This is a genomic window from Photobacterium sp. 1_MG-2023 (genome assembly GCF_030547945.1).
In the GTDB taxonomy this organism is placed as follows: Bacteria; Pseudomonadota; Gammaproteobacteria; order Enterobacterales; family Vibrionaceae; genus Photobacterium.
In genome coordinates, this window is record NZ_JAUORR010000008.1 from 1 (window position 1) to 115,343 (window position 115,343).

The following is a 115,343-nucleotide window of genomic DNA, read 5'->3' on the forward strand; positions in this document are numbered from 1 at the left end:
GCCGAACTCAGACGTGAAACGCAGCAGCGCCGATGGTAGTGTGGGGTCTCCCCATGTGAGAGTAGGACATCGCCAGGTTTGTTTACCCATCTTGGGTGATAGCTCGCATCTTCCGGGACTTGTGATGCTCACGTACTCCAGTACGCTGCGCGTCTCAGTTCGAAATTTGCATCGCATCACGCAAGATGACCGAAACAAAGCAGTGAAATGTAAGACTTTGTTTAGATAGATTTTGCTGGTATAGCTCAGTTGGTAGAGCGCACCCTTGGTAAGGGTGAGGCCCCCAGTTCAAATCTGGGTACTAGCACCACAATTTGTTTAGCGACCATAGCGCTGTGGAACCACCTGATCCCATGCCGAACTCAGACGTGAAACGCAGCAGCGCCGATGGTAGTGTGGGGTCTCCCCATGTGAGAGTAGGACATCGCTAAACACCCTCTTTTAAACCCAGCCTTCGGCTGGGTTTTTTCATATCTGCGATTCTTTAACCCCTCACGACTTCAATTGAACACTCTCTTTCTATTAGTTTTTTTCAATATTAGTACGCTTATCTATAATTCTTTTAATGCGGTATTGCTTGCAGTCATGCGTGATTTTCTATAACTTTTGGGTATCTGGACGTCTAAACATCTTAGCGGAGTGAGAATATGCCCATCAAAATTCCTGATCAATTACCGGCAACTGATATTTTACGTGGTGAAAATATCTTTGTGATGTCCGAAAAACGGGCTGCCAGTCAGGAAATTCGTCCGCTGAAGGTGTTGCTGCTGAATTTGATGCCGAAGAAAATTGAAACTGAAACTCAATTTCTTCGTTTGTTGTCGAATAGCCCCCTGCAGGTTGATGTCGAGTTGCTTCGTATTGATAATCGGCCAACCAAAAATACACCGACTGAGCACTTGGATACCTTTTATCGCCAGTTTGAGATGGTGAAGAACCGTAATTTCGACGGACTGATTGTCACGGGAGCGCCACTTGGTCTGGTTCAGTTTGAGGATGTGCTTTACTGGGAGGAAATTCAGGCCATTTTGAATTGGGCCAAAGGACATGTCACGTCGACCATGTATGTTTGCTGGGCGGCGCAGGCAGGGTTGAAGTTAATGTATGACCTGCCAAAGCGGACCCGGAAAGACAAACTATCGGGTATCTATACACATACCACGCACCATCCACATCATCCGCTGCTGCGTGGATTTGATGATACTTTCCTGGCGCCGCATTCAAGATATGCAGATTTCTCTGCAGATTTTCTGACCCAGCATACCGATCTGGATATTCTGGCGACATCGGAGCAAGCCGGAGTTTATCTGGCGACGACCAAAGATAAGCGAAGCGTCTTCGTGACGGGGCATCCGGAATATGATGCCAAGACACTGCATCATGAATACATGCGTGACTTAGGGGAAGGAATGGAGCCGAACATTCCGGTTAACTACTATCGTGATGACAATCCGGATCATGAACCTTCAGCAAGCTGGCGCAGTCATGGTCATCTGTTATTTTCAAATTGGTTGAACTACTGTGTTTATCAGCAAACGCCTTATGATTTGGACCACTTCTCGGAAGACAAATTTACCAAAGATGATGATTGATATTTACGAGAAATAAAAAAGACCTGCACATTGCAGGTCTTTTTTATTTGGGAGATTTCAGGACCTCGGGTCAGTCTCGGTCTGATTGCTGGCTTGTATACTGTCAGCTTCTTTTTGATTGTGTTTGGCTTCCCATGCTTTGGCTTTCTCTATCATTGGCGTAATTGTCGAACCCTGGATCAGGATAGAGAACACCACCACGGAGTATGTCATGACCAGAATCAGCTCTTTTACGTCGATGTTTTTCTCCGGGATCACAATGACGCCCGCCGGAATCGCCATGGCCATCGCGAGAGCCAGACCACCACGCAAGCCACCCCAGGTGAGGATCTTCACCGATTCCGGGTTGTATTTCCGGAACCGTTTAAAGCCGATGTAAGACAGTTTGACGCTCAGGAAACGCGCCAACAGCACCAGCGGTACTGCGATGACCATCAGCGTCCAGTCCTCTTCGTGAAAACTGAACGACAGCATACTCATTCCGATCAGCAGGAACAGGACACCGTTGAGGAACTCGTCAACAAGCTCCCAGAAGTGATCCAGGTGGTCTTCACTTTCTTTGGAGAAACCAATATAGCGGGTCCAGTTCCCGATCATAATGCCAGACACCACCATCGCAAGTGGCCCAGAGACATGAATAATATCTGCAAACGCATATCCTGCCGTTGGGATGCCCAGTGTCAGCAGCAGTTCCATGGAGTGATCATCGGTGGAACTAATCAAATAGTGGAACAGCAGACCCAGTACGAAACCGTAAGTAATGCCACCGATGGCTTCCTGCAGGAACAGATGACCGACGCCCAGAATGGTTGGCGCTTCATCACCAAACGCAATGGTGAAGAGTGTGACAAAAATGACCAGACCGAAGCCATCATTGAACAGTGACTCGCCCTCAATCTGGGTTGAAATACGGCGGGGGGCGTGTAACTTTTTCACAATCGCTAGGACGGCGATCGGGTCCGTTGGTGAAATCAGTGCCCCAAACAGCAGACAGTAGATCAGGTCAAACTGGATGCCCAGCGTCTGACAAATCCACCATAGCGCGCCCCCGATAAAGAACGTCGAAAAGAGGGTGGCTCCCAAGGCCAGAATTGCAATTTCCCATTTCTGATCTTCAAGATGCGGCAGTTTGATCCCCAATCCCCCGGCAAACAGCAGAAAGCCAAGGATCCCTTTCAGCAGAAAGCTCTCGAAGTCGATTTGTCCCAGTTGTTCAGCAGCAATTTCTTCCAGATGAAACCAGCCATTGTGGCCTGCGATCACAATCCCGAGTGATAAAACAATGGCACCTGCAGTGATGGCAATTGTGGTTTGCATCTTGCCTATTTTGTGGTTAATAAAGGCAATAACCATCGCAGCTGCGGCGAGAAAACAGAGGGTACTGTATACCGACATCCTTGGTCCTCATCTGTTGAAATAGTGTAAAGCAAAAATTGTGACAAAATATAAATGCTCAAGCCCGGGATAGCCATAAAAACTTTGAGCTTATCCTTGAAGAATTAGTTTTCGCAAACGATGTATAGACGTCTAGATTTCCAATCAGGCTGTGATAGGATGTGAACAGCTGATAAGTTTAAGTGTAAGGAAGTAAGCAGTGTCGAAGGGAACGGATAGAATACAACAGCGGTTGAAAGAACAGATCCTGATCATCGATGGTGGCATGGGCACCATGATCCAGAGCTATAAGCTGGAAGAAGAGGATTATCGCGGGGAACGTTTTTCAGATTGGCATTCCGATCTGAAAGGCAATAATGACCTGCTGGTGCTGACGCAACCGCAACTGATTCGGGACATTCATGCAGCCTATCTGGAAGCAGGCGCCGATATCCTGGAAACCAATACTTTCAATGCCACCACCATTGCGATGGCCGACTATGATATGGAATGTCTGAGTGCCGAGATTAATTTCGAAGCGGCCAGACTGGCGCGTCAGGTTGCGGATGAGTGGACGGCAAAAACACCGGATAAACCTCGTTTTGTGGCGGGTGTGCTTGGTCCGACCAACCGGACCTGTTCTATTTCGCCAGACGTCAATGATCCCAGCTTCCGCAATGTCACCTTTGATCAGTTAGTGACTGCTTACGCCGAATCTACCCGAGCCCTGATCCGGGGTGGTTCGGACCTCATCCTGATCGAGACAATTTTCGATACCCTGAATGCCAAAGCCTGCGCATTTGCCGTGGATACTGTCTTCGAAGAGCTTGGGCAAACCTTGCCAGTGATGATTTCCGGTACGATCACTGATGCATCTGGCCGGACACTGTCTGGTCAGACAACGGAAGCCTTTTATAACTCCCTGCGGCACGTGAAGCCGATCTCCTTTGGCCTGAACTGTGCATTGGGGCCGGATGAATTGCGTCAGTATGTGGAGGAGCTGTCCCGGATCTCTGAGTGTGTCGTTTCAGCGCACCCCAACGCAGGCCTGCCGAATGCGTTTGGTGAATACGATCTTGAAGCCGCGGAGATGGCTGAGCATATCCGGGAGTGGGCTGAATCGGGTTTTCTGAATCTGGTCGGTGGCTGCTGTGGCACAACGCCGGAGCATATCCGTGAAATGGCGCGGGTGACTGCAAACGTCAAACCCCGGCAAATTCCTGAACTGACTGTGGCTTGCCGCTTATCTGGTCTGGAACCACTGACGATAGAAAAAGACACCTTGTTTGTGAACGTGGGTGAGCGGACTAATGTGACAGGTTCGGCTCGTTTTCGTCGTCTGATTAAAGAGGAATTGTACGACGAAGCACTGGAAGTTGCCCGTCAGCAGGTTGAAGCCGGTGCGCAGATCATCGACATCAATATGGATGAGGGCATGCTGGATGCGGAAGCAGCCATGGTGCGCTTTCTGAATTTGTGTGCCTCTGAGCCAGAGATTTCCCGTGTTCCGATCATGATCGACTCCTCGAAGTGGGAAATTCTGGAAGCCGGCCTGAAGTGCGTGCAGGGCAAACCGATCGTCAACTCAATCTCACTCAAAGAAGGCAAAGAGAAGTTTGTTGAGCAGGCCAAACTGATCCGTCGTTATGGTGCGGCGGTGATTGTGATGGCTTTCGATGAAGTGGGCCAGGCAGATACCCGGGAGCGGAAGATAGAGATCTGTACCAAAGCCTATCGCGTCCTGGTTGATGAGGTCGGCTTCCCGCCGGAAGATATTATCTTTGACCCGAATATCTTTGCAGTCGCGACCGGAATTGAGGAGCACAACAACTACGCGGTGGACTTTATTGAAGCGGTTGGTGACATCAAGCGGACGTTGCCGCATGCCATGGTCTCCGGGGGCGTGTCGAACGTGTCGTTCTCATTCCGTGGAAACGAGCCGGTTCGTGAAGCCATTCATGCTGTGTTCCTGTATCACTGCTTTAAGAATGGGATGGATATGGGCATCGTGAACGCCGGTCAGCTGGCGATTTACGATGATTTGCCGGAAGAGCTCCGGGTGGCTGTGGAAGATGTGGTGCTCAATCGACGAGATGATTCGACCGAGCGCCTGCTGGATCTGGCTGAAAAATACCGGGGCACCGGCGAAGCCGTTGAAGATAAAACTGCCGCAGAATGGCGAAGCTGGCCCGTCGAGAAGCGTCTGGCACATGCATTGGTGAAAGGGATCACTGAGTTCATTGTCGAAGATACGGAAGAAGCCCGCCAGAACGCCAGCAAACCGCTGGAAGTGATTGAAGGTCCGCTGATGGCGGGGATGAATGTGGTGGGTGACCTCTTCGGTGAAGGGAAAATGTTCCTGCCACAGGTGGTGAAATCTGCCCGCGTGATGAAACAGGCAGTGGCTTACCTGGAACCTTATATCAATGCCGAGAAGCAATCTGGCAGCAGTAACGGAAAGATCCTGCTCGCGACGGTGAAAGGGGATGTTCATGATATCGGGAAGAATATTGTCGGTGTCGTTCTGCAATGTAATAACTTCGAAATCATTGACCTCGGCGTCATGGTTCCGTGCGACAAAATCCTGAAAGTGGCCAGAGAAGAGAAGGTCGATATTATCGGCCTCTCCGGGCTGATCACGCCTTCACTGGATGAAATGGTGCATGTTGCCAAAGAAATGGAGCGGCAGGGTTTTGATCTGCCTCTGCTGATTGGCGGGGCCACAACCTCCAAGGCCCATACCGCCGTCAAAATTGAGCAAAACTACCATGCCCCTGTTGTTTATGTTTCAAATGCCTCGCGTGCTGTCGGGGTCTGTTCGGCACTCTTGTCCGAGAGGCAGCGACCGGCCTTCGTTGAACGTCTGGATCAGGAATACGAGGTGGTTCGTGAGCAGCATGCCCGTAAGCGTCCGCGCAGCGCGCCCGTGAGTCTGGAAGCGGCCCGTGAAAATAAAGTAGCTATCGACTGGCAGGCGTACGCGCCCCCAGTGCCAAAAAAACCGGGCATCCATGTTTTCAAAGATTTTGATATCGCAACCCTGCGCCGTTATATCGATTGGACGCCATTCTTCATGACCTGGTCGCTGAGTGGCAAGTATCCGACGATTCTGCGCCATGAGGTGGTGGGTCAGGAAGCACAGCGCTTATTTGATGATGCCAATCAGCTTCTGGACGAGATTGAGGCAACTGGCAGCATCAAGGCGAATGGGGTATGCGGTCTGTTTCCCGCCAACAATATTGGCGATGACGTTGAAGTGTATACCGATGAAACCCGGACAGAAGTGTTCACGACACTGCGTGGTCTGCGTCAGCAAACCGAAAAAACCAAAGGGCCGAATTACTGTCTGTCCGATTACATTGCGCCGAAGGACAGCGGTAAAGCCGACTGGATTGGTGCCTTTGCCGTAACCGGCGGAATTGGTGAGTATGAGATTGCCGAGCAGTTCAAGGCAAAGGGCGATGATTACAATGCCATCATGATTCAGGCGGTGGCTGATCGTCTGGCTGAAGCCTTTGCGGAATGCATGCACGAGCAGGTTCGTAAGGAAATTTGGGGCTATGCACCGGATGAAAACCTGGCCAATGACGATCTGATCCGTGAAAAGTATCAGGGGATTCGTCCGGCACCGGGGTATCCGGCTTGTCCTGAGCATACGGAAAAGGGCGAGATCTGGACACTGCTGGATGCAGAAACCAATACGGGAATGAAGCTGACTGAAAGCTTTGCGATGTGGCCCGGGGCGGCTGTTTCAGGCTGGTATTTCTCTCATCCGGAATCCCGCTATTTTGCCGTGGCGCAGATTCAGCGCGATCAGATGCTGAGTTATGCGGCGCGCAAAGGCTGGGATGAGACGGAAGCCGAGAAATGGCTGGGGCCAAATCTTTAAACTGTGTTGGTAAGGCTTCTTGAATCGGAAGTTTTGCGGCAGTTTAGGAAATCAGAAAGGGCGCTGAAAGCGCCCTTTTTCGATCGCAGTGGTGCTGAGAATTACTCAAAGATCTTGCGATGCAGATTCTGGGCAATCGGTAGCGCGTGCTCAGTTTTGACCAGGAAACACAGGTTATGTGGGCTGGCGCCGTAGCAAATCATCCGCAGCTTATATTCTTCCAGTGTATTGAACACCTTGCTGACTGAACCTGCGGTCTGACTCATGCGGTTTCCGATCAGAGAGATCAGGCACAGCTCCTGTTCTATCTCAACACGGCACAGCTCGCTGAGCGCTGCATGTGCTCCCGGAGGCAGCGTTGGCGCGCCGCCGCCTGTGTCAGTCTGATCCATGGTCAGAGACACGCTGACTTCAGAAGTCGAAATCAGATCAACCGATACTTTGTGTTCCGCCAGAATCCGAAAGACCTCAGCCAGAAAGCCGTAGGCATGGAACATGTTCAGGCTGGTCAGGGTAATCAGGGTCTGGTTGTTGCGCAGTGCCAGCGCACGAAACAGGGGCGCATCACTCACTGTTTTACGGATCCAGGTGCCACCTTGTTCCGGGGCTTTCGATGAGCCGACAAAAACGGGGATCTGGCGACGAACGGCTGGGATCAGCGTCGATGGATGCAGAATCTTGGCACCAAAGTTTGCCATTTCAGAGGCTTCGCTGAAGCTGATTTCTTTGATTGGCGTGGCTTTGGGCGCGATACGCGGGTCAGTCGTGTACATGCCCGGGACATCAGTCCAGATCTCCAGCGTACCTGCATCAATGGCTTCAGCCATCAGTGCGGCACTGTAGTCACTGCCGCCACGGCCCAGCGTGGTTGTCCGGCCCAGCTCATCACTGCCGATAAAGCCTTGTGAGACCACAATTTGATTGTGCAGCAGCGGTAACAGGTTTTCTTCACTCAACTGGCGAATCATCTCGGGTTCCGGGCTGGCTTTGCCAAACCGGCTGTCCGTCCGCAGAACTTCACGAATATCGTAACGGACGGCATCCGCACCCATTTCGCACAGAATTTGTGTAAACAGATAGGTCGACAGCAGTTCGCCATTCGCAACCAGCTGATCGGTCAGCTCTGCTGATTTATGCTCAGCAGCCTTATCCGCCAGTGCTGCGACCTGATCCAGCAGCGCGTGGACGGCGCTTTCAATGGTTTCAGGTTGCTGTAAATCCGCCAAGACGCTCTGGTGAATGGCGCGCAGGCGCTCCATCAGGCTAGTGCGGTGTTCAGCATCGGCAACGCCGTTGGCTAATTCGACCAGAATATTGGTCACACCGGAACAGGCACTGATCAAAACCAGCTTGGTTGTTGGATTTTGAATGACAATCTTGGCACTACGGCTCATTGCAATGAAATCAGCCACACTCGTGCCGCCAAATTTTGCGACAGTGATTTCAGCGTTCAACGCTGAAGAAGAAATTACAGGGCTCAATGTGATCTCCCACTTAACAAAGCGTAAACATGGGGCAAAATTTGGGGAATCTTTCCGACTTGATGTCAGAAGAGCCTATCGGCGAGACATGAAAAGACAGCTGCGACCAGAAGCTCTCCACCTGTGCTTGATGCTGCAGGTGACAGCCAGAAGGATTCAACCTTCAAAGCCGATACGGCAAGCCCCCTGTCTTACCGTATCTCGGCGTTGCTCCCCCTCTCTATGGTGCTTTGGGGTGGGGCCCCGCCGCATAGATACCTGGATAACGCGCCTCTTCCGTTTTCACCTGAAAAAGAGATTTCAGGGTGAACAAAAATTGCCCTTATTGAATAGGAGCCGGGGGGCTTTGTCAATGCCTGAATGCATTTTTCTGTGTCGGGATTGTTACAGACTTTGCATAAATTTCTACGCTCGGTTTCTGTCCGGATGCATTCTGGTATGCTCCTTGGGGATAGCGCCAAAACACTATCGTTGCCAATAACTTTGAATGCGTTGATAAAAAAGGATTACTGCGCATTTTGATGGAGAAACCTCATGACAGTTCAGAGTTTTTACCCGCCACAACGCACCCTGATGGGACCCGGCCCGTCGGATATTTATCCTCAGGTCTTACAGGCGCTCAGCCGTCCGACGTTGGGCCATCTTGACCCATTGTTTGTCGGGATGATGGACGAGCTGAAACAATTACTTCAGTACGCATTTCAAACCACCAACCCGTTTACGATTGCCGTTTCGGCACCGGGCAGCGCCGGAATGGAAGCCTGTTTCGTCAACCTGGTTGAGCCGGGTGATAAAGTTATTGTTTGCCGAAATGGCGTTTTTGGCGAGCGGATGCGCGAAAATGTTGTGCGTTGCGGTGGTGAAGCGGTGCTGGTGGATACAGACTGGGGTAAACCGGTTGACCCTGCTGCGGTTGAGGCGGCACTGAAAGCGCATCCGGATGCGAAAATTCTGGCATTTGTGCATGCGGAAACCTCAACCGGCGCACTCAGTGATGCTGAAACCTTGTCCAGGCTGGCGCGTGCGCACGGTTGCCTGACAATTGTGGATGCAGTGACGTCACTGGGCGGTGTGCCGCTGAAAGTTGACGAATGGCAATTGGATGCTGTGTATTCCGGCAGCCAGAAATGTTTGTCCTGTGTGCCGGGTCTGTCGCCGCTGACCTTCTCACCACGTGCGATTGAAAAAATCCAGCAACGCAAAACGCCGATTCAGAGTTGGTTTCTGGATCAAAGCCTGGTGCTGGCGTACTGGAGTGGTGAAGGTAAACGCAGCTATCACCATACCGCACCGGTTAACAGTTTGTATGCACTTCACGAAGCGCTAGTTCGCTTGCAAAATGAAGGTCTGGAAAATGCGTGGCAGCGTCATGCCGACATGCATCAGGCGCTGAAGGCAGGGCTGGAAGCCATGGGCATTCGGTTTGTGGTGGATGAAGCGAGTCGCTTACCCCAGTTGAACGCGATCTATATTCCGGAGGGCGTCGATGATGGTTTGGTTCGTCAGACACTGCTGGAAAAATACAACCTTGAAATTGGCGCGGGTTTGGGAGCGCTTGCCGGTAAGGCGTGGCGTATTGGACTGATGGGCTATGGTGCCCGTCTCGAAAATATTGCGCTGTGTCTGAAAGCACTGGAAGACGTGTTGCAGCCAAAGCAGTAACAGCTTGCCTGTCAAACAACGGCTGCCTTGGCAGCCGTTTTTGTTTCCGGTTTATTCTGGCTGCGCTACCGCTGCCAAATCGGGCTCAGCCGCCGGTAAGGTGGGCACTTTCAGGACGGGCAGGGCAGCATCACTGAAATCCTGTCCGGGGAACAGGAACATGGCTTCTTCTCTGACATGCGCTGCCATGCTGGCTTGCCCTAACGCCTGATGGGCAATGATCAGAAACTGATACAGGATGGGTCTGGGAATCTCCTGTGCTTTTTGAGCTGCCCAGCGAATAAAGCTTTGGATCTGCTCTGGATGATTCTGTGCAATCCCGTTTTTCAGCTGGCTCTGGTACAGATCCCATTCATACCTGTGTTGCCAGCTCCAGGTATTATTCACTTTTTCTAAAGCCGTCTGATCCGGCGGAACGGTTGTTTCGAAACGGGTGAGCATGGCCCCTGAGTACAGGGTTGTCAGCATGAAGGCACTGACACCTGCGGGCAACAGGATGGCACTGAATCGAAAGGGTTTGTGAAACCGCAGCGACTGTTTGAAATATTTGGCACTCAGTGCATCAATCCAGTACAGCAGGACAATGAAAATGACCCAGTGGGCCAGTGAGTGATAAAACGGGTATTCAAGCTGAGTATGCAAAGTGATTGGGAAAATCAGTGCGACCAGTGCCAGCTGAGTGTTCGCCGGCGCTCGCCGGATCTTTGCCAGAACCGCAGTGGCAGCAAGCAGAAGCCCCAGCAGGGGAAGAATACCGCCTTCACTGGCCCAGAACAGCAGCTCATTATGGGGATGATCCAAGCCAGGTAACCCATAGGGCTGAGACGGATCGGCCTGATGCCATTGAGCGGTTTGCAGCATATAAGCAGCTTCAAAATTACCGTAACCCACGCCCCGCATTGGTGCATGCTGGAACATTTCTGTCACTTGCGGGTAGATGATGGCGCGCGCACTTTCCAGCGAGACCCTGCCCGGTTGCGGGGCCCAGGACAGCATATCGGTCAGGTTCCAGGCCAGACTGAGTCCTAAAGCGACCATCAGCAGCCACAGGCGCCACTGCACACGGGCGGCAAATTGCAGGAGATAGGGCAGAATGAGTAATGTGCCAATCACGGCGGCGATCCAGCCGGTGCGTGAGCTCAGGACGACGAGCATGGGGATCACGGCCACGGGCGTGAAGAGTAACCCCAGATGCGGAAAGGCCCAGCGCCCCTGAATCATTGGCTGGCGTGCCATCAGATAGGCTGAAAGCACCAGACCGGTTGCCAGAAAGCTGGCCATCACATTGGGCTGCTGAAAAATACCGTAAGGCCGATTGACCACCGTATCGTAGCCAATTCCGTTTTCCGGGCTGATCCAGATGAACATGTACCAGGCCAGCGCCGTCTGCAGCCAGACGGCTTTCAGAATCAGCCACAGAATCTGCTGACGTTGTTTCTGGCTGAAAGCAAACTGCTGCAGGGCAACAAAAAACAGCCATCCTGCCCAGAGTGCGAAGAGCCGGTTCGCGGCCCCTGCGGGGGAGGCTTCGGGATAGAAAACGGGCAGCGTGAGCATCACACAGCACAGAAAGAAAACCAGCGTCAGCCGGGAATAACGCAGTATTTTTTGTCGGCTGACTTCCAGCAGGCCGATAGCAATTGCGAAGCTGAACGGGATCCAGCTGCTGACATTGAACGGCAACATCAGCCCTGAACCGCCCTGATTGTGCTGAAAATAATGCATGTTCAGCAAAAACAGAAATGTCAGCGTCAGCAAGAAAGGCCGAGTCAGCGGCTTGCTTATCGTTGCAGCGGCCAGTCGGGTGCCCCGTAAAAGAATAACAGTCACGTTGTCCGATCCCTCGGCTAATCAACAGTTCAGTCAGGCTGAGCGCACAGCCTGACCAACAAGGTTATTATTATGCCTGCTGTGCCGCGGACAACGCGGGCAGCAGTGGTTTGAGGAAACGGGCGGTATGCGATCCCGCGACTTCAGCAACTTGCTCTGGTGTACCGGTCGCGATAATTTCACCGCCGCCACTGCCACCTTCCGGCCCCAGATCAATGATCCAGTCTGCCGTTTTGATGACATCCAGATTATGCTCGATCACGACGATGGTATTGCCGTGATCCCGCAGTCGGTGCAGTACGCTGAGAAGCTGCTGGATATCGTGGAAGTGCAACCCTGTGGTTGGTTCATCCAGGATATACAGCGTTTTGCCGGTATCACGCTTGGACAGTTCCCGCGCCAGTTTCACCCGCTGGGCTTCACCGCCGGACAACGTCGTCGCCGCCTGACCCAGTCGGATATAGGATAAGCCGACATCCATCAGGGTTTGCAGTTTTCTTGCGATTGCGGGCACAGGATCAAAGAATGTCCGGGCGTCCTCAACGGTCATGTCCAGCACTTCATCGATGCTTTTGCCTTTGTATTTCACTTCCAGAGTCTCGCGGTTGTAGCGCTTCCCTTTACAGCTGTCACAAGGCACATACACGTCCGGCAGGAAGTGCATTTCCACTTTAATTACCCCATCGCCCTGACAGGCTTCGCAGCGGCCGCCTTTGACATTAAAGCTGAACCGGCCCGGTTTATAACCCCGGGAGCGGGATTCCTGTGTGCCGGAGAAGAGTTCGCGGATTGGGGTGAAAATACCGGTATACGTGGCCGGGTTTGAACGTGGTGTCCGGCCAATTGGGCTCTGGTCGATATCAATGACTTTGTCGAAATGATCCAGGCCCTGAATGTCATCATATGGCGCAGGCTGGCCGGTGGTGGCGCCGTTTAGTGCATGATGGGCAATTTTGAAGAAGGTATCGTTGATCAGTGTGGATTTACCGGATCCGGACACCCCGGTGACGCAGGTCAGCAGACCCACAGGGATCGACACATCCACTTGTTTCAGGTTGTTGCCACTGGCTCCTTTCAGATGAACGACTTTCTTCGGATCCATGGCGATCCGTTCTGCCGGGACTTCAATCTGCATTTTGCCGCTCAGATAGTGGCCTGTCAGCGAATCCGGTGATCGGAGAATATCGTCGAGCGATCCTTCGGCAATCACCTGTCCGCCGTGCACGCCGGCACCCGGGCCGATATCGATGATGTAATCAGCGCTGCGAATCGCATCTTCGTCGTGCTCGACAACCAGCACGGTATTGCCCAGATCCCGAAGCCGGGTCAGGGTATTGAGCAGGCGTTCATTATCGCGCTGGTGAAGGCCAATGGAAGGCTCATCCAGCACATACATGACCCCGACGAGACCGGCGCCAATCTGGCTGGCCAGACGGATCCGCTGTGCTTCACCACCGGAGAGCGTTTCTGCACTGCGCGACAGGTTGAGGTAATTCAGACCGACGTTGACCAGGAAGGTCAGACGGTCGTTGATTTCTTTGAGGATCTTATCTGCAATCTGCGCGCGCTGGCCTTCCAGCTTCAGCTCAGTAAAGAAATGAAGCGCCTGACTGATGCTCATCTCACTGACCACTGGCAGGTTGGTGCTGTCGATAAAGACATGGCGTGCTTCTTCGCGCAGACGGGAACCCTGACAACTGGCACACGGCTTGGTAGAAATATACTTGGCCAGATCTTCCCGAACCGCATTGGATTCTGTTTCACGATAACGGCGTTCCATATTGTTGAGGATCCCCTCAAACGGATGACGCCGGACCGTGACATCGCCGCGATCATTGATGTACTTGAACTCAATATTCGTGGTGCCTGAACCTTGCAACAGGACTTTCTGGATTTTCAGGGAGAGATCGCCAAACGGAGCTTCGACATCAAAACCGTAATGTTCAGCCAGTGAACTCAGCATCTGAAAATAGTAGTAATTGCGTTTGTCCCAGCCGCGAATGGCACCGCCAGACAGGCTGAGCTCATCATTCTGGACGACACGGGAAGGATCAAAGTATTGCTGAACACCGAGGCCATCGCAGGTCCCGCAGGCACCGGCCGGGTTATTGAACGAGAACAGGCGCGGTTCCAGTTCACGCATACTGTAGCCGCAGTGAGGACAGGCAAAGTTGGCTGAGAAAATCAGCTCCTCCATGTCGCCTTCATCCATCGGGCTGACAACGACAGTACCGCCGGACAGCTCCAGCGCTGTTTCGAAAGACTCGGCCAGACGCTGCTGCAGATCATCCCGGACTTTAAATCGATCCACCACAACTTCAATGGTGTGTTTTTTGTGTAATTCCAGCGTTGGTGGATCGGACAGATCGCAGACTTCACCATCGATCCGGGCACGGATATAGCCCTGTGCCGCCAGGTTGGCTAGGGTTTTCAGGTGCTCGCCTTTCCGTTCTTTAACGATCGGTGCGAGCAGCATCAGCTTACTGCCTTCCGCTAGGGTCAGCACTTTGTCGACCATCTGGCTGATCGTCTGTGCCGCGAGTGGGACATCGTGTGTCGGACAGCGCGGCTCCCCGACACGGGCAAAGAGCAAACGAAGGTAGTCGTAGATTTCTGTGATGGTCCCCACGGTCGAGCGCGGGTTGTGCGAGGTTGATTTCTGCTCGATGGAGATCGCCGGAGACAGACCTTCAATGTGGTCGACATCCGGTTTTTCCATCAGAGACAGAAACTGGCGGGCATAAGCCGACAGAGATTCAACATAGCGGCGCTGACCTTCGGCATACAGGGTATCGAATGCCAGAGATGATTTGCCCGAACCCGACAGGCCGGTGATCACGATGAGCTTATCCCGGGGGATCGTCAGGTTAATATTTTTGAGATTGTGGGTGCGCGCACCCCTGACTTCGATCTTATCCATAATTGCAGTTATCAGCGCTTGAATAAATAGATTTGCATTATTGCATAGCCCTGAGGGCCTTAAAAGACTTGACTGTATAAAAACACAGTGCTTTGATCGTCTTTTGTGCGACCGGTCAGGCGGTGGGAAGCGTGATGTTACCCTATGCCTGTGGGGGCGCGCCATGTTAAACTTGGCGATTAAGTATAAACTTTGAATCAGAGAAGGGTGTCAGGATTGGCAGCCTCAACAGCGAAAACCTGGAGTGAACTATGGCCAGTCGTGGCGTAAATAAAGTGATCCTGGTGGGTAACTTAGGACAAGATCCTGAAATCCGTTATATGCCGAACGGCGGTGCAGTCGCAAATATCACCATCGCGACTTCTGACAGCTGGCGTGATAAAGCCACCGGCGAACAGCGTGAAAAGACAGAATGGCACCGTGTGGCGCTGTTCGGCAAGCTGGCTGAAGTGGCTGGTGAGTACCTGCGTAAAGGGTCTCAGGTTTACATTGAAGGTCAGCTGCAAACCCGTAAGTGGCAGGATCAAAACGGTCAGGATCGCTTTACGACCGAAGTGGTTGTTCAGGGCTTCAACGGTGTGATGCAAATGCTGGGTGGTCGTCAGGGCGGCGGCCAGGGCGCGCCAATGGGCGGTCAGCAGCAGCAGGGTGGCTGGGGACAACCACAGCAACCACAACAGCAGCAACCGAAACAGCAGCAAAACTACGTGCCTCAGCAGCAGTCTGCACCTCAGCAGTCTCAGCCGCAGTACAATGAGCCGCCAATGGATTTTGACGACGATATCCCGTTCTGATCCAGACAATCGACTGATTGTATTTGCGAAGAAGCCTCTGATGATTCAGGGGCTTTTTGTTTTCTGGTGTTGTTACAGGAACAGCCGATGCAGTTGGTATGGCTGGCGGTGACAAAACTGTGATGTTCTCGTGAAGTCGGTGTGATACAGCCAAGTAAGTGTTTAGGGCTGTGATAAAGTCAACGAGTTGCAGGTAGTCTTGAGACGGAACATGAAACTCGTCAGAAAAACACAGTTACGCGCGCAGGATGCGACTTCAGAACAGCATGATGAAGTCGCCTTGTTTGAGTTGCAGCGTGATCAGGCCGCCAGATACACCGTGGTGGTTCGTCGCTATTACCGTGGCGCTATCCTGAAAGAAACCCAGAAAACACAGGAACCTGTTGATTTGGCACGGGCCGAAAAAGTGTTTGATTCTGTGGTGGTTGCGAAAGTGAATCAGGGGAATGTGGTGCCGGATCGGACAGCCCGTGCGACTGAGCACAGGCCAGTGAATCTGGGGCGACGGATTATGCTGGAGAAAAATCCGGCGCACAGGGCCCGGCAAATCTGGCGTCTGCCGCCGGAGAAAGATCCGGATATGGCATTCATGGTTGCCGGTTATCTGGGCCATGATGTGTGGCGCCACGATTACAGTCTTTTATGGACGCTGGGCCGAATTGGCTCATCCCAGAATATCGCCATGATCCGGCCTTATCTGCGGCACAGTCATCCGGTACTGGCCGGGCTGGCGCTGGAAGTGATCCTCAGCCTGACGGAACCTGAAGCGCGAGAACAGAGTTATCTGGCCATCACGGGGCAGAGCGAACGGCTTGAGCCGGATTTGCTCCGTGAGGAGGTCCGCGCTTTTTGCGCATTGTCGCGGTCTGCGGCTGCCGAGCAGCCGATCAATGATTTGCTGAAACAAGCGTATCTGCAGGCTTTATTTGATCCGGCTCTGCGACAGGCTCTGCTGGCGCTGCTGCCGGATATTCCACTGTGTCCCGGTGCATTCAAAGGGATGCGCTATCTGCTGAAAATGAGTGAATTTCGGCTGGATGCTGATTTCTACGCGGTGTTGAATCTTCGGGTGGAAAACAGAAAGGCGTTTTTCATTCGGGACTGGCAGTATCATTACACCCCGGAAGCGGGCCGGATGCATGTTCAGGAGGAACTGGCATCTGAGAAAGCCCGGTTGGCTTATTCTCAGAAAACACGCCACTACCTGATGACCCGGTGCTGGCGGACACTCAGGCAACTGGGCGCTATGGGCAGCGCGTATTATACCGTGATGGCTGAATCGCTGCTGCTGGGTTACTGCGATACCGAACACGGTTTGCCGGTTGCGAAGTCACCGATTCTGAATGCCATCATCCGGACGCAGGATCCCCGTTATCAGAAAAATGCACGTGGGATCTGGCGTGAATGCCCGGATGTTTCGTTTGCAGGACGGGGCGAAGCTTTCCCGCATTTGTGGGATCAGGCACCGTCATCTTTGGTCAACATTGCCACGCATAGCCGCTGCGAGGCGGTTTCAGATTTTGCGATCCGTGCCTTGTCTGACAGTCACGAAGCTTGTCAGTCGTTGCCCAGAGCCACACTGATTGCGCTGGCCCTCAAACCGTATTTCGCAGCGCAGCAGTTTGCGCTGGAATGGCTGGCGGTGGATGTGGCGCGTGAGCCGCTGACGAGTGAAGAGCTATTCACACTGCTGAGCAGCGATGTGGCTGCGGTGAATGAGTTTGCGCTTGCGCAGCTGAGCCTGAAGCGCGACTTGCGCAGTGACACGCCATTGCTGGCATCTTTGCTCTGCGTGAACAGTGCGCCATTCCATCACTGGCTCAGCAGTGAATCGGCCCGATCCGCATTGGCTTATCTCGATCAGAATCGCCTGCTGGATGATTGCCTGTCCTGTTTTATCGCCACCGATCTGAGTCAGCACCAACATTTACCCGATGTGTTTGCCTGGTTGCAACAGACTTGCGGCAGTGCGTTTGCACGATTGACCTTGGCACAGATTGAGCCCTTGCTCCGGTCCGGTTGTCCGGCAAAACTCTGGCTGGGTTGCAAATGTCTGGACGTGATGCCGATCCGCTACAGCGACATCAGGCCTGATATTCTGGACATCATTCACAGTGCGGCATCGGAAGAGATCCGTGCGTTCAGCATTGTATTGCTCAAGAAACTGACCCCGGATGATTTGGCGTCACGGCTGGATACATTACTGGCATTACTCACGCAAAGCGCCCCGCCAGCGCAGGAAGCGATTCTGGCCGTCCTGACGGTGTCGATACAATCGCGTCCCAATCAACGGGAACATCTGTTCGAACAGGTGCTGCAATTGCTGCACCGCCGAAAACTCGATCAGAGGCTCCAGCAGCAGCTGGCTGAATTTCTCCGACAGCAGTTTGACCGGGCACTTCAGCAAAATCATCAGGATGCACTCTGGTTGCTGGCAACCGCGAGATCAGAGCTGGTTCAGTCTGAAGCCGTCATCTATTTAGAAGCGGGGGCTGCCCGTGCGCTGTCCGGCGACCAATGGTTCCGCCTGCTGTCGAGTCCGACGGCTGGGCTCAGGGCGCTGGCGCAGGCCTATTTTGAGCGCGATCCGGATGCGCTCCGAACACATCCCGACGGGTTACTGCCAGTTCTGGAAAGCGCCTGGGCGGATACACAAGCGTTCGGTTTTACGTTTTGTGAACAGCAGATGCAGCGGGAAGACTGGCCGGCAGAACAGATTATCGCGGTGTGCGACAGCGTCGAGACAGAGGTTCAGTTGTTTGGCCGTGGCCTGCTCGAGCGTTATTTTGAGGCTGCGGACGGGCAGCATTATTTACTGCATTTGAGCCAGCATCCGTCGCCGCTGGTGGAAGACTTTGTCAGTGCGCTGCTGCCGGACTATGCCGCAGGAAATGAAGCCATGATTCTGGCGCTCCGACCCTATTTCCTGTCTGTTTTATCCCGTGTTAATACAGGTCGTCAGGCCAAAGACCGGGTGTTGCAGTTCCTGAGTGAACAGGCAGCCAGCACTCCTCAGATCCGCGATATGGTCTGCGCGTTGCTGACACGGTTGTCGCTGACGTCTGTGCACAAAGACAAAGCAGCTTATCTCAAGCTCATGATGCACTTAACGCAAGCACACGAAGCGGTGGATTTACCCGCCCGAATCAGAATGCGTCCGGTTCGCCAGCCGGCTGAACGCAAGGAGTAACCATGGAAGTCACTTATCGTTATGCCCGCCAGTCTCAGGTGGGCTCTGGCCGTCAGCATGCGGAAATGACCTTTGCGCCGGACTTGTCCCGCCCGCCAACATTCTTTGTCGGGGAACTGAAAGACAAGCGACGTTTCCGGGAGGCGATTTCCTGTCTGCATCAGGTGGTGATCTCGGACATGCGATTCCAGCCCAAGAACCGCGATGACTATCAGCGCTGGCTGGCCGGCGAGGAATCGCGGCTGTTGGCAGAATTCGGCGAAGTCGCCGAGAGTCACCGAAAGGAGCGTCAATCCGTTCAGGAAGAGCTGGCAGCAATGAAGGCTCAGGCCGATGCGGTGATGGGACCTTTTTACAAAGCGCAGGCAAAATATTTTAATTACCTGTACAAGCAGGATCTGGATGCCTGGTATGTGCTGGACCCGGTGATCACCGTGCACCCGGATCAGGTGTTTTTTGAGTGCTTCTCGGAAGATGAATCCAGCTACGGCAAATTGAGTTGTCGTTATGATGTTTTCGAACACGTGACTGATCAGGCCTTTGGCACCACAAATATTGATTATTCGCAGGGGTTATATCAGGCGTTTCAGAAGATCCGGGATTACCGCACCACATTTCTGAAAATTGATCCGGAAGGGTTTCAGATTCAGACGTCTGGCGGAGGCGGCTTTGACGAGAAAAAGATCGATCTGCCTGAAAGCTGGGTGCGGGGTTTTTTGCAGGTGAGTTCAGCGATGACTCTGCCGATGGTGAAACTGCGCTTGCAGCCGATGGATATTCACAACCTGTGTCTGCACCTGAAGCGGAAAAAAGAAGACATCGGACCGCGGGCCATGAAGTTTGTTCTGCAACCGGGACAGCCCATTCGTGTGATCATGGAACCCTGGAATGATGTCCTGCAATTTGATCGCTCTATTTATCAGGGCGAAACCCCGCAGACGATCCGGATCTGGGGGCGGCGCCGTCTCTTGATTCTTGAACGTCTGCTTCCGGTAGCGGACGCGTTTGATGTGTTTCTGATGGGGGATGGTTTCCCTTCGTTTTATGTGGCACATCTCGGCCCAATGTCGTTCACCCTGGGCCTGTCTGGCTGGAGTGCCAATGACTGGTCCAGATCCGGAAATTTTGATCTGCTGGCACCGAGAGAAGCGGTGGATGCGCTGACCCGTCAACGGGTGTATGACCTGCTGGCAGCCCGCCATCTGGAAAGCGCGCCGCGACTGGCAGCTCAACTCAACCTGGATCTGAGTGTCGTGAAATCGGCGCTGGCGCAGTACAGTCAGTTAGGTCTGGTGCTTTATGACATCGAAATGGACGTTTACCGGATCCGTCAACTCTACAACACGCCGGTTGATCTGGAAGCGGTTCGTTTCAGGAACGACAGAGAGCGAAAGGCGGCGAACTTTGTTCAGGCCCGTTTGGTGTCGCCGGGAGCGATGCGTCGTGGCGATCGGGGAGCGGAGTTGTCGGGCAGTGTGATGGACAATGGCCGGGAGCATCAGGTCCAGCTGACCATCGATTCGGATCAGCGTCTGATTCAGGCGCAGTGTGAGTGTTCCTTCTCGCGCCAGCATCAATTGCGTCAGGGGCCCTGTGAGCACATGCTGGCGTTGCGGCTTCATTGTGCCGGAGAGGCGCTGTGATGACCCGATTTCCTGAATCCGGCTCACTGAATGCCCAGTTGCCGGTTGCCTTGCGATGTCAGATGCATACAATGCGGTGTTATGGCAGCGTGGCTCCGGAACCTTGCATCGCGAATGGTGGAGCGCCATTCTGGTGGAAAGACTACCCACGCGTCACTGGCCCAATCTTAACTGGGCCGCACAGTCACCTATATCGCTATTGCGGTTTGACTTCGCAGAAGTCAACGAGCGACATAGGTAACGTGCGGCATCGAGTTGATTGCACCAGTACTGAGAACTCTTCGAAGGAAGCGGCCGCGCTGCCAACCCTCTTCCGACTTTCTATTCAGCCCCTCACTGCATGGGCTTCTGTTCAGTTGCGACCAGTGGTATCCCGCCATGTCTGATTCAAATAAGCACCAATCGGCGGAGACCGTGCAGGATCCGTCTCCGAAACTGACCCGTCAGCAAATTTATGATCGGATTCGTCAGTCCAGCAAAGATGACTATATCCTGCGTGAAATGATCCGGCTTGGATTCTGGAAATCTGATGAAGATCAACCCAGCCTGACGGAACGCTTTGTGGCCAAACGCACAGCGCTGATAACCCGGCTGCGGACGCTGACCCAACTGGACAGGCTCTACAGCGACCCGGAGAAGGCGTTGGCCGCCATGCACAAGGCCCGTAAAAAGGCTGCGCTGGAAAAACGGGAGCAAACCCGGATTGCCCGAAACCGAACCCGGTTTGAAAAGGCGCTGGCCTGGTACCAGCGCCAGAGAGAGGAATTTACCTTCCTGGGAGAAAGTGTTTCCGGTGGATTAGCACGGAAAACATCGGATCCGTTGCGGTTGTCCCGCTATCAGCTGATGCAATTTCAGTCGGTGGCTGAGGTGGCGGGCAGTATGGCCATCCCGGTGTCGGAACTGCGCTTTTTGTGTTACCGCAAAGAGGTTTCTCCGGTCAGCCATTATCAGGATTTTGAAGTCGCAAAAAAATCGGGCGGTACCCGGATCATTTCTGCGCCCATGCCTCGGATGAAACGGGCTCAGTATTGGTTGCTGGATGCAGTTCTCACCCGAATCCCGGTGCATGACGCCGCGCATGGCTTTGTGCCGGAGCGAAGTATCGTCAGTAATGCCAGACCCCATGTGGGCAAAGCCGTGGTGATCAATCTGGATTTGAAAGATTTTTTCCCGACCATTACCTATCGGCGCGTTAAAGGCATGTTTCATCAGTTGGGGTACAGCGAGGAACTGGCAACCACCTTTGCACTGATCGCCACCAAGCCAGTGACGCAAGCTGTCGAGATGGATGGCAAAATCTGGCATGTCGCACAGGGTGAGCATGTATTGCCACAGGGATCGCCTTGCAGTCCGGCAATCAGTAATCTGCTGTGCCGGCGAATGGATGCCCGTTTACAGGGCATGGCGGATAAGCTGGGATTCACCTATACCCGTTACGCCGATGATCTGACCTTTTCCAGCGATAATGTCAGCAAAGTGCAGTCATTACTCTGGCGATGCAAACAGATTGTTGCGGATGAAGGCTTTGTGGTTCATCCGGAGAAAACCCGGGTGATGCGGCGTCATCAGCGTCAGGAAGTGACCGGCGTTGTGGTCAATGATGGCCTGTCAGTCGAGCGAAAAACGCTGAAACAGTTTCGGGCCGTGCTGCGGCAGGTTGAGCTCGATGGCCCGGTCGGAAAGCAATGGGGCAAAGGCGAATTGTTTCAGAGCCTGGCCGGGTATGCCAACTTCGTTGCGATGGTCAATCCGGAAAAAGGCATCCCACTGCAAAAGCAGGTGGTGCGTCTGAAGCGTCAGTACGGATTCAGCGTGCCGAAGGGCAAAATCGGTGAACTGAACAAACGACTGTTCAGGTTAAAAGTCGCTCGCGGAGAATCACCGAGATCCCGCTGGTGGCAGCCGAATGAAAAACCGGCGCCGGAGCTGGCGTTGACGCAGCAGCAAAAGGCTGCACAGCGTCAGGCTGCCAAGGCAGACAGCCTGTCCGCTCAGTCGGTCACCCCGGCGGCGACATCAGAAACGGACTCCGAAACGGATCCTACGGCATTCAGCCCGATGATGTGGGTCATGATGATGCTCACGCTGCCCTTTGCGCTGCTTTGGATGTTTGTGACCGCTTCCTGGAAAACCAAACTCTGGGTTCTGAGTCTCGGCTATGTCCTCTATTGGCTGTTTTTTGGCTAAGGCTTGAATTGGTTCAGCCAGCCCGTGCGCCTGACTCGGGCTGGTGCTGTTTCAACCCGTCGCACCTGCTTTTTGCTTGATGAAATCAATGAACAATTTGGTTTTGGTGTGGTTGTAATTGAGCTTGGGGTAATAAGCATACGCCGCATTCAGCGGCTGTTTCAGCTCAGGTAACACCGGTACCAGCAAACCATTACTCAATTCCCGTTTGACCGTATTTTCTCCGACCAGAATCAATCCCATGCCCGCAACGGCAGCAGCGACTAACGCTTCCGGGTTCTGAGTGGTGAAATTTCCACGCAGTCGCAGCCGGCGGTTATTTTCGAAGATATGTTCCTGCTCATGACCGTGACTGCCAAATAGCAGGCAATTGTGCTGGGTGAGTTGCTCCGGACTTTCAATCAAAGGCCAGTCTTCCAGATAACCGGGTGCGGCATAAAATCCCGCCTGAAAACTGAAGAGTCGGGTGGCGATATAGCTGGTGGAATTGAAATCTGTCAGTTCCCGGCTGATAAACACGTCCAGATTGAGATCCGGCAGTTGTCCGGGCGTGACCGTATGTAGTTCGACCTGAATATTGGGATAGGTTTTCAGAAATTCATCCAGATAGTGCACCAGTACCCGGCTGCCGGTTGCCAGAGGCGCACCGATCCGCAGCACACCGCGGACTTCGCCATAGGTCGAGGTGGTTTCTGCCAGAATCTGTTGCCAGTCATCCAGCAGATGAACACTGCGCCGGTAGAAAACTTTCCCTGCATCCGTGACCGTCAGATTTCGGGTGGTCCGTTTGAGTAATTGCACCCCCAATTGTTTTTCCAGCCATGACAGTCGTTTCGACAATGCGGAACTGGAGGTATTCAGGGTGCTCGCGGCCTGTGCCAGTGAACCCTGTTCCACAACGGTGACAAAACTTTTGGTGCAGGTGATCCAGTCCATGTTTCTCCAATAAGATGCAGTCTTTGCCCGGCGCCCGAAGATGGCAAAACAGGAAACTGTCGTACCGCACACTGACGTGTTTCACGTCCAGTGGTATTTTTTTGTGGTCGCAGACGTTTTAAAATTTTCAGCTGAGTGTGGGGGAAGTTGACCACAGTGCCGTGCGGTTTTGAAATAGTTTTTGAGTAAAGTTGGATACTGAATGAGAAAAGCCTCAGGGATGAAGCTGACCAATCGACTGGTCGCTTTTGTCACCCTTATTGTCATTTGCGCCATGTTTGTCATTTTCATTGGTGGTGCCATCAGCTTCCGGAAGCTGGGGCAGGACTATCTGCACCATTATCTCGGCGGTATGGTGGAAGTGATCGATCAGGAAATGGCCGATCCGCAGGGCTCTCAGTCGCTGACGCGCTGGTTACCCAAATTGCTGAAGTCCAGCAATGTGGTGTCGCTGGATGTCAGCAATGAAGCCGGATCTGTGTATCAGTTCCAGGGCCTGCAAAAGATTGATGATCCCAACATCCTGTATCAGACCACCTTTCCGCTGACGCTCAATCCCGGATATAGCGTCCGGATTCAGTCCATTCCGCCTTACACCGAGCTGACTTATTCTTTGGGAGCGATGTCTTCAATCAGTCTGGCGATCATGATGATCATCGCCGGACTGGTCTGGGGGGTGAACTGGCTGAAACGACAGTTGCATGGTTCCGAGCTGCTGGAAGAGCGGGGCCGGATGCTGCTGGCGGGACGGCTGGATGAGCACGCCATCGGCGATGAACAGGAATGGCCGCATACGGCCAGTCTGGCACTGGACAAACTGATCTCTGAACTGAAAGATGCCCGGCAGGAGCGCAGCCGGTTCGATACTTTTATCCGGACTCACACCTTTCTGGATCAACTGACCGGCTCAGCAAACCGGGTGTTGTTCGACAGCCGCTTGCAGTCGGTGGTGCAGGATCAGGACAACCACGGCGCTGTGATTCTGGTGCGGATTGCGGACTGGGAAGAACTGCTGCTGTCGAAGGGCAAGATTGTAGCCGATGAACTGATTCAGGATGTCGGGATGGTGCTGTCCAATATGGTTCAGCGCTACCCAGACAGCGTGCTTTCCCGCTACTTCGAAGCGGAATTTGCCATCATGCTGCTGCAGCAACCGAGCAAAGATGTGAATCTGTTCACCAGCCAGTTACTGAAAGCGCTTGAGCGTCTTTCGCCTGCATTACCGTTGCAACGGGATAACTGGTGCCATATCGGCATGACTTATTTTGCCAGCGGCGAGCGCCGGGGGCGCATCATGGATGAGGCAGATATGGCGCTGCGCAGCGCTCAGTTACAGGGCGCGAACAGCTGGTCTGTCTTCCAGAAAGATCCACAGGGAGAAGACACGCGGGGCAGTGTTCGTTGGCGGACCTTGCTGGAGCAGGTCTTCAGTCAGGACGGGTTGCAGCTGTATCAGCAGCCGGCGTTTGTGGAAGATCGTCATCATTTACTGCATCGGGAACTGCTGGCGAGAATCAAAGACGAAAATGGCGCTTTGCTGAAAGCTTCGCGTTTTTTACCAGCAGTAGAGCAGGTCGGATTCCAGGTCCGGATGGACAAGCAGGTGATCCGTCAGGCACTGCATCTGCTGAAGCATGGCCCGACACTGGACAATTTTGCCGTGAACATCAGCGTCGAATCGATGCTGGATAAAGCCTTTCTGCGCTGGTTCCGGGATGAATTGCTCCAGACCCCCCGACATGTGCTGAAGCGCTTGAGTGTGGAAGTGCCGGAGCGGAATCTGTCCCGTCATATTGATGCCGTTCGTCATTTTCTCAAGATGCTGACTGGTCTGGGGTGTCAACTGGGCGTCGATCAGGCTGGCCGAACCATTGTCAGCACGCATTATATCAAAGACGCTAATGTCAGTTATATCAAACTGCACCGGAGCCTGATTCGCGATATCGATCAGCGTCAGGAAAATCAGTTATTTGTCCGCAGTATGCTGGGGGCCTGTGCCAATAGTGATGTGACTGTCATTGCGGTCGGCGTCGAGAATGATCGCGAGTGGTCCATTTTGCAGCAGCTCGGCATAAAAGGTGGTCAGGGCCGATTTTTTGAGTCAGAGCGGGATTTCACTCAGATCAGAACGGTAAAGCGCAGATGATGTGAAGTGGTCAAAAAAATCCGTCACAAAAGTTGATTATTCTATACTCAGTTGAATGCTAAGGGTATCATCGGTCAAACAATTGACATCAAAAGGTCAGTTTCCCCATCACTCCGTGTGATCTTTACCTGAAAATAGTGCAATAAAACGGGTTGATTAACATGCTGATTAAAAAGCTCATCAAGCGAAAAACTGTCAGTAAAGTTGCCAGTTTTGCAGTATTTGAAGAAAAACTCACTCTAGTCTGCCAATCAGAAGAGGGGACGGATTGGATCACGGACAGTCTGGATGTACCCACACGGGGTGCCTGGCCCCGTGCTTTTGAGCAACTGATCCTCAAGCATCAACTGTCCGGTTGCGCTGTACGTTTTGTCCTCGGACACGGTCTGTATCAGAGTCTGGTCATCGATAAACCCGCCATCCCACGTCAGGAATTCGCCAGTGCGCTGCCATTTCTGGTCAAGGATCTGGTGACAGAACCCCCGGCCAATCTGGTCGCTGACGGTTTTGATGAACCCTTGAAAGACCGGCTCCAGGTTGTTGTAACGCAGCGAAAACTCGCACAGCAGCTGGTATCAATCTGCTTGTCGCTGGGCTGTCATCCCGAATTTATCACCACAGATGAAGTGGTTATGGGAGCGCTGACTGCTGAAAATCAGAGCCAGCTGGTGCTGCATGCCCGTCAGAAGTCCGGGCTGCAGCTGACCGCATTTAAACAGCAGGTTATGTGCTTTCAGCGTCAGTTGCGTGGATTCTCTCAACCTCTTTTAGGCGATGATGCCGCGTCATTGCAGCTGGACGGACTGGCTCTGGAACTTCAGCGTTCACTGGATTTTCTCAGTGCACAGCTACGGGATGCGCCGATTGCACAGGTGCTGGTGAGCTGCGATCAAGAGGATAACCCCCAGCTCGCCGAAGCGCTCCGGCAGCGGCTGAATGTTGCGGTTGTACCTGTCTCCAAGGTGCCTGAATCTCTGACGACTTTTGATGCAAGGATCGCTTGGGCGGCTCTTGAGCAGCCGCCCCTGCTGAACCTGTTTCATGAAAGTCTGAAACCCCAGTCCCGATGGCTCACTCTGCCGAACCTGGTGGCAGGCTGGGCGGCGGGCGTTGTGCTGATTGCCTCTGTTGCGGGCTGGCTGCAATGGCAGGAAGTGCGCGCCCAAACCCGACTGGCGCAGGAGCAAAGCTTACTGAGCGACAAACAGAAGGCACTGTCCGCAGCGAAAGTTGCCTTGTCGGATCATATGCCGAGCGAACTGAAAGTGAAACTGAGCGGGGATCTGGAGCAGCAACTTGTGGCCAAGCAGGCGACACTGAAAGCGATTGCCATGCATGATCAAAGTTTGCAAGCCGGATTTGCCGGCATGTTGAAGCAACTCGCACAAGCAGCCAGTCAGGATATCTCATTGAATCGGATCCATGTTCAGGGCGGTAAGCTGGATCTGGAAGGGGTCGCGCGTACTCCGAATGCGGTGCCAGGCTGGATTCAAAGCTTCAGTCAGCATCCGCAACTGGCCAATCGCCGCTTTGAAGTCATGTCTCTGGGCAGGAATGAAGACAATATCGTCACGTTTTCACTGCAGGCCCAGCGTCGTGATGAACAGGAGCCGCAGCCATGAATCAGTGGTCAAGATTAGTGGAGCGCTTCGAGCAGCTCAACCGAAGAGAACAGTGGCTGGTGGCGATCACGGGTTGGGTGGTCTTGCTGCTGGGGGGCTATCAGCTCCTGATTGAACCGATAGAGAAAACGCGGGTTGGGGTGGAGCGGCAGTTGCAATCCACCCAGAACGAACTGATCCGCAGTACGGGTGAACTGATTCAGATCGAGCGGCAACTCAGGCAGGACCCGGATCAGGCGCTGGATGTCAAAATCAACCAGCTGAAAGTGAGTCACCGGGAAATGGACCAAGCCCTGAAAGAGCGGGTGGCCAGTCTGGTGACCCCGGTGCAGATGGCCACGCTGATGGATCAGGTGCTACAGCATTCGCAACGGCTGAAGCTGGTCTCGCTTGAATCCCTGTCACCGGCACAGCTGATTAACGGCGAAGATGCCGGGTATTACATCCATCCGGTCAGGCTGACGTTGCGGGGCCGGTATTTTGATCTGGTGACTTACCTCCAGCAGCTCGAAGCGCTGCCAGTGAAGTACTACTGGCGCAGCCTGGATTACCGGGTGGACGAGTATCCATGGTCGGATATCACACTGGATGTCTACACGTTGGGCGAAAGTAAGGATTTTATTGGTGGCTAGAACAATTTGGGTCATTGGGTTGCTGATGTTGCTCAGTCCCGGGGTCATGGCGGAGAGCGATCCGACCGCCCCATTGGGCTGGCAGGCACCGGCAGAGAAAAAAACAGTTTCCCGGCGTTTGCCTGAATTGCAGGGCATTGTTTGCCCGGAGCAGCAGAGATGCAGTGTCATTCTGGACAATCAATTGGTGCTGCCCGGCGGGCAGATACAGGGCTATACCCTGAAATCGGTGAAGGATGACAGTGTTGTGCTTCAGCGTGGCGGTCGGGAATGGCGACTGGCCCTGTATCACGATCAAATCAAAATTAACGAATGAAGTGGACTGACATGCGCTTATTCTTCATTGGGATCACAACAACTTTACTGGCAGCCTGTTCGACGAACATGGGGCATCACAAGCCTGTTGATGTACAGGAAGCGTTGAATCAGGCCGCGAATGAGGCCCAGAGCCGACCGCTGACTGATTTGCCTGCGGCCGTCAATGCCGATCTCATGCCCAGCCTGAACCGGCCGGGTTATGGCCGCAGCAGCGCTTATGAACGACGTTTTCGGGTGAATGCCCGTCAGGTCGATGCCCGGGCATTTTTTGGCAGTCTGGTCCATGGCACAGCCTTTAACATGGTGATTCATCCACAGGTCAGTGGCCGGGTGACGCTCACGTTGCAGGATGTCACCCTGGATGAAGTGCTGGATGTGGCTTCCGATATCTATGGCTACCATATCCTGCGTAAAGGCAACATGATTCAGGTTTTTCCTGCCGCATTACGAACGGAAGTGATTCCGGTTGATTATCTGCAGCTGCAACGCCGCGGGATCTCCCTGACGTCCCTGACCACGGGTTCCATCAGTGACCCGAATAACGATGATAACTATCAGTCGGATCGTTCCAGCCGCCGTCGGGATACGGATGATGACAGCCGCAGCCGGAATGACACCAGTGAGCGCTCGTCCTATTCAACAGGCGGTACCCGGATTGAAACCCGCACAGACAGCGATTTCTGGAATCAGCTGCAACTGGCCGTGCAGGCCATGATTGGCACCGGGCAGGGTCGAAGCATTGTGGTGTCCCCTCAGGCCAGTTTACTGACCGTGAAAGCTTTCCCGAATGAACTGCGTGAAGTCCGAGAGTTTTTGGGCGTTTCGAAAAAACGTCTGCAGCGTCAGGTGGTGCTGGAAGCCAAGATCATGGAAGTGACACTGAGCGACAGCTATCAGCAGGGCATCAACTGGAGCAATATTACCAAGACGATTGGCGGAACGGGCATTACCTTTGGGCGGACCGGACCGTCTTTATTGCCGGGCGGCAATGAGATTGCGAATTTGCTGGACGGGCAGACCAATATCACGATTTCTGACGGGAACTTCTCGGCTGTGCTGAGTTTTCTCGAAACTCAGGGCGATTTGAATGTGTTGTCCAGCCCGCGCGTGACCGCAGCAAACAACCAGAAAGCGGTGATCAAAGTCGGCGGCGATCAGTATTTTGTCACCGAAGTGGATGGCGGTGAAGCCGTCAGTGACGGTGGCGTGGCTTCTCCGGAAGTTGTTCTGACGCCGTTTTTCTCGGGGATCTCACTCGATGTGACGCCGCAGATTGATGATGATGGTGGCGTATTGCTGCACGTTCATCCCACTGTCGTCGAAGTCACGGAAGAAGTGAAAGATATTGCCCTTGGCGATACCTTCGGCACTTACAGTCTGCCACTGGCCCGAAGTTCGGTGCGGGAGTCCGATTCTGTGATTCATGCCAGCAGCGGCGATGTGGTGGTGATTGGTGGACTGATGAAGTCATCGCTGAAAGATCAGGAAACCAAAGTGCCTGTGCTGGGGGATATTCCGGGACTGGGCTATCTGTTCCGCAATATCAACAAAGTGCAGACCAAGACCGAGTTGGTGATTTTGCTCAAACCGACAGTGGTGGGCGATCAAACCTGGCAGCAGGAAATTGAGCGTTCACGGTCTCTGGTCGATAAATGGTTCCCGGAACAGGGCTGATCCAATGTATCAGGATCACTTCGCCCTGACACAGCTGCCTTTTCGTCTGACCCCGGATACGGCGCTGTTTTATGCGTTACCGCCGCATCTGGAGGCCATTCAGATGACACTTGCTGCTTTGTCGATGGGGGAAGGTTTTATTCAGATTTCCGGTGAAGTTGGGACCGGTAAAACTTTGGTGTGCCGCATGCTGGTCCGGCAGTTACCGTCACAGTATGAACTGGCCTACCTGCCCACACCGGCGATGAGTGGCCGTGAACTCCGGGCAGCGCTGGCCAAAGAACTGGGATTGTATCCCCAGGACGATCAACTGCTGCTCACCGAGTCGCTACACCGAGTGCTGATTGAACATAAACGGGCCGGACGGACCGTGGTCGTGCTGCTGGATGAAGCGCAGGCGTTGCCGGATGACGCTTTGGAAGCACTGCGGCTGCTGGGCAATCTGGAAACGGAGCAGGAAAAGTTACTGCACATTGTGTTACTGGGGCAGCCGGAGCTGGATGTGAGGCTGTCCGCCCCGCAGCTCAGACAGTTCCGTCAGCGGATTACTTTTCGTGCAGTGCTGCGTCCTTTGGATCTGGCTGAAACGGTGTCTTATATCGATCACCGGCTGACTCAGGCCGGAGGGGCGGACGGTCTGATGCCATTGGCCAGACAAAAAGACATCTGGCATGCCAGCGGTGGGATTCCGCGGCTGATCAACCTGCTGTGTCACAAGGCCCTGATCGTGGCCTGCAGCGCCGGACATGCGGTGATTCAGAAAGCGGATGTGCGGGCAGCGATTACGGATACTCAGGCGGCGCGACAGCCGCGCTGGCAATTTCCAGTGCTATGGGGATGGAGTTGAGCATGAGCCAAGTCAATCAGATGCTCAATAGTTTGAGCCAGAACAAGGCATCTTCGGACACCACAGAATTGAAAGCTGCCCGGGTTAAGCCATTGCCCAAAGCGCAATGGCCGCTGTGGGTGGTTATGGGACTGATCGTCGCTTTGATCGCGGGCAGCAGTGGCTGGTGGTTCGGGCAGCGCAGCCAGCAGACGTCGTTGGCAACTCCGAGCGCGCCAGCAGAGAAAGCGCAAGCGACTGAAAAGGCAGTGATTCAACCCCCGCAGCCGTCAATGCCGAAAACAGCCGCACCGACCGCTGCGGAGAGCGTTAAACCATCCGAAACAAAACAGGTCACTGTGTTGCGTACCGTGAAGCCGGTCGCGATACCTGCGCCATCAGCGCCAGCGACTCAGCCTGCGACCTTGACTGCGACGATCACTCCAGCGCCCCCTCAAGTGGCAAAGGTGGCCGTGAAACCTGTCGTGAAACCCAAGGAACAACCAAGCCCAGCCGCTAATGAGCCGTTTCAGAGTCAATCGGCACCGCAAACTGTGATGGCGGAGCAGGACGACCCGGAGGCAGCTCGCTTGACTGTTTCAGAGCCGGACGACACCGAACTGGTGATCGAAAGTGTGGCTTTGCCGCCGGAACAACTGGCGAAGATTGATTACGACAAAGCGATGAAGGCCTTGGCGGAAGGCGACAGTTTGAAAGCGATGGATGCGCTGAAGTCGGTGCTTGAGTATCAGCCGCAGTGGACGGAAGCCCGGCAGCGTCTGTCGGCGATTTACTATGGTCGCGGCGACGTCCGGCGCGCCATGCTGACTTTGCAGCAGGGGTTGGTGAAACAGCCAGATCAACCCGATTTACGTCTGACCATGGCGAAATTACTGGCGAATGAATCTCAGCCGGAAGTGGCGCTGGATGTGCTGAGCAAACTGCCGGCCCAGCCCGACAGTGAATTTTTAGCCCTGCGGGGGGCACTGGCACAGCAACTGAATCAGCAGGCGCTGGCACTGAGCAGCTATCAGAAGCTGATTGAGTCTGAACCCTATGATGGCCGCTGGTGGCTTGGGCTCGGCATCGCCCATGACAGAAATCAAGAGATCAGCAAAGCGATCCAAGCCTACACACAGGCGCTGAAACTGGGTCAGGTGTCCGGACCGTCGCAGCAATTTATCCGTCAGCGTTTAAACGCACTGAAGGCGCAGGAGGGCTGAACGCATGCAACTCCGATTAAGGAAACGTTTGGGCGATCTGCTGGTTGAAGAAGGGATCGTGAAACAGGAGCAACTGGATCGGGCGCTGGATCAGCAGCAAAGCACGGGCCGGAAGCTGGGAGACACCCTGATCAGCCTGGGGTTTCTCGGTGAGCAGCAATTGTTGTCTTTCCTGTCCCGGCAGCTCGATATTCCGCTGATCGATTTGAACCGGGTCGCGGTCGACAGCGACGCGGTTGGCTTACTGCCGGAAGTGCATGCCCGCCGCTTACGTGCACTGGTCATCAGTCATAAAGGCGATACCGTTCGGGTTGCGATGAGCGATCCTGCGGATCTGGCGGCACAGGAAGCGCTTCTGAATCAGTTGCACCAGTATCGGGTCGAACTGGTGATTGCACCGGAACGTCAGTTGGTTGCGGCCTTCGACCGCTACTATCGCCGGACCAAAGAAATAGCCACCTTTGCAGAGCAGTTGCATGCCGAGCATCAGGCGAACAACGACTTCAGCTTTAACGTTGAGAATTACGACAACGAAGAAGTCACCGTGGTCAAACTGATCAACTCTTTGTTTGAAGATGCGATTCAGGTGGGGGCGTCTGATATTCATATTGAACCCGATGCCAGTGTGCTGCGGATCCGACAGCGGATTGATGGGGTGTTGCATGAAACCCTGCTCAATGAATCGGCCATTGCTGCTGCGCTGGTGCTGCGCCTGAAGCTGATGAGCGGTCTGGATATTTCTGAAAAGCGTCTGCCACAGGATGGCCGTTTCAACATGACTGTGCGCGGGCACAGCGTGGATGTCCGGGTGTCGACCATGCCGGTGCAGCATGGTGAATCGGTGGTCATGCGTTTACTGGATCAGTCTGCCGGGATCCTGAGTCTGGATGAGATTGGGATGCCTGCCGATATTCTGGCTCGCTTCCGCCGCCAGATGAAACGCCCCCATGGCATGATTCTGGTCACCGGCCCAACGGGCTCCGGGAAGACAACAACCTTGTACGGCGCGCTGAGCGAGCTGAATAAGCCGGGCAAAAAACTGATCACCGCGGAAGATCCGGTGGAATACCGCTTGCCGAGGGTGAATCAGGTTCAGGTAAATACCAAGATTGGCCTGACGTTTTCGTCCATTCTCCGCACCTTTTTACGTCAGGATCCGGATATCATTCTGGTGGGGGAGATGCGGGATCAGGAAACGGTCGAAATTGGTCTGCGGTCTGCACTGACCGGGCATCTGGTGTTATCAACGCTCCATACCAACGATGCTGTCGACAGTGCGCTGCGGATGATCGATATGGATGCGCCGGGTTATCTGGTGGCCAGTGCTGTGCGTGCGGTTCTCGCGCAGCGTCTGGTGCGACGGGTATGTCAGGACTGTGCAGAATCCGTGATGCCGGATGCAGCGCAGGTCCAATGGCTCAAAGCCCGTTTTCCAGAGCATGCCATCCATTCATATCAGCACGGCAGAGGCTGCCAGAGTTGTAATCTGACCGGGTATAAAGGCCGGATAGGTGTATTTGAACTGCTGGAGATGACACCGGCCATGATGGATGCTTTACGTGCAAATGACACCGTCGGTTTTGCCCGGATGGCCCGGGCAACGGAAGGTTATCAGCCGCTGATTGAATCTGCGATGGCACTGGCGACCCAAGGGCGCACCAGCCTGGAAGAAGTGCTGATGCTGAGTGAAGGCGATTATCTGGCTGCCGAGTATGACACCTTGCTGGCATCCGCGATGGAACAGAACTGATGCCGGTCTTTGACTATCGGGGACGCAGCACTCAGGGCCAGCTTGAAAAAGGCCGGCTGGAAGCAGCCACTGAAGAAGCGGCTGCGGATCAACTGATGCGACAAGGCATCATTCCGATCGAGATTCGCCGGGGCACAGCGCAGAGTCAGTTCAGCCTGAGCAGTTTGCTGCAACGACGTGTGCCACTGGAAGCGCTGGTTATCTTGTGTCGGCAGCTCTACAGTCTGACCAAAGCCGGTGTGCCTTTACTGCGGGCGATGAAAGGGTTGGAGCAAAGTACGACCCACCCGTTGCTGCGTTCAACTCTGGATGCCGTCACGGTTGAACTGACCAATGGCCGGGCATTGTCTCAGGCGATGAAAATGCATCCCAAAGTGTTCTCGGAGCTCTTTGTGTCGATGATCCATGTGGGTGAAAACACCGGTCGGCTGGAAGATGCCTTGCTGCAACTGGCTCAGTATTACGAGCAGGAGCTGGAAACGCGGCGGCGGATCAAGTCAGCCATGCGTTATCCCACCTTTGTGCTGACCGCGATTGTGCTGGCTGCCATTGTGCTCAATACCAAGGTGATCCCGCAGTTTGCTTCTATGTTTCAACGCTTTGGGGTGGAACTGCCGCTCCCGACCCGGATCCTGATCGGGACCTCGGATTTTATGATGGATTACTGGCCCTTATTATTGGGGGGCAGTGTGATTGTCTGGGTGGCGCTGAAAGCCTGGCGGCAGACCCCGGAAGGTCATGAAAAATGGGATCGATGGCGGCTGAAAGTTCCTGTGGTCGGCGATATTGTGAATCGGGCGCAATTGTCGCGGTTTTCCCGGACTTTTGCACTGATGATTCGGGCGGGAGTGCCTTTGAATCAGGCGATTCAGTTATCTGCGGAAGCATTGGAAAACCGGTTTCTGGAAAACCGGCTGATTGACATGAAAAGTGGGATTGAAGGCGGTAGCAGTATTACGCAAACGGCCAGACAAAGCGGTATTTTTACGCCTTTGGTGCTGCAGATGATTGCTGTCGGGGAAGAAACCGGACAGGTTGACGAATTATTGCAGGAGGTCTCAGATTTTTATGATCGGGAAGTCGATTATGATCTGAAAACCTTAACGGCACGCATTGAACCCTTTTTACTCGCGGTGGTAGCTGGCATGGTGCTGATTCTGGCGCTGGGTATATTTTTGCCGATGTGGAACCTGCTGGACTTAGCGCGGGGAGGATTGTAATAGCAATATATTGCCTCGTGTGCTCTCTGAATTATTTATTAATGACACTATTGTTAATATCTCTTCAGGGAATAATGCCTTGGGTCAGGTGGTACTCTTAAAAATATGACGGCTAACCGTTATTTTCACTGGCATTTTTAAATGATGATGCGATAATGTTGTTTATTATTTTGACGCCTACTCGTCATGTTTTTGGCTTATTATGACTGAGTATTCGAACAGACAAACAGGCCTCACCTTGATTGAGCTGGTGATGGTGATTGTGGTGGTCAGTATTCTGTCTCTCGTTGCGATTCCGCGTTATCTCGAGATTGCGGAAGAAGCGAAGATTGCAGCATTACAGGGCTTGGCCGGGAATTATTCCGCAGCCGTTCTTTCTGCCCGGGCGCAATGGGAAGCGGATGGCAAACCCAGCCAGCAGCAAAAGAATTGGGTCGAGTATGACGGCACGCGTTTCAGCCTGACGTCGGCTGAACAGGGCAGCCGCGCCGGTTATCCTTTTGCGCTGGCGATTCAGGGATATCGTGCTGTTGAGCAATTAACTGATCAGGATTGTCTGGATTTAATCGACAATCTTTTACAAAGTCCGCCGCCAGCGACGGTGAATGAAACCGAAGCGGCATCCGGGCGGTATCAATATTTCGTCAGAGCTGATGTGGTCAGCGGTCATCAGCTTTGTCGTTATTACCAACTGGCTTCGGCCAGAGATTTTTGGACCGGTATGAAATCAATAACCGCCGGCCATGCCTTTACTTATACGCCGGCTTTGGGTCGGGTTGATATGAAGTTTATTCAAAATATTTAGGAGTCAGCTATGAAACGTCAAGGTGGTTTTACCCTGATTGAACTGGTGGTGGTGATTGTAATTCTCGGTATTCTTGCCGTGACAGCTGCGCCACGTTTTTTAAACCTGCAGGATGATGCGCGTAATTCTGCACTGCAAGGTCTTCGCGGCGCCATTGTTGGTGCAGCGGGGATTGCATATGGTAAAGCAGCCGTTCGTGGTGAAGAAACCAATGCCGGACCAGTCGATGTTGATGGTATTTTAACTGCTTTCGGTTATCCGACTGCAGAAGCGGGCGGTATCGGTGAAGCGTTTGATTCTGGTGATTGGGAAATTGCTACTGAAGCGGTCACGAATGGCGCTGCGTTACCTGATGGTCAAATTGCTTATACATTTGCGGGCCGCACAGCTGTTGGCTGTTATGTGTTATACACCGAAGCGGCGGATGCAGCGTCTCCTGCGACTGCAGAAGTGGTCGTAGGTGAAGGCTGCACCGTAGAATAATCTGTTCAATTTTCAAAGGGGCAGGCTCCTGCCCCTTTTCTTGATATAAATTAGGGCGTTTCGGGTGAAAGCATGGCACGCGAGACCAAAACAGGCCAACAGCGCGGTTTTACGCTGATTGAATTGATTCTGGTGATCATTTTACTGGGCATCCTCGGCTTGACTGCCGCGTCCCGCTTATTTGGCCGCAGCAGCTTTGATGCGCACCTCGCCCGCGATCAGGCCATTTCTCTGGCCCGTCAGATTCAGCTGCGTGCGATGAACAATCAAGATGCACAGGGCGTGCTGGATGACTGTCTGGTGCTGACCGTACAACCGGACCATTTCGGGCCGGCGGCTTGTGCCGATTCAACGTATTCTGGCCGCGCGCTGACGACAGCGAATGACGGCATGACGATCACCAGTCCGACCCTCAGCGCTGTCCGCTTTGATTTACTGGGCCGTCCCTATCAGCTGACCAACACCAATGGCAGGGATTATCTCTGCCGCACGGATGACTGCCAGGTCACTTTTACTGCCCGCAATTTACAATCGGCAAGCCTGTGCCTGAACCGGGAGGGGTATGTGTATGCCTGTCCGTAACCTCCGCCGTTTTCAGCGCGGTTTTACCTTGATAGAAGGCATTCTTGCCATTGTGATCATGGCAATTGCCATGGTGACGCTGGTGAGCTTTTTGTTTCCTCAGGCGGAGCAGTCTGCGGTGCCGCAGTATCAGGCGAGAGCGGCGGCAATCGGTCAGGGAGCGCTGAATGAAATACTGGCCCGAAAATTTGATGAGCACTCAGATCCATTCAACGACAGTGTGATCCGTTGTGGCGAATCAGGATACACCTGCAGTGAACCGGATGCTCTGGGCCGTGATACCGGCGAGTCGAACGGCACCGAACTGAATGTGGCGGCGGCTGATGATGTTGATGACTTCATCGGATGCTGGGGCAGTGCAGCACAATGCGGTGGCAGCAGTCTGTCCCGGCGTGGTGCGCTGCAGGATCTGGTCATCGTTTCCGCCGCGGAAGTGAGTGATTACCGCCATATCTGGCTGGAAGTGCGGGTGGGTTACGAAAAAGAGGATTTGAGTGGCGCCGCCAGCGGGGTGACTGCGCAGAAACGCATTGAGGTTCTGGTGAAAACGACCCGCTACGGTGACTATGCCTTTATGGCGTTACGGAGCAATTACTGATGCGTTTCCAGAGAGGCTTCACGCTGATTGAGCTGATCATGGCGATGGTGGTGCTGGCGTTTATTTCTCTGGGTATTGGCGCTTTTCTTCAACTGGGCGCGCAGGGCTATACCGATACGGTCGATCGGGAAAGACTGCAATCTGAAGCCCGGTTTGTTGTTGAACGTCTGACCCGGGAACTGCGTCATGCGGCCCCCAATAGTGTGCAAGTCAGCAGTGGCTGCCTGACGTTTTATCCGGTTTCTCTCGCAGCCACCTATTGGCAGGCGCCGGATGCCAGTGGCCAGATCAATGTGCTGGTTCAGCCAGATGCCCAGACGGTGGCGAAGTGGAATCAGGGGGTCGACGGACAGCGTGTCGCAGTGGGTTATACGAGTGCAACCGAATACCAAAATGGCGCGGCCCGCGTCACGCAGATGAACAACTCCCCGACGCAGGCCGAGCCCACAGCGACGCTGACCGTGTTGCCACGACTGACTGACCGCTCGCCCGGTAAGCGGCTTTATTTGTATGCGTCCTCCGTGTCTTTTTGTCAGCAGGGAAATCTGTTGTTGCGTCGTGTGGAGAATGAGCCAGCCGTGACGCTGACCAATAAGCTGAACCATTTTGAAGCGGCCGCCGCCGGGAGCGGATTAAACGATAACGGACTCGTTCATTTTGAGATGACCCTGACGGACCCCGTCAGCCAGGAATCGTCCGATTACAGTCAGAGCGTGCAGGTGATCAATGTCTTGTAGTGGTGTCAGAGCATTCCGGCATCAGCGCGGCAGTGCGTTGATCGTCGCGATTTTCGTCATTGTGGTGATGTCGGCCATGGCGGCTGCCATGTTGCGGGTCAGTGGATCGAGTCAGGACATGACTACCCGGGAAGTACTGTCGACCCGGGCCTGGTTCACGGCCCATTCGGCAAATGACTACATGATGTCCCGGTTGTTTGCGGTCGAGCCAGCCAATCAGGCCAGTTGCGCTTCGCTGGATGGCGAGTCGTTCGCACTGCCCGGCGGGCTGGGTTGCAGTGCAGTACAGAGCTGTCAGGAGACGCTATCACCAGAGGCCGGCGCCCCGACCACTTATCTGCTGATCAGCACCGCCAGATGCGGCAGCGGCCCGCACGCCGTGACCCGGATTCAGGAACTTTGGGCAAAGGAATTGGTGAATGAGTAATTGTTGGCGACTGCTTTGTTTTCTTGTTCTATTACAAGGTTTCTGTATTGTCAGTAGCGCTGCTGCTGCCGAATGTAGATTGAACAGTAATCAGGATTTATACATTGAGTTTAAAATTGATCCAGCCACATTGAATGAATCTGTTTTTGCCGTGCAATCCTCAGGGGGGGGGAATAAATTGTCCAAGATGATTTGGACAAATAATAAGTCAAATCATGATGCCACGATCGTTGAGGAAGAAATGCAGGCGGGGGAAACGTATTTTGTCCGTCTTGTGTATGTAGCGAATAAAAACAATCGTCAGGGAGGTAAGAAAAGTGGTCAGCTTTACTATTACCTCAGGGAAACCAATTCTGCACAATGGGAGTTGAGGCAAGAGAGGTTTTTGGATTTAAATGACATTAAATCAGCCAGTTTTACCGTCCAAGGCGAGAACATCTCTCCCGAATGCCACAGTGGGCAACCACCAGTCAATCCGGATGTCTGTGAATTGTTTCCCGGTCCGGTTCAGACCTGGGCTGGGAACCTAAATAACCTGTTTACTTCGGATGCGGGCACTCAGATTTCGAATACGGATAACCATCATGTTGGCTTCAGCAATGCCATTATTGATACAGGTTACCCGGAAGATTATTCTCCAACGGATAATGTGAAAGCATTGTGTGATGGGGTGACTTGTGCCCTGAATGGCAGAATGGCACAAAAAAGAACGTTAGTCTGGAGTACGACAGGCACAACGAAAGTTGTGGATGAGGTCGTCACTGGGAATGAGAGCGCTGTACCCGGGACGTATTTCTCATCCTCATATGGACACCCCTACTTCGGCCTGACGATTGAACCGGCCGGGCAGCTGACATTCACTGCAGGTGAATATTGGATTCAAAGTGCTGATGTTCGGGGGACGATGACGATCGAAGGTGAGGTTGTCCTTCATATTCTGGAGCGGATAAATGTCGCCGGATGGGTGAATACAACCAGCCCCAGTGATAACCTGACGATTTATGCCTATAACAATGAGAAAGATTGCCCGCGACCGGGTTTTTATCCGGACGGCCCACCAGCAGTCAATCCTGCCTTTTCTGTGGATATCAATTCTTCCGGCTTATTCAACGGCAGAATTTATTCACAGGGTCCGGTGGCACTGTCGAACCAAACGGAATTAATCGGTGCGGTAACTGCCTGTCAGCTCCAAATGAGTGAATCTTCACGAATAGTCGGGAACAGCCGGTGTTTCAACCCACCGGATCAGAATTATCAGCTGATCGTGGATCCTTCAGCGTCGATGGGTTTATTGTGCGAACGCCAGCCGGTTGAGTTTCAGGTGTTGAATCATGAGGGTTCACTCGTAACCAGCTTTCAGGGTGAGCTGGATGTCACCACAAACCTGACCCAGAGCGGCCAGGCTGAATGGTTTACACAAGCTGAAGAGGGCACCGGCATCGATGCAAGTCAAAGTCAGCGGTTTGCTGTCGAGGATGGCATCACCCGGCTGTGGCTGAAAAGTGAAGTGATCGAAACGATTCAGGTGAGCGGACAACTCGTTGCAGACGGAGAGCCAACGGCGGATGGCCAATACAGTTTCGTGCCTTTTCAGCTCAGGATTCAGGATCAAGCCCTGAAAATGGTAGCTGGCAAGCCAGAGTCTGCCACTGTGTCTGCCATGAGCTGCTCTGCCAGCAACTCGGCGGAGGTTGCTAAAGATTATCGTGGCGATCGGACCATTCGGTTGAGCACGGCCTATACCTTACCAGACAGCGGAACCGAACAGATTGAGTTGCGGGATAAAGCCGACAACTGGCAGGCATCCAATGCCGTGCTGACCTTTTCTGAAGGACAGGCAACCACGCAGCTTCGTTACTCAGATGCCGGGCAAGCACAACTCAAATTGATTGATCCGAACTGCACTCAGGCTGGCGGTTGCAGTATGACGGGGGCAGCACAATCGCTGGACGAGCTTGATTTGGAGGGCTGGACACAATTGGAGGGCACACAAACAGTCTGGTCCCGCCCTTACACCTTTGCCTTGTGTGATATTCACGCGGCTAGCCGCACGGATTATTCAGGAACAGCATCTGCCGGCCCCGGTTTTGCCGCTGCGGGGGATGCTTTCTCCGTGACTTTCAAACCAGTGATCTGGACTGATGATTTGCCGGCGCCTGTCCAGGACTTATCCAAGGATGGCCGTTCTGATATGGAAACAACGCAGGATGCACATCCTGATTGGTGTTCGGTGCAGACGACGCCAAATTATTATTCGGTCACAGGGCTGCCCGCGCCGCTCCTCATTTCCATGCCCGGCAGACCGGCCTCGCCTTTGCACAAAGAAGCGGCGAGCGGATTGCTGAGCAGCAGCCGATTAAACACGGATTTTGCATCCGCTGCGCAGGCGCAACAGGGCGTTGTGATTGACGATTTACGCTGGAGTGAAGTCGGCAGCCTGTGGCTGCAGGCCGATGCGGATTATCTGGGCATGACGGTTGATCAGGGCGTTGGCGAGATCGGGCGTTTTTATCCGCATCACTTCACGATCACAGAGAATGCGGTCGAGGATGCCTATGGCGTCTTTACTTATATGGATCAGCCATTTTCGTTCAGTGCAACGATTGAAGCGCTAAATGCGCAAAATGCACTCACGATGAACTATGGCTTGTTCAGCCATGATTATCAGGAAACCTTGGTGCTTCAGGCGATTGACTCAGACGCTGAGCCCGGTGAAGTTAATGATCTGGGGGCAAGGCTGTCTGAGCAAAAACGTTATCAGAGCTGGACGAAGGCAACACAAAAGATTGAGCAGAACAATCTCAGCTTCCTGCGATTGATCGATCAGGAAACACCCAAAGTGACATCGCCGGATGGGCCGTATCGGGTGCAACTGGGATTCACGGTGGCAAGCCGGAACGATTGTGCAGTTCGCGGGTGCAGTGATTTCAATGAGAAAAGTATGGCAATCCGGCCTCTGAACGGGGCAACACCGGAACTGGCCGCGCTTTTGACTGGTGGCGATATTCATGCCCGTTACGGCCGGATGCGATTGGAAGACAGTGCGGGCCGGGAAGGAGAATCGATCAATATTCCGGTGATGCTGGAATACTGGCAAGCTGGTCAGTTTGTGGTGAATGAGGAGGACAGTGATTCCCGCTTTGACGGTCAGCATTACTTCCGGCAAGGCATCACCAATGCAGAGAGTACCGCATTCACGGCTTCTGACGGAGAAAAGACGGTCGTCAGCGGGGGCTCCCAATCGGGTGACTTGTATGCGACCGGTACTGCCGTCCGGGAGCAGGTGCGCTTCTGGCAGAAACTGGTCGCAGACAGACCGGTTGCCATTGCCGGTGAATCGGCCATTGAAGATTCATCTGCCGGAACCCATACCGGCGCGGTTTCGCAGCCCTGGTTACTGTACGATTGGCGCGGTCAGGGGGATGAGAATCCGTCCGCCGTCGTGACCTTTGGTCTGTACCGCGGCAATGATCGCATCATTTACCGGGGGGAGGAAAATCTCAATCCGTCTGCTGTCCCATAAGAACCCGTGCCAGCAGCCGATGATGCCGTTCAATGAGGCGGTCAGATACGCTCAACGTTTCATCTGCCTTGGATGGAGAACAAGGGGGATTCACGCTTCAGCGCTTTGAACTCAGTGCTGATGATTGATTTGGGGGATGAACTTGACTCAAAGGATTCTGTAAATCGTCCGACTCGTTTCATCTCGTAATCAATCAGCCCGGATCCGGTCAGGATACCAGTGACGTTATTTACTAAAGAAGTTCACGCTTCTTTTTAACGTACCGGATTCAAGTTATGGGCCGGATTCTTGACACATTCGTTGTCATTGTACTCATCGGATTATCTTACACCGCACAGGCATTAGCGTTTGGATGAGGAAGTGTGTTTTTCGGCCACGCCCCATGGACCCTGCCAATCCAATCTGGATTTTGTCCCGATTTCAGGGGGCAATTTGAATTTATATCTGCAAAGCCTCCTGGTTGGGGATGTTCAGGTTGCAGCATCGGTCCGTGCGCCTTCAATCAGCTGTTAGTTACTGAGAGTGGCCCGTATCGTTTTGCCCCCTTTGGTTTCAGAATTCATAGCGATGAGGCCATTCACATGATTGCGGGCCGGATGGAAGAGGTGTTGATAGCGTCGGTCGCTTCTCAGGGCGCGCAGTGCGATATCTCATCCCGCCCTGACACTTTTGCCATGTGTGATATTCACTCGGCAAGCAGTACGGATCCCACCGGGGCGGCATCCGCCGGACCTGGCTTTGCCGCTGCAGGGGAATCCTTCTCTGTGACCTTCAAGCCTGTGATCTGGACCGACGAATTGGCGGCTCCTCTGCAGGATTCATCAAAAAATGGTCGCCCTGATATTGAAGCAACCCGGCATGCAGATCCACGCTGGTGCACGGTGCCGACCACATTTCCGGCAAGGGATCACCCATGCCGAGAGTCCCGCATTCACGGCCTCCGACGGAGAACAAATGGTTGTGAGTGGGGACTCACAATCAGGCAGTTTATACGCGACTGGGACTGCCGTCCGGGAGCAGGTGCGTTTCTGGCAGAAGCTGGTCGCAGAGACACCGGCTGCCATTGCGGGCGAAAATGCAATCAAAGATTCATCTGCCGGGACCCATGTCGGGGCTGTGTCTCAGCCTTGGCTACTGTACGATTGGCGCGGCCAGTGGGATGAAAACCCGTCCGCCGTGGTGACTTTTGGATTGTATCGCGGGAATGATCGCATCATTTACCGTGGTGAAAGAAATATCAATCAGGCCCTGAGTGAATAAGATCTGCTGACCCCGAAAGACCAGCAGATTCGATCAAGGAGAGTGTGGACTTACATCGCCGCGGCATGCAGTCATTTGCTGCAAAAGCAGGCATTGAAGGTTCTTAACTCCCAAAAATGAGGATCTGTGGCAGGTTTGACAAAGCTTATCTTGTCTCGCTACCGACCCCTTGATACATTTAGGCGCAATTTTTACGAATTTTGAGCTTGCAGGATTAGCCGAAAACTATGTTTAAAAAACTTCGTGGCATGTTTTCCAATGACCTGTCCATTGACCTGGGTACTGCCAATACCCTGATTTACGTCAAAGGGCAGGGAATCGTACTTGATGAACCATCTGTGGTCGCCATTCGCCAGGATCGTGCTGGCGCAACCAAAAGTGTCGCGGCCGTAGGCCACGAAGCAAAACAAATGTTGGGGCGTACGCCGGGCAATATCGCTGCGATTCGCCCGATGAAAGATGGCGTAATCGCCGACTTTTACGTCACCGAGAAGATGCTTCAGCACTTTATCAAGCAAGTTCACGACAATAGTGTGCTGCGTCCGAGTCCGCGTGTTCTGGTTGCAGTGCCTTGCGGCTCAACTCAGGTTGAGCGTCGTGCGATCCGTGAATCAGCTCAGGGTGCCGGTGCCCGTGAAGTTTACCTGATTGACGAGCCAATGGCGGCAGCAATCGGTGCGGGTCTGCCCGTTTCTGAAGCGACGGGTTCCATGGTCATCGATATCGGGGGTGGTACCACGGAAGTGGCTGTGATCTCCCTGAATGGTGTTGTGTATTCTTCTTCTGTCCGCATTGGTGGTGACCGCTTTGATGAAGCGATTATCAATTATGTTCGCCGGAATTACGGCAGCCTGATTGGTGAAGCCACGGCAGAACGCATCAAACACGAAATCGGCTCGGCCTATCCGGGTGATGAGGTCCGTGAAATTGAAGTGCGCGGTCGTAACCTGGCTGAAGGTGTGCCACGCAGCTTCACCCTGAATTCGAATGAAATTCTGGAAGCCCTGCAGGAGCCTCTGACAGGGATCGTCTCTGCGGTGATGGTTGCACTGGAACAGTGTCCGCCAGAACTGGCGTCGGATATTTCCGAACGTGGCATGGTGCTGACCGGCGGTGGTGCACTGCTGCGTGATCTGGACCGTCTGCTGACGGAAGAAACCGGAATTCCTGTTGTGGTTGCTGAAGATCCGCTCACCTGTGTGGCGCGTGGGGGCGGTAAAGCGCTGGAAATGATCGACATGCACGGTGGCGATCTATTCAGCGAAGACTAATGTCTACCCCGGCAGAAATCCAAACAGGTCATAGTGTTACATGAAACCTATCTTTGGCAGAGGCCCCTCTCTGCAACTGCGCCTGTTTCTTGCCATGTTACTGTCGGTCGGCTTAATGCTGGCCGACAGCCGTCTTGACGCTTTCGCACAAGTCCGTTACGTCCTGAACTCTGCTGTTGCCCCATTGCAATATGCGGCGAACCTTCCCCGTGAAATTCTGGATGGTCTTTCCAGTCAGTTCAGTTCTCATCAGCGGTTATTGGCGGAAAACAAAGCGCTTAAGCGTGATTTACTGGTAAAGCAGAGCGATGTGCTGTTGCTTGAACAACTGCAACAGGAAAACCAGCGACTGCGAGAGCTGCTGGGCTCACCCTTTGTGCGTGATGAACGCAAGATGGTGGCAGAAGTCATGGCCGTCGACTCCGATCCATACAGTCATCAGGTGATGATTGATAAAGGTCATGTGGACGGCGTGTATGAAGGCCAGCCGGTGATCAACGACAAAGGGATCGTCGGTCAGGTTTCTTACGTCGGCGCTCATAACAGCCGTGTTTTGCTGCTGATTGACCCGACTCATGCCTTGCCGGTTCAGGTGGTCCGGAATGATATCCGGGTGATTGCGTCCGGCAGTGGCGAACAGGATGTCATTCAGCTGGAACATGTCCCGAGCAGTACCGATATCAAAGTGGGTGACTTGCTGGTGACTTCCGGTCTGGGTGGCCGTTATCCGGAAGGTTATCCGGTCGCACGGGTCACAGAGTTCTCATTCGATAACAAGCGACCTTTTGCACAAATCAAAGCCATGCCGACAGTGCAGTTTGACCGCTTACGCTATCTGCTGCTGGTCTGGCCGACCGACAGAGAAAGGCTGGTCGTCAATAAAGGAGAATCGGTCGATGGTTGATACGCGGGCCAATGGCATTCTGCTGATTTGGCTGTCATTTGTCGTGGCGCTGATCCTGCAAGCAGCGCCATGGCCGGGACAGTTTGAAATGTTCCGGCCGTCCTGGGTCATGCTGGTCGCCTTTTACTGGGTGCTGGCATTACCGCACCGGGTGAATGTTGGTACGGCACTGATTCTGGGACTCATCTGGGATCTGCTGCTCGGCTCAACGCTGGGTATCCGTGGCCTGATGATGTCTGTCCTGTGCTACATTGTGGCCTTGAACTTCCAGGTCATGCGAAACCTCTCACTGTGGCAACAGGCGATGATCGTTGCTCTGCTGTCACTGGCTGGTAAGCTGGTGGAATTCTGGGCTGAATTCCTGGTGGTCGAAATTGAGTTCGATCCGAACCGGCTCTGGGCGGTGTTGCTGAACTTTGTACTCTGGCCGTGGCTGTTTCTGTTCTTACGTCGTATTCGCCGTAAGTTCTCAATTCGTTAGGGGGGCTGTGGCCCCCTTTTTTATTCGGCTGCTGTGTAAGACGTGTTCCAACACATTGCAGCGCTTCAAGGTTAAACAAGATGACACAAGTGTACCTGGCTTCCGGCTCACCGCGCCGAAAAGAATTGCTGACCCAGCTCGGCTACGCCTTCGACATCCTGACCCTGGATGTTGCAGAGCAACATCAACCGGATGAAACCCCGGCTGACTATGTGCAGCGCTTATCCCTTGATAAAGCGATGGCGGGTGTCCGTGTTACGAACGGGACAATACCAGTGGTTGGTTCAGATACTATCGTTGTGGTTGATGGCCAGATTCTTGAAAAACCGAGGGATTTTGCGCACAGCCGTGAGATGCTCATGCTATTATCCGGACGAAGCCATCAGGTAATGACTGCGGTGACAGTAGCAACAGAAGCCCGTCAGGCGACCACACTGGTTGTCACGGATGTGTGGTTCCGCGCACTGACTGAACAGGATATTCAGGACTACTGGCAAAGTGGTGAGCCTCAGGACAAAGCTGGCAGTTATGCCATTCAGGGGATTGGCGGGAAATTTATTGTCCGTATTGAAGGCAGTTACCATGCAGTTGTGGGTTTACCACTGCTGGAAACTGATGCGCTGATCCGAGAGTTTATCACCCATTAAAACGACAGAGGCATCCATGAGCACCGAACTGCTAATCAATGTGACACCCAGTGAAACCCGCGTCGCGATGATCGAGGGGGGCAACCTCCAGGAAATTCATATTGAGCGCGAATCCAAGCGTGGCATTGTGGGGAATATCTACAAAGGGAAAGTCAGCCGTGTCCTGCCTGGGATGCAGGCTGCATTTGTGGATATTGGTCTGGATAAAGCAGCGTTTCTGCATGCCTCTGATATCGTGCCGCATACTGAATGTGTGGCAGAAAATGAAAAACAGCAGTTTCAGGTCCGGGATATTTCGGAGTTGGTTCGTCAGGGGCAGGACCTGGTGGTTCAGGTGGTGAAAGATCCGCTGGGCACCAAAGGCGCCCGACTGACCACAGATGTCACCCTGCCGTCACGGTATCTGGTCTTTATGCCGGGTGCCAGCCATGTGGGCGTTTCGCAGCGGATAGAAAGTGAAACTGAGCGGGAACGGCTGAAAAAGCTGGTTCTGCCCCATTGCGATGAGCTGGGCGGTTTTATTATCCGTACCGCTGCCGAGGGTGCCTCTGAGGAAGAAATGTCTCAGGATGCAGCATTTCTCAAGCATCTGTGGCGAAAAGTGCTGGAACGTCGGAAAAAATACAAAAGTAAATCCATGCTTTATGGCGAGCTGGGACTGGCGCAACGGATTCTGCGGGATTTTGTAGGTACTGAACTGGACTCCATCTATGTGGATTCCCGTCTGGCATTTGACAGTCTGAACGAATTCACCGGTGAATTTGTCCCCGAACTGAGCCGAAAACTGGTGCATTACAGCGGTGAGCAGCCCATCTTCGATTTGTACGATACAGAAAACGAAATTCAGCGTGCCTTGGATCGCAAAGTCGAACTGAAATCGGGTGGTTATCTGATTATTGATCAGACAGAAGCCATGACGACGATCGATATTAATACCGGTGCCTTTGTTGGTCGCCGTAATCTCGAAGAAACGATCTTCAACACCAATATCGAAGCAACCAAAGCCATTGCCCGGCAACTGCGTCTGCGCAATCTGGGGGGCATCATTATTATTGATTTCATCGATATGGCTTCTGAAGAACACCGCCGCCGTGTGCTGACGGCACTGGAACAGGCCTTGTCCTATGATCGTGTGAAGACCAATATCAACGGCTTTACGCAGCTCGGGCTGGTGGAAATGACCCGTAAACGCACCCGCGAAAGTATTGAACATGTGCTGTGTGGCACCTGTCCAACCTGTGAAGGGCGTGGAACGGTCAAAACAGTCGACAGTGTCTGTTATGAAATTCTGCGTGAAATTACCCGTGTGAACCGGGCATATGATGCGGACCGTTTTGCCGTGTATGTGTCTCCGGCGGTGGCGGAAACGCTGGCTGGCGAGGAATATCACGCCATGGCAGAGCTGGAAGTTTTCATCGGTAAGCAGGTCGAAGTGAAAATTGAACCTTTGTATAACCAAGAACAGTTTGACGTCGTGATGATGTAAACCCCGAGGCGAGTGTGTGTTTCCTGTGCTGATAAATCTGTCCCGCGCCCTGAAATGGACGTTGCTGACTTTGCTGGTCATCGGCGCAGTGCTGATCACGTCTTTACGTTTATTGTTACCGCAGCTCAACGATTATCGCGATCCGATTACCCGGTGGTTGTCGGCGGAAGCGAACCTGCAGATCAGCGTCGAACTGGTGGAAGGCCGATGGCACAATCTGGGTCCGGTGATGGCGCTGCACGGCGTCAGCCTGGGACAGAACAGCCATGACATGATCCAGGTTCGTGAGGTCGATTTCGAAGTGGATCTGTGGCGCTCTCTGCTGAATCTCAAACCGGTTTTCCGGGATGTACAGCTGTATGGGTTGTCGCTGGATCTGACCCAGCTGCCGCAAGGCAATCCGGATCCGTACACGGATCGACATGTGGATCTGGCTCGTCTGGAACAGGCGCTGTTTGTTCAGTTGGGTACCTTTTCTCTGCGTGATGCCACGCTGATCGTCACTTCCCCGGCAGGGCATCGTCAGCCGATAGCGATCAAGGAATTGAAATGGGATCGTCGCGGTGATCAGCATTTGGCGGAAGGGATTGTCAGTATTCCCGGCATGGAACTCAATGAATTGAGCGTGATCGCCAACCTTTCGGCCAAAGATGGCCTGCCTAAGTTGTCGGGGACAGTCTATGCCCGTGCCCGGAACCTCTCGTTTACCCCCTGGCTGAATCAGGCCATGCTGGGCGGCGAAAAAATCACGGAAAGTCAGATTAATACTGAAGCCTGGCTCACGCTTGATAATGGCCGGCTTGACAGCGGCCAGCTCAGATTCCAGGATTCTTTTGTCCGCTGGCAGGAACAGGGTGTGCCGCATGAACTGGCACTGCTGCGGGGCATGCTCTCGCTCACGCCTGTGGTGCAAAACGGTGCGCCGGGCTGGCGGCTGGATACCCATCAGCTGGTGCTGGCCTCTGATGAGCAGGCCTGGCCACGGCTGGATTTGTCAGCACAATGGCTGGCCGCGGATGCCGAAGGGCATGCTTTAGCGAATGAACTGTCCGTACCGGAAAAATTCAAACAGGGCCGCTGGAATCTGGCTGTCGGGCGCATGGATCTGGCCCGGTTGCTGCCATTGAGTACGCTGCTGCCCGAAAATAATGCGGCCAGAGAAGCGCTCCAAACCCTGCAGCCATCCGGGTTGATCAATGATTTGCGTCTGGCCGGTCAGGGGCTGAGTGTTCCCCGTTTTTCCTTTCATCTGGCCCATTTTGCCAATCAGCAGTGGCTGTATTTACCGGCTTTTGAAGCGCTGGATGCGACGGTTGCCGGTGATGCCCATCAGGGACAAATCACGCTGGATGTGACGCCGCAGACGCTGGATTATGACAAAGTTTTTCAGGCCCCGATGACGATTGAACAGGCTGAAGTTCATGCTTACTGGCAGACCAGCGCGCAGGGCTGGCGGATCTGGAGTGATACGCTGGATGTGCGGACGCCGCATGTGAGTGCCAGCGGCCAGTTCAGGCTGGACTTCCCGGCGGATCAGCCGTCCTGGTTGTCGTTTTACGGGGAAGCTGCCGTGAAAGATGCTGGCGCAGCGTGGCGGTATCTGCCCCGGCCAGCACTGGGACAGGAACTGACAGATTACCTTTCCGCTGCGATTCGCGGTGGGGAATCCGACCATGCGCAATTGTTGTGGTACGGGGATTTACCGGACTTTCCTTATGCGCATCATCAGGGCAATTTTGAGGTCCGGGTACCGCTCCGTCAGGGACGCTTCAGTTTTGATACGGCATGGCCGGAACTGACTGAACTGGATCTGGATCTGGTTTTCAAAAACGATCGGATGCTGCTCAAGGCCAGCCATGCCAAAACCAAAGAGGTGATTGCAGAAAAGGTGCAGGGCGAAGCCAGGCTGCATTCGGACGGACACCTGAAACTGAATCTTGATGTCGGCGCCGAAGGGCCGCAGGTACGCGACTACATGATGGCAACACCTCTGGTTGATTCTGTAGGGGCGGCCCTGACGGCGGTGAATGTGCAGGGGCCTGTCAGTGCCCGGATTGCACTGGATATCCCCTTCAGTAGTGAGCCGGCGCATGCCAGTGGTGAGGCAGTGCTGGAGAATAATCAGGTCACGATAGAAAGCTTGTCTCTGCCGCTTTCACAAGTGAAAGGCCGGATTCAGTTTCAGGATGATCAGATTACGGCTTCAGGCGTGTCGGCTTACTGGCTGGGCCAGCCGCTGAACGTCAGTTTTGATGGCGCGAAAGCAGACTCGGGTTATGAGGTGGACGTTGATCTGAAGGGTGTCTGGCAAATCCCGTCATTGCAGCAGCGTCTGAGGGATCCTTTGCTCGCTCAGGTGACTGGCAGCAGTGCGTGGCACGGCAAGGTTGGCGTGGTGTTGCATGACACCGGCCTGAATTATCAGGTGCTGATTCAGGCGCCGCTGGCCAGGATCCGCAGTCAATTGCCGTATCCTCTGGCGGTGCTTCCCGGCAGTGGCACCCATGCGGTGCTGACGGCATCGGGGAACACAACGCGGCTTGAGGCAAGTCTGACGGTGCCGGATGCCCAGTATCAGGCAGAACTTCAGCTTGAGCCCAAGCGACGCATTGCACGTAGTGAACTCAGTGTTGGCCGGGCGGAGCGACGCCGATTACCGGCCAAAGGGCATGGCGTCCGGATTCAGGCGCCAATGCTGGATATTGATGCCTGGGACAAACTGGTCCAGCAGATGTTCCAGCAAGCGTCAGAGCAATCAGATCCCCTGATCCAATGGCCGTTACCAACCCGGGTGAATGCCCGCGTTCAGCAACTGAAACTGGCTGGACTCAATTGGCACGATCTGGAGCTTGCCGTTCGCAAGCAACCCGCACAATGGCATGCCGTACTGGGCAGCCGGGAAGCCAGTGGCGAACTGACCTGGCCGGATTATCAGCCTTTGAAAGTGAATCTGGAGCAGCTTCATCTGAATCTGCCGGAAGGAGAAAAACCGCTGGAACCGATCGCGGCACACAAAAAATATGTGCCACAGATGAGTATTCCGCCAGTCACCGATTTTGACCGCAATATGATGACCTATCTGCCACAAATGGATGTGCAGGTGAAAGATCTCTGGTTACAGGGCTACCGGCTGGGTTCGTTGAGCGGTCGCTTGCGACGGGATGGGCAGACGCTGGTGCTTGAGGAGTTGGAGCTGAATTCAGGCACAACCTCGCTGAGCCTGGATGGGCACTGGACGATGAATGATTATCAGAATGAAACGCAGGTCGCGTTTGATATTGCCGGTGAAGACAGTTCAGAGCTGATGGGACGTCTGGGCGTCTCCGGCGGGATTCAGGATGCCCGTTTTAAGAGCTATGCCTCGATCCAGTGGCAGGGCGCGCCCTGGTCGATGCACCGAGAAACTCTGACCGGTGAGATGAAAACAGAAACTGGTAAAGGCGTGATCCGCGATGTGGGGGGCGCCGGACGTATTCTTGGGCTCTTCAGTCTGGATTCCATCATCCGGAAGATGCAGCTTGATTTCACGGGTGTTTTTGACGACGGCATGGCCTTTGATTATATCCGGGGCTCCGGCCGTATTGAAAATGGCCGGTTTGAAACCGATGATGTTGAAATGAAAGCGCTGGCCGGGGATATGTATATTCAGGGAAGTGCTAATCTGGTAAATGAAACCGTGAATGCCAGAGTGAAATTTGTCCCGGATCTGACCTCGGGAATTCCGGTCCTGACGGCCTTTGCCGTTGCGCCTCAGACTGCGATTGTCGTCTTCGCAATCTCGACAGCTTTGTCACCTGTGGTGGATGTATTTACACAGATTAACTATGTGGTGAGCGGTTCGATTGACGCTCCGACAGTGACCGAGCAATCCCGTTTCACCGGCGAGTTTAAAGTGCCTGAAGCTCTGAAGCAGCAGGCAGATCAGTAAGCCAGTCGTGACCCCGGTTGTCGCTAGTTAAGGAAAAGACCCGTCTTGGCCCGGCGGCCAATTCAGGTAATAATGATAAGAAAGTCAATTCATAAGGGAGTGCGTGATGGCCAAAGTGGGTGTAGTACAGATGAATTCCGGGCCGGATCCTGAAATCAATCTGCGTCAGCTGAAAAAAAAGCTGAAAGGATTGCAATTGCAGGGGGCGAAGCTGGTTGTGACGCCGGAAAACTGTCTGGTTTTTGGAACCCGAAAAGATTATGAATTGCACGCGGAAACACTGGGGCAGGGACCCATCCAGTCTGAGCTGGCACAGATAGCCAGGCAGTTGGGAATCTGGCTGCTGATTGGCTCTATGCCGATTCGCCGGACGGATGGTGCGATGTCGACAACGGCGTTGTTGTTTGATGATCAGGGTGAATTACAGGCGCACTACGACAAACTCCACATGTTTGATGTGGAAGTCGCCGATCGTCATCATAGCTATCGCGAGTCGGACACCTTTCGTCCCGGTAATGACGTACGGGTGATCAACACACCCTACGGCAACATCGGGCTGTCAATCTGTTATGATGTCCGCTTTCCGCAGCTGTATAGCGCGCTGCGGGCGCAGGGTGCAGACATCATTGTTGTGCCTGCGGCATTTACCCGGGTCACGGGGAAAGCGCACTGGGACATTCTTCTGCGCGCCAGAGCCATCGAAACGCAGTGCTGGATCGTCGCTGCCGCGCAATGGGGTGAGCATGATCAGGGCCGGGAAACCTGGGGTCACTCCATGATCGTGGATCCCTGGGGGCAGGTGGTGGCCTGTCAGGAGCAGGGAACGGGTGTTCTCACTGCGGATGTGGATCTGGGCCTGAGCGAACAGATCCGAACCAATATGCCATTGCTGCAACATGCCCGATTTCAGGTGCAGCAGTGCAACACAGAAGAGTAAAGGCAATGACGCTGGAAACCGTAGAACAGACCATGCTCGCCCAATCCGGGCTTGAGCGTGATGATCTCAGCCAGACTCTGGCACTGATGGCCGACCGTAATGTGGATTACGGCGACATTTATTTTCAGTCCAGCTGGCATGAGTCGCTGGTTCTGGAAGACAGCATTATCAAAGACGGATCGTTCAACATTGACCGCGGGGTTGGTGTGCGGGCGGTGTCGGGTGAAAAAACCGGCTTTGCCTATTCCGATCAGATCAGCAAGCTGGCGCTGACGCAAAGTGCAACCGCGGCGCGCGGGATTGCTCGTGGTGGTTCAAACGGCAAGGTCAAAGCCTTTTCGTCTCCGGCGGTTCAGCCTGTCTATGCACCGGTGAATCCGCTGGAAAGCATGGAAAGGCAGGATAAGATCGCACTGCTGCAGGAAGTGGACGCCTATATCCGCGCCAAAGAGCCGATGGTGAAAGAAGTGTCAGTCAGTATCAGTGGTGTTTACGAGCAAGTACTGGTGGCTGCCATTGACGGTACTTATGCTGCCGACATTCGTCCGCTGGTTCGTTTTTCGGTCAGTGTGCTGATCGAGAAAAACGGTAAGCGGGAAAGTGGCAGTGCAGGTGGCGGTGGCCGCTTTGGTTATCAATATTTTAAGTCGGAAACCAACGGGAAATCCGTGGCGCTCCAGTACGCTGACGAAGCGCTGCGTCAGGCATTGATTAATATTGATGCCGATCCGGCACCGGCGGGCACCATGCCGGTTGTGCTTGGAGCGGGCTGGCCGGGTGTGCTGCTGCATGAAGCGGTCGGACACGGTCTGGAAGGCGATTTCAACCGCAAAGGGTCCTCCATGTTCTCCGGACAGATGGGCCAGCAGGTCACCTCCAGCCTGTGTACCATTGTTGATGACGGAACGCTGGCTGATCGCCGGGGCTCGCTGAACATTGATGATGAAGGCACACCGGGTCAGTACAACGTACTGGTTGAGGGCGGCAAGCTGAAAGGGTACATGCAGGACAAACTGAATGCCCGTCTGATGGGTGTTGCGCCGACCGGTAACGGCCGCCGGGAGTCTTATGCGCATCTGCCGATGCCGCGCATGACCAATACCTACATGCTGCCGGGTGAACACACGCCGGAAGAAATCATCGCCAGTGTGTCGAAAGGCATTTACGCCCCGAACTTTGGCGGCGGTCAGGTCGACATCACTTCCGGGAAGTTTGTCTTCTCGGCGTCTGAAGCTTACCTGATTGAAAACGGTAAAATCACCCGTCCGATCAAAGGCGCAACCCTGATTGGCAGCGGCATCGAAGCGATGCAGAAAGTGTCCATGGTTGGCAATGATCTGGAGCTGGATCGCGGTGTCGGTGTGTGTGGGAAAGCGGGTCAGAGCGTTCCTGTGGGGGTCGGGCAGCCGACGCTGAAACTGGAATCCATGACGGTCGGCGGCACGCAGTAAGCGGTTGTCTGGGGATCATCGGAAAGAAAAATGCCAGCAATTGCTGGCATTTTTGTATCACAGAAAGGTCGTTCAGGTCGTTAGTCCTGAATGTACAGACCTTTCAGGATCTGGAAAATCTCCCGGTAGGCTTTCGCCGGTTTGTTCTGTGCCTTTTCTTTACTTGCCATTCTGGCGAGCTGACGCAGTTGCTGACGGTCGGCCTCCGGATGGGCTTCAACGACTTCGTTGATCACCGCATCGCCTTCTTCAATCAGACGATCCCGAAGGGTTTCCAGTTTGTGTAACTGAGCGGTCATCTGCGCGTGCTTGTTGTTCAGCTTATCCAGTGCCGTTTGAATCGGTTCGATGTCTTCGTTGCGCATCAGTTTACCGATGAATTGCAGCTGGCGGCGATAGGCTTCTTGCTTGAAGCGGTGCGCGTCTTTGATCGCACGCAGCAGTTCTTCACTAACCGGCACTTTGGCCAGCGCATTTGGCTTGAGCTTGACCAGCTCCTCACCCATCTTTTGCAGGGCTTCCATGTCACGCTTCATCTCGGACTTACTGACCCAGATGATTTCTTCTTCCTCTTCCCATGGGGCTTTTTTGTTTTTACGGCTCATAACAGGCTCATGACTGACTTCAATGTCTCTATTTTATCAGTTTCAGGTTGAATTGGGGCGCATTTTAATAGCCTTGAGTGTTATCCTTAAGGGAAACATTGCAGATAAAACGTATGGCTATGGATGTGAAACAACAAGTTGCCCAGCAGCGTGTCGAGCTGGAACAGGCGGTCGCCCGTGCCCTGGAGCTGGCAGGTCAGCAAGCTGACGCAGCAGAAGTGGCGATTAATAAATCCACAGGGATCAGTGTTTCCTCCCGGATGTGTGAGGTTGAAAACGTTGAATTTAACAGCGATGGTGCCATGGGCATCACCGTGTATCGCGGACAGCGCAAAGGCAGTGCGTCAACCTCGGATCTGAGTGAAGCGGCAATTGCCCAGACAGTTGCAGCCGCGCTGGAAATTGCCCGTCATACATCGGAAGATCCTTTTTCCGGCCCCGGTCCTGCGGAGTTGATGGTCCGGGAGATTCCTGATCTCGATTTGTTCCATCCCGATGAACCTGAACCGGATCATGCGGCATCCATTGCGATTGCGGCCGAGCAAGCGGCGTTGGACGCGGACAGCCGGATCAAGCAGAGTGACGGTGCCAGCTATGACAGCCACTATGGCGTGCGGGTTTACGGCAACAGCCATGGCATGCTGGCCAGTTATGCCAGCAGCCGGCACAGCATCAGTTGCAGTGTGATTGCCGAAGGTCAGAGTGGCGATATGGAGCGTGACTACAGTTACACGCTGGCGCGCCGGACCAGTGATTTGTGGACGCCAGAGCGTGTGGGCCGCCAGGCTGCTGAACGAACGGTGAGCCGGATTGATCCGCAAAAGCTTGCAACCCGCAATGCACCGGTGATGTTTGCGTCGGATATTGCCACCGGCTTATTCGGCCATCTGGTGATGGGGATCAGTGGTTCGAATCTGTATCGGAAGTCGACGTTTTTGCTGGATAAGCTGGATGAACAGATCTTGCCGTCCTGGCTGAATATCAGCGAGCGTCCCCATTTGCTGCGCGGCCTGGCAAGTACGCCGTTCGACAGCGAGGGTCTGGCAACACAAGACCGGGAAATCATTCAGGATGGTGTGCTCAAAACCTATCTGATGACCAGCTACGCGGCCCGTAAACTGGGACGTCAGCCCACCGGCCATGCGGGTGGCATCCATAACTGGATGGTGTCGAACACTGGCGAAGATTTTCAGGCGATGCTGCGTAAAATGGACACTGGCTTTCTGGTGACGGAGCTGATGGGGCAGGGCGTGAATATCGTGACGGGTGACTACTCGCGCGGGGCGGCAGGTTTCTGGGTTGAGAACGGTGAAATCCAGTTCCCGGTCAGTGAAGTGACCATCGCCGGTAACCTGAAAGAGATGATGAACAACATTGTCGCGATTGGCACGGATACTGAAACCCGCAGTCAGATCCAGACGGGGTCAGTGTTGCTCGAGTCGATGAAAATCGCAGGCGAATAAATACGGTTCATATCCATGAAAAAAGGTCTGGCTTTGCCAGACCTTTTTTGTCTGTGAGTTTTTTAGGCGTCAGGTAATAAAGAGGGTCGCGAGCCCGAGGAAGACCGACAGACCGACAATATCGGTAATCGTGGTCAGGGCCATGCCGCCTGCGAGTGCAGGGTCGATATTGAATTTTTTCAGAATGACCGGCACCCCGACTCCGGCAATACCGGCAATCAGCAGGTTGGTCATCATGGCACCTGCAATAATACCGCCCAGTACCAGATTCCCTTTCCAGAGGACGACCACGCCCCCGATGATACAGGCCCAGAGAATACCGTTGATCAAACCAACCCGGGCTTCTTTACTCAGCAGCCAGCGGGTATTCGAATCCCCGATGTGACCCACAGCCAGACCGCGGATCACGAGCGCGACGGTCTGGTTTCCCGCCACCCCGCCCATGGAAGGAACAATGGTCATCAGTACTGCGATGGCCGCCATTTTGTCCAGCGTGTCTTCAAACATGTTGGAGACAGAGGCTGCCGCCAGCGCCGCGAGCACATTGACACCCAGCCAGATACTGCGCCGACGGGCGGATTTCATCACCGGGGCAAAGGTGTCTTCATCATCGTCCATCCCCGCCATACTCATCATCGAGTGCTCGGCATCTTCACGGATGATATCTACGACGTCATCAATGGTGATCCGGCCGACCAGCTGATTACTGGCATCGACGACCGGCGCAGACAGCCAGTTGCGTCGCTCAAACAGATTGGCAACTTCGCTGTCATCCATATCGACTTTGATGGCTTCATCCGGATCATCCATCACGTTCTGTATTTCTACATCGGGTTGTGTGGTGATCAGGGTTGCCAGCGACAGGTGACCGATCAGCACATTATTTTCATCGACTACGTACAGGGCATCAGTTGCTTCCGGTAGTTCGCCTTTCATGCGCAGATAACGCAAAACCACATCTGCCGTAACATCGCCCCGAATGGTCACGAAGTCGGTACTCATGATCCCGCCGGCACTTTCCTCCGGGTAGGCCATGGCCTGCTCGATCCGATGGCGATCGGCGGCATCCATCTGAGCCAGAACTTCCTGGAAACGCCGATCCGGCAGGCTTCGAAGGACATAAGCGACATCATCGCTTTCCATCCCTTCGGTGACTGCGGCCAGCTTCTCTGGATCCATTAAGGCAACAATGCCGTCTTTGACGTCTTCGGACAGTTCGTCCAGGATTTCACCCTGTTCTTCCGGATCGGTCAGCTGCCAGAGAACCTGACGTTCTTTGGGCGGACTGGCTTCCAGCAAGTGAGCGATGTCTTCAGGCTCCATGTCCTGCAGCATCCGCCTGACGTGCACGAACATCCCTCGTTCAAGGGCTTGATTGACCTGTTGTAGTGTCTGGTGGGTCTGATCTTGTTCGAAAACGTCCGCCATAGTGAGAACTACCTTGCTTCGTGAATAGGCCCGGCACAGGAGATTCAGCGGCCGGGAAATGGCGCAATAATCTGAATATTAACGCAATCCTGTGGCCTTTGTCTCATTTGATCTGAGATCTGACGGAGATTTCACCATGAGAAATGATGAGCGGAAATTAAGCTCTGAAGAGCTCATTCATGGCCTGAAAGCCGGATTTGACTGCGATTTATCAGATTTTGTGTGATGTTAAAGGCATGTTTGCCGCGAGTGGCATTCAAGTGAGGGTCAGCTGTCTTCGTCGAAGCCGTTTTCAATCAGGGAAGCAATAGCTTCCAGTGCATCACTGGCATCATTGCCTTCTGCACTGACAATCACCTTCTGACCCTGTGCCGATTCCAGCATCAGTAATCCCATTACACTGTCAGCCGTGGCAGATTTATTATCATTGGTGACCGTGACTACAGCTTCAAAGCTCTGTGCCAGTTCCACCAGTTTAATCGCGGCTCTGGCATGCAGGCCCAGGCGGTTTTTGATAAAGAGTTCGCGGCTGACTGTGCTCATATTCAATGCTTCTGCGGCGTTTGCTTTTCCAGCGTACGGTGTCGGACCTGGACCTGCTGACCCCGCTGACGGAAGCAGTCTGCCAGTTGCTGGGCGACATACACTGAGCGGTGTTGTCCACCGGTACAGCCAATGGCGACCGTGACATAACTGCGGTTGTTTTTCTCCAGCATCGGCAGCCAGCTTTCCAGAAAATTTCGGATCTGGTAAATCAGCTGAGTGACTTCATGATGGCTGGCGAGGTATTCCTGCACGTCTGTGTCGAGGCCAGTCTGCGGTTTCAGTTCCGGAACCCAGTGAGGATTGGGCAGGAAACGGACATCAAAGACATAATCGGCATCGGTGGGCAGGCCATGCTTGAACCCGAAGGATTCGAAAACCATCACCAGTTCACGGGACTGGCGGCCAAGCACGCGGGCGCGCACGGTTTCGCTCAGGTCATGAATCGATAATTGGGTGGTATCCAACACCAGATCGGCTTGCTCTTTCAGGTTTGCCAGCCAGGCACTTTCTGCCTGAATGGCTTCTTCCAGGCTCATATTCTGGCGGGACAGGGGGTGCAAACGCCGGGTTTCGCTGTAGCGTTTCACCAGCGTATTGTCGTCTGCATCCAGGAACAGCAGGTTGACGTCGGCTTGTTTGCGGACATCTTCCAGAATCGTGCTGGTAATATCATGATCAGCCGGCATATTGCGAACATCCACACTGACGGCAACATTCTGGGTATGGGGATCCAGTGTTTTCATCAGGTCAGACAGCAGGTGGACCGGCAAATTATCGACGCAATAGTAACCGAGGTCTTCCAGTACCCGCAGGGCGACTGATTTACCTGAGCCTGAACGGCCGCTCACGATCATCAATTTCATGACAAAACTTTCCTTAGTGCCGGTTAAACGGGCTCTGAAGTCATGATCTGATACAGCTCTTCGTCGCTTTTGGCAGCCCGGAGCTGTTTCAGGACATTTTTATCACTGAGCTTTTCCGCCATGCTGGACAGTGTTTTGAGGTGCTCTTTGCACTGCGCATCCGGGACCAGTAAAGCAAACAGCAAATCGACCGGTTGATTGTCGATGGCATCAAACTGGATCGGCTGCTGGCACTGAATCAGAACCGCAATGGCTTGTTCACTATCGCTGACACGACCATGCGGGATCGCAATGCCGTTCCCGATCCCGGTACTGCCCATTTTTTCCCGGTTCAGCATGCACTCAAACAGTGGCTGAGGGTTCTGGTTTAAATGTTGGCCTGCGATTTCGCTGATGATTTCCAGCGCGCGCTTCTTGCTGGAACAGTGGACTGCACTCTTGGTGCAGTCCAGGCTTAATACTCGACTCAGTTGCATGTTAATGACTATTGAGTTTGTCTTTGTGCTTGTTAAGTTGACGCACCAGTTTATCAGTTAATTGATCAATTGCAGCATACATATTTTCAGAATCTGCCTTTGCGTGGATTTCACCGGCATTAATGTGAAGGGTGGCTTCGGCAATTTGCTGCATTTTTTCGACGTTCAGAACCACGTGCACGTTATTAATCTTATCGAAAAAGCGCTCCAGCTTATCGAATTTGGTTGTCACATATTCACGCAGCGAAGGGGTGATTTCAATATGGTGACCAGTGAGATTAATTTGCATAGACATCTTCCTCCTGTGTGCCGCTACTCTTCAGAGCAGGCGCTTTCTTTGGCTTGAAGGCGGGATACCAAGCGATTCACGGTACTTGGCGATGGTGCGTCGAGCAACCATGATGCCTTGATCCGCCAGTAATGTCGCAATTTTGCTGTCACTCAAAGGTTTGGCCTGGTTTTCAGCCGCAACCAATTTCTTCACCAGTGCGCGGATGGCTGTTGATGAACATTCGCCGCCGTTGTCGGTACTGACATGGCTGGAGAAGAAATACTTCAGTTCAAAGATACCCCGTGGGGTATGCATGAATTTTTGTGTGGTGACCCTCGAAATCGTCGACTCGTGCATGTCGACAGCCAGGGCAATATCGTTGAGGACCATAGGTTTCATGGCTTCCTCACCGTATTCGAAGAAATCTTGCTGATGCTCCACGATACAGCGCGCGACTTTCAGCAGGGTATCATTCCTGCTTTCCAGGCTTTTGATCAGCCATTTGGCATCCTGCAGGTGGCTGCGGATAAACTGGCTGTCAGCGCTGTTCCGGGTTTGCTTGCTCAGTGCGGCATACTGCTCATTCACTCTCAGGCGCGGCACGCTGTCCGGGTTTATGGTCACAACCCATTTGCCTTTGTCTTTGAACACGGAGACATCCGGAACGACATACTCGGTTTCGGAGGCAACAACCCGGTTGCCGGGACGGGGATCCAGGGAGTGGATCAGCGTCATGACGTTCTTTAGCTCGTCTTCTTTGAGCCGGGTATCGCGCATTAACTGGCGGTAATCCCGGTTACCGAGCAGATCCAGGTGCTGAGTCAGAATCATTTTGGCCTCAGCAAGCCAGGGAGTATCTTCCGGAAAGGTTGCAAGCTGAAGCAGCAGACATTCCTGCAGATTACGTGAAGCCACACCCAGCGGGTCAAATTGCTGGACGCGTTTCAGGACGGCTTCGACTTCATCGAGTTCGACTTCGTCATCGCCCATGCTTTCGAGAATATCTTCACTACTGCAGGTGAGGTAGCCTTTTTCATCAATGGCATCGATGATAGCAAATGCAATGGTGCGGTCGGTGTCGCTGAATGGCGTCAGATCAAGCTGCCACACTAGGTAATCTTGCAGCGTTTCCGTGGTTTCGCCCTGATAGACGGGCATGTCATCATCCGGCGCGATCCCGGTGCTTCCGGTGCCGGCACTGTACACATCATCCCAGGTGGTATCGACCGGGAGGTCGGCAGGCATTTCGCGCTGTTCAATCACATCCGAAGTGTCGAACGAGTCGCTGCCGAATTCGTCAAACTGTTCTGCAGCGTCTTCTTTGCTGCTGGCACTTTCTGCGCGTCCTTCGTCCTGTTCAGCGGAAGCATTGTCACCGTCAGGGTGGCTTTCGTCGAGCTCAAGCAGGGGATTGGCGTCTAAGGCTTCCTGGATTTCCTGTTGCAGATCCAGAGTAGACAGTTGCAGCAGGCGAATGGCCTGCTGCAGTTGTGGCGTCATTGCCAATTGTTGACCGAGCTTAAGCTGGAGCGAAGTTTTCATGCGTGTACAGACACCTTGTGATTATTGTATGAATCGCTTGTTTTTGGGGTCTTTAGGCCAGTCGAATCAAAACGTTCGACAAGCCTTTGCAGCTTACCTCTGTTATGCCCTTTTATCTATAACTATAGTCTGAACTGGTCTCCCAGATAGACACGTTTCACATGCTCATCGTTCAGAACTTCAGCAGGTGTGCCGTGTGCAATCAACTGTCCCTGACTGACGATGTAGGCGTGCTCACAAACATCGAGGGTCTCTCTGACATTGTGGTCTGTGATCAGGACACCCAGACCACGATCGCGCAAATGTTCGATGATTTTTTTGATGTCAATCACAGAGATGGGATCCACCCCGGCAAAAGGTTCATCCAAAAGAATGAACTTCGGGTTGGCAGCCAGTGCGCGGGCTATTTCTACACGGCGACGTTCCCCTCCTGACAGCGCCATGCCGAGACTGTTGCGGATATGCTGGATGTGGAATTCGTCCAGCAATTCTTCCAGCTTGTCCTGGCGTTCAGCTTTGCTCAGTTCAGAGCGAGTCTGCAGGACGGCCATCAGGTTGTCATGGACCGATAAACGCCGGAAGATGGACGCTTCTTGTGGCAGATAGCCAATCCCCATGCGGGCCCGGTTGTGCATCGGCTGTAGGCTGATGTCGGTGCCATCAATGGTAATGGCGCCCTCATCACGGGCAACCAGACCCACAATCATATAAAAAGATGTGGTTTTGCCGGCACCATTCGGGCCAAGCAGGCCGACAATTTTGCCTGACTCAACTTCCAGGCTGACATCGGAAACGACTTTGCGGCCGTTATAACTTTTGGCCAGATGGGTGGCGGTTAACTTAGACATTCGCACTCTTAATCTGAATTATTGTTTTTGCTTGAGCTGATTCGGCTGCAAAATCGTGGTTACGCGCTGTTGATCGCCACTGGTTGCGACCAGTTTTTGCTCATCAATTTTATAGCTGATGGTTTTGCCTTTAATTTCGCTGCCTTCCTGAACCAGGACGGCTTTATCTGTCATTTTCAGGAATTCAGTGGCCGTTTCATAGCGCATTTTCATCGCGGAGCCATTGATAGGCTTACCGTCATCCATCTGCTGATAGAAAGTGGCCGGAGAGCCGAAAGCATCGATGGTTTGCTGATCGCCATTCTGAGTCTGGCGCGTCACGATCACTTTATCTGCACGAATATCAATACTGCCCTGACGCAGGGTGACATTCCCGGTGAAAGTCACCACGTTTTTTTGAATGTCCAGCTCCTGACTGTCCGAGTTGATGTAAATCGGCTGCTCGGTATCGTTGCTCAATGCCCAGCTGGAAGTGCTGACGACTAGGCATAGCAGGGCGCTAATTTTGCAAAGCTTCATATCTACCTTTTACATTATTCATCAGGGTCGCCACATTGCGCTCCATGTTGCCCTTCATGCCAATCCCTTCATTCTGGAAGAAACTCCCGGTAATGGTGACCGGGTCGGGCGTGTCGAAATCCTTGCTGATTAAATCCAACCGCAGTGTATCTGTTTTAATCGCGTTGATGGCGGAGTCAGGTAACAGATTGAAGATTCGTACATTACCAGACATCTGCAGGATATGTTCTTTATTTAGTGTGGCGTGATTTGCACTGATACGCCATTCGGTTTCTTCACCCGCTTTGAAAACCCAGATGACCGGCGCAAGAAAATCGGTGTCGCCGCTCTGGTTGAAATATTCCAGCGTGTCAGACTCAATCCGGTAACTGCGCAGGCCCGTTTCGGTATAAGCCGTGTTTTTGACGCCGGTGCCGGTGAAGATCGGCTTTTCGTTATCCGGTGCAATTTGTTCACTTTGCTGCCAGCGTTGCTGCAGCAGGTAGTAACCGGCCCATGCGCATAAGACAATCAGCAGCACATAAAACAGCCGACTCAGGGTCATATGCTTCGCCCCTTATGTTGATCCAGTTCGCCACGGGCTTCCAGGATCAGATCGCAGACTTCACGCACTGCACCGTATCCGCCCTGTATCCGGGTGACAAAGTCAGCACGCTGCGCCAGTAAGGGGTGCCCGTCTGCCACACAGACCGACAGACCGACTTCGGCCATCACCGGCCAGTCAATCAGATCATCGCCAATGTAAGCGGTGTGCTCTGGCGCAATGTTCAGTTTGGCCACGATATCCTGATAAGCGGTTAATTTATCATCCTGGCCCTGATAAACATGCTGAATGCCAAGAGCACTCATCCGGTTTTCCACAATCTGCGAGCGGCGGCCGGTGATGATGGCGATTTCTACCCCAGCAGCCATCAAGGATTTAATGCCATAGCCGTCGCGGGTATGGAACGTTTTGAGTTCTTCCCCCTGATTGCCCATGTAAATGCGGCCATCAGAGAAGACGCCGTCTACATCGCAGATCAGCAGACGAATGGCTTTGGCTATGTTAAAAACATTTGAGGAGACAGGGCCGTACAGGGTGTCTTGCATGTTGTTGGTCATTACATTACTCCGGCTCTGAGCAGGTCGTGCATATTCAGCGCACCGACCAGTTGCTGATTATCGACAACCAACAGGCCGTTGATCTTTCGTTCTTCCATCAGTTTCAACCCTTCGGCAGCCAGCACCTGAGACGAAATTGTCGCCGGGTTGGGGGACATCACTTCGCCGATCCGGGTCTGATGGATATCAATGCGTTTGTCCAGCATCCGGCGCAGGTCGCCGTCGGTGAAAATGCCGCTTAACTGCTGGGCATCATCCACGATGGCCGTCATCCCTAAGCCCTGACGGGAAATTTCCAGCAGGGCATCTTTGATGCTGGCGTCCTGATGGACCACCGGCAGGCGGTCACCGCCGTGCATGACATCGGCGATCCGCAGCAACAACTTGCGGCCCAGCGCTCCGCCAGGATGAGATAAGGCGAAATCGTCGGCGGTGAAGCCACGGGCTTCCATCAGGGCAATGGCCAGTGCATCGCCCATAGCCAGTGTTGCCGTAGTGCTCGACGTTGGCGCCAGATTTAGCGGGCAGGCTTCCTGAGTCACCGTGATTTGCAAATGAACCTGTGCCAGCCGGGCCATGGTTGAGTCCGGGTGGCCTGTCATCGTAATGAGCGGAATTCCCTGGCGTTTGATCACGGGCAGCAGGGTGAGGATTTCACCGGCCTCGCCGGAATTGGAAATCGCCAGAACGATGTCGCGCTTGTCCAGCATCCCCAAATCGCCATGACTGGCTTCTCCGGGATGGACAAAGAAGGCCGGGGTGCCGGTACTGGCCAGTGTCGCTGCAATTTTGCACCCGATGTGGCCGGATTTTCCCATCCCCATCACGATGACTTTCCCCTGACCACGGCTGATGAGCCGACAGGCTTCACTGAAGCTGCCGTTGATATACTGCGACAACCCTTTGAGCGCATCGGATTCGATTTCAATAACACGTCGGCCAATTTGGCCGTAGTCAAAAGTATCAGGCATAGTTTTGTTCCCGGTTAGGCCGACAGATTATAAAGCAGATAGCCCTGATAGGCGACAAAGCATAAAATCAGCACCAAACCCTCGAAGCGATTGATCCGGCGACGTTTGCCCAGTGCCATCAGGACCAGCAGGACAGAAATACCCAGCATGATGTAAAAATCACGTCCCATGGCCAGCGGGCTGAGGACCGAAGGGTTCAGAACCCCCGGAATGCCCATCACTGCCAGAATGTTGAACACGTTGGAGCCGATGATATTCCCGACAGCCATGTCATCTTCGCCTTTGTGAATACTGGCGATGGATGCGGCCAGTTCCGGCAGGCTGGTTCCTACGGCAATAATGGTCAGGCCGATCACCAGATCACTCATGCCAAAGTGCTTGGCGATGGTGACGGCGGAATCAACCAGCATGCTGGCCGCATACGGCAGCAACACCAAGCCGATCACAATCCAGACACCCGCCGCCATGTTACTGACGCCATCAGGGATTTCGGATTCCTGTTCTTCTAACAGGATATCCTGACCGGCTTTTTGATCATTTTTACTGATTTTGAGCATGGCCAGAATAAAGATGAGAAAAAGAACGACCAGCAGGACGCCTTCAAAGAAGCCCAGATAGCTGTCCCAAAGCAGGGCACCTGCAATCAGTGTGACCACCATCATCAGGGGGAGTTCACGGCGAATGATGCCGGAACTGATGGAGAGCGGTTTCAGAATTGCAGTCAGACCAAGAATGAATGCAATATTCGCAATGTTTGAGCCCAGAACATTCCCGACGGCGGTGTCGGTTTTACCCGCCAGAGCGGCGGTCGCAGATACCATCATTTCCGGCGCAGAAGAGCCCATGGCCAGAATGGTCATCCCGATGATCAGTGGGGCAACGCCCAGATTTTTGGCCAAGGCTGCTGATCCAAAAACAAGTCGATCCGCACTCCATACCAGTAACGCCAGTCCGATACAGAGCAACACGATGGCTTCAAGCATTCTTATCCCTTACATTTTTTCATTGAGCAGTTTTGAAGAGGACAATTTTGACGTTTCACTGACGAAAATGGAAGGAGAAGGCATGAGTATTTGTGGAGATCGCTGTGATCTGCATATGGGATTTCGGGCGTTTGGCTCTGTGGAATGAGATTGGGAATGAATTGTTTGTCAGATTGGTCCTATTCAGGTCACTTATGATATAAAAAACAAAGTTCATAAAATACAATGTATTTTAAGCATGTGACTGAACGGGCCGAAAGGGCTGAAAAATCACAAGCTTCTGACAGCCTTCATCTTGAGTTGAACCGGGTTTCTACCTATGATCAATCAGGCTGAGATAACTATTTAATAAATATCATTTATCGCTGTTCTGCAGACTATCCCGGATGGATGGCCCAGACAGTATATTGGGAAGGTTATGACCGCATCCAAAGCGCTAATCAGAATTAATGACCTGACATTCCGCAGGGGCGAGCGAAAAATATTTGATGATGTTTCGCTGGAAGTGCCTCAGGGAAAGATTACTGCCATTATGGGGCCGTCGGGCATTGGTAAAACAACACTCTTACGTCTGATTGGCGGGCAAATCATGCCTGATCAGGGCGAAGTCTGGTTTGATGACCAAAATATCCCGGCATTGTCGCGAAATGAACTGTTTCAGGTACGCAAACGCATGAGTATGCTGTTTCAGTCCGGTGCCCTATTCACGGACATGACTGTCTTTGATAATGTGGCCTTTCCGTTGCGGGAACATACTGAACTGTCTGAAGATTTACTGCGTACACTGGTGCTGCTCAAGCTGGAGGCCGTTGGCCTGCGCGGTGCGGCGGACCTGATGCCGAGTGAGTTATCGGGAGGCATGGCACGTCGGGCAGCACTGGCCAGAGCTATCGCGCTGGATCCTGATCTCATCATGTATGATGAACCCTTCGTTGGTCAGGATCCCATCACCATGGGCGTGTTGGTGAAGCTAATTCACAGTCTGAATCATGCTTTGGGCATTACTTCGGTGATTGTGTCGCATGATGTGCCTGAAGTGATGAGTATTGCGGATCATGTTTATCTGTTGTCCGGTGGCAAAGTGATCGGCAGTGGGACCCCAGCGGAGCTGAATGCGAACCCGGATGAGCGTGTCCGGCAGTTTCTGGATGGTAATGCCGATGGTCCTGTTCCCTTCAACTTTCCTGCCCAACCGCTGGCGCAGGATCTGTTCAGTCAGAAAGCGCTTTGAATTTCAGGATGATCGCGGTAGCGCGAGAAAGGTAATTTCATCATATGTTTAAGGATTTTATAGCGCAGCTGGGACATCGTACCTTGTCCCGTTGCCGGACCATGGGGCGGGCATCCTTGCTGTTGTTTGGCGCACTGGTCAGCAAACCTCAGCCTGCCAAAATGTTCCCGTTGCTGGTCAAGCAGCTTTACGTTGTCGGCGTGCTTTCCGTGGCCATTATCATGGTTTCTGGATTGTTTATCGGCATGGTGCTCAGTTTGCAGGGGTTTATCGTACTGGTCGATTTTGGGGCAGAGACCAGTCTGGGTCAGATGGTTGCCCTGTCGCTGCTGCGGGAGTTGGGGCCGGTGGTGACCGCACTGCTGTTTGCGGGCAGGGCTGGTTCTGCACTGACGGCAGAAATTGGTCTGATGAAGGCGACAGAGCAGATCTCCAGTATGGAGATGATGGCGGTCGATCCGCTGCGCCGGGTGGTTGCGCCACGTTTTTGGGCTGGCGTGATTTCCATGCCGCTGCTGGCCATGCTGTTTATCGCGGTCGGGGTCTGGGGCGGACAACTGGTTGGCGTCAACTGGAAAGGCATTGATCACGGGAGTTTCTGGTCGGTGATGCAATCCTCCGTTGAACTGGGCTATGACATTGGCAACAGTCTGATCAAATCCGTCTGTTTTGCAGTCACCGTCACCTGGATTGCAGTATTCAATGGCTTTGATGCGGTACCAACTTCGGAAGGGATTAGCCGGGCGACGACCCGGACGGTCGTGAATTCGTCACTGGCCGTATTAGGATTAGATTTTGTGCTGACAGCACTCATGTTTGGGAATTAATCATGCAACAGAACAGACAACTTGAACTTTGGGTCGGCACTTTCGTTCTGGCCGGGATCATCGCCCTGCTGGTTTTAGTTTTTAAAGTCGCAGATGTCAAAAGCATTGGTGGAGCTGAGACTTATCAGCTGAAAGCCCGTTTTGACAATATCGGTGGTCTGAAAGTCCGCTCACCAGTGAAAGTCGGTGGCGTCACCATCGGCACCGTGAGTAATATTTCACTGGATATGGAAACCTATGTCCCGGTGGTGACCCTCGCAATTGATAAGAAATATGGTTACTTTCCAGAAACCAGTTCGGCTGCCATTCTTACATCAGGCCTGTTAGGCGAGCAATATCTGGGGATATCTCCGGGTTTCGTCGATGAAGGGATCATGATGCTGGAAAATGGTGATTTCATAGAAGATACGAAATCGGCTCTGGTGCTGGAAGATATGATTGGTCAGGTGCTTTACAGCATCGGAAATGAAGGCGACAAGTAAGGAACTGAGAATGAACGTGTTGAAACGCTTTGGACTGGTTTTAATGGCCAGTTTACCGCTGCTCGTGAATGCAGCGCCCGTTGATAAAACGGATCCTTATAAAATGATGCAAGCCGTCTCTCAGCAGACTTTTGATCGACTCAAGTCCGAGCAGGCTCAGATTCAACGGAATCCGGAACACCTGCGGACTGTGGTTCGTCAGGAATTGCTGCCTTATATCAACACCCGTTACGCTGCGTATAAGGTGCTGGGACCTCAACTGAAACAAACCACAAAAGAGCAGCGCAATAATTTTGTGAATGCATTTACGGATTATCTGGTCGCCTCTTATGCTCAGGTACTGACGCAATATCAGGATCAGGATATCCGCATTGAACCGGCGAAGTCTGTGCCGGCAAGCAGCTCTATTGTTTCGGTGCGTGTGGATATTGTTGAACCGCAACGTCCGCCAATTCGCCTGGACTTTAAACTGCGCAAAAATAAGCAGACCAACGAGTGGCAGGGATACGATATGGTGGCTGAAGGTGTCAGCATGATCTCGACCAAGCAAAGTGAGTGGAGCGGCCAGCTGCGTACCCAAGGGGTCGATAAAGTGACGCAGGATCTGCGTACGCTGGCTGCGAAGCCAATCAAGCCTGAGGACAAATAGTCATGAATCATGGTGCCATCCACTGGCAAGCGCAGGAAAATGGGCTTTACCGCTTGTCAGGGGCGCTGGAACGTGACACAGTGCCAGCCTTTTGGCAGCAAAGACGTGAATGGATGCCACAAGATGCTAAGGTCAGGATCGATCTGTCTGATCTGACTCGGGTAGACTCTGCAGGTATGGTCATGATTCTGCATCTGCACAGAGAACTCAGTCAGGCTGGACGTCACTTGGTGTTGCAAGGAGTGCCGGAACAATTGTTCACCCTGCTCCGACTCAGTCATGTCGACACGGTGCTGGCTGCCTGTATGGAATGAGTAGTAGAGGATAGCTTGTGGAAACATCTGAAATTAAAACAATTCTTGAAAACGCATTGGAATTGGACGAAGTCATTGTCAGTGGCGAAGGCAGTCACTATCAGGTGATTGCGGTCGGTATCATGTTTGAAGGCATGAGCCGGGTGAAAAAACAGCAGGCCATTTATGCTCCCCTGATGGCGCATATTGCCAGTAATGCCATTCATGCTTTGTCGATTAAAGCATTCACTCCAGAAGAGTGGGCGCGCGACAAGAAGCTGATGTCTTTGTAAGAGAGTCCCAATGCAGAAGTTTCGTATTCAGGGCAATGGCCCGCTTCGCGGTGAAGTCGCGATTTCAGGTGCCAAAAATGCGGCCCTGCCTATTTTATTTGCTTCCCTGTTAGCGGAAGAGCCGGTTGAAGTCGGCAATGTACCCAAGCTGAAAGATATCGATACCACCATGGAACTCCTGAGCCGTCTGGGCGCGAAGGTGGAGCGAAATGGCTCGGTATATGTCGATGCCAGCAATATCACGGAATACTGTGCGCCTTATGATCTGGTGAAAACCATGCGTGCCTCAATCTGGGCGCTGGGTCCGCTGGTGGCTCGTTTTGGCCGGGGTCAGGTATCTCTGCCGGGTGGCTGTGCCATTGGTGCCCGTCCGGTGGATCTGCATATTCACGGTCTGGAGCAACTGGGCGCAACCATTACACTGGAAGAAGGCTATGTGAAAGCCGAAGTGAACGGTCGCCTGACCGGTGCTCACATCGTGATGGATAAAGTCAGTGTGGGTGCAACCGTGACCATTATGTCGGCGGCCACGCTGGCAACGGGGAAAACGGTGATTGAAAACGCAGCCCGTGAGCCGGAGATCGTGGATACCGCGGATTTCCTGAATGCAATGGGTGCAAAAATTTCAGGCGCCGGCTCAGACACCATCGTGATCGAAGGGGTTGAACGTCTGGGCGGTGGTTACCATGAAGTATTGCCAGACCGCATCGAAACCGGAACTTTCCTGGTCGCTGCCGCAATTTCCGGCGGTAAAGTGGTTTGTCGCAACACCCGTCCGACATTGCTGGAAGCCGCACTGGCGAAGCTGGAAGAAGCGGGTGCCCTGATTGAAACCGGTGATGACTGGATCAGTCTGGATATGGAAGGACGTGAGCTGAAAGCGGTCAACATCCGTACTGCACCGCACCCTGGATTCCCAACGGATATGCAGGCGCAGTTTTCACTGATGAATCTGGTTGCGAAAGGCACAGGTATCATTACCGAAACGATTTTCGAAAACCGTTTTATGCACATTCCTGAGCTGATCCGCATGGGTGCCCATGCAGAAATTGAAGGGAATACCGTGATATGTGGTGAAACCGAAGGTCTGAGTGGTGCTCAGGTGATGGCAACGGATCTGCGCGCATCAGCCAGTCTGGTGATTGCCGGCAACATCGCTAAAGGCGAAACGATTGTGGATCGGATTTATCACATTGACCGGGGCTACGAGCGTATCGAAGAGAAGCTGCGTGGTCTGGGCATGAAGATCGAGCGTTTCAGCGAGTAAGATCAATAATTCCGGGGGCGGGCTACCGTGCCCGGAATATATTCAATTCGTTTGCCATCCATGGGTTTACCTGTTTGGCTCATCGCCGATCAGAACTTTGATTTTCTTGGGTTTACCATTACGTAGGACCGTCATATCGGCATAAGTGCCGGGCCTCAGTTCTGTCACAATATCCAGCACATTCCGCATATCTGTCACGGGTTTGCCATCAATTTCAACCAGAATATCCTGAACGTGAAACCCGGCTTTGTATGCTGGCCCGTTCGGATCCATGCCCATCACAATGATTCCCCGAATTTGCTCTGCATCATAGAGTCGTGCCATCACCGGGTTGATCTCACGACCGTCGATACCGATATACCCCCGGATGACCCGTCCGTCTGCAATCAGCTTGTTCATGATCTTTTGCGTTAATTTAAAGGGGATGGCAAACGAGATCCCATAGGTTTCAATATCCGTGGCCTGCTGAAAAGAGGCGGTGTTGATCCCGACCAGTTCCCCCCGGGTATTCACCAGCGCTCCCCCTGAGTTTCCGTCGTTGATTGCGGCATCCGTTTGCAGAAAGTCCTGACGGCCGTAAAAGCTCATGCCGGAACGACCCGTGGCAGAAATGATGCCGTAAGTGGTGGTTTGTCCCAGATTGTAAGGATTGCCGATGGCCAGCACTACATCACCAACAGCGGGGAGATAGTCCGGGTTCAGCGGGATCACTGGTAAATTTTCGGCCTGAATCTTGAGCACAGCAATATCCGTACGCTGGTCTTTGCCGATCAGTTGTGCGGTAAAGATCCGGCTGTCCTGAAGGGCGACGATGACTTGGTCTGCTTCGGCAACCACATGGTAGTTGGTCACGATGTAGCCTTTGTCACTCATGATGACCCCGGAGCCCAGTCCTTGCGTACTGAGTTGCAGGCGATCTTCTGCGTTATAACGGCGGTTATAGATATTGACGACTGCAGGGGAAGCCCGACGAACGGCATAGCTGAAAGAAATTTGCTGAGGAACTTCCGGTTCACCGTGAATGGCCGCTGTCGGCGAAAACATTTGGGTGCGCAAACTTGGGAAAGCAAACAGCAACACTCCAGCTGTCAGTACGCCCATAAGGGCGGATCGACCTAAAAATGCCAGCATTGATGCTCCCCTAGTTGACCTGAATTTTGTCGATGATGCAAAAAGTTACAAAGCCGCTTGAGAATAGCATTGACTGCCAGTTTGCAACAAGTCGAAGCACAGAGAGGATGACAGAAAAGTCGTGTGATCAAACAGCCCGGGCAGGAGCCCGGGCTGAGAGATGTCTGGAAGTGAGTTATCGGATGATGAGATACAACTCATTGTTACCGCGTCTGATTTCCAGCGCCAGCACGGAGGGTTGTTTATCGAGCGCTTTGCGGAGTTCGCCCAGATTCTTAATCGGCTGACGGTTCAGGCCAATGATGATATCACCTTCTTTCAGACCATAGCGTGCCGCCATGGATTGCGGATCAATCCGTGTGACCTTCACACCATTTGCTTTGTCTTCAGACGTCGTATTGCTGAATTCAGCCCCTTGCAGGCTTTGATGTAAATGATCTGCTTTGAGATTCATCATTTCAGCTTCCTGCAGCGTGACATTGAAATTTTTCTCGTCGCCGTCTCGCAGGACGCCCAATTTCACTTTTTTACCTGCACCTAGGGTCGCGATTTTCGCGCGCAGTTCGCCAAAGGTCCGGATTTCTTTGTCATTCACCGAGACGATGATATCGCCGGCTTTCAGGCCTGCTTTTTCAGCCGCGGAGTCGGGCATTACCTGATTCACAAAAGCACCATGATTGGTTTCATAGCCAAAGGCTTCAGCCAGCTCTGAGGTCAGTTCGCCGCCCTGAACTCCCAGAACGCCGCGTTTCACTTCACCAAACTCCAGGATCTGGCTGGTCAGGTTTTTCACCATATTGACCGGAATCGCGAAACCTATCCCGACATTCCCTCCGTTTGGCCCCAGAATGGCGGTGTTGATCCCGATCAGTTCGCCGTTGAGGTTAACCAGGGCACCACCGGAGTTACCACTGTTAATCGCGGCATCGGTCTGGATGAAGTTTTCAAAATTTTCAATGTTGAGTCCACTGCGGCCTAAGGCTGAAATGATCCCTGACGTCACGGTCTGGCCGAGCCCGAATGGGTTCCCGATAGCTACCGAAAAGTCACCGACGCGCAGTTTGTCTGAGTCAGCCAGCCGAATCTGTTTTAGGTTTTTGGGGGTCTCGAGGCGGAGCAGGGCAATGTCCGACATTTCGTCACTGCCGATCAGTTCCGCTTTGAGCTCCCGCCCGTCGTGTAGTTGAACCAGAATTTTGTTCGCGCCATCAATCACGTGGTGGTTGGTGACGACATATCCTTTATCTGCATTGATAATGACCCCGGAGCCCAGGCCGCGGAAAGGCCTTTCCTGGAGCTGTTCATTTGGCATGTCCGGGCCAAAGAAATAGCGGAAAGCTTCAGGAATACGCTGTTTGGAGACATGTTTCCCTTCAACCGCAATACTGACAACGGCTGGTGTAACCTGTTCCAGCATCGGCGCCAGGCTCGGCAGTTGCTGATTATTGACGGCCAGCGGGAGCGCGGCGGTTGCCGAGATAGGGGTCATGACCGCACTCATACTTAACGCCAGTGCACTCAATACAAGTAAAGGTTTCTTCATCATCACTCAACTCCATTTTTCCAAGTGCTTAGTGTGACTGATATATTTGGAGATAGTTCCGATGTTTATCAAGATTGAAACAATGATTTCAGGCAGGAAAACTCTCCTGTGAAGCCGAAAGGCACCCCAGGAGAGGGGTAAAGTTTAGCTGGCTTTGGCGGGCTCAGCTTCGGGTTTCCGGTCGGTTCTCAGCAGGCCGGATGCACCATTTGCATAGTCACGGGGAGGTTGTGTTTCTGTTTCCGTTTGAACTTCAGTTTCTACGGGCTCAGTCACGGCGGTCAGGGTGCTGATTCGCTGAGAAAACGGGTTATCCTGCTCAGGCAAATTTGGCATCAGCTCAGCGGATGTTTTTGCCATGTGCTCGTAAAGTTTGCTGTAGTCTTTTGCCAGATTGTCCAGCAAATCTGAACTGCGGGCAAAATGATCGATCAGTTCCTGACGGTACTGCTCTAACTGGTATTTGGTTTTATCCAGTTCTTTCTGTAATTCTTTCTGCTGTTTCAGGTTTTTATTCCCTAACCGGGCAACAAAGGCACCGACCAGCGCGCCTGCGACAAAAATCAAAATCGCGTAGATCCAAGCCATAAAAAAACTCCTTGTGACTGCGGGTACAGCAGGTTGACCTGCTTTTTATCCCAAAAGTAAAAAGTGCTTCTTGGGTGGTTATCTAGTTACTATACATGCACATGAAGTGTCGTGGTACTATCTACGACTAAAGATGGAACAATAAGAAGTGGTTGGTCTGGCAAAATCGGCACCAGACACAGCGCTTCAGGCGATTAAGCAGGACGAGGATGACCCCGGAACAACGCTATCAAGACGATCTCAAAAAACCAGGATTTTTGCCCGATGCCGCACAGGCGATGGCGGTCTCTCATCTGGAAGATTTGTATCATCGTATGCTGGCCCCTCAGCCAGCGCCTGAGAAACCTTCCTTCATGGATCGTTTGTTCAAGCGTCAGGTTCAGGCGGATGTTGTGCCAGTCAGAGGCCTGTACTTCTGGGGCGGCGTCGGACGCGGGAAAACTTATCTGGTCGATACCTTTTTCGAGTGCCTGCCAACTGAGCGTAAGATGCGGATGCACTTTCACCGGTTTATGCACCGTGTCCATAAAGAGATGCAGACGCTCAGTCATCAGACGGATCCGCTGGAAATCGTGGCTGATCGGTTTAAACAAGAAACGGACATCATTTGTTTTGATGAGTTTTTTGTTTCCGATATTACCGATGCCATGATTTTGGGGACATTATTTCAGGCCTTGTTCCGTCGCGGGATCACGTTGGTCGCAACCTCCAACATTCCACCGAACGACTTATATCGCAATGGGCTGCAGCGGGCTCGGTTTTTGCCAGCCATTGATCTGATCAATACCCACTGCGACGTCGTGAATGTGGATTCCGGGGTCGACTACCGGCTTCGGACACTGGAACAGGCTGAGATTTATCACTGGCCACTGGATGGCAGTGCAGCAGAAAACATGCATCGTTACTTTCTGCAGTTGTCGATGGACCCCCGGCGTGAGGGCGGGGGAATTCTGATCAATGATCGGCCCATCGCGACGTGTCATGAAGCGGACGGTGTCGTACATTTTACCTTTGATGCCTTGTGTCGCGGTGCACGCAGCCAGGCCGACTATATGGAAATTGCACGCATGTACCACAGTGTGCTGCTCTCTGGGGTACCGGTGCTGACGGAAAAAGATGATGACGCTGCCCGCCGGTTTATCGCAATGGTGGACGAGTTCTACGAGCGCCATGTTAAACTGATTATTTCCGCCGAAGTCAGCATGGACCAGCTGTATCAGAGCGGCCGGTTAAGTTTTGAGTTCAAACGCTGCTGTTCACGCCTGATTGAAATGCAAAGTCACGAATATCTGGCAAGACCGCATCTGGCGTAATCAAGAAAGCCGCCTGCCAGCCGGGGAAGAGACTGAACTTTTTTAGAAAAAAAGGTGATTTTTTCCGCATGCTTCCGTATAATCTCGCGACCCACCGTACCTGTGACGGCGTTATGCCGGGAGTGCCAACCACTCGAAGGGGTGATGACTGGGCTCTTATACAGAGAGAACGTTCTGCGTTCTTAGAAAGTGAAACTATTTAAATTTGGGTAAGAATTAGCATGAAAACTTTCGTTGCTAAACCAGAAACTGTAAAACGTGACTGGTATGTTGTGGACGCTGAAGGTAAAACACTGGGTCGTCTGGCAACTGAAATCGCATCTCGTCTGCGCGGTAAGCACAAGCCTGAGTACACTCCTCACGTAGATACCGGCGATTACATCGTTGTGATCAACGCTGAGAAAGTTGCAGTCACTGGCGCGAAGCGTACTGACAAGATGTACCACCGTCACACTGGTTACATCGGCGGTCTGAAAACGATTAGCTTTGACAAGCTGCTGGACAAAAAACCAGAAGCTATCATTGAAATCGCTGTAAAAGGCATGCTTCCTAAAGGTCCTCTAGGCCGTGCTATGTACCGTAAACTGAAAGTTTACGCAGGTAGCGAGCACAACCACGCTGCACAGCAGCCACAAGTTCTAGACATCTAATTGGGGAACATGACAATGGCAGAGAATCAATACTACGGCACTGGCCGCCGCAAAAGCTCAGCTGCTCGCGTTTTCGTTAAACCGGGTACTGGCAACATCGTAATCAACAAGCGCAGCATCGAAGAATACTTCGGCCGTGAAACTGCTCGTATGGTTGTTCGTCAGCCACTTGAGCTGGTTGAGATGACTGAGAAACTGGATCTGTACATCACTGTGAAAGGTGGTGGTATCACGGGTCAGTCTGGTGCAATCCGTCACGGTATCACTCGCGCTCTGATGGAGTACGATGAGACTCTACGTCCTGCTCTGCGTGCCGCTGGCTACGTGACTCGTGACGCTCGTCGCGTTGAACGTAAGAAAGTTGGTCTGCGTAAAGCACGTCGTCGTCCACAGTTCTCTAAGCGTTAATTCAACGCTCCAGATTTTTATCTGGTTACTGTGTACAGCAAAGCCCAGCCATTGGCTGGGCTTTTTGCGTTTCTGGATTCAGCATTTTCCGTCTTGTTTGTGGATTACTTCCGGGTTTTCCTACGGCTTTTCATATTGCTGTATTGGTCTTATTGTCAGTTTTGTTGAAAAACTGGCACCAAATTTTGCATTTTTCCTGCTTGACGTTGTGCGAAATTAAACCCACAAATCTCTCACATTTGCGGTGTTTACCTTGTCTTAAAGTAGGGTTTTCTTTATCATTTGCCGCGATAAATAGCAGCATGAAAATTCTTAATCAATAAGCTGTTGAGTCTTTCCGTAGAAAGTTAGCCGTAAGCTCCAGGGACGCAGAAGGAAGAAATAATCCGGAGCGGGAGCACATGGGAGAATGTTGGATGAGCAAAGCGCCAGTAAGTAACGGCCGACGCCGCTTCCTGACTGCGACGACCTCGGTTGTTGGAGGCTTAGGTGCAGTCGCTGTCGCCGTACCCTTTATCAAATCCTGGAATCCGAGCGCCAAAGCAAAGGCTGCCGGTGCACCAGTAGAAGTTGATATCAGTAAACTTGAAGAAGGCCAGATGATCCGCGTAGAGTGGCGAGGCAAACCGGTGTGGGTAGTACGCCGTAGCCAAGCGATTCTGGATGAACTGCCTACACATGACGACCGACTGCGTGATCCGCAGGCCGCTGAACCACAGCAGCCAGGATATGCAGTAAACGAGTTCCGTTCACGTAAACCAGAAATTTTTGTTGCCGTTGGTATTTGTACCCACCTTGGCTGCTCACCCACTTATCTGCCCGACAGTTTCAGTGAGCAGGTCAGCGGTGTACCGGCTGGTTTCTTCTGTCCTTGCCACGGTTCTAAATTCGACATGGCTGGTCGGGTTTTCCAGGGCGTGCCTGCACCACTGAACTTAGTGGTTCCACCGCACATGTTCCTGAACGACAACACGATTTTAGTGGGTCAAGATGAGGAGACGGCATAATGGAAGGCTTGCTGGGCTGGATTGAAAAACGTCTGCCAGTGATGAATGCTTATAAAAAGCATATGTCCGAATATCCGATGCCGAAGAACTTTAACTTCTGGTATCTGTTTGGCTCACTGGCCATGTTGGTTCTGGTGAACCAGATTCTGACCGGGATCTGGCTGACGATGAACTATGTACCATCCGGTGATGGTGCTTTCGCTTCAATTGAATACATCATGCGCGATGTGGAATACGGATGGCTGCTGCGTTATATGCACTCAACGGGCGCATCGGCATTCTTCGTGGTGGTTTACCTCCACATGTTCCGTGGTCTGATCTACGGCTCTTATAAGAAACCGCGCGAACTGCTGTGGCTGTTCGGGATGCTGATCTTCCTGGTCCTGATGGCTGAAGCATTCATGGGTTACCTGCTGCCTTGGGGACAGATGTCTTACTGGGGGGCTCAGGTTATCATCTCGCTGTTTGGTGCGATTCCTGTCATTGGTGACGATTTAACGCTGTGGATCCGTGGTGACTACGTCATTTCCGGTGCAACGTTGAACCGTTTCTTCGCCCTTCACGTCATTGCATTGCCAATCGTTCTGTTGCTGCTGATTGTGCTGCATATTCTGGCACTGCACGAAGTGGGTTCAAACAACCCGGACGGCATTGACACCAAACTGCCGAAAGGCAGTAAAGGTGGCAACTTTGAGTCTGGCTTCAAGTTCCACGAATACTACACCAAGAAATACGACATCATTGATTCGGTTCCTTTCCATCCTTACGGAACGGTGAAGGATCTGGTAGGTGTGGCAATTTTTGCCTTCCTGTTCAGTTATGTGATTTTCTTTAACCCTGAAATGGGCGGCTATTTCCTTGAGCCACCTAACTTTGAAGCGGCAAACCCGCTGAAGACACCTGAACACATTGCCCCTGTTTGGTACTTCACACCGTTCTACGCAATCTTGCGTGCGGTGCCGGACAAACTGCTGGGTGTAATTGCGATGGGTCTGTCAATTGCAATGTTGTTTGTTCTGCCATGGCTGGACCGCTGTAAAGTGCGTTCTTATCGCTATCGCAGTAAGTTGCATCTGGCAAACATCGTTCAGTTCACTATCTGTTTCATTGCGCTGGGTATCCTGGGTGCGTTGCCGGCGACGGCTGTGTACACGCTGATGGCACAGATCTTCAGTTTCGGTTACTTCATGTTCTTCGTGATGCTGTTCTTCTACAGCAAAAATGAAGCCACGAAACCGCTACCAGAGAGGGTCACTTTCAAATGAAAAAGCTGATGGTAATGCTGCTGGCTCTGTTGCCTTCTCTGGCAATGGCTGCGGGTGGCGGAAATGTTCACCTTGATGCCGCCAATAATGATTTGTCGGACAAGGAATCTTTGCAGCGTGGTGCACGCACATTCATGAACTATTGCTTTGGGTGCCATGCCACTCAGTATCAGCGCTACCAGCGTGTTGCTGAGGATCTGGATATCCCGACTGATCTGATGATGGAAAATCTGGTTTTTGATGAGAATGCCAAAATTGGTGATCTGATGACCAACTCCATTTCTGAAGATTATGCAGCGGCGTCTTTTGGTGCACCAGCACCCGATCTGACGCTGGTTGCCCGGGTTCGTGGGACCGACTGGCTGTACACTTACCTGCGTTCTTTCTATGCGGATCCAAGCCGCCCGTTTGGTGTGAACAACGTAGTCTTCCCAAGCGTAGGTATGCCGCACGTGCTGGAAGAGCTGCAGGGGACGCCGCGTAAAGTGTTCGAAACCCGGACAATTGACGGCGAAGAAGTGCAGGAGTTTGTGGGCCTGGAATCAGATGGCAATGGTGAGCTGAGTCCTGGCGAATACGATGCTGTGGTTCGCGACCTGGTGAACTTCCTGGAATACTCTGCAGAACCCATGAAGCTGGAGCGCCAGCGTCTGGGTCTGTGGGTCATGGGCTTTATCGTGATCTTCTTCGTTGTGTCTCTGCTGCTGAAGAAAGAATATTGGCGCGATGTCCATTGATCGGGTAATCTAGTGCGTTAAGAAACTCGCAATGGGGGCCAGTGCCCCCGTTGCTTTTTATGTATATGAGTATACTGGAGGGGTTGATGGCTGTAGCTGCCAATAAACGCTCTGTGATGACGCTGTATTCTGATGCTTCGGATATGTATAGCCATCAGGTGCGTATTGTACTTGCAGAAAAAGGGGTAAGTGTTGAGATTGAGCTGGTTGAGCCAGACAACTTACCAGAGGATCTGCTTGACCTGAATCCATACAATTCTGTTCCAACCCTGGTTGACCGTGAACTGGCCCTGTATCAGGCCGGCATTATTATGGAATATCTGGATGAGCGTTTTCCTCACCCACCATTGATGCCTGTTTATCCGGTTGCTCGTGGTAACAGTCGCCTGATGATGTACCGCATTGAACGGAATTGGTATTCACTGGCTGAAAAAGTCATCAAAGGAACTACAGATGAAGCAGAGAAAGCACGTAAGCAATTGCGTGAAGAACTGCTGGCTCTGTCTCCTGTCTTTGCTGAGTTCCCATACTTCATGAGCGAAGAATTCAGCCTGGTGGATTGCTACCTGGCACCATTGCTGTGGCGTTTGCCTGCGATGGGAATTGACCTGACTGGCGCAGGTTCGAAAGAAGTGAAAGCTTATATGACCCGTGTCTTTGAGCGTGATTCTTTCCTGGCTTCTCTGACTGAAGCTGAGCGTGAAATGCGTCTGGCAGGCCAGTAATGGAGATGGCGGAGATGACCCCGCGCCGGCCTTATTTGGTGCGGGCTTTCTATGAGTGGCTGGTGGATAATGATCTGACCCCGCATCTGGTTGTGGATGCAACTTTGCCGGGTGTTCAGGTGCCTCAGGAATTTGTCAGCGATGGTCAAATTGTCCTGAATCTGGCTCCGCGTGCAGTTGGTAATCTTGAACTGGGTAATGAAGCCGTTCGGTTCAATGCCCGTTTTGGCGGCCGTCCTCATGCTGTCTATGTCCCTCTTGCTGCGGTGCTTGCACTGTATGCACGGGAGAATGGTGCAGGCACGATGTTTGAGCCGGAACCGGCGTATGACATGTCCTCAGATGAAGTGGTTGAAGCGCTAGCTGAAACTTCGGGTGATCCTGAGCATCTGACTGCGGTATCCAGTGTTGAATCTGAATCCCTTGAAGCAGATGACAGTGTGGCTGAAGAAGAAGCACCACAAGCACCGCGTCCAAGCGGTCGTCCGAGCCTCAGAGTCGTGAAGTAATCACGTCCCGGAATCCAATAAAAAAGCAGTGCTTCGGCACTGCTTTTTTTTGCGTTGTTGTCGCCACGCACGCCTCAGTTCAGATATTCAAATGCCTTGATGACTTGCTGAACCCCTTCGACATTTCGGGCAATTTCTGCAGCGATATTCCCTTGTTCACGGGTGACGAATCCCAGCAAGTAAACACGCTGGTTTTCAGTGGCGACTTTAATCGCACTGTCGCGCAGTTTTTTGCTGGCAATCAACTGGGCTTTGACTTTGGTGGTTAACCAGCTGTCGCGGCCAACATCAGCAAGCGTCGGCAGTGGCCCGATGAGAAGCTGATTGTGCACCAGCTTCACGGAATTCAGCTTTTTTACGTCGCCAATCAATTGGGCAGCTGTGGCCTGATCCAAGGCCTGACCGACCAGTAAGACTTTGCCTTCATTCGCAAACGCATTGACCCGGGCTTTACCCTGATAAGGGGGTTTATTCACCAAACCACCAACCTGCATGGCGATCTGTTGATCCTGCCATTGCTGCTGGCCACTGCGTGGATCCGTTTGCAAAATCGTGCTGCAGCCCTGAAGCGTCAGCGTGAATAGCAGAATGAAACCAGCAACACGCATCATTTATCCTTCATGTTGAGGGAAGAGGGTCTGATCGATTAAATCGCACAAGCAATGCGCCGTCAGTAAATGGCCTTCCTGGATTCGAGCCGTGCGCTGCGACGGAATACGGATTTCCACATCCTGTACACCCAGCAAACCTGCCATTTCCCCGCCGTCTTTGCCTGTCATCGCAATGATGTTCATGTCTCGGGTCAGCGCGGCTTCCATCGCTTTGATAATGTTCTTGCTGTTGCCGCTGGTAGAGAAGACCAGCAGAATATCGCCAGGCTGGCCGAGGGCACGTATTTGTTTGGAGAAGATCTCATCCTGATGATAGTCGTTTGCAACCGCGGTCAGTGTGGTGGTATCGGCGGTCAGCGCCAGCGCGGGTAAGCTGGGGCGCTCAGTTTCGAAACGATTGATCAGGCAGGACGCAAAATGCTGGGCATTCGCAGCCGAGCCACCATTGCCGCAGCACAGAATTTTGTGGCCATTGAGCAGGCTCTGCACCATGACCATGGCGGAACGTGAAATCGCATCGGGCAGGGCTTCAGCGGCTGCAATCTGGGTTTGAATACTTTCGGTAAAACTTTCTCTAATGCTCTCTAGCATGTTTCACTCTTCGACTAAGGTGTTGGTCAACCAGGTGATTTGATGATCAGCGCCCTGAATGGCGACCACATCGAATCGGAGTTGGCAAAGTTCGGCTGAGAGGCCTTTTGAGTGCAGCCAGAACAACGCTGTCCGCTTGATACGCTGCTGCTTGCGCCAGTCGATGGCTTCCACTGCGGTTCCAAAGCGGTTGTGCGCCCGGTACTTGACCTCAATAAAGACCCAGCAGTTGCCGTCTTTCATGATCAGGTCCAGCTCCCCGCCACGGCAATGCACGTTACGGGCGATCGGCTTGAGTCCCTGGCGTTGCAGATACTGCTCGGCCAGCGACTCGTAATGGTACCCCTGACGGCGCTTATTGAACAGGTTCAATGCCATTGGGTGTGAATACTGCCCAATCCAACTGACGTTGCACCACACAGTGATCGTCCAGACTCAGCTGGCCGGTTCTGCCCTGTGTGCTGTAGTGATCGACCACCTTCATTTGTGGCAGCTCCGTGATCATCCGATAGGCATCCATCCCGAAGGCGTGCAGGCGAATCATCCCGTTTTTCTGACCCGGCCAGAGTTGCTCAAATTGCTGCATGAACGGCTGATCCGGTGCTGCGAGCAGTGGAATGTCACTGAACTCGATGCCGGACAGTTCACCCATGCTGGCCTGATTATCCGGGTTTGCCCGGGAACTGGCGTAAAGCTTCGGTGGCGTGACGTCCGGGTTAATGGCCACTTCGATAAAGGGCTTGAGCAGCGTCACTTCATTGCGGTTGGCGATCAGATACACGGCATCGGTATCGCGTCGGCTGCGGGCCTGTGTTTTCAGTGAAATGCCAAGGACCTGCTGCATCTGGTCATTCCGGGCACGGCTGTCAGTTAAGCCAAACACTGCCGCGATCTGGTTTTGAATCTCACGGCTGGAGCCGAAGGTTTGCAGCTCGGCCTGTTTCCCGGTCAGCTTTTCCCACTTGGCGATGAAGGCCTGACTGACCCGGCGACCAAAATCGTTGGCCGGGGCCATGACCATGGGGCTGCGATGACCTTCAGCAAAAAGGTGTTGTGCGGCCTGTTCCGCTTCCTGTTCCGGAGAGAGGGAGAAGTAACAGGTATTGGGCTGGCTCAGATCCAGGTTCTGCGGTTCGTTCAGCGCCAGCTGAGTCGCATTGCCACCCTCAATGGACTGAAACTGAGTGATTTTGTCTTTTTGCAGCGGGCCGATCACTAACTGAGTGCCTTCCTGCTGCAGTTTGTTGACGATACTGAACATCGGTTCGGACTCTGTATCGTAAATGGAGAGCTCAGTGCTTGGATCGCGCTCACTATCTTCCAGCATGGCATTGAGGAAGCCGTCCCGAACAGCTTTGCCCTGACTTTCGAATTTACCGGACAGCGGCAGTAGCAGAGCAACTTTTTCCAGCTCAATCAGTTCCAGGCTCATGATGGCCTGTAATTCGGCAGGGAGATGGCTGTTGGCCGGATGATCCGGATGAGTATCCAGCCAGTTTTCCACTTCGGACTTCAGGCGAACCGGGCGTTGCGCATAGGCATTTTTCAGCAGGCTCAGTTCAACCCAGCCTTGCAGCACGGTTTCGTCGGACCTGATGGTAGCGGACTGCAACTGATGTGTATTGTAGTGGGACAAGTCCAGCCACAGATTCTGCCAGTTGACCGGGGTTTCATTGGTGTTGAGGTACTGCGCCAGTGCTGTGCGTTCGCGGGCAGCCTCAAAGTATTGTTCGGTCTGATTGAGCAACTCGGCACGCAACAGGTGATAGCGACGGAGCTGGCTATCGGATACCGGCCACCAGGGCAGGAAGTTCAGTGTTTCCAGTGCGGCTTTGGGCTGGCCTTGCTGATAGCGCAGGCTGGCACGAGCCAGTTGCCACTCGGCCATCTGTACCGGAGAGAGATTCATCCGGGCCAGTTTATTGGCTTGCTGATCAGCCTGAGGCCACCGGCCTTCTTTAATTAGGGCTTTCAGCGCCAGAATGTGCCAGTCAATACTGAGTGCACCTTCGGTCGACTCGGCTTTCAGCAGGTAGTTCGCCGCTGAGTCCGTTGCCGGAGCGGTAATGTCTGCACCGTAGGATGTGGATTGGGTGCCCGGCGTAGAACAACCTGCCAGGATCACAGCAAGGGCTACAGGGGCCAGAATACGTGTTACACTTTTGCGCTTATGGGTAAAATTAAGCATTGAATTCATTCAACTGTGACAAATTACTCTCTATATTAATTGCAGATGAGATCATAGACAAATGAGTGAGACCAATTCGTGTTCGGTGGATGTCGCAACTTTGTACATCGTTCCGACCCCGATCGGCAATTTGGCAGATATCACCCAACGTGCGCTGGATGTTCTGGCCAATGTGGATTTGATTGCTGCCGAGGACACACGCCATACCTCACGCCTGTTGTCCCATTTTGCCATCCCGACCCGGACCTTCGCGCTGCACGATCATAATGAACAGCAGAAAGCGGATGTGCTGATCGAAAAACTGCAGCAAGGCAGCAGCATTGCACTGGTCTCTGATGCCGGTACACCTCTCATCAGTGATCCAGGGTACCATCTTGTGACCCGTTGTCGTCAGGCGGGTGTTAAAGTTGTGCCTTTGCCGGGGGCTTGCGCTGTCATCACGGCGCTGAGTGCGTCCGGACTGCCTTCCGATCGTTTCAGCTTCGAAGGCTTCCTGCCTGCAAAAAGTAAAGGGCGTCAGGACACTTTCCGCAATCTGATGGAAGATCCCCGCACGCTGATTTTTTACGAATCCCCCCACCGTATTCTGGATTCGCTGGCAGATATGCTGGCTGTTCTGGGGCCGGATCGCGACGTCGTTCTGGCGCGGGAGCTGACCAAAACCTTTGAAACCATTCATGGTGCGTCTTTGGGGGACTTGCTCCCCTGGCTGAACGAAGACAGTAACCGGATCCGGGGCGAGATGGTTCTGCTGGTGGCTGGCTATCGTGCTGATAAAGAAGACATGCCTGCCGAAGCGCTGCGGACGCTGAAAATTCTGGTGGCAGAGCTGCCACTGAAGAAAGCGGCCGCGATGACTGCAGAAATTCACGGGGTGAAAAAGAACGCGCTGTATAAGTGGGGACTGGAAAACCTGGATTAAGCGCAAAAGAGCTGGAAGTGTTCACTTTCACACCAGTTTGCGCATAAAGGTGATCTTTCTCTGGTATCCGGGCCGGGAGTTTTATACAATCCGCGCCCTGAGTTGACCAGGTAACCGCTGCTTCGTTGATGTCCTTTGGGAGACTGACGAGGGGGAGGAAAGTCCGGGCTCCACAGGACAGGGTGCCAGATAACGTCTGGGAGGCGTGAGCCTACGACCAGTGCAGCAGAGAGCAAACCGCCGATGACTCGCTTGCGAGAACAGGTAAGGGTGAAAGGGTGCGGTAAGAGCGCACCGCGCGACTGGTAACAGTTCGTGGCACGGTAAACTCCACCCGGAGCAAGACCAAATAGGTTCCCAATGGCGTGGTCCGCGCTGGGAACGGGTAGGTTGCTTGAGCCTGCGAGTAATTTCAGGCCTAGAGGAATGGTTACCACCGCGCAAGCGGAACAGAACCCGGCTTATCGGTTAACTCACCCCATTCAGGAAAGGTGATGTTCGCAGCAGTGCGGGCATCACCTTTTATCGTTTTAGGCTCTGGTGAATTTTTCGGATGAATGGTCCGAAGGGGAATCGGAGCCCAACGCTGGGCAAAGACGTTGTCTGCATCAAATGTTTGTCAGAACCGGTATGAGTGTCTTGACAACTTTTTTGCTGCCTTCGTACACTTTGTGTTGGTTTTTTGTGGGAAAAAATGAGGATTTCGTGGCAAATATTTCATTTTTCCTGTTGCCTGCCCAAAATGGACAGGTATAACTAATGTTGTGCGTACCGATTGGCGCATCAATGGGCGTCCGGTAGGTGAATACTGACTGTCCTGCGCACAGCAGACAACCAACGCCCCAGTATTTCTGGTGGAGACATCCGGCCGGTGTCTTCAGTACGCTTATTATTCAGCTGAATCAACGACTATGTCCGAACAATTTGCGCACGTATCCGTGCTGCTTCATGAGTCTGTCGATGGCCTTGCCATCAAACCAGACGGTATTTATATCGATGGCACTTTTGGCCGTGGTGGCCACAGTCGCCTGATTCTTTCTCAGCTTGGTGAGCAGGGCCGCCTGTATGCCATCGACCGCGATCCACAGGCGATTGCGGAATCTGCCAAGATTGATGATCCTCGTTTTCAGATTATTCACGGACCGTTTTCCGGCATGGCGGGTTACATGGCCGAACTGGGCCTGAGCGGCAAAATCGACGGTGTGTTACTTGATCTGGGCGTTTCTTCTCCGCAGCTGGATGATGCAGAGCGCGGTTTCAGCTTTATGCGTGACGGCCCGCTGGATATGCGCATGGACCCGACTTCCGGTGTCTCTGCGGCTGAATGGCTGCTCACTGCGGATGCAGATGATATTGCCTGGGTGCTCAAAGAGTTTGGTGAAGAACGCTTTGCCAAACGCATCGCACGCGGCATCGTGGAATATCGCTCGAATCCGGACAATGTACCGCTGGAGCGGACCACCCAGCTAGCTAAGCTGATTGCTGATGTTTCACCGTTTAAAGATAAACATAAGCACCCGGCGACCCGTAGCTTTCAGGCGATCCGTATTTATATCAACAGTGAACTGGAAGAAATCGACATTGCCTTGCATGGTGCCCTTGAGGTGCTGGCGCCGGGGGGCCGTCTTTCAGTGATCAGCTTCCACTCACTGGAAGATCGCATGGTGAAGCGCTTTATCCGCAAGCAGAGCAAAGGACCGGATGTTCCGGCGGGGCTGCCGCTGACGGAAGAGCAGATTAAAGCGCTGGGCAGTGCGGATCTCAAACCTGTGAGCAAGGCCATCAAGCCAACCGCAACGGAAACCCAGCACAACCCGCGGGCACGCAGCTCCGTGCTTCGTTTGGCTGAACGTCTGTGAGTGTTCAGCCCACGCCAGCAGAGAACCTGATCCGCCAGATCGGTCGTGATCTGGTGACGGTCGGTCGTGTGCCGCTGATCCTGCTGGTTCTGGTGCTGATCTCTGCGCTGGGGGTGGTGTATATCACCCACCAGTCGCGCCAACTGGTGGCGCAGCAGGAGCAACTGCTGATTGAGCGGGATGATCTGGATATCGAATGGCGTAACCAGTTGCTGGAAGAGAATTCCCTGGCTGAACATAGCCGAATTGAAACTCAGGCGGAAAAGGCACTCGAGATGAAGCGGCCTAACGCAAAAAATGAAGTTGTCGTGCAGTAATGAAAAAAGACGAGCCTGCATCCGAATCCCCCTCTCGCCGCGAAGTCGGCGTTGCGCCGGCATTTATTCCGTGGCGGTTTGGCCTGATTTGCGGCCTGATTGCGCTGGCGCTGATTGCGTTAATTGGCCGGGCAGCTTATATCCAGGTGCTTGAACCGGGTAAGCTGATCGAAGAAGGGGATTTGCGGTCACTGCGGGTGAAAGCAATGCCTTCTGCTCGCGGGATTATTTCTGACCGAAATGACGAACAACTGGCTGTCAGTGTCCCGGTGCAGGCTGTTTGGGCTGATCCGGTCGATATCTATAAACATGGCGGTATCGCTGAACCTGCCCGCTGGCACGCCCTGGCAGATGTGCTGGGGCTGAACCGCAAAGCCATGCTGGCACGTCTGGAAGACAACAAATCTCGCCGCTTCATTTACCTCCAGCGTCAGGTCAGCCCGGCCATGGCTGCTTATGTCAGCAAACTCAAACTGCCTGGAATTGGCCTCAAAGATGAGTCGCGCCGTTTTTATCCGGCGGGCGAAGTCAGTGCACACCTGATTGGAGTGACCGGGATTGATGCCCGGGGGCTGGAAGGCGTCGAAAGATCCTATGATGGCTGGCTGACCGGAGAGCCGGGCCGGCGAACGGTCCGGAAAGATCGCTATGGCCGCGTGGTCGAGAATATTTCCCTCAAACAACGTGAACCAGGTAAGCCGTTGACGCTGAGTATCGATCAGCGATTGCAGGCGGTGGCTTATCGCGCTGTGAAGCAGGCTGTGGTCGATTACAACGCGACGTCAGCTTCGATTGTCATGGTCGATGTCCGTACCGGCGAAGTGCTGGCCATGGTCAATGCCCCTTCCTATAACCCCAATAATCGCGATCAGCTGCAAAGCTTCCGGATGCGTAACCGCGCAATTACAGATGCGATGGAGCCGGGCTCCACCATTAAACCTTTTGTCGTCCTGGCGGCGCTGGAAAATGATGTCGCCGATGAGCGCACCATCATTGATACCGGCAACGGTCTGATGCAAGTGGGCGGCAGCCGGGTCCGGGATGTTTCCCGGGTTGGCAAAGCGGATCTGGCGAAGATTTTGAAAAAATCGAGCAACATCGGCGTGAGTAAATTATCCCTGTCGATGCCCGTCGATGCGGTTCTGGGCATGTATAGCGGCATGGGGCTGGGAGAAGCATCCGGGATTAACCTGATTGGTGAAGCGCAGGGCCTCTTTCCGGATCGCCGTCGCTGGTCGGATTTTGAACGGGCCACGCTGGCCTTTGGTTACGGAATATCTGTCACGCCGATTCAGTTAGTGCGTGCTTACGCCACACTGGGTGCCATGGGGGTTAATCGCCCGTTGTCTATTCTGAAAACTGAAGCTGTGGTGCCGGGACGGCAGGTGGTTTCAGCCGCAAATACCCGAAAAGTTCTGAACATGCTGGAAGGCGTTACACAGTCCGACGGCAGTGCCAAACGCGCTGCTGTGCCGGGATACCGGGTTGGCGCCAAAACCGGAACCGCGAAAAAAGCGGCTGCTGGCGGCTATAGTGATGAGTATGTCGCCATGACGGCTGGTCTGGCCCCCATCAGTGATCCCCGCATCGCGATGGTTGTTGTGATCAATGAACCTCAGGGTGATGCCTATTATGGGGGGCAGGTGGCTGCACCGATTTTTTCTGAAGTGATGGGCAGTGCGCTGCAAATCCTGAACGTCAAACCTGATGCCGGAAAAGGCGATCAGTTAACGATTGTACACAACAGAGGCAAGTCTGATGCCGGAACCTGATGTTTCACTCTCTTTCGGGACGCTTTTATCTCCCTGGCTGGATGCCGAGACGCTCACACCGCAAGTCGCTGATATTCCGGTGACTGAACTGACACTGGACAGCCGGATGGTCTCTCCGGGCAGTCTCTTTGTGGCAATTAAGGGCCATGCAGTGGATGGTCGCCAGTATATTGCGGCTGCGATTGCTGCGGGTGCTTCTGCCGTGCTGGCAGAAGCGGAAGCGGGCCAGACAGACGGTCAGACTGAATTTCAGAACGGGATTCCCGTGGTGGCGCTGACTCAACTGCCTGCGCGGCTTTCTGCGCTGGCTGGTATGGCGTATGCGCAACCGGATCAGGCGTTGCAACTGGTGGCTGTGACGGGGACTAACGGTAAAACGACCGTCAGTCAGTTACTGGCACAATGGGCTGAATTACTGGGACGTACCTCCGGTGTGATGGGAACGACGGGCAATGGCTTACTGGCTGATCTCAAGCCGGCAGTGAATACCACAGGCAGCGCAATTGATATCCAGCGAACGCTGGCTGAACTGGTTCGCCAGCGTGCAGACTTTGCAGCAATGGAAGTCTCTTCGCATGGTCTGGTGCAGGGGCGGGTGAAAGCGCTGCGGTTTGCGGCGAGTATTTTTACCAACCTGAGCCGGGATCACCTGGATTATCACGGGGACATGGCAAGCTATGCTGCAGCGAAGCAGAGTTTGTTTACAGAACATCAGGCGGGGGTTGCTGTTATCAATGCCGATGATGCCGTGGGCCGAGTGTGGTTGAGCGAGCTTCCCGACGCAGTGGCTGTGGCAACCCATCAGCAGTCCTTGACGGCGCATTCTGGTCCGAAACTCTGGCTGACTTCGGTGCAGTACACCACGCAAGGTGTCACGGCAGCGTTTGATTCCAGCTGGGGGGCAGGTGAGCTGACGGCACCCTTGGTGGGGGCGTTCAATGTGTCCAATCTGCTGCTGTCGCTGGCGACTTTGTTGTCACTGGGTTATCCGCTGGATGCATTAATTGCATCCGCGCCGAAACTGCAGGCGGTGATTGGCCGGATGGAAGTTTTTCAGGCCGCTGACAAACCTATGATGGTGGTTGATTATGCTCACACCCCGGACGCACTGGAGAAAGCGCTGGCCGCTTTGCGTCAGCACTGTGAAGGTGAGCTGTGGTGTCTGGTCGGGTGCGGCGGCGAGCGGGATCGCGGTAAACGTCCGATGATGGCAGCGATTGCTGAACAGCAGGCGGACCATGTGATTCTGACGGATGACAACCCGCGCAGCGAATCACCGGATCAGATTGTGGCTGATATGCTGGCCGGTCTGACTCATCCGGAGCGTGCTCAGGTGATTCATGACAGAGCCGAAGCCTGTCGTCAGGCACTGATTCAGGCAAGTGCGACAGACATCGTTCTGGTGGCCGGTAAAGGACACGAGGATTATCAGATTCTGGCGGGGAAAACGATCCATTATTCTGATCGTGAAACCGTCAAGGCTTTGTTGGAGAGTCAACAATGATACAAGTGACACTGAACGAACTGGCGCAGGCGCTGAATGCCCGGCTCATTGGCCAGAGCGTCAGTATCGACATGGTTTCTACAGATACCCGGACGATTGAGCCGGGTACCTTATTTATTGCCCTGAAGGGTGAGCGTTTTGATGCCCATGATTTTGCCGCACAGGCACAGTCAAGTGGTGCGACAGCCTTACTGGTCAGCCGGGAGCTTGAAACCGATTTACCTCAGTTGCTGGTTGATGATACCCGGCTGGCGCTGGGTCAGCTGGGCGCATGGCTCAAAGCGAAAATGACCCGGGAACATGGCCTGAAGACTGTGGCCCTGACGGGAAGCTGCGGCAAGACAACCGTCAAGGAAATGGTGGCATCGATTCTGAGCCTGTGCGGGAACGTGCTGGCGACATCAGGGAATTTCAACAATGACATTGGTGCCCCGCTGACGTTGTTGCGCCTGACCCCTGAACATGACTTTGCCGTGATTGAGCTTGGGGCAAATCACGAAAAAGAAATCGCATACACGACGGCGCTGGTGCAGCCGGATGCTGCGCTTGTCAATAACCTGGCAGCCTCGCACCTGGAAGGCTTTGGTTCGATGGCCGGTGTGGCCCGCGCGAAAGGTGAAATTTTTGAAGGCCTGGCTCCCGGCGGCACAGCGGTCGTGAATCTCGATTCTCACGCGCTGGAGCGCTGGCAGCCGTCTTTGGCCAATCAGCAACTGGTGACCTTCAGCGCAAATCCTGAAGTCCGGTCGGTGCCGAATTCTGTCGCAGAGCTCTCAGCGAGCGGGATTAGCGTTAACCCTCAGGGCTGTCCTTGTTTTACAATGCATACCCCTGACGGCGATGTCAGTATTTCGCTGCCGCTGGCCGGGCGTCACAATGTGGCGAATGCTCTGGCAGCAGCAGCGCTGGCATTTGCGATGGGGGCAACGCTTGTGCAGGTGAAGGCAGGTTTGGCACAGGTCGCCGCGGTTAAAGGCCGTACCTTGATTCTGGCGCCAAAGCCGGGATTGCGTTTGATCGATGATACCTACAATGCCAGCGTCGCGTCGGTGAAAGCAGCGATTGATTTGCTCGCCGACTTTGAGGGACAGCGCTGGCTGGTCTTTGGTGATATGGCGGAAATGGGGCATGAAAGTGATCGAATGCACCGTGAGATTGCCGACTACGCCCGAGACAAACAGCTTGATCGTGTGATGACCTTTGGCAGGGACAGTGCCATTGTCAGTGAAATCAATCAGGGCCAGCACTTCAGCGACAAGCAGGCTTTGTTGGACACACTGAAAACTCTGGTACAGCAGCATTTTCATCAGGAATCCGCGAAGGATCCTCAACAACAACAAGAGATAACAGTGTTAGCAAAAGGGGCACGCAGTGCCCGGATGGAAGACGTGATTGCTACACTGCAGGACTTATAAGAATGATTTTTTGGTTAGCAGACTTACTTGAGTCGACTTTTCCTTTTTTCCGTTTGTTTGAATACCTGACGTTCCGCGCCATTATCAGTGTGCTGACGGCTCTGATTCTTTCACTGTGGATGGGACCACGCTTGATTGCCCGCCTGCAAATGATGCAGATTGGCCAGGTGGTTCGCCATGACGGACCGGAGTCACACTTCAGCAAACGGGGCACCCCAACCATGGGTGGGGTCATGATTCTGGCGGCCATCACCTTCACAGTACTGCTGTGGTCTGATCTGACAAACCCTTATGTCTGGGCGGTGCTGACGGTCATGCTGGGCTATGGCGCGGTCGGCTTCGTTGACGATTACCGCAAAGTTGTCCGGAAAAATACCGATGGTCTGATTGCTCGCTGGAAGTACTTCTGGCAGTCGGTCATTGCGCTGGTTGTCGCGTTTGCGCTGTATGCACATGGCAAAGACACCGCCGCGACTCAGCTGGTGGTGCCGTTTTTCAAAGAAGTGATGCCGCAGTTGGGACTGCTGTATATTGCACTGACTTATTTTGTCATCGTCGGCACCAGTAATGCGGTGAACCTGACCGATGGTCTGGATGGCTTAGCCATTATGCCAACCGTCATGGTCGCGGCGGGCATGGCCTTCATTGCCTGGGCAACCGGCAACGTTAATTTTGCCAGCTATCTGCACATTCCTTATATCAGCAACGCCAGTGAACTGGTGGTTGTCTGTGCGGCGATTGTCGGCGCAGGGCTGGGCTTTTTGTGGTTCAACACCTATCCGGCACAGGTTTTCATGGGCGATGTCGGCTCACTGGCCTTGGGCGGCGCGCTGGGAACCATTGCGGTGCTGGTCCGTCAGGAATTACTGCTGGTGATCATGGGCGGTGTATTCGTGATGGAAACCGTGTCTGTGATTCTTCAGGTCGGCTCTTATAAGCTGCGCGGTCAGCGCATCTTCCGGATGGCACCGATTCACCACCACTATGAACTGAAAGGCTGGCCGGAACCGCGCGTGATCGTCCGCTTCTGGATTATTACACTGATGCTGGTGCTGTTTGCGCTGGCAACACTGAAGGTACGCTAAATGAATCGCTTGGAGCAGGCAGGCAATATCGTTGTCGTTGGTCTGGGCGTGACCGGGCTGTCGGTGGTGAATTATCTCAAGCGACAGCCAAAAGTGCCGCAGATCCGAGTCATTGATACCCGCACCAATCCACCGGGCCAGAATGAACTGCCGCATGATGTGGCGCTGTGTGCCGGTGAATGGCAGATGGACTGGTTGCTGACGGCGGATCTGATTGTTGCCAATCCGGGGATTGCACTCAGTACCCCGCAGATGCACACAGCGGCAGCGGCAGGCATCCCGATTGTCGGTGATATCGAACTCTTTGCCTGGGCGGCAGACCAGCCGGTCGTCGCCATTACTGGCTCCAACGGAAAAAGCACCGTCACCAGTCTGGTGGGGGAAATGGCGGCGGAAGCTGGCATTCAGGTCGGCGTTGGCGGCAACATTGGTCTGGCAGCGCTGAATATGCTGTCTCAGGGTAATGGGTTGTATGTGCTGGAACTCTCCAGCTTTCAGTTGGAAACCACGTCCTCCCTGCAACTGGCCGCAGCGGCTTATCTGAATCTGTCAGAAGATCATATGGACCGTTACGACAGCCTGAACGATTACGGACTGGCGAAGCAGCGCATCTTTCAGCATGCCCGCGTTGCGATCAGTAACCGCGATGATGCCGCGACATGGCCGATAGCATTTTCTGGCCAGCAGACCAGCTTCGGTTTTGACGAGAAAGACTACGGCCTGATTCAGGTTCAGGGTCAAGAGTATCTGGCGGTCAACGGCGAGCCTGTGATGCCAAGTCGCGAGCTGGCGCTGGTTGGTCGTCATAATGTTGCCAACAGCCTGGCGGCACTGGCGCTGGCCGATGCAGCAGGGATTGAGCGCGCAGCCTCCTGCCGGGCCCTTCGCCGTTATACCGGGTTGCCCCATCGCTGCCAGCGTGTGGTTCAGGCACACGGCGTTGACTGGGTGAATGATTCAAAAGCGACCAATCTGGCCAGTACTCTGGCGGCACTGGACGGTTTGTCGATTTCCGGTAAATTGCATCTGCTGGTGGGCGGGGATGGTAAAGGTGCCGACTTTTCTCCACTGAAATCTGTGCTTGCCCCCTTGAATGTTCAGTTGTATTGCTTTGGCCGGGATGGTCATCGGTTTGTGTCTCTGACCAGCAATCCTGTGGTGGTCGAGACGATGGATCAGGCGATGGCGATGGCGGCTGCCGAAGCACAGGCAGGCGATATGATTTTGTTGTCACCGGCTTGCGCCAGTCTGGATCAGTATCCGAATTTCATGGCGCGTGGGGATGCCTTTGTGGCACTGGCCCACAGCCTGCAAGACCATGTACAGGGAGCGCACTCATGCTGAGTGGGCTCAAAGATGCCCTGTTCGAAATCAGTCAGTGGTTCAGCCGGCCCGCGCCGCCCTGTCAGTATGACCGGCAACTGGTGTGGATCAGCCTGGCGCTGATGGTGACCGGACTGGTGGTCGTCAGTTCGGCTTCTGTGCCCGTGGCAACCCGGCTGACGGACATGCCGTTTTACTTTGCACTGCGACATGGCTTTTTCCTGCTGTGCTCCCTCGTGCTCGCTGCATTTATGGTGCAGGTGCCTTTGGAACGCTGGCGTCAGCTCAGTGTCCCAATGTTGTTTGCGTCGCTGGCACTGCTGGTGATTGTGCTGGTGCTGGGGCGTTCAGTAAACGGCGCGGTTCGCTGGATTCCATTGGGGATCTTTAACCTGCAGCCTGCGGAAGTCGCCAAGCTGTCGCTCTTCATCTTTCTGTCCGGTTATCTGGTGCGCCAGTATCATCAGGTCCGGCAAAGTTTTTATGGCTTCATCAAACCGCTGGCGGTGTTGGCGCTCATGGCCGCATTACTTCTGATGCAGCCCGATCTGGGCTCCTTTGTTGTGATGTTTGTCACCACAGTGGGTATGTTGTTTATCGCCGGGGCCAAGCTGTGGCAGTTTCTGGCGATGATGGCGATGGCCCTGTCCGGCATCGTAATGCTGATCGTGTTTGAGCCTTACCGGATGCGACGGATCACGGCCTTCATGGACCCCTGGGAAGACCCGTTTGGCAGCGGCTATCAGCTGACACAGTCGCTGATGGCGTTTGGGCGTGGTGACTGGTTTGGGCAGGGGCTTGGGAATTCTATTCAGAAACTGGAGTACTTGCCGGAAGCACATACGGACTTTGTTTTTGCCGTGCTGGCGGAAGAATTTGGACTGGTCGGGGTGTCAGTGGTGTTGCTGCTGATCTTTGCTCTGGTGTTCAAAGCCTTGCTGATTGGCCGGAAAAGCCTGCAGTCCGGCCAGCTGTTTGGCGGGTTTCTGGCCTTTGGCATTGGCTTCTGGTTTGCCTTTCAGACACTGGTGAACGTCGGTGCGGCTGCTGGCATGGTGCCGACCAAAGGTCTGACCCTGCCGCTGATCAGCTACGGTGGCTCCAGTTTATTCATGATGTCGACAGCAGTGGCCATACTGCTGCGTATTGATCACGAGCAGCGCCACGAGGCGCGGTTCGGACACGCGCAATCAAGTGAACAAAATGACAGTGAAGAAAAATAAACGTCTGCTGGTGATGGCAGGCGGGACAGGCGGTCACGTCTTTCCGGCGCTGGCGGTTGCCCGTCAGTTACAGCAGGAAGGCTGGGAAATCCGCTGGCTTGGGACAGCTGATCGGATGGAAGCAGAGCTCGTTCCGAAACATGGCATTGAGATTGATTTTATTCAAGTGAAAGGCTTGCGCGGGCAGGGTCTGAAAAACCTGCTGGCGGCGCCATTTCAGATCCTGGGTGCCATCAGACAGGCACGTCGCTACATCAAAACCTGGCAACCCGACGCGGTGCTAGGGATGGGCGGTTATGTCAGCGGACCGGGTGGCGTCGCTGCCTGGCTGAGTGGAATTCCGGTGATCCTGCATGAGCAGAATGCCGTTGCCGGGCTGACAAACCGTTGGCTATCACGGATTGCTGCCAGCGTGCTGCAGGCGTTTCCCGGTGCTTTTTCTGGGAAACCTGTGGTCGGGAACCCGGTGCGCCGGGATGTCACCGAACTTGCAGCACCAGAAACCAGGCTGGCCGATCGGGCCGGACCGGTGCGAATTCTGGTCATGGGGGGCAGTCAGGGCGCACGGATTCTGAATCAGACCGTGCCGGTGGCCGCAGCAACATTGGGGGGTCAGGTTGAACTCTGGCATCAGGCTGGTAAAGGCAATCAGGATAGTACTGAACAGGCGTACCGTGACGCGGGTGCGGTGCAGTACAAGGTCACAGAGTTTATTGATGATGTGGCTGCCGCCTATGACTGGGCTGATCTGGTGGTGTGCCGCTCTGGCGCCCTGACTGTGTCTGAGTTATCAGCTGCGGGTGTGGCCGCTGTGTTTGTGCCATTTATGCACAAAGATCGCCAGCAGGCCCTGAATGCCGATCATCTGGTCGCCTGTGGTGCAGCATACATGATTGAACAGCCGGATCTGACCGCAGAAAAACTGGCTCAACTGATTGCCACATTGGATCGTCCGGCTTTGCTGAACATGGCCGAGGCGGCGAGACAGGCTGCGATTCTTGATGCCGATGTTCGCGTTGCGGATGTCATCAAGGCGCAGGCAAAGAAATAAATATAGAGAACGAAGTGATGAGTAAACCGGATAACCAGCAAATTGCTAAAATCAGAACCATGGTGCCAGAAATGCGTCGGGTTGAGCGAATTCACTTTGTTGGAATCGGCGGGGCCGGGATGAGCGGCATTGCAGAAGTGTTGCTGAACGAAGGCTACCGGATCAGCGGTTCAGACATTACCCCAAACTCGGTGACAGATCGCCTGTCTGAGCGGGGCGCTGAGCTGTTTTTCGGACATGCAGAAAGCAATGTGGAAGGGGCTAGTGTTGTGGTGGTTTCCACCGCAATTTCAGCAGACAACCCAGAGCTGAAAGCCGCACGCGCCCTTCGGATCCCAGTGGTTCGCCGTGCAGAAATGCTGGCAGAGCTGATGCGCTATCGCCATGGGATTGCGATTGCAGGTACGCATGGTAAAACCACCACAACCGCGCTGACGACACAAATCTATTCGGAAGCCGGGCTGGATCCAACCTTTGTCAACGGTGGTCTGGTCAAAAGTGCCGGGACCAATGCCCGTCTGGGTTCGAGCCGTTATCTGATTGCTGAAGCGGATGAAAGTGATGCTTCTTTCATTCACTTGCAGCCGATGGTGTGCGTGGTGACGAACATCGAAGCCGATCATATGGATACCTATGGCGGTGATTTCGAAAACCTCAAACAGACCTTTATTGATTTCCTGCACAATCTGCCCTTCTACGGCCTGGCCGTGATGTGTGTTGACGATCCGGTTGTCCGCGAACTGCTGCCTCGGGTGGGCCGTCAGGTGATCACTTATGGTTTCTCGGAAGATGCGGATGTCCGCCTGACGGATTACCGCCAGCAGGGACAACAAGGTCATTTCTCGATTTTACGCAAAGGAAAGCCCGCACTGTCTGTAACCCTGAATATTCCGGGTCGTCACAATGCCCTGAATGCCGCGGCCGCAGTGGCGGTTGCGAGCGAAGAAGGCGTAGACGACGCTGCGATTCAGCGTGCACTGGTCGAATTTGAGGGCACAGGCCGTCGTTTTGACCAGTTGGGTGAATTCGATACAGGCAATGGCCAGGTTATGCTGGTGGACGACTATGGTCATCACCCAAGCGAAGTGGATGTCACAATTCAGGCCGCGCGTGCCGGATGGCCGGAGAAACGTCTGGTCATGATTTTCCAGCCGCATCGCTACACTCGGACCCGGGATTTGTATGATGACTTTGCCAATGTGCTGGAGCAGGTGGATGTTCTGCTGATGCTGGATGTTTACAGTGCAGGTGAAACGCCGATTCCAGGTGCGGATGGCCGGGCCTTGTGCCGGACGATTCGTGGCCGTGGCCAGTTGGATCCGATTTTTGTGCCCAATACAGCGGCGCTGCCGGGTGTGTTAGCGAATGTGATCCAGGATAATGACCTGGTGCTGACGCAAGGTGCTGGTGACGTTGGTAAAATTGCACGTCAGCTGGCAGCACTGGCCCTGAACGTGAAGGAAATGAAGAAATAATGTGCTTCAAAGGTATCGTGACGCTAAAATCTGGATTATTTTGTGTCACTTTCTTTGGCTTTTTCACTAAGCTTTGAGAAAAAGAGGAAAATTCCTTCAATCGTTGATGCAGGCCGTATGGCTGGCCGAATGAGGTCTGACGCTGATTCCTGATACATCAAGATAAGATTCAGGAAATTGCGGACAATGGTTGGAGAGCATCGCGTTGGTCGGTATAATCGGCCAACTTTGCTGCCGTATCCGGTTTTTGGTGAAATTTTATGACAGGTAAGTCTTCACTTCGCTTGTCTGGTGATCAAAATAACGGCAGACTGAGAAGATTCAGGAAATGAAGTGGTAAACCATGACTGAGGCAACCCTGAAACAGCACAACTTGGTTTCCGGTCCGTTGTCCCAATGGCGTGGCCTGAGTTTTCTCGTTTGTGTCATTGCCGGCATTATCTGGTTGCTGACGGCGGTCATCCACTGGATGACGGACGCCAACCGCCTGCCATTGTCTCAGTTGGTGATTCAGGGAGAGCTGCACCACCTGACCACAGATCAGGTTCGGCAGGGCATTCTGGAAATGGGATCGCTGGGCAGCTTCATGCTGCAGGATGTGGATGATCTTCAGCAGGCTCTGGAATCGTTACCCTGGGTGAACCGGGCCTCAGTTCGCAAGCAATGGCCGGATACCGTAAAGGTCTATCTGGTCGAACATGAACCGGCGGCCATCTGGAATGATGAATTCCTGGTGAACCAGCAGGGCAAGGTCTTTCTGGCACCGGCGAGGGATGTCGCGGGCGAACCGATGGTGACCCTGGAAGGACCTGACGGCAGCAGTGCGGAAATGCTTCAGACCTGGCGCGAAATGCAACCGGAGTTACAGCGTGGCGGATTTGAAATTGTTAGGCTGTCACTCAATGAAAGACGCTCCTGGCGAATCTGGCTCAGCAATGGTATTCGGCTGGAATTGGGCAGAGAAGCCCGGCTGGAGCGAATTCAGCGCTTTTTATGGCTTTACCCGGAGTTAGAACAGCAGGGCAAAGCAATTGATTATGTTGATCTGCGTTACGACACGGGTGTCGCCGTAGGTTGGCAACAAAATAACGAAGATGTGGTTCAGGAATAGAGCGTGCGCTAATGACGAAGGCAACAGATAAAAAACTCATCGTTGGCCTTGATATCGGCACTTCCAAAGTGTGTGCTTTGGTAGGCGAGGCATTGCCGGACGGCCAGGTGAATGTCATTGGTGTGGGTAGCAGCCCGTCTAAAGGCATGGACAAAGGTGGCGTTAATGATTTGGAATCTGTCGTCAAATCTGTACAGCGGGCGGTTGACCAAGCAGAATTGATGGCCGATTGTCAGATTGCTTCTGTATATCTGTCCTTATCTGGTAAACATATTCGCTGTCAGACAGAAAAAGGCATGGTGCCTATCTCAGACAAAGAAGTCACACAGGATGATGTTGATAACGTCATCCATACAGCCAAGTCGGTGAAAATCAGCGACGAGCACCGCACCTTGCATGTCATTCCGCAAGAGTTCGCCATTGACTATCAGGAAGGGATTAAAAACCCGGTGGGATTGTCTGGCGTGCGGATGGAAGCCAGCGTACACATGATCACTTGCCACAATGATATGGCGCGGAACATCGTGAAAGCTGTGGAACGCTGTGGTTTGAAAGTGGACCAGCTGATTTTCTCCGGTCTGGCAGCTAGCTATGCTGTCCTGACTGCAGATGAACGCGAACTGGGTGTCTGTGTCGTGGATATCGGCGGTGGCACCATGGATCTTGCTGTCTGGACGGGGGGCGCGCTGCGTCATGCGGAAGTGATTCCTTATGCAGGCAACGTGGTAACCAGTGACATCGCTTATGCCTTTGGTACCCCCCCCGGTGATGCTGAGGAAATCAAAGTAAAATATGGCTGTGCGCTGAGTGAATTGGTCAGCAAAGATGCGAAAGTCGATGTGCCCAGTGTGGGTGGACGACCGTCGCGCAGCCTGCAAAGCCAGACCCTTGCGGAAGTCATTGAACCGCGATACAGCGAGTTGCTGGGTCTGGTGAATCAAAAGTTGGTGGAAATACAAGAACAACTGCGTAATTCGGGTGTCAAACACCAGCTCGCTGCCGGGATTGTATTAACCGGCGGTGCCTCCCAGATGGAAGGGCTGGTTGAGTGCGCTGAGCGGGTATTCCGCAATCAGGTGCGTTTAGGCCGACCTCTCGGACTAAGTGGCTTAACGGATTATGTCCAGGCCCCGCATTACGCAACTGCAGTCGGATTGCTGCAATACGGAAAGGACAGTCAAACATTTGAAGATAGTGAACTGGAACCCAAACGTTCCGTGACAGGTCTGTTCACTAAAATTAGTGGTTGGCTAAGAAAAGAATTTTAAACCTGATGCGAACAGGAAAAACGGAGAGAACACATGTTTGAACCGATGATGGAATTGTCTGATGAAGCGGTAATTAAAGTCATTGGCGTTGGCGGTGGCGGTGGTAACGCTGTTGATCACATGGTTCGTGAGTCAATTGAAGGCGTACAGTTCATCAGCGTAAATACTGATGCCCAGGCGCTGCGTAAAAGCAACGTCGGCACAGTGATTCAGATTGGCGGTGACATCACAAAAGGTTTGGGCGCAGGCGCAAACCCACAGGTAGGCCGGGATTCAGCTCTGGAAGATCGTGAAGCGATCCGCGAAGCGCTGGACGGTTCAGATATGGTCTTCATCGCAGCAGGCATGGGCGGCGGTACCGGTACAGGTGCAGCGCCGATTATTGCTGAAGTTGCGAAAGAGCTGGGTATTTTGACCGTTGCTGTGGTCACCAAACCTTTCAGCTTCGAAGGGAAAAAGCGCATGGCGTTTGCGGAGCAGGGCATCGAAGAGCTGTCCAAGCACGTGGACTCCCTGATCACGATCCCGAACGAGAAACTGCTGAAAGTGCTGGGACGCGGGATTACCTTGCTGGACGCCTTTGCGAAAGCCAATGACGTGCTGAAAAATGCCGTTCAGGGCATTGCTGAGCTGATCACCCGTCCGGGCATGATCAACGTCGACTTTGCAGACGTGCGTACTGTCATGTCCGAAATGGGTCATGCCATGATGGGCAGCGGTGTGGCAACGGGCGAAGATCGTGCGGAAGAAGCGGCTGAAATGGCAATTTCAAGCCCACTGCTGGAAGATATCGATCTGGCGGGTGCTCGTGGTGTTCTTGTGAACATTACAGCGGGTCTGGATATGCGTCTGGACGAGTTTGAAACTGTGGGTAACACAGTGAAGGCGTTTGCATCGGATAATGCGACGGTTGTGATTGGTACTTCTCTGGATCCAGAGATGAGCGATGAACTGCGTGTGACGGTTGTTGCCACGGGGATTGGTAAAGAATCTAAGCCGGATATCACGCTGGTGACGAATTCAGCCAAACCTGCGGCACAGGAAAAGCCAGCGGTTCAGCAAGCAGCGCAGCAGCAGCCTGAAGAAACGATTAAGCCTCAGACAACTCAGCCAGCGGCAGAGAAAGCGGTTCAGTCAGGCGCAGCAGCCACGGCTGCCAAGCCAAAGCAGCAGGCCGATCATGACTATTTGGACATTCCGGCATTTTTGCGCAAGCAGGCCGACTAATTTCAAAAAGTTTGGGTTAGGTCACGATTGGTGGTAAGATGACCGCTTGGCCGCCATTAAAGTTTATCTTTAGGTGGTCGATATATAGTCATCAGTCAGTTGAGACGAGTAAGCAGATGATCAGACAACGTACACTAAAAAGCATCGTTCAAACGACCGGAGTGGGTCTTCACTCGGGCCGTAAAGTGACGCTTATTCTGCGCCCAGCCGCAGCAAATACTGGTGTAATCTATCGTCGTACGGATTTAAACCCGCCGGTAGATTTCCCGGCCAATGCAGATTCAGTACGCGATACAATGTTGTGCACCGCACTGGTGAATGATCAGGGCGTACGGATCTCAACGGTTGAGCACCTCAATGCCGCACTGGCGGGGATGGGGATTGATAACGTGATTGTGGAAGTGGATGCGCCTGAAATTCCAATTATGGACGGCAGCGCCAGCCCATTCATTTATCTGTTGCAATCCGCCGGAATTGAAACGCTGAATACGCCAAAGCGCTTTCTGCGTCTGAAGAAAACGGTTCGGGTTGAAGATGGCGACAAGTGGGCTGAACTGAGACCTTACAACGGTTTCCGTCTGGACTTCGCGATCGAATTCAACCATCCGGCAATTGACTCTGACCAGCAACGTCTGGTGCTGGACTTTTCCAGCCAGTCGTTTGTGAAAGATATCAGCCGTGCGCGGACTTTTGGTTTCATGCGTGACATCGAATACCTCCAGTCGCAGAATCTTTGTCTGGGCGGTAGTTTCGACAACGCCATTGTTCTGGATGATTATCGTATCCTGAACGATGATGGCCTGCGTTTCGACAATGAACTCGTGACTCACAAAGTACTGGACGCGATTGGCGACCTTTACATGTGTGGTCACAACATCATTGGTGAGATGGTGGCTTACAAATCGGGTCATGCCCTGAACAACAAACTGCTGCGTGCGGTTCTGGCTGATCAGGAAGCCTACGAGTGGTCAACCTTCCAGGACGAAGCGGATGTGCCGGTCACATTTGCTCAGCCAGGCATGGTGCTCGCTTAACTGATTTTCGTTTTCTGCTCGCTACCGATGAAAGCAACGATGTGACAAATTTGCCACTATACTTGCGATAAATGAGTCGGTTTAGTGAGCAGAAAAATGAAAAAAAACGTGATTATTCTCACGCACGGATGGACGGGAAGTTCCGCCTTCACAGCGTTGATTGCCCGAGCTGGCTATTGGCCTGGAGACAGTACGGTTGAAAAAGTTGATTACGATACTTTTGAAAACACTGAACTGGTCACGTTAAATAAACAGCTTCTCAACGAGATGGGCTATCAGGGAGACAGAGATCACGACCTGATGACTGAAACCTTAGTGTCTGAACTTGCAGACCGGGCAACATCGCTAGACCTCCAGCAATACCAATCCTTCATCGAACGTCTCAATCAGCATCAACCCTGGATCTGGAAAGATCCGCGATTAACTTTAACGATTCGCATCTGGGCCAGATTACTCGATCTGGACAATATTGCTTTCATTATTCTGACGCGTGACGATGAACAGTCCTGGATCACTTCCAATCAAAGACGTCATATCCAGAGCCGAAATTTTACCCGTAAGTACAATCAAGGCGTGACAAGTACGCTCCGGCACTTCCTGCAAACACATCAGCAAGATTTTCTTGAATTCCAGTTCGAAGACTTACAACTCAGGCCGGAAGCGACCCTGAGTCGACTGAATGAGTTTCTGGAAATTTCGTTGTCAATGGATGATCTGAAAGCGGTGTATCACAAGCCTTTGTATGAAAAATCGAAAGGGTTCAAAGATAAGCTGGAAGCTTTCGCAATCTATCTGAAGAATTACCGGATGAGGGACGGTCGTCAGGCCTGTTGATGGAGGGGTAGCCAGACGGCGGTCACTGTGGCTTTTTGGATAAGGCTGCAATGCGTTCTAAGCGGGCTTTAATTTTTGCCGGTGCATCCTGAGCTGTTTTCAGTAAAGCCGCTGCGGCTTTGTCAGATATCGGTTTTCGTTTCAGAACGGGCGTTTGGCTGGCTTTGGGGGGGTCTGCGGCCAGCGATGGATTGATGGTGACTTTCAGATCCTGTAATTGTGGCAACATCTGTTCGCGTAATTGTTTTATCAGTTGATTACGCTCATAGTTGAGGCGCATCGACCAGGCTGCTGAAGCGACTTCGATGATCAATACTCCCTGACGATAGTTGCTGACCCGGCACGCCTGAGCGCACTGAAGACACGCCTGTACTTTACTGTTGAGTTTATGCAGGGCAATCGCGCGTTGCTGGATATTCCCCAGTGTTGTTTCATCATCCAGTAAACTGGCGGTGGTTTGCGGGCGGTGATCTCTCATATTCAACATCACAGAGTTGTCAGGTTGTCAGTCAAACTCAGAACGCAATCTGCGGAGTGAGATCTAAGTTTTTGTATTCGATGGCAATGTTTCTGCCATGATTCCAAGCGGTAAGGCGTGGATTTTTTTATTATATCAAATTCAGTGGCCCAAACTGAGTAAGGTTTGCAAAAGCCTTGCTGAATGGCTCCAGCGCACAAAGCATGTTATTGTGCCCTGATTGCCCTTGAAATTTAGCAGGGGAAACACAATATCTCCATCACTGACATTTGTTTTCATCCTCACTGCCGCTTGATTGCGGCAAAGGTATGCGGAGCAGGGACTGCTTCGTGATGACGGCAATTTATTGAATACTCAGCCTGCGCTGAGATCTGATATCACAAAGAGTAAAACGGCATCGCCATGTTATCAAAACTACTGACTAAAGTTATCGGCAGCCGCAACGACCGGACCATTCGACGTTTGCGTAAAATTGTTGATCAGATCAACAAGCTAGAACCTGAATTTGAAAGCCTGCAGGATGAAGAACTGAAGGCGAAGACGGTAGAATTCCGTCAACGACTGGACCAGGGTGAAACGCTGGATCACATCCTGCCGGAAGCCTTTGCAACCGTTCGTGAGGCCTCAAAGCGGGTCTTTGGCATGCGCCACTTCGACGTGCAGCTGGTCGGTGGTATGGTTCTGAACAACTGCCAGATTGCTGAAATGCGGACGGGTGAAGGTAAAACCCTGACCGCGACCTTGCCTGCTTACCTGAATGCACTGACCGGTAAAGGGGTTCACATTGTTACCGTCAATGACTATCTGGCAAAGCGGGATGCGGAAACCAACCGTGCTTTATTTGAATTTTTGGGCATGACCGTTGGGGTCAATTTGTCCCAGATGCCACCTCAAATGAAGAAAGAGGCTTATGCCTGCGATATTCTTTATGGCACGAACAATGAATTTGGCTTTGATTATCTGCGCGATAATATGGCATTCCGCCCTGAAGATCGTGTTCAGCGTGAACGTTTCTTCGCGGTGGTGGATGAAGTTGACTCTATCCTGATTGATGAGGCCCGGACACCGCTGATTATCTCTGGCCCTGCGGAAGACAGTTCTGAACTCTATGCCAAGATCAATACACTGATCCCTGAGCTGGTTCGGGAAGAGAAAGAAGACAGCGAAGAATACCGTGGTGAGGGGCACTATACGGTTGATGAAAAATCCAAGCAGGTTCATTTAAATGAAAATGGCCAGGAATTTGTTGAAGAGCTGCTGAAGCGTCACGGCCTGATGCAGGAAGATGATACCCTCTATTCCCCTGCCAATATTTCTCTGCTGCACCATGTGAACGCTGCTCTGCGTGCCCATGTGTTGTTTGAACGCGATGTGGATTACATCGTGAAAGACAATGAAGTGATCATTGTTGATGAGCATACCGGTCGTACCATGCCGGGCCGTCGCTGGTCTGAGGGTCTGCACCAGGCTGTCGAAGCCAAAGAAGGTGTGAAGATCCAGAACGAGAACCAGACGCTGGCATCAATCACGTTCCAGAACTATTTCCGTCTGTATGAAAAACTGTCCGGTATGACAGGGACAGCAGATACGGAAGCGTTCGAATTCCAGTCCATCTACGGTCTTGAAACGGTTGTTGTTCCCACGAATAAACCGATGATTCGTGATGACATGGGTGATCTGGTTTATATGACAGAGCGCGAGAAATTCGACGCCATCATTGAAGACATCAAAGTTCGTGTGGAGAATGGCCAACCTGTGCTGGTGGGTACAGTGTCCATTGAAAAATCTGAACTGCTGTCTCGTGCGCTGAAAAAAGCCGGAATTGCGCATCAGGTTCTCAATGCGAAATTCCATGAAAAAGAAGCTGATATTATTGCCCAGGCCGGTAATGCAGGTGCGGTCACCATTGCAACCAACATGGCGGGCCGGGGGACGGATATTGTGCTGGGTGGCAGCTGGCAGAGCGAAGTAGAAGCACTGACGGAGCCGACCGAAGCACAAGTTGCTGAAATTAAAGCAGCCTGGAAAACACGCCATGAAGCCGTGCTGGCATCTGGCGGTCTGCATATTATTGGTACCGAGCGACATGAATCCCGTCGTATCGATAACCAGTTGCGGGGCCGTGCCGGTCGTCAGGGGGATGCGGGTTCTTCTCGTTTCTATCTGTCGATGGAAGATGGCCTGATGCGTATTTTTGCCTCTGACCGCGTATCCGCCATGATGAAAAAGCTGGGTATGGAAGAAGGCGAAGCCATTGAGCACCCATGGGTGACCAAAGCGATTGAAAATGCTCAGCGTAAAGTTGAAGGCCGTAACTTCGATATTCGGAAGCAGTTGCTGGAGTTCGATGACGTCGCGAACGACCAGCGTAAAGTGGTGTATGAGCTGCGCGATGAACTGATGCATGCTGAGGATATCAGCGAGATGATCAGTCATAACCGTGAAGATGTGCTGAACAGTGTCATCGATGACTATATTCCGCCTCAGTCACTGGACGAGATGTGGGATATCCCGGGTCTGGAAGAGCGTTTGAAACTCGATTTCGATCTGGAACTGCCGATTCAGGATTGGCTGGAAAAAGACGACAAGCTGTATGAAGAAGCGCTGCGTGAGCGGATTGTCGCTGAGTCGGTTCGAGTCTATGAGGCCAAAGAAGCGGCCGTCGGTGCACCAGTACTGCGCAACTTTGAAAAAACCGTCATGCTGCAGAATCTCGATACCCTGTGGAAAGAGCATCTGGCTGCGATGGATCACCTGCGTCAGGGCATCCATTTGCGCGGCTACGCACAGAAAAACCCGAAACAGGAATACAAACGAGAGTCTTTTGAGCTGTTCCAGGGCATGCTGGAAAATCTGAAATCAGATGTGATTTCAATTCTGAGCAAGGTGCGTGTGCAGCAGCAGGAAGAAGTGGATCGCGTTGAAGCTGAGCGTCAGCGGATGGCGGAAGAAATGGCCCGTCGCCAGCAGTTTAACCATCAGGAAGCGACCAGCGCTGTGGCCGAAACCACGGGCGCTGGTGAAAGCGAAACGTCCGGTGAGCGCAAGGTTGGCCGAAATGAGCCATGTCCTTGTGGTTCGGGTAAGAAATATAAACAGTGTCACGGTCGAATCAGCTGATCGTCTGTGATCTCAATAAAGGCCGCAATTGCGGCCTTTGTTTTTTGAGTTGGGTCGATACAATAAAGGCCGAATGCTTATGGGTGTCATCAAGCGTTAAAACAGGAAAGGCAGCGTGAATAAAAAACGAGTTTGGATCTCTGCTGGCATCATCCTCAACAGCCAGCAGGATCAAGTATTTATTACCCGTCGTCCCGAAACAGCGCACAAAGGCGGTTTCTGGGAATTTGCCGGCGGTAAAGTCGAACTGGGTGAAACGGCAGAGCAAGCCGTGGTTCGTGAACTCAACGAAGAAGTGGGTATTGTTGCCACGGAGTTGGAACATTTTATTGCGCTGGAACACGACTATCCGGAAAAAGCGCTAAAATTCGACTTTTTTCTGATCAAAGCCTTCGATGGCGAAGCTTATGGACGTGAAGGTCAACCCGGTCAGTGGGTGGCGCTGGAAGCGCTGCGGGAGTTTACTTTTCCGGAAGCAAACTATCCGGTGATTGATAAGTTACTGGCTCGCTGAGTGAGCACGCTGACAAGACAGGTGTTTCCCGATTCGTCTTGTCAGCGTGACTAGCTAAACCAATGACAGAATTTGGCGGGGTTACATTTCTTCAGACCAGCCATCCGCATCAGACAAATCCGGTGCACCCGGAATCGCCTTTTCTTCTGCAGCCCATTCACCTAAATCTATCAGCTGGCAACGTTTGGAGCAGAAGGGCCTGTACGGACTGGCTTCTCCCCAGACGACATCAGCCTGACAGGTTGGACATTTGACGATCGTCGGTGTTCTTTCTTGCGACACAATAACCTCAGCAAATTGCTAGTGTGAAATCGATGCATTCTGCAACTGGTGTTGCGGCTGAGGTCTGTCCTTCATCAAAAGGCAGAAACCGAACGGCAAACCGGCTGCGGTGGCCGGATATCATAGGGTAAACCCCATAGCTCGGGCAAATCTGAAGCCGCAGCAGGCTGGCATTCTCAGCGTCATGCTGAAAAAATCCGTTCCGTGCTGTCTGCGGTCTGAACTGGCCGGATTCACGGGTGACTCTCAACCAGAGTTGCAGCGCCTGCGCCATCGGGCAAAGTTGATCAAACCAATAGGCCATGTCGGCATGTTTGCGCTCAATGGGCAGATGGACCCAATGATGCAAACTGGGTAAATCGAAACAACAACTGCCGCCAGGCAGGGAAAAGCGTTGCTTGATGCCCGCCAGGAAGCGGTCTTCCCGCAGCACCTGCCCCAGACGCGGTGCGGAAATCAGGTGGTGATGGACAGAGCTAATCTGATCCAGCAGAGACAAGACCGCGGTTTGATCAACCCCTTCAACGTTCAGCCATTGCTTGATCTGTAACTGTTGCTTGTCGAGATCTTTTGCTAGCTCACTTTTGACCTGGACCTGATCCAGAATATCCAGCACATCGAACAGTGCCCGGAAAAAGATCTGGTGTTGCCAGAGATCGTCGGAATCGCTGGCATGATTCATCTGAAGTAGCAGGTACTCCAGTCGCAGGTAAATACGGACTTTTTCGTTTAACGGGTGTTCAAAACGGGTTGTCTGCATGGGGTGCCCTGTCATTCGTCTCTGATTTAGTTCCGCTTTCATTTCGGACTGTTTTGCTCGCTCAGCAGCAGGTAGTGTTGATGCAGACGGGCAACATCACCGCGAAGGCTGTGGCTGTCGCCGTTGTTATCAATGACATCGTCTGCGGCCGCCAGTCGCTGTGACCGACTGGCCTGAGCGGCCAGAATCTTGCGAACCTGCGCTTCATCCACCTGATCCCGGGCGGTTGTCCGGGCAATCTGGACGGCTTCACTGACATCAACGACCAAAAGCCGGTCTGCCATGGTTTGCAGTCGGTTTTCTACCATTAAGGGTACAACCAACAGACAATAAGGCGAATTTGCCTGTTGAATTTGTCGGGTCATTTGCTGGCGGATCATGGGATGCAACAGCCCGTCCAGCCAGGATTTCAGCTCAGGATCATTGAAAATTGCTTCTCTGAGTTTACTGCGGTTCAACTGGCCATCTGTCAGCAGGATGTCATGACCGAGTCGGTCTACAATGGCTTGCAGGCCATCAGAGCCTGGCGCGACCACATCCCGGGCGATGATGTCTGCATCAATAATATCAATGCCATAGTCTGCAAACAGATTGGCGACTGTTGTTTTACCGCTGCCGATCCCACCCGTCAGGCCGATTACCAAAGTCATTGTGCATATCCTAAATAGCTGCCCACATACCAGTGCAGGACCGGTGTGCCCCACAATAAGGCCAGCCAGCCAGCCAGCGCGAGATATGGGCCAAAAGAAAACGGCGTCTGTGACGCGTTGGATTCATTGTGTTGCAGACGCAGTAAAATGATGCCACACAGGGCGCCAAGCAGGGAAGACAACAGCACAATGAAAGGCAGCAATTGCCAGCCAGCCCAGGCTCCCAGCGCAGCTAAGAGTTTGAAGTCGCCGTAACCCATCCCTTCTTTTCCGGTCAGAAGTTTAAAGGCCCAGTACAGACTCCATAAACACAGATAACCCGCCATGGCACCAATGAGCGCGGACTCTAAACTGACCGGGCTGATTTCCAGCAGTGCCAGCAGCAACCCGCCCCACATGAGTGGGAGCGTGAGCTGATCTGGCAACAGCATTTTATCGATATCGATAAAAGTTAGGGCAATGAGTGCGAAGCTGGCGACGATCACTGCCAGACTCCACGCCGAAAAAGGAAGTACCAGTGCAACCGTCAGTGCGGCCAGACTGCTGAGGAGCTCGATGGCAGGGTAGCGGGCGCTGATCTTTTGCTGACAGTGACTACATTTACCGCGCAGCAGTATCCAACTGAGCACCGGAATGTTTTCCCAGGCTCGGATCGGGTGCTGGCAATGGGGGCAGTGTGAGGCCGGAACACTTAAATTCAAGGGTTGTTGTGGCGGTACCGGACCATGCTCGGGAAAGCAGTCGGCACAATCTGCCCGCCACTGTCTTTCCATCATGATGGGCAGGCGGTGAATGACCACATTCAGAAAGCTGCCGATGATCAGGCCAAAAATGGCTGCAGCAAGCGGATAAAGCCAGGGATAATCGATCAGCAATGCCATGAGTGAGTTCATCTTCCGTCAAGTCTGCGCAATAAAAGGCTATTTTAGCCTGATTGTGTTGTTTGTCGCGAGTTATCCAACCACTTTCATTAAATCGAAGACCGGCAGATACATGGCAAGTAACAGGGTGCCGACCAGCAGGCCGATGGTCAGGATGAGGATGGGTTCAGTCAAAGTGGTGAGGGTTTTCAGACGATGAGTGAGAGCACTGTCTTCTTGTTCCGCAATTTTGAGCAGCAGCTCGCCGAGCTGGCCGGTTTCCTCGCCCACCCGGATCATCTGGATCAGGCGTTCCGGGACCAGGGGATGCTGCCGGAGAGACTGACTCAGGAACTGCCCGGCGGCCACCTGATGGGCTGCATTCAGGTAAGCCTGCGTGAGTTCCCAGTTTCCGCAGGTGGCCGCGGCAAGCCGGATGCCGGTCAGCAGTGGGACGCCTGCCTGAAAGGTCAGCCCCAGTGTCCGGGTGAATCTGGCCTGGACGGCACTTTGCCAGAGCGGGCCGATCACAGGCATCCCTAACCCCAGACAGTGGAGCTTTTGTTGCCATGATAATGAACGCCGATACTGTCTGTGGCAGAGCCAGCCAAGCAGGATGGCGAACAGGCTGAAGGGCAGTCCCCGGTGTGTAATGATTTCAGACAGAGCCAAAACGGTGCGGGTTAACCCGGGCAATTGCTGGTCCATACTGGCATAAAGGCTGACAAATTGCGGCATGACCCAGAGCAGCATCAGGAGGGTGACAGCCAGTGCAACCAGACAGACGACAGCCGGGTAAATCATGGCCTGCTGTAACTGACGTTGCAGGGCATGGAAGCGTTCTCGGTAGGCGGCGATTTGTTGCAGCATTTCCGGGAGCAGACCCGCGTGTTCTCCCGCTGTGAGTAAACTGTCCACGGTGCTGTCTGGCGTTGGCAGAGACTGGCGAAGTGCAACCGAAAGCGGGATCCCGGTGGCGACCAGAGACTGAACCCGGTGAAGGAGTGCAGCGGCTTCCATGCGGGTTTGTTCTTGTGCCAGCAGTGTCAGCGCGTTGGACATCGGCAGCGAGGCACTGAGTAAAATACCCAGCTGGCGCAGCATTCGGGTCAGGTCCTGTGAACGAAACTGGTGGCGTCGGCGGGTCAGCCAGCCCGGCTGTCGCTTCTGGGCACTTAGCAGAACCGTTTGCTGTGCTTTGAGCTGCTGCGCAATGTCCCGGGGATGGTAGGCAACAGTCAGTCCACGAATTGTGCGGCCATTGTGCTGACGGCCCCGCCATCGGTAATAGTTCAATTGCCCTGTGGTCATCAGGCAACCTCACCCGATGAAGTCTGTAAGTCGTCCAGCCCAATCACACGCTGGAGCTCGCTCACACTGGTGGTGCCTTCACTCAACAGTCGAAGCCCCGCGGCGGTCAGGGTGTGTTGTGCCACACACTGATAGCGCATCAAGGGGGTGGGGGGGGCTGTGTCGGTCCGCTGTTTTTCCGGCAGGCAGAGTTCAAAGAGACCGGTTCGGCCGAGGTATCCCTGATTACAGCGTTCACACCCTTGCGGCCTGGATACGAAGAGCGTTGCGGTATCCGCCGGAAGGTGCGGTTGCAGAAAAGGGGGGACTTGGCCTGCCTGTTTGCAGTGCGGGCACAGGCAGCGGACCAGCCGCTGGGCAATGATCAGGCTGAGGGAGGTACCGAGATCATAGGAAGTAACCCCGAGGTGCCTTAGCCGGTTCAGGGTATCGGCGGCTGAATTTGTGTGCAGGGTCGACAGGACCAGATGGCCGGTTTGCGCCGCACGTATAGCCATGGTTGCGGTCTCCTGATCCCGGATTTCTCCAATCATCATCACATCCGGATCCTGTCGCAGAAAGGATCTGAGGGCGGATGAAAAATCCAGCCCGATGGCCGGGTTGATTTGCAACTGATTCACGCCGGTCAGCTGGATCTCAACCGGATCCTCTGCGGTGCAGAGATTGCGATGTTCCTGATTCAGGTAATTCAGACCCGCATAGAGGGACTGGGTTTTCCCGCTGCCGGTCGGGCCGGTCACCAGAACTAATCCCTGGGGTTTGTCCAATACCTCCTGCAGTGCATGCTGCTGGGCTGCGGTGAGCCCCAGATGTTCAAAAGAGAGCGGGACATGCTGATGGTCGAGCAGCCGGAGGACGGCTTTTTCGCCCCATTGCGCCGGTATTGTGGACAGGCGCATATCTACGGTCAGATCCTGACTCAGCGGCAGGCGAAACCGGCCATCCTGTGGCAGGCGACGCTCGGCAATATTCAGTCGCGCCAGAATTTTCAGCCGGGCGACCAGACGAACGGCAAACTCGGGTGGAGGCGAGGCGTAGCGGAGTAACAGGCCGTCGCAGCGGAATCGGATATGGCAGTTCTGCTCAAAGGGTTCAATGTGGATATCTGAAGCTTTGCGTCGTATCGCATCCAGCAGTAATTGGTTCAGGTAACGGCTGACGGGTGCATCTTCCTGCGTGTCCGGTTCGGCTGTGACCTCAGGGAGCGCATCCTGGGAAACAAACTCGTCGCTCCGGACAGGGGCGGTGGTCAGCGTACTGGTGATCTGTTGTCCGTAGACACGTTGAATCGCATGTTCCAGTTGCTGCAACGGTAACAGCAGCGGACGCACCGACAATCCGGTGATAAAGCGGCACTCGTCGATGCACTGAGTTTCAGTCGGATCGGCAATGCCGAGATACAGGACATCCTGATCCTGCGAGAGGGGCAGCACCCGGTGTCTTTCGATTAATGGCCGGAGTGCCAGCTGGAGGCACAGAGACTGGTAATCGTACTGATGTACGTCGGTCAGCGGCAAAGAAAACAGGTGTGCTAAATGACGGGCCAGCTCACGATCGGTAAACAGGCCGGTGTCGATTAAAGACGCATGCACACCTGTACCGTTTTGTTCAGCGGCTAGATTGACCTGCTGGCGCTCGGTGGTTGTCAGCAGACTGGCGTGCGTTAAGGCAGACAACAATGCGTGTGTCATTCATCAGTTCCCCGGACAGAAACGGGCATGCTCATCACCCTCACAGCGAGTCTCCCAGATCAGGCCATGCTCACCCCCGGCAGGATGTAACTGAACTTGCAGGTTGGCGGGCAAGGTTCCTTTTCTGAATCCGGTTGGAATCTGTGCGACAACCATGGCTTCTTCACTAAAAGTCAGCGCTGTGCCGGAGCGGATTGCTGTGACTCTGGATTCGATGTCAAAGCCTTCGCCGTTGGCTTTGCGGAACTGCTGGCTGGGTGGCACACCATTGTGGCCACTCCGGCAGTCAATGGTCTGGGAGGTGCCGGACACCGGGCGGGTCAGCAGGCACAGACTGACGGCAGTTTTCATGGCCGTACTGGCATGCAGCATTTCTGTCGCATGCGCGCGTTGGGTATAGCCTTGATAAGCGGGCATGGCGAAAGCAGCAAGAACGCTGACAATGGCAACAACGATCATCAGCTCGATCAGGGTAAATCCGCGGGAGACAGGCATTGCAGGTTCTCTCCATGAGTTCAATTGGGCTGCCAGCTTATGCAGGATAATTTCTGGCGGAAAGTTGACGAGGCCGTTTCCCGGTTCTGTTCAAACCTAAAAGTAAAAACGAAGGATGTTGCAGGGCTTTTTTGGAGATGTTTCGAAAGCGCAGGCTGCAATGCCTGCCTGGTTCCATGTCTGAGCGTTTCGCAGATTGATTCCGTCTGGCATGCATCAGGCCGCATTTTGAAGGGGACACTTCAACTGCTGAAAAACACTCATTATTTATGTGTGTTTGTGAATATATAACTCAGATCACAGCGTAGCGATGAGCAAAAACGAAAGTATTTACATTCTTCTTACTAATGAATACGCTCACTCGCTCAAAAAACACCATCGCAAATAAACATAATAATGAGGTTTCGTCTGAATGTTTGGAATATTCAAACCCAAGGCGCATCGGCCACAGCTTGCTGCTGATCAGGTCGACAGCACCTTTACCCGCCTTCGCTGGCAACTCTTCATCGGAATATTTGTCGGCTACGCCGGTTATTATCTGGTTCGTAAAAACTTCAGTCTGGCCATGCCATACCTGATTGAGCAGGGCTTCAGCCGTGGTGATCTGGGTGTGGCGCTGGCTGCAGTGTCCATTTCTTACGGTTTATCTAAATTCCTGATGGGCAGCGTGTCTGACCGTTCGGACCCGCGTTATTTCCTGAGTGCTGGCCTGCTGATGTCTGCACTGGTGATGTTCTGCTTCGGTTTTATGCCCTGGGCGACCGGCAGTATTACCGCCATGTTTATCCTGCTGTTCTTGAATGGCTGGTTTCAGGGCATGGGGTGGCCAGCCTGTGGCCGGACGATGGTGCATTGGTGGTCTCGCAAAGAACGGGGCGAAATTGTTTCGGTCTGGAATGTTGCCCATAACGTGGGCGGGGGTCTGATTGGTCCGCTGTTCCTGCTGGGTCTGTGGGCTTTCCAGGAAGATTGGCGTGCTGCATTTTATGTTCCTGCTTTTTTCGCCGTACTGGTTGCTGTTTTCATTTGGATGACTGTGCGAGATACCCCGCAATCTTGCGGTCTGCCGCCTATTGAAGAGTACAAAAACGACTATCCGGATGATTACGATCAGTCGCATGAAACCGAGATGACGGCGAAAGAAATCTTCTTCAAGTATGTTTTCTCAAACAAGCTGCTTTGGTCTATTGCCATTGCCAATGCCTTTGTTTATCTGATCCGCTATGGCGTACTGGACTGGGCGCCGGTTTATCTGAAAGAAGCCAAAGAATTTACCGTGGATAAGTCGTCCTGGGCTTATTTCCTGTATGAGTGGGCCGGTATTCCGGGCACCCTGCTGTGCGGCTGGATCTCCGATAAATTGTTCAAAGGCCGTCGTGCGCCAGCAGGGATTCTGTTTATGGTGC

The 115,343-nt window shown here is 53.3% G+C and carries 100 protein-coding genes, 1 tRNA gene, 1 rRNA gene, 1 other RNA gene, 1 pseudogene and 1 riboswitch (1 of these 105 running past the window's edge); of the genes and pseudogenes, 71 read left to right on the forward strand and 33 right to left on the reverse strand.

Annotation, left to right across the window (positions count from 1 at the left end; translation table 11 throughout):
- The first annotated feature begins 234 nt into the window (after window positions 1–234).
- The 3 genes from Q4579_RS09040 (at window position 235) to metA (ending at window position 1,592) form a co-directional block, all read left to right on the forward strand.
- A tRNA-Thr gene (locus Q4579_RS09040) sits at window positions 235–310 on the forward strand.
- 7 nt (window positions 311–317) lie between these two features.
- Window positions 318–433 (forward strand): 5S ribosomal RNA (gene rrf / locus Q4579_RS09045).
- Between the two features lie 214 nt (window positions 434–647).
- Entirely contained in the window at window positions 648–1,592 is a 945-nt protein-coding gene (gene metA / locus Q4579_RS09050; RefSeq protein ID WP_303563379.1) for a homoserine O-succinyltransferase, read from the forward strand.
- Window positions 1,593–1,649: 57 nt separating this feature from the next.
- Here the strand turns inward: metA and Q4579_RS09055 are convergent, their stop codons facing one another.
- Window positions 1,650–2,987, reverse strand: a complete 1,338-nt coding sequence (locus tag Q4579_RS09055; RefSeq protein ID WP_303563381.1) for a sodium:proton antiporter — start codon at window positions 2,985–2,987, stop codon at window positions 1,650–1,652.
- A 199-nt stretch (window positions 2,988–3,186) separates the two neighbouring features.
- Between Q4579_RS09055 and metH the strand changes: the two genes are divergently transcribed.
- Window positions 3,187–6,855 carry a methionine synthase gene (metH, locus tag Q4579_RS09060; protein WP_303563383.1) on the forward strand — a complete coding sequence of 1,223 codons (3,669 nt, stop codon included), beginning with the start codon at window positions 3,187–3,189 and terminating at the stop codon, window positions 6,853–6,855.
- Window positions 6,856–6,956: 101 nt separating this feature from the next.
- Here the strand turns inward: metH and lysC are convergent, their stop codons facing one another.
- Window positions 6,957–8,336, reverse strand: coding sequence for a lysine-sensitive aspartokinase 3 (gene lysC / locus Q4579_RS09065; protein WP_303563385.1), 1,380 nt, complete (start codon window positions 8,334–8,336; stop codon window positions 6,957–6,959).
- A 102-nt stretch (window positions 8,337–8,438) separates the two neighbouring features.
- Window positions 8,439–8,620: riboswitch (Lysine riboswitch) on the reverse strand.
- 250 nt (window positions 8,621–8,870) lie between these two features.
- On the opposite strand from lysC, the gene Q4579_RS09070 reads away from it, so the two are divergent.
- The gene (locus Q4579_RS09070; RefSeq protein ID WP_303563388.1) at window positions 8,871–9,998 is read left to right on the forward strand and encodes an alanine--glyoxylate aminotransferase family protein; all 1,128 of its coding nucleotides are present in this window, start codon (window positions 8,871–8,873) and stop codon (window positions 9,996–9,998) included.
- Between the two features lie 51 nt (window positions 9,999–10,049).
- Here Q4579_RS09070 and Q4579_RS09075 read toward each other — a convergent pair whose 3' ends face one another.
- A complete protein-coding gene (locus tag Q4579_RS09075; protein WP_303563390.1) occupies window positions 10,050–11,828 on the reverse strand; it encodes a PglL family O-oligosaccharyltransferase in 1,779 nt (592 codons plus the stop codon).
- Between the two features lie 70 nt (window positions 11,829–11,898).
- Entirely contained in the window at window positions 11,899–14,748 is a 2,850-nt protein-coding gene (gene uvrA / locus Q4579_RS09080; protein ID WP_303563392.1) for an excinuclease ABC subunit UvrA, read from the reverse strand.
- A gap of 251 nt (window positions 14,749–14,999) precedes the next feature.
- Here uvrA and Q4579_RS09085 point away from each other — a divergent pair, with 251 nt between their 5' ends.
- The 4 genes from Q4579_RS09085 (at window position 15,000) to Q4579_RS09100 (ending at window position 22,565) form a co-directional block, all read left to right on the forward strand.
- Entirely contained in the window at window positions 15,000–15,542 is a 543-nt protein-coding gene (locus Q4579_RS09085; protein WP_303563394.1) for a single-stranded DNA-binding protein, read from the forward strand.
- Window positions 15,543–15,753: 211 nt separating this feature from the next.
- On the forward strand, window positions 15,754–18,732 hold the full coding sequence (locus Q4579_RS09090) for a hypothetical protein (RefSeq protein WP_303563395.1): 2,979 nt from the start codon (window positions 15,754–15,756) through the stop codon (window positions 18,730–18,732).
- Window positions 18,733–18,734: 2 nt separating this feature from the next.
- Entirely contained in the window at window positions 18,735–20,375 is a 1,641-nt protein-coding gene (locus Q4579_RS09095) for a hypothetical protein (protein ID WP_303563397.1), read from the forward strand.
- A gap of 378 nt (window positions 20,376–20,753) precedes the next feature.
- Complete coding sequence (locus tag Q4579_RS09100) at window positions 20,754–22,565, forward strand: reverse transcriptase family protein (RefSeq protein WP_303563398.1); 1,812 nt, start codon at window positions 20,754–20,756, stop codon at window positions 22,563–22,565.
- A 51-nt stretch (window positions 22,566–22,616) separates the two neighbouring features.
- Here the strand turns inward: Q4579_RS09100 and Q4579_RS09105 are convergent, their stop codons facing one another.
- On the reverse strand, window positions 22,617–23,501 hold the full coding sequence (locus Q4579_RS09105; RefSeq protein WP_211646382.1) for a LysR family transcriptional regulator: 885 nt from the start codon (window positions 23,499–23,501) through the stop codon (window positions 22,617–22,619).
- A gap of 202 nt (window positions 23,502–23,703) precedes the next feature.
- On the opposite strand from Q4579_RS09105, the gene csrD reads away from it, so the two are divergent.
- The 26 genes and pseudogenes from csrD to tldD all read left to right on the forward strand — a co-directional run bounded on the left by csrD (window position 23,704) and on the right by tldD (window position 54,432).
- The gene (csrD, locus tag Q4579_RS09110) at window positions 23,704–25,647 is read left to right on the forward strand and encodes an RNase E specificity factor CsrD (protein WP_303563401.1); all 1,944 of its coding nucleotides are present in this window, start codon (window positions 23,704–23,706) and stop codon (window positions 25,645–25,647) included.
- Between the two features lie 161 nt (window positions 25,648–25,808).
- A complete protein-coding gene (locus Q4579_RS09115; protein ID WP_303563403.1) occupies window positions 25,809–27,269 on the forward strand; it encodes a PilN domain-containing protein in 1,461 nt (486 codons plus the stop codon).
- Window positions 27,266–27,901 carry a type II secretion system protein GspM gene (gene gspM, locus Q4579_RS09120; protein ID WP_303563405.1) on the forward strand — a complete coding sequence of 212 codons (636 nt, stop codon included), beginning with the start codon at window positions 27,266–27,268 and terminating at the stop codon, window positions 27,899–27,901. The genes Q4579_RS09115 and gspM overlap by 4 nt, the downstream gene beginning before the upstream one ends.
- On the forward strand, window positions 27,894–28,217 hold the full coding sequence (locus Q4579_RS09125; protein ID WP_249199149.1) for an MSHA biogenesis protein MshK: 324 nt from the start codon (window positions 27,894–27,896) through the stop codon (window positions 28,215–28,217). The genes gspM and Q4579_RS09125 overlap by 8 nt, the downstream gene beginning before the upstream one ends.
- 11 nt (window positions 28,218–28,228) lie before the next feature.
- A complete protein-coding gene (mshL, locus tag Q4579_RS09130) occupies window positions 28,229–29,893 on the forward strand; it encodes a pilus (MSHA type) biogenesis protein MshL (RefSeq protein ID WP_303563408.1) in 1,665 nt (554 codons plus the stop codon).
- 4 nt (window positions 29,894–29,897) lie between these two features.
- Window positions 29,898–30,740 carry an ExeA family protein gene (locus tag Q4579_RS09135; RefSeq protein WP_303563410.1) on the forward strand — a complete coding sequence of 281 codons (843 nt, stop codon included), beginning with the start codon at window positions 29,898–29,900 and terminating at the stop codon, window positions 30,738–30,740.
- Between the two features lie 2 nt (window positions 30,741–30,742).
- On the forward strand, window positions 30,743–31,942 hold the full coding sequence (locus Q4579_RS09140) for a lipopolysaccharide assembly protein LapB (protein ID WP_303563412.1): 1,200 nt from the start codon (window positions 30,743–30,745) through the stop codon (window positions 31,940–31,942).
- Window positions 31,943–31,946: 4 nt separating this feature from the next.
- Window positions 31,947–33,692: a GspE/PulE family protein gene (locus Q4579_RS09145; RefSeq protein ID WP_303563413.1), complete on the forward strand. Its 1,746-nt coding sequence runs from the start codon at window positions 31,947–31,949 to the stop codon at window positions 33,690–33,692.
- A complete protein-coding gene (locus tag Q4579_RS09150; RefSeq protein WP_303563414.1) occupies window positions 33,692–34,912 on the forward strand; it encodes a type II secretion system F family protein in 1,221 nt (406 codons plus the stop codon). Before Q4579_RS09145 ends, Q4579_RS09150 begins: the two co-directional genes overlap by 1 nt.
- A gap of 202 nt (window positions 34,913–35,114) precedes the next feature.
- Window positions 35,115–35,717, forward strand: coding sequence for a prepilin-type N-terminal cleavage/methylation domain-containing protein (locus Q4579_RS09155; protein WP_303563417.1), 603 nt, complete (start codon window positions 35,115–35,117; stop codon window positions 35,715–35,717).
- Window positions 35,718–35,726: 9 nt separating this feature from the next.
- Window positions 35,727–36,200, forward strand: coding sequence for a type II secretion system protein (locus Q4579_RS09160; RefSeq protein WP_303563419.1), 474 nt, complete (start codon window positions 35,727–35,729; stop codon window positions 36,198–36,200).
- A gap of 72 nt (window positions 36,201–36,272) precedes the next feature.
- Window positions 36,273–36,782, forward strand: coding sequence for a prepilin-type N-terminal cleavage/methylation domain-containing protein (locus tag Q4579_RS09165; protein ID WP_303563421.1), 510 nt, complete (start codon window positions 36,273–36,275; stop codon window positions 36,780–36,782).
- Window positions 36,769–37,380, forward strand: coding sequence for a prepilin-type N-terminal cleavage/methylation domain-containing protein (locus tag Q4579_RS09170; RefSeq protein WP_303563423.1), 612 nt, complete (start codon window positions 36,769–36,771; stop codon window positions 37,378–37,380). Before Q4579_RS09165 ends, Q4579_RS09170 begins: the two co-directional genes overlap by 14 nt.
- Window positions 37,380–38,117: a PilW family protein gene (locus tag Q4579_RS09175; RefSeq protein WP_303563425.1), complete on the forward strand. Its 738-nt coding sequence runs from the start codon at window positions 37,380–37,382 to the stop codon at window positions 38,115–38,117. The genes Q4579_RS09170 and Q4579_RS09175 overlap by 1 nt, the downstream gene beginning before the upstream one ends.
- Window positions 38,107–38,544 carry a hypothetical protein gene (locus Q4579_RS09180; RefSeq protein ID WP_303563427.1) on the forward strand — a complete coding sequence of 146 codons (438 nt, stop codon included), beginning with the start codon at window positions 38,107–38,109 and terminating at the stop codon, window positions 38,542–38,544. Before Q4579_RS09175 ends, Q4579_RS09180 begins: the two co-directional genes overlap by 11 nt.
- 187 nt (window positions 38,545–38,731) lie before the next feature.
- On the forward strand, window positions 38,732–42,067 hold the full coding sequence (locus tag Q4579_RS09185; RefSeq protein WP_303563429.1) for a DUF6701 domain-containing protein: 3,336 nt from the start codon (window positions 38,732–38,734) through the stop codon (window positions 42,065–42,067).
- Window positions 42,068–42,663: 596 nt separating this feature from the next.
- A pseudogene (locus tag Q4579_RS23065) lies at window positions 42,664–42,867 on the forward strand (DUF6701 domain-containing protein); the annotation flags it as partial.
- Between the two features lie 28 nt (window positions 42,868–42,895).
- Window positions 42,896–43,327, forward strand: a complete 432-nt coding sequence (locus tag Q4579_RS09190) for a DUF6701 domain-containing protein (protein WP_303563430.1) — start codon at window positions 42,896–42,898, stop codon at window positions 43,325–43,327.
- A gap of 227 nt (window positions 43,328–43,554) precedes the next feature.
- Window positions 43,555–44,598 carry a rod shape-determining protein MreB gene (gene mreB, locus Q4579_RS09195; protein ID WP_036749742.1) on the forward strand — a complete coding sequence of 348 codons (1,044 nt, stop codon included), beginning with the start codon at window positions 43,555–43,557 and terminating at the stop codon, window positions 44,596–44,598.
- A 40-nt stretch (window positions 44,599–44,638) separates the two neighbouring features.
- Window positions 44,639–45,502 (forward strand): rod shape-determining protein MreC, encoded by an 864-nt coding sequence (gene mreC, locus Q4579_RS09200; protein ID WP_303563434.1) that lies wholly within the window; start codon window positions 44,639–44,641, stop codon window positions 45,500–45,502.
- Window positions 45,495–45,983, forward strand: a complete 489-nt coding sequence (gene mreD, locus Q4579_RS09205) for a rod shape-determining protein MreD (protein WP_211646364.1) — start codon at window positions 45,495–45,497, stop codon at window positions 45,981–45,983. The genes mreC and mreD overlap by 8 nt, the downstream gene beginning before the upstream one ends.
- Before the next feature lie 80 nt (window positions 45,984–46,063).
- Complete coding sequence (locus Q4579_RS09210) at window positions 46,064–46,630, forward strand: nucleoside triphosphate pyrophosphatase (protein ID WP_303563437.1); 567 nt, start codon at window positions 46,064–46,066, stop codon at window positions 46,628–46,630.
- 16 nt (window positions 46,631–46,646) lie between these two features.
- Window positions 46,647–48,116, forward strand: coding sequence for a ribonuclease G (gene rng, locus Q4579_RS09215; protein WP_303563438.1), 1,470 nt, complete (start codon window positions 46,647–46,649; stop codon window positions 48,114–48,116).
- A 16-nt stretch (window positions 48,117–48,132) separates the two neighbouring features.
- On the forward strand, window positions 48,133–52,044 hold the full coding sequence (locus Q4579_RS09220; RefSeq protein WP_303563439.1) for a YhdP family protein: 3,912 nt from the start codon (window positions 48,133–48,135) through the stop codon (window positions 52,042–52,044).
- 106 nt (window positions 52,045–52,150) lie between these two features.
- Complete coding sequence (locus tag Q4579_RS09225) at window positions 52,151–52,981, forward strand: carbon-nitrogen hydrolase family protein (RefSeq protein ID WP_303563440.1); 831 nt, start codon at window positions 52,151–52,153, stop codon at window positions 52,979–52,981.
- A 5-nt stretch (window positions 52,982–52,986) separates the two neighbouring features.
- Window positions 52,987–54,432 carry a metalloprotease TldD gene (tldD, locus tag Q4579_RS09230; RefSeq protein WP_303563442.1) on the forward strand — a complete coding sequence of 482 codons (1,446 nt, stop codon included), beginning with the start codon at window positions 52,987–52,989 and terminating at the stop codon, window positions 54,430–54,432.
- An 80-nt stretch (window positions 54,433–54,512) separates the two neighbouring features.
- On the opposite strand, the gene yjgA is transcribed toward tldD, so the two are convergent.
- Window positions 54,513–55,037 (reverse strand): ribosome biogenesis factor YjgA, encoded by a 525-nt coding sequence (yjgA, locus tag Q4579_RS09235; RefSeq protein WP_303563444.1) that lies wholly within the window; start codon window positions 55,035–55,037, stop codon window positions 54,513–54,515.
- 119 nt (window positions 55,038–55,156) lie between these two features.
- On the opposite strand from yjgA, the gene pmbA reads away from it, so the two are divergent.
- Window positions 55,157–56,500 (forward strand): metalloprotease PmbA, encoded by a 1,344-nt coding sequence (pmbA, locus tag Q4579_RS09240; RefSeq protein WP_303563589.1) that lies wholly within the window; start codon window positions 55,157–55,159, stop codon window positions 56,498–56,500.
- 69 nt (window positions 56,501–56,569) lie between these two features.
- On the opposite strand, the gene mgtE is transcribed toward pmbA, so the two are convergent.
- The 12 genes from mgtE to Q4579_RS09300 form a co-directional block, all read right to left on the reverse strand.
- The gene (mgtE, locus tag Q4579_RS09245) at window positions 56,570–57,928 is read right to left on the reverse strand and encodes a magnesium transporter (RefSeq protein ID WP_303563445.1); all 1,359 of its coding nucleotides are present in this window, start codon (window positions 57,926–57,928) and stop codon (window positions 56,570–56,572) included.
- 267 nt (window positions 57,929–58,195) lie between these two features.
- The gene (locus Q4579_RS09250) at window positions 58,196–58,471 is read right to left on the reverse strand and encodes an HPr family phosphocarrier protein (protein ID WP_303563447.1); all 276 of its coding nucleotides are present in this window, start codon (window positions 58,469–58,471) and stop codon (window positions 58,196–58,198) included.
- 2 nt (window positions 58,472–58,473) lie between these two features.
- Window positions 58,474–59,337: an RNase adapter RapZ gene (gene rapZ / locus Q4579_RS09255; protein ID WP_303563449.1), complete on the reverse strand. Its 864-nt coding sequence runs from the start codon at window positions 59,335–59,337 to the stop codon at window positions 58,474–58,476.
- A 23-nt stretch (window positions 59,338–59,360) separates the two neighbouring features.
- Window positions 59,361–59,813, reverse strand: a complete 453-nt coding sequence (gene ptsN, locus Q4579_RS09260) for a PTS IIA-like nitrogen regulatory protein PtsN (RefSeq protein ID WP_211646356.1) — start codon at window positions 59,811–59,813, stop codon at window positions 59,361–59,363.
- A gap of 1 nt (window position 59,814) precedes the next feature.
- Window positions 59,815–60,102, reverse strand: coding sequence for a ribosome hibernation promoting factor (gene hpf, locus Q4579_RS09265; protein ID WP_211649997.1), 288 nt, complete (start codon window positions 60,100–60,102; stop codon window positions 59,815–59,817).
- A 30-nt stretch (window positions 60,103–60,132) separates the two neighbouring features.
- Complete coding sequence (locus Q4579_RS09270) at window positions 60,133–61,626, reverse strand: RNA polymerase factor sigma-54 (protein ID WP_303563452.1); 1,494 nt, start codon at window positions 61,624–61,626, stop codon at window positions 60,133–60,135.
- A 122-nt stretch (window positions 61,627–61,748) separates the two neighbouring features.
- Complete coding sequence (lptB, locus tag Q4579_RS09275; RefSeq protein ID WP_211646354.1) at window positions 61,749–62,474, reverse strand: LPS export ABC transporter ATP-binding protein; 726 nt, start codon at window positions 62,472–62,474, stop codon at window positions 61,749–61,751.
- An 18-nt stretch (window positions 62,475–62,492) separates the two neighbouring features.
- On the reverse strand, window positions 62,493–62,993 hold the full coding sequence (lptA, locus tag Q4579_RS09280) for a lipopolysaccharide transport periplasmic protein LptA (RefSeq protein ID WP_303563454.1): 501 nt from the start codon (window positions 62,991–62,993) through the stop codon (window positions 62,493–62,495).
- Window positions 62,974–63,537, reverse strand: a complete 564-nt coding sequence (gene lptC / locus Q4579_RS09285; RefSeq protein ID WP_303563456.1) for an LPS export ABC transporter periplasmic protein LptC — start codon at window positions 63,535–63,537, stop codon at window positions 62,974–62,976. Before lptC ends, lptA begins: the two co-directional genes overlap by 20 nt.
- Complete coding sequence (kdsC, locus tag Q4579_RS09290) at window positions 63,534–64,094, reverse strand: 3-deoxy-manno-octulosonate-8-phosphatase KdsC (protein WP_303563457.1); 561 nt, start codon at window positions 64,092–64,094, stop codon at window positions 63,534–63,536. The genes lptC and kdsC overlap by 4 nt, the downstream gene beginning before the upstream one ends.
- On the reverse strand, window positions 64,094–65,065 hold the full coding sequence (locus Q4579_RS09295) for a KpsF/GutQ family sugar-phosphate isomerase (protein WP_303563458.1): 972 nt from the start codon (window positions 65,063–65,065) through the stop codon (window positions 64,094–64,096). The genes kdsC and Q4579_RS09295 overlap by 1 nt, the downstream gene beginning before the upstream one ends.
- Before the next feature lie 14 nt (window positions 65,066–65,079).
- Window positions 65,080–66,048 (reverse strand): calcium/sodium antiporter, encoded by a 969-nt coding sequence (locus Q4579_RS09300; protein ID WP_303563460.1) that lies wholly within the window; start codon window positions 66,046–66,048, stop codon window positions 65,080–65,082.
- A 418-nt stretch (window positions 66,049–66,466) separates the two neighbouring features.
- Between Q4579_RS09300 and mlaF the strand changes: the two genes are divergently transcribed.
- Genes mlaF through murA form a run of 7 tightly spaced genes read left to right on the forward strand, consistent with a single transcriptional unit; the run spans window position 66,467 to window position 71,090 of the window.
- Complete coding sequence (gene mlaF / locus Q4579_RS09305) at window positions 66,467–67,279, forward strand: phospholipid ABC transporter ATP-binding protein MlaF (protein WP_303563462.1); 813 nt, start codon at window positions 66,467–66,469, stop codon at window positions 67,277–67,279.
- Window positions 67,280–67,323: 44 nt separating this feature from the next.
- On the forward strand, window positions 67,324–68,106 hold the full coding sequence (mlaE, locus tag Q4579_RS09310) for a lipid asymmetry maintenance ABC transporter permease subunit MlaE (RefSeq protein WP_303563464.1): 783 nt from the start codon (window positions 67,324–67,326) through the stop codon (window positions 68,104–68,106).
- A 2-nt stretch (window positions 68,107–68,108) separates the two neighbouring features.
- Window positions 68,109–68,588 (forward strand): outer membrane lipid asymmetry maintenance protein MlaD, encoded by a 480-nt coding sequence (gene mlaD, locus Q4579_RS09315; RefSeq protein ID WP_303563466.1) that lies wholly within the window; start codon window positions 68,109–68,111, stop codon window positions 68,586–68,588.
- Window positions 68,589–68,598: 10 nt separating this feature from the next.
- Window positions 68,599–69,237, forward strand: coding sequence for a phospholipid-binding protein MlaC (mlaC, locus tag Q4579_RS09320; protein WP_303563468.1), 639 nt, complete (start codon window positions 68,599–68,601; stop codon window positions 69,235–69,237).
- A 2-nt stretch (window positions 69,238–69,239) separates the two neighbouring features.
- Window positions 69,240–69,551, forward strand: a complete 312-nt coding sequence (locus tag Q4579_RS09325; RefSeq protein WP_211646345.1) for a lipid asymmetry maintenance protein MlaB — start codon at window positions 69,240–69,242, stop codon at window positions 69,549–69,551.
- 17 nt (window positions 69,552–69,568) lie between these two features.
- Window positions 69,569–69,823 (forward strand): BolA family iron metabolism protein IbaG, encoded by a 255-nt coding sequence (ibaG, locus tag Q4579_RS09330; protein WP_211646344.1) that lies wholly within the window; start codon window positions 69,569–69,571, stop codon window positions 69,821–69,823.
- A gap of 10 nt (window positions 69,824–69,833) precedes the next feature.
- Window positions 69,834–71,090 (forward strand): UDP-N-acetylglucosamine 1-carboxyvinyltransferase, encoded by a 1,257-nt coding sequence (gene murA, locus Q4579_RS09335; protein ID WP_303563472.1) that lies wholly within the window; start codon window positions 69,834–69,836, stop codon window positions 71,088–71,090.
- Window positions 71,091–71,156: 66 nt separating this feature from the next.
- Here murA and degS read toward each other — a convergent pair whose 3' ends face one another.
- From degS to zapG, 3 genes are all read right to left on the reverse strand, one after another.
- Window positions 71,157–72,221 (reverse strand): outer membrane-stress sensor serine endopeptidase DegS, encoded by a 1,065-nt coding sequence (gene degS / locus Q4579_RS09340; RefSeq protein ID WP_303563474.1) that lies wholly within the window; start codon window positions 72,219–72,221, stop codon window positions 71,157–71,159.
- A 175-nt stretch (window positions 72,222–72,396) separates the two neighbouring features.
- Window positions 72,397–73,764, reverse strand: coding sequence for a Do family serine endopeptidase (locus Q4579_RS09345; protein WP_303563591.1), 1,368 nt, complete (start codon window positions 73,762–73,764; stop codon window positions 72,397–72,399).
- A gap of 144 nt (window positions 73,765–73,908) precedes the next feature.
- Entirely contained in the window at window positions 73,909–74,352 is a 444-nt protein-coding gene (gene zapG / locus Q4579_RS09350) for a Z-ring associated protein ZapG (RefSeq protein ID WP_303563476.1), read from the reverse strand.
- Window positions 74,353–74,561: 209 nt separating this feature from the next.
- Here zapG and zapE point away from each other — a divergent pair, with 209 nt between their 5' ends.
- From zapE to sspB, 8 genes are all read left to right on the forward strand, one after another.
- A complete protein-coding gene (gene zapE, locus Q4579_RS09355; RefSeq protein ID WP_303563478.1) occupies window positions 74,562–75,665 on the forward strand; it encodes a cell division protein ZapE in 1,104 nt (367 codons plus the stop codon).
- A gap of 221 nt (window positions 75,666–75,886) precedes the next feature.
- The gene (rplM, locus tag Q4579_RS09360; RefSeq protein ID WP_211646339.1) at window positions 75,887–76,315 is read left to right on the forward strand and encodes a 50S ribosomal protein L13; all 429 of its coding nucleotides are present in this window, start codon (window positions 75,887–75,889) and stop codon (window positions 76,313–76,315) included.
- 15 nt (window positions 76,316–76,330) lie between these two features.
- On the forward strand, window positions 76,331–76,723 hold the full coding sequence (gene rpsI, locus Q4579_RS09365; RefSeq protein ID WP_303563480.1) for a 30S ribosomal protein S9: 393 nt from the start codon (window positions 76,331–76,333) through the stop codon (window positions 76,721–76,723).
- 416 nt (window positions 76,724–77,139) lie between these two features.
- Complete coding sequence (gene petA / locus Q4579_RS09370; RefSeq protein WP_211646338.1) at window positions 77,140–77,730, forward strand: ubiquinol-cytochrome c reductase iron-sulfur subunit; 591 nt, start codon at window positions 77,140–77,142, stop codon at window positions 77,728–77,730.
- Window positions 77,730–78,995 (forward strand): cytochrome bc complex cytochrome b subunit, encoded by a 1,266-nt coding sequence (locus tag Q4579_RS09375; RefSeq protein WP_211646337.1) that lies wholly within the window; start codon window positions 77,730–77,732, stop codon window positions 78,993–78,995. The genes petA and Q4579_RS09375 overlap by 1 nt, the downstream gene beginning before the upstream one ends.
- Entirely contained in the window at window positions 78,992–79,732 is a 741-nt protein-coding gene (locus Q4579_RS09380; protein ID WP_303563483.1) for a cytochrome c1, read from the forward strand. Before Q4579_RS09375 ends, Q4579_RS09380 begins: the two co-directional genes overlap by 4 nt.
- Window positions 79,733–79,818: 86 nt before the next feature.
- Window positions 79,819–80,457, forward strand: coding sequence for a stringent starvation protein SspA (gene sspA / locus Q4579_RS09385; RefSeq protein WP_303563485.1), 639 nt, complete (start codon window positions 79,819–79,821; stop codon window positions 80,455–80,457).
- A complete protein-coding gene (sspB, locus tag Q4579_RS09390; RefSeq protein WP_303563487.1) occupies window positions 80,457–80,966 on the forward strand; it encodes a ClpXP protease specificity-enhancing factor in 510 nt (169 codons plus the stop codon). The genes sspA and sspB overlap by 1 nt, the downstream gene beginning before the upstream one ends.
- 74 nt (window positions 80,967–81,040) lie before the next feature.
- Here the strand turns inward: sspB and Q4579_RS09395 are convergent, their stop codons facing one another.
- The 4 genes from Q4579_RS09395 to Q4579_RS09410 are packed head-to-tail and all read right to left on the reverse strand — an operon-like array spanning window position 81,041 to window position 84,356.
- Entirely contained in the window at window positions 81,041–81,577 is a 537-nt protein-coding gene (locus Q4579_RS09395) for a BON domain-containing protein (RefSeq protein WP_368501978.1), read from the reverse strand.
- Window positions 81,578–82,168, reverse strand: coding sequence for a phosphoheptose isomerase (locus Q4579_RS09400; protein ID WP_303563489.1), 591 nt, complete (start codon window positions 82,166–82,168; stop codon window positions 81,578–81,580).
- A 3-nt stretch (window positions 82,169–82,171) separates the two neighbouring features.
- On the reverse strand, window positions 82,172–82,546 hold the full coding sequence (locus Q4579_RS09405; protein ID WP_211646332.1) for a YraN family protein: 375 nt from the start codon (window positions 82,544–82,546) through the stop codon (window positions 82,172–82,174).
- Window positions 82,524–84,356, reverse strand: coding sequence for a penicillin-binding protein activator (locus Q4579_RS09410; RefSeq protein ID WP_303563491.1), 1,833 nt, complete (start codon window positions 84,354–84,356; stop codon window positions 82,524–82,526). Before Q4579_RS09410 ends, Q4579_RS09405 begins: the two co-directional genes overlap by 23 nt.
- Window positions 84,357–84,417: 61 nt before the next feature.
- Here Q4579_RS09410 and rsmI point away from each other — a divergent pair, with 61 nt between their 5' ends.
- From rsmI to Q4579_RS09495, 17 genes are all read left to right on the forward strand, one after another.
- On the forward strand, window positions 84,418–85,278 hold the full coding sequence (gene rsmI / locus Q4579_RS09415) for a 16S rRNA (cytidine(1402)-2'-O)-methyltransferase (protein WP_303563493.1): 861 nt from the start codon (window positions 84,418–84,420) through the stop codon (window positions 85,276–85,278).
- 98 nt (window positions 85,279–85,376) lie between these two features.
- Window positions 85,377–85,758, forward strand: an RNA gene (gene rnpB, locus Q4579_RS09420) — RNase P RNA component class A.
- A gap of 431 nt (window positions 85,759–86,189) precedes the next feature.
- Window positions 86,190–87,137, forward strand: a complete 948-nt coding sequence (gene rsmH / locus Q4579_RS09425) for a 16S rRNA (cytosine(1402)-N(4))-methyltransferase RsmH (protein WP_303563495.1) — start codon at window positions 86,190–86,192, stop codon at window positions 87,135–87,137.
- Window positions 87,134–87,454 (forward strand): cell division protein FtsL, encoded by a 321-nt coding sequence (gene ftsL, locus Q4579_RS09430; protein ID WP_303563497.1) that lies wholly within the window; start codon window positions 87,134–87,136, stop codon window positions 87,452–87,454. Before rsmH ends, ftsL begins: the two co-directional genes overlap by 4 nt.
- Entirely contained in the window at window positions 87,454–89,226 is a 1,773-nt protein-coding gene (locus Q4579_RS09435) for a penicillin-binding transpeptidase domain-containing protein (RefSeq protein WP_303563499.1), read from the forward strand. Before ftsL ends, Q4579_RS09435 begins: the two co-directional genes overlap by 1 nt.
- Complete coding sequence (gene murE, locus Q4579_RS09440) at window positions 89,213–90,730, forward strand: UDP-N-acetylmuramoyl-L-alanyl-D-glutamate--2,6-diaminopimelate ligase (protein WP_303563501.1); 1,518 nt, start codon at window positions 89,213–89,215, stop codon at window positions 90,728–90,730. Before Q4579_RS09435 ends, murE begins: the two co-directional genes overlap by 14 nt.
- On the forward strand, window positions 90,727–92,145 hold the full coding sequence (murF, locus tag Q4579_RS09445) for a UDP-N-acetylmuramoyl-tripeptide--D-alanyl-D-alanine ligase (RefSeq protein ID WP_303563503.1): 1,419 nt from the start codon (window positions 90,727–90,729) through the stop codon (window positions 92,143–92,145). Before murE ends, murF begins: the two co-directional genes overlap by 4 nt.
- Window positions 92,146–92,147: 2 nt before the next feature.
- Window positions 92,148–93,230 (forward strand): phospho-N-acetylmuramoyl-pentapeptide-transferase, encoded by a 1,083-nt coding sequence (gene mraY / locus Q4579_RS09450; RefSeq protein WP_211646326.1) that lies wholly within the window; start codon window positions 92,148–92,150, stop codon window positions 93,228–93,230.
- Window positions 93,231–94,574 (forward strand): UDP-N-acetylmuramoyl-L-alanine--D-glutamate ligase, encoded by a 1,344-nt coding sequence (murD, locus tag Q4579_RS09455; protein ID WP_303563505.1) that lies wholly within the window; start codon window positions 93,231–93,233, stop codon window positions 94,572–94,574.
- Window positions 94,568–95,776, forward strand: coding sequence for a cell division protein FtsW (gene ftsW, locus Q4579_RS09460; protein WP_303563507.1), 1,209 nt, complete (start codon window positions 94,568–94,570; stop codon window positions 95,774–95,776). The genes murD and ftsW overlap by 7 nt, the downstream gene beginning before the upstream one ends.
- Window positions 95,763–96,827, forward strand: a complete 1,065-nt coding sequence (gene murG / locus Q4579_RS09465) for an undecaprenyldiphospho-muramoylpentapeptide beta-N-acetylglucosaminyltransferase (RefSeq protein WP_303563595.1) — start codon at window positions 95,763–95,765, stop codon at window positions 96,825–96,827. Before ftsW ends, murG begins: the two co-directional genes overlap by 14 nt.
- A 17-nt stretch (window positions 96,828–96,844) precedes the next feature.
- Window positions 96,845–98,302 (forward strand): UDP-N-acetylmuramate--L-alanine ligase, encoded by a 1,458-nt coding sequence (gene murC, locus Q4579_RS09470; protein WP_303563509.1) that lies wholly within the window; start codon window positions 96,845–96,847, stop codon window positions 98,300–98,302.
- Between the two features lie 343 nt (window positions 98,303–98,645).
- Window positions 98,646–99,413: a cell division protein FtsQ/DivIB gene (locus tag Q4579_RS09475; RefSeq protein ID WP_303563511.1), complete on the forward strand. Its 768-nt coding sequence runs from the start codon at window positions 98,646–98,648 to the stop codon at window positions 99,411–99,413.
- Between the two features lie 11 nt (window positions 99,414–99,424).
- The gene (ftsA, locus tag Q4579_RS09480; protein ID WP_211646321.1) at window positions 99,425–100,681 is read left to right on the forward strand and encodes a cell division protein FtsA; all 1,257 of its coding nucleotides are present in this window, start codon (window positions 99,425–99,427) and stop codon (window positions 100,679–100,681) included.
- Between the two features lie 33 nt (window positions 100,682–100,714).
- On the forward strand, window positions 100,715–101,908 hold the full coding sequence (gene ftsZ, locus Q4579_RS09485) for a cell division protein FtsZ (RefSeq protein ID WP_303563513.1): 1,194 nt from the start codon (window positions 100,715–100,717) through the stop codon (window positions 101,906–101,908).
- A gap of 116 nt (window positions 101,909–102,024) precedes the next feature.
- Entirely contained in the window at window positions 102,025–102,942 is a 918-nt protein-coding gene (gene lpxC / locus Q4579_RS09490; RefSeq protein ID WP_211646319.1) for a UDP-3-O-acyl-N-acetylglucosamine deacetylase, read from the forward strand.
- 96 nt (window positions 102,943–103,038) lie between these two features.
- Window positions 103,039–103,776: a sulfotransferase gene (locus Q4579_RS09495; protein WP_303563517.1), complete on the forward strand. Its 738-nt coding sequence runs from the start codon at window positions 103,039–103,041 to the stop codon at window positions 103,774–103,776.
- Between the two features lie 22 nt (window positions 103,777–103,798).
- On the opposite strand, the gene Q4579_RS09500 is transcribed toward Q4579_RS09495, so the two are convergent.
- Window positions 103,799–104,254, reverse strand: a complete 456-nt coding sequence (locus tag Q4579_RS09500) for a DUF721 domain-containing protein (RefSeq protein WP_303563518.1) — start codon at window positions 104,252–104,254, stop codon at window positions 103,799–103,801.
- Between the two features lie 402 nt (window positions 104,255–104,656).
- Here Q4579_RS09500 and secA point away from each other — a divergent pair, with 402 nt between their 5' ends.
- Both secA and mutT read left to right on the forward strand, forming a co-directional pair.
- Window positions 104,657–107,374: a preprotein translocase subunit SecA gene (gene secA, locus Q4579_RS09505; RefSeq protein ID WP_303563519.1), complete on the forward strand. Its 2,718-nt coding sequence runs from the start codon at window positions 104,657–104,659 to the stop codon at window positions 107,372–107,374.
- 115 nt (window positions 107,375–107,489) lie between these two features.
- Window positions 107,490–107,888: an 8-oxo-dGTP diphosphatase MutT gene (gene mutT, locus Q4579_RS09510; RefSeq protein WP_303563520.1), complete on the forward strand. Its 399-nt coding sequence runs from the start codon at window positions 107,490–107,492 to the stop codon at window positions 107,886–107,888.
- Between the two features lie 81 nt (window positions 107,889–107,969).
- Here mutT and yacG read toward each other — a convergent pair whose 3' ends face one another.
- From yacG to Q4579_RS09545, 7 genes are all read right to left on the reverse strand, one after another.
- The gene (yacG, locus tag Q4579_RS09515; protein ID WP_303563522.1) at window positions 107,970–108,170 is read right to left on the reverse strand and encodes a DNA gyrase inhibitor YacG; all 201 of its coding nucleotides are present in this window, start codon (window positions 108,168–108,170) and stop codon (window positions 107,970–107,972) included.
- Between the two features lie 7 nt (window positions 108,171–108,177).
- Window positions 108,178–108,930, reverse strand: coding sequence for a cell division protein ZapD (gene zapD / locus Q4579_RS09520; RefSeq protein WP_303563523.1), 753 nt, complete (start codon window positions 108,928–108,930; stop codon window positions 108,178–108,180).
- A gap of 38 nt (window positions 108,931–108,968) precedes the next feature.
- On the reverse strand, window positions 108,969–109,580 hold the full coding sequence (coaE, locus tag Q4579_RS09525) for a dephospho-CoA kinase (RefSeq protein ID WP_303563525.1): 612 nt from the start codon (window positions 109,578–109,580) through the stop codon (window positions 108,969–108,971).
- Window positions 109,577–110,461, reverse strand: a complete 885-nt coding sequence (locus tag Q4579_RS09530; protein WP_303563526.1) for an A24 family peptidase — start codon at window positions 110,459–110,461, stop codon at window positions 109,577–109,579. Before Q4579_RS09530 ends, coaE begins: the two co-directional genes overlap by 4 nt.
- A 72-nt stretch (window positions 110,462–110,533) precedes the next feature.
- Window positions 110,534–111,751: a type II secretion system F family protein gene (locus Q4579_RS09535; RefSeq protein WP_303563527.1), complete on the reverse strand. Its 1,218-nt coding sequence runs from the start codon at window positions 111,749–111,751 to the stop codon at window positions 110,534–110,536.
- Window positions 111,751–113,442 carry a GspE/PulE family protein gene (locus tag Q4579_RS09540; RefSeq protein ID WP_303563529.1) on the reverse strand — a complete coding sequence of 564 codons (1,692 nt, stop codon included), beginning with the start codon at window positions 113,440–113,442 and terminating at the stop codon, window positions 111,751–111,753. The genes Q4579_RS09535 and Q4579_RS09540 overlap by 1 nt, the downstream gene beginning before the upstream one ends.
- Before the next feature lie 3 nt (window positions 113,443–113,445).
- Entirely contained in the window at window positions 113,446–113,937 is a 492-nt protein-coding gene (locus Q4579_RS09545) for a prepilin-type N-terminal cleavage/methylation domain-containing protein (protein WP_303563530.1), read from the reverse strand.
- Between the two features lie 412 nt (window positions 113,938–114,349).
- Between Q4579_RS09545 and glpT the strand changes: the two genes are divergently transcribed.
- Window positions 114,350–115,343, forward strand: the 5' portion of a protein-coding gene (glpT, locus tag Q4579_RS09550; RefSeq protein WP_303563532.1) for a glycerol-3-phosphate transporter. 368 nt of this gene lie beyond the right edge of the window; only the first 994 of its 1,362 coding nucleotides appear in the window; it begins with the start codon at window positions 114,350–114,352; the stop codon falls past the right edge of the window.

Bases quoted from the DNA above. Each gene is read 5' to 3' on its own strand.
- Q4579_RS09535 (WP_303563527.1), bottom strand. From the start codon at position 111,751: ATGACCACAGGGCAATTGAACTATTACCGATGGCGGGGCCGTCAGCAC.
- mreB (WP_036749742.1), top strand. From the start codon at position 43,555: ATGTTTAAAAAACTTCGTGGCATGTTTTCCAATGACCTGTCCATTGAC.
- Q4579_RS09165 (WP_303563421.1), top strand. From the start codon at position 36,273: ATGGCACGCGAGACCAAAACAGGCCAACAGCGCGGTTTTACGCTGATT.
- metA (WP_303563379.1), top strand. From the start codon at position 648: ATGCCCATCAAAATTCCTGATCAATTACCGGCAACTGATATTTTACGT.
- Q4579_RS09500 (WP_303563518.1), bottom strand. From the start codon at position 104,254: ATGAGAGATCACCGCCCGCAAACCACCGCCAGTTTACTGGATGATGAA.
- Q4579_RS09150 (WP_303563414.1), top strand. From the start codon at position 33,692: ATGCCGGTCTTTGACTATCGGGGACGCAGCACTCAGGGCCAGCTTGAA.
- Q4579_RS09530 (WP_303563526.1), bottom strand. From the start codon at position 110,461: ATGGCATTGCTGATCGATTATCCCTGGCTTTATCCGCTTGCTGCAGCC.
- murC (WP_303563509.1), top strand. From the start codon at position 96,845: ATGAGTAAACCGGATAACCAGCAAATTGCTAAAATCAGAACCATGGTG.
- mgtE (WP_303563445.1), bottom strand. From the start codon at position 57,928: ATGGCGGACGTTTTCGAACAAGATCAGACCCACCAGACACTACAACAG.
- murE (WP_303563501.1), top strand. From the start codon at position 89,213: ATGCCGGAACCTGATGTTTCACTCTCTTTCGGGACGCTTTTATCTCCC.
- gspM (WP_303563405.1), top strand. From the start codon at position 27,266: ATGAATCAGTGGTCAAGATTAGTGGAGCGCTTCGAGCAGCTCAACCGA.
- Q4579_RS09475 (WP_303563511.1), top strand. From the start codon at position 98,646: ATGACTGAGGCAACCCTGAAACAGCACAACTTGGTTTCCGGTCCGTTG.
- mreC (WP_303563434.1), top strand. From the start codon at position 44,639: ATGAAACCTATCTTTGGCAGAGGCCCCTCTCTGCAACTGCGCCTGTTT.
- zapD (WP_303563523.1), bottom strand. From the start codon at position 108,930: ATGCAGACAACCCGTTTTGAACACCCGTTAAACGAAAAAGTCCGTATT.
- Q4579_RS09375 (WP_211646337.1), top strand. From the start codon at position 77,730: ATGGAAGGCTTGCTGGGCTGGATTGAAAAACGTCTGCCAGTGATGAAT.
- lptA (WP_303563454.1), bottom strand. From the start codon at position 62,993: ATGAAGCTTTGCAAAATTAGCGCCCTGCTATGCCTAGTCGTCAGCACT.
- Q4579_RS09250 (WP_303563447.1), bottom strand. From the start codon at position 58,471: ATGAGCACAGTCAGCCGCGAACTCTTTATCAAAAACCGCCTGGGCCTG.
- uvrA (WP_303563392.1), bottom strand. From the start codon at position 14,748: ATGGATAAGATCGAAGTCAGGGGTGCGCGCACCCACAATCTCAAAAAT.
- mreD (WP_211646364.1), top strand. From the start codon at position 45,495: ATGGTTGATACGCGGGCCAATGGCATTCTGCTGATTTGGCTGTCATTT.
- Q4579_RS09345 (WP_303563591.1), bottom strand. From the start codon at position 73,764: ATGAAGAAACCTTTACTTGTATTGAGTGCACTGGCGTTAAGTATGAGT.
- Q4579_RS09175 (WP_303563425.1), top strand. From the start codon at position 37,380: ATGCGTTTCCAGAGAGGCTTCACGCTGATTGAGCTGATCATGGCGATG.
- sspA (WP_303563485.1), top strand. From the start codon at position 79,819: ATGGCTGTAGCTGCCAATAAACGCTCTGTGATGACGCTGTATTCTGAT.
- murF (WP_303563503.1), top strand. From the start codon at position 90,727: ATGATACAAGTGACACTGAACGAACTGGCGCAGGCGCTGAATGCCCGG.
- coaE (WP_303563525.1), bottom strand. From the start codon at position 109,580: ATGACTTTGGTAATCGGCCTGACGGGTGGGATCGGCAGCGGTAAAACA.
- csrD (WP_303563401.1), top strand. From the start codon at position 23,704: ATGAGAAAAGCCTCAGGGATGAAGCTGACCAATCGACTGGTCGCTTTT.
- ptsN (WP_211646356.1), bottom strand. From the start codon at position 59,813: ATGCAACTGAGTCGAGTATTAAGCCTGGACTGCACCAAGAGTGCAGTC.
- petA (WP_211646338.1), top strand. From the start codon at position 77,140: ATGAGCAAAGCGCCAGTAAGTAACGGCCGACGCCGCTTCCTGACTGCG.
- mraY (WP_211646326.1), top strand. From the start codon at position 92,148: ATGATTTTTTGGTTAGCAGACTTACTTGAGTCGACTTTTCCTTTTTTC.
- lptB (WP_211646354.1), bottom strand. From the start codon at position 62,474: ATGTCTAAGTTAACCGCCACCCATCTGGCCAAAAGTTATAACGGCCGC.
- Q4579_RS09190 (WP_303563430.1), top strand. From the start codon at position 42,896: ATGGTCGCCCTGATATTGAAGCAACCCGGCATGCAGATCCACGCTGGT.
- ftsA (WP_211646321.1), top strand. From the start codon at position 99,425: ATGACGAAGGCAACAGATAAAAAACTCATCGTTGGCCTTGATATCGGC.
- sspB (WP_303563487.1), top strand. From the start codon at position 80,457: ATGGAGATGGCGGAGATGACCCCGCGCCGGCCTTATTTGGTGCGGGCT.
- Q4579_RS09295 (WP_303563458.1), bottom strand. From the start codon at position 65,065: ATGCCTGATACTTTTGACTACGGCCAAATTGGCCGACGTGTTATTGAA.
- Q4579_RS09105 (WP_211646382.1), bottom strand. From the start codon at position 23,501: ATGGACTGGATCACCTGCACCAAAAGTTTTGTCACCGTTGTGGAACAG.
- Q4579_RS09325 (WP_211646345.1), top strand. From the start codon at position 69,240: ATGAATCATGGTGCCATCCACTGGCAAGCGCAGGAAAATGGGCTTTAC.
- Q4579_RS09180 (WP_303563427.1), top strand. From the start codon at position 38,107: ATGTCTTGTAGTGGTGTCAGAGCATTCCGGCATCAGCGCGGCAGTGCG.
- Q4579_RS09155 (WP_303563417.1), top strand. From the start codon at position 35,115: ATGACTGAGTATTCGAACAGACAAACAGGCCTCACCTTGATTGAGCTG.
- Q4579_RS09055 (WP_303563381.1), bottom strand. From the start codon at position 2,987: ATGTCGGTATACAGTACCCTCTGTTTTCTCGCCGCAGCTGCGATGGTT.
- Q4579_RS09135 (WP_303563410.1), top strand. From the start codon at position 29,898: ATGTATCAGGATCACTTCGCCCTGACACAGCTGCCTTTTCGTCTGACC.
- mshL (WP_303563408.1), top strand. From the start codon at position 28,229: ATGCGCTTATTCTTCATTGGGATCACAACAACTTTACTGGCAGCCTGT.
- Q4579_RS09100 (WP_303563398.1), top strand. From the start codon at position 20,754: ATGTCTGATTCAAATAAGCACCAATCGGCGGAGACCGTGCAGGATCCG.
- Q4579_RS09300 (WP_303563460.1), bottom strand. From the start codon at position 66,048: ATGCTTGAAGCCATCGTGTTGCTCTGTATCGGACTGGCGTTACTGGTA.
- zapE (WP_303563478.1), top strand. From the start codon at position 74,562: ATGACCCCGGAACAACGCTATCAAGACGATCTCAAAAAACCAGGATTT.
- rng (WP_303563438.1), top strand. From the start codon at position 46,647: ATGAGCACCGAACTGCTAATCAATGTGACACCCAGTGAAACCCGCGTC.
- yjgA (WP_303563444.1), bottom strand. From the start codon at position 55,037: ATGAGCCGTAAAAACAAAAAAGCCCCATGGGAAGAGGAAGAAGAAATC.
- Q4579_RS09410 (WP_303563491.1), bottom strand. From the start codon at position 84,356: ATGCTTAATTTTACCCATAAGCGCAAAAGTGTAACACGTATTCTGGCC.
- Q4579_RS09115 (WP_303563403.1), top strand. From the start codon at position 25,809: ATGCTGATTAAAAAGCTCATCAAGCGAAAAACTGTCAGTAAAGTTGCC.
- rsmH (WP_303563495.1), top strand. From the start codon at position 86,190: ATGTCCGAACAATTTGCGCACGTATCCGTGCTGCTTCATGAGTCTGTC.
- degS (WP_303563474.1), bottom strand. From the start codon at position 72,221: ATGCTGGCATTTTTAGGTCGATCCGCCCTTATGGGCGTACTGACAGCT.
- Q4579_RS09210 (WP_303563437.1), top strand. From the start codon at position 46,064: ATGACACAAGTGTACCTGGCTTCCGGCTCACCGCGCCGAAAAGAATTG.
- Q4579_RS09140 (WP_303563412.1), top strand. From the start codon at position 30,743: ATGAGCCAAGTCAATCAGATGCTCAATAGTTTGAGCCAGAACAAGGCA.
- Q4579_RS09380 (WP_303563483.1), top strand. From the start codon at position 78,992: ATGAAAAAGCTGATGGTAATGCTGCTGGCTCTGTTGCCTTCTCTGGCA.
- Q4579_RS09405 (WP_211646332.1), bottom strand. From the start codon at position 82,546: ATGGCATTGAACCTGTTCAATAAGCGCCGTCAGGGGTACCATTACGAG.
- zapG (WP_303563476.1), bottom strand. From the start codon at position 74,352: ATGGCTTGGATCTACGCGATTTTGATTTTTGTCGCAGGCGCGCTGGTC.
- Q4579_RS09090 (WP_303563395.1), top strand. From the start codon at position 15,754: ATGAAACTCGTCAGAAAAACACAGTTACGCGCGCAGGATGCGACTTCA.
- Q4579_RS09545 (WP_303563530.1), bottom strand. From the start codon at position 113,937: ATGCCTGTCTCCCGCGGATTTACCCTGATCGAGCTGATGATCGTTGTT.
- mlaF (WP_303563462.1), top strand. From the start codon at position 66,467: ATGACCGCATCCAAAGCGCTAATCAGAATTAATGACCTGACATTCCGC.
- Q4579_RS09145 (WP_303563413.1), top strand. From the start codon at position 31,947: ATGCAACTCCGATTAAGGAAACGTTTGGGCGATCTGCTGGTTGAAGAA.
- mlaD (WP_303563466.1), top strand. From the start codon at position 68,109: ATGCAACAGAACAGACAACTTGAACTTTGGGTCGGCACTTTCGTTCTG.
- hpf (WP_211649997.1), bottom strand. From the start codon at position 60,102: ATGCAAATTAATCTCACTGGTCACCATATTGAAATCACCCCTTCGCTG.
- lptC (WP_303563456.1), bottom strand. From the start codon at position 63,537: ATGACCCTGAGTCGGCTGTTTTATGTGCTGCTGATTGTCTTATGCGCA.
- ftsW (WP_303563507.1), top strand. From the start codon at position 94,568: ATGCTGAGTGGGCTCAAAGATGCCCTGTTCGAAATCAGTCAGTGGTTC.
- Q4579_RS09085 (WP_303563394.1), top strand. From the start codon at position 15,000: ATGGCCAGTCGTGGCGTAAATAAAGTGATCCTGGTGGGTAACTTAGGA.
- Q4579_RS09160 (WP_303563419.1), top strand. From the start codon at position 35,727: ATGAAACGTCAAGGTGGTTTTACCCTGATTGAACTGGTGGTGGTGATT.
- rpsI (WP_303563480.1), top strand. From the start codon at position 76,331: ATGGCAGAGAATCAATACTACGGCACTGGCCGCCGCAAAAGCTCAGCT.
- pmbA (WP_303563589.1), top strand. From the start codon at position 55,157: ATGGATGTGAAACAACAAGTTGCCCAGCAGCGTGTCGAGCTGGAACAG.
- Q4579_RS09400 (WP_303563489.1), bottom strand. From the start codon at position 82,168: ATGCTAGAGAGCATTAGAGAAAGTTTTACCGAAAGTATTCAAACCCAG.
- Q4579_RS09225 (WP_303563440.1), top strand. From the start codon at position 52,151: ATGGCCAAAGTGGGTGTAGTACAGATGAATTCCGGGCCGGATCCTGAA.
- lpxC (WP_211646319.1), top strand. From the start codon at position 102,025: ATGATCAGACAACGTACACTAAAAAGCATCGTTCAAACGACCGGAGTG.
- mlaE (WP_303563464.1), top strand. From the start codon at position 67,324: ATGTTTAAGGATTTTATAGCGCAGCTGGGACATCGTACCTTGTCCCGT.
- Q4579_RS09070 (WP_303563388.1), top strand. From the start codon at position 8,871: ATGACAGTTCAGAGTTTTTACCCGCCACAACGCACCCTGATGGGACCC.
- rsmI (WP_303563493.1), top strand. From the start codon at position 84,418: ATGAGTGAGACCAATTCGTGTTCGGTGGATGTCGCAACTTTGTACATC.
- Q4579_RS09270 (WP_303563452.1), bottom strand. From the start codon at position 61,626: ATGAAAACTTCGCTCCAGCTTAAGCTCGGTCAACAATTGGCAATGACG.
- Q4579_RS09185 (WP_303563429.1), top strand. From the start codon at position 38,732: ATGATTTGGACAAATAATAAGTCAAATCATGATGCCACGATCGTTGAG.
- Q4579_RS09540 (WP_303563529.1), bottom strand. From the start codon at position 113,442: ATGACACACGCATTGTTGTCTGCCTTAACGCACGCCAGTCTGCTGACA.
- Q4579_RS09095 (WP_303563397.1), top strand. From the start codon at position 18,735: ATGGAAGTCACTTATCGTTATGCCCGCCAGTCTCAGGTGGGCTCTGGC.
- mlaC (WP_303563468.1), top strand. From the start codon at position 68,599: ATGAACGTGTTGAAACGCTTTGGACTGGTTTTAATGGCCAGTTTACCG.
- Q4579_RS09495 (WP_303563517.1), top strand. From the start codon at position 103,039: ATGAAAAAAAACGTGATTATTCTCACGCACGGATGGACGGGAAGTTCC.
- ftsZ (WP_303563513.1), top strand. From the start codon at position 100,715: ATGTTTGAACCGATGATGGAATTGTCTGATGAAGCGGTAATTAAAGTC.
- secA (WP_303563519.1), top strand. From the start codon at position 104,657: ATGTTATCAAAACTACTGACTAAAGTTATCGGCAGCCGCAACGACCGG.
- tldD (WP_303563442.1), top strand. From the start codon at position 52,987: ATGACGCTGGAAACCGTAGAACAGACCATGCTCGCCCAATCCGGGCTT.
- murD (WP_303563505.1), top strand. From the start codon at position 93,231: ATGAATCGCTTGGAGCAGGCAGGCAATATCGTTGTCGTTGGTCTGGGC.
- Q4579_RS09170 (WP_303563423.1), top strand. From the start codon at position 36,769: ATGCCTGTCCGTAACCTCCGCCGTTTTCAGCGCGGTTTTACCTTGATA.
- murA (WP_303563472.1), top strand. From the start codon at position 69,834: ATGCAGAAGTTTCGTATTCAGGGCAATGGCCCGCTTCGCGGTGAAGTC.
- rplM (WP_211646339.1), top strand. From the start codon at position 75,887: ATGAAAACTTTCGTTGCTAAACCAGAAACTGTAAAACGTGACTGGTAT.
- Q4579_RS09435 (WP_303563499.1), top strand. From the start codon at position 87,454: ATGAAAAAAGACGAGCCTGCATCCGAATCCCCCTCTCGCCGCGAAGTC.
- rapZ (WP_303563449.1), bottom strand. From the start codon at position 59,337: ATGAAATTGATGATCGTGAGCGGCCGTTCAGGCTCAGGTAAATCAGTC.
- kdsC (WP_303563457.1), bottom strand. From the start codon at position 64,094: ATGACCAACAACATGCAAGACACCCTGTACGGCCCTGTCTCCTCAAAT.
- Q4579_RS09395 (WP_368501978.1), bottom strand. From the start codon at position 81,577: ATGATGCGTGTTGCTGGTTTCATTCTGCTATTCACGCTGACGCTTCAG.